Genomic DNA, 115343 nt, shown 5'->3' with positions numbered 1-115343 from the left:
GGCTGCGACGCGGTGTCTGATCCGCAGGATTCCGTCGTGTGGTCGAAACTTCAGCACACGGTCACCGTCGCCGTGGGTCAAAGACACCAGATTGGCGTTGCCGCGCTAGGCAGTGCGCCGACCTGGGTGAGCGATAATCCACAAGTTGCTTCCGTCTCGAGCACTGGTCTGACGTCGGCCTTGGCTCCGGGACGCGCGAACGTCATACTTCACCTGCATGGGCACGTGGACACGACCCTGGTGATCGTACACGCCGCGGTTCGCGCGATTCACATGGTCGCGAGCTTCACGCCTCTGGCGCTCGGCGGCGCGATGGGGCTGGCCTATCATGTCATCGATCCTGCGGGCGACGAGATCACCGATCTCCGAGAAACGCCGATTCAATGGGTCTCTCGCGACTCCACGGTCGCCAGTGTGGACCCCTCAGGGCTGATTCGAGCCAAGGCGCTCGGTCAAGTTGCCATCGTCCTGATCATCGACGGCCAGAGCGACAGCACCTTGGTGCGCGTCACTCCGGAGGCGCCGCCAGGGTCCCCGATCGAGCCGATTCCTCCCTCGCAGCAGCCGCCGAAAACACCGACGCCGGCCAATCCGCCGCCTGCGGCTCCCGCAACGGCGTCGGTGGTCATAACACTCGATTCCACGGGCATTGCCCCGGGACACAGCTCGGCCGCTCATGCCGTAGCGAAGGACGCGAAGGGGAACGCCCTCGCCGGCAAAACGGCGGCATGGACGTCGCTCAACACCGCGGTGGCAACCGTGTCGAGTGAAGGCATCGTAACGGCGCGAAGTGGCGGTTCGGCGGCGATTCAAGGCGTGATCGACGGCGTGAGCGGCACCGCGTCGTTTACCGTGACCGCCCCCCCCGTGGCTACGCCACCGGTCACTCCGCCGCCGACGAGCTCCCCGCAGCTGGTCGCCGAGCCGGTCTTCGACGCGACGCAGCAGACGATGCTGTTCGACGAAAACTTCGACTCGTACACCAACGCGATGCTTCATCCGGCGTGCGGATCCAAGGAAGTGCCGCACCGGGTCATCGACCACTCGTGGTACTACTGCACCACGTTCTCAACGAACGGGGGCCCCGGCGTCGACAACGGCGTGCAGATCGTCCCCGGCCGTTCCGGCAACGGCGTGTCGTTCCACTACGACGGCATCTCTCAAGAATCGCACGGCGTGGTGACGACCAATGGCTCTGTGCCGGTCGTCGGCCAGAAGACGGTGTTCGTGCAGTACTGGGCGAAGTGGACGCCGGACGCCGGCTACTCGCTCACCACGAAGGACGCCGGCGGAAATTGGTCGGCGATCGTCCAGATCAAGAACATCATGCTCTGGCACGGCAACAACCGCCTCCAGTTCAACACCCACTCGCATTCGGGCACCTGTCCGATCTACGGTCCGAGCTACACGATGATCGCCGCCAACGACGTGCAGCAGATCGGTTGCGAGTCGGACTCGCCGGCGGGTCCGTATTTCGGCCAGTACGCAGACGGCCAGTGGCATCGCTGGACGATCCAGTTCAAGCCGAATAGCGCGCCCGGCGCGCGGGACGGAATCGCGCGCCTCTGGATCGACGGCCAGTTGACGAACAACCTCGAACGCAGTGCTTGCGGTGTGAAGCCGACGGGTGGCTGGAAACCGTGGTGCGATGTTACGGAGCTCGATGGTCTCAATTCCACGTCGACCGGTGTCGGCGTCGTCGAATGGGGCGGGCCTCGCACCGACGCCAGCGGCATCACCTTCTCGATCGCGATCGACGACTTCAAGTGGTGGACGACGAAGTAGCGCCGCTTGTGAGGGCGGGACCTTCGGGTGGATGCGGAGCGAGGCTCCGATACGCTTCGTAGGCCCGCCTCCACGAGAAGTCGGAGCGCACGCGTTCGTGGAGTCTTCGGCCGGCCCTGCCGGCGAGTTCGCGGTCCGACAGGACACGCGCTAGGGCCGCGGCCAGCGCTGACGGGTCGTCCGGAGGAACCAGGATGCCCGTCTCGCCATCGTCCAGAATCTCCGGAATACCACCGACGCGCGTCGCGACCACGGGAACGTTGAACGCCCCCGCCTCCAAGATCACGATCCCGAACGGTTCCGCGCGAGACGGGAGACAGAAGACGGCGGCGCGCTCGAAGAATCGCGAGACCTGCGCATGCGGCACGTTCTCGAAGAAGAACACGTCGTTGTCGAGTCCGAGCGTCGACGTGAGCGATCGAAGCTCCGCCGTCGCCTCCGCGGGACGTCCAACCAGGACGAGGGCGACGCCGGGGCTCGATCGCCTTACGTCGGCGAACGCGCGCACCAGAACGTCGAGACCCTTTTTTCGTTCGAAGGTCGCGACGCCCAGCACGAACCGGCGATCGCCGACCGGCGCCAGTGGGTCGGGGCTTCGATCCACCGATTGAACGAAGTGATCGACGTCGAGCCCATTGTGCACGACGACGGCCTCGGTTCCAGTGAGGGCCTTCACCTCCTCACCGAACGCGCGCGAACAAGCCACCATCGCCGTGGCGCGGTCGAAAACGAAGCGCCAGGCCCGCGGCTCCAGCCCGCGGCCGGCTCGTATTTCCGTAATGTCCATTCCATGAAAGGACAGGATCAGCGAGCCTCGAAAGAGCTTCGCCCATCGAAGGAGCGCGATGCCAAACGCACCGAGCGACGGATAATGCGCGTTGAAAGCGACGACGCGGTTTCGGCGAGCGATTCGCCACATGTCCGCGAGGTGGCGGGGCGCGCTCACGAGCCATTTGACGAAGCCCCAGCGGGCCCCTTCGGCCCACGGTGAGCGGATGTATATCGTTCGACGGCCGTCGACCATCGTCTCGATTGGCCGGCGCGCCGACCATCGATTCACGATCAAGAGCGGCTCGAATTCCCCAGCCTCCGCGATCTGCCGGTACAGATTGACAACGACCTGGTTGACGCCGCCTGGGCCGGTCGGGTCCCAAGGCAGCACGAGGGCGTACGTCGGCTTGGGGCGGGGCGGATGAGCCTGTGTCACGTCGGGGTCACGGTCGTTGGATCGTGGGAATGCGTCCTCGAACGTCCAGTAGCGGGTCGCGCCGGACAAAAGTTCACCTAGGGCAGAGACAGGAGCAAATGCTCTGCTCCTTGCGATTTCCTCGATCGGTGACAGCCGATACTTTCCGAGACCATCGCATCGTACCTGTCAGGGTGGGGACGTAGATGCTCGCCTTTCCGCACGATTTTCCGTTGTTGTTCCGAAAGCGCCGGAGCCTGACCCGAGCCCGCGCCGAGCAGGCCGGATTGGCGCCGGTCAGGATCGCGATGCTGGGCGGTCCGACGACGCAGGAACTCGCGTCGTGGCTCGAGCTCTTTTTGCTCGACCGCGGGATCAAGCCGGTCATTTATCAGTCCGAGTACAACAAATACTTCGAGGACACGGTTCTCGACTCGAGCGCGCTCGTCGAATTCGCGCCCGATTTGGTGTACCTGCACCTCACGTCGGTGAACCTGCAGGTCCCGAACGCGGCGAACGAGGAGGAGCTGGAGGCGGCCGTACGTTCGCGCCTGGATCACTTTGCCGCCGTGTGGGGCGCGGTGTGGTCCGCGCTGCCGTGCCAAATCATCATGAACACCTTCGAGACCCCTGCTCTGCGGCCGCTGGGGCATCTCGATGCATCATCGTTCGCCGGGGCGTCGCACTTTGTCGCAAGGCTCAACCGGGAGCTTGTTCGGGCCGCGCGCATCAACTCGCGCCTCCTGTTGCACGACGCCGCGTCTCTCGCCGCCACGAGCGGCGTCGCCTGGCACGCTCCGGATCGTTGGTACTCGTACAAGATTCCGACGTCGCCCGAGGCGGATGTCGTGACGGGTCACTCGCTCGCGTCGCTCATCGCGGCGGCGCGCGGCCGGAGTCGGAAGGTGCTCGTCCTCGACCTCGACAACACGATGTGGGGCGGCGTGATCGGTGACGACGGTCCGGACAAGATCGTGATCGGCCGAGAGACGCCTCGCGGCGAAGCGTACACCGCGTTCCAGGAGTATGCGCGGCGTCTCAAGGACCGCGGTGTTTTGCTCGCCGTGTGCTCGAAGAACGATGACGCGATGGCGCGCCGCGGATTCTCGCACCCAGACAGCGTGCTGCGCATCGGCGATTTCGCGGCGTTCGTCGCGAACTGGGAGCCGAAACACCAGAACATCGAGGCGATCGCGCGCCAGTTGAACCTCGGGCTCGACAGCTTCGTGTTCGTCGACGACAACCCGGCCGAGCGCCACCTGGTCGAGGCGCAGTTGCCGATGGTCGCCGTTCCCAACGTCGGCGACGACGTATGCCGGTACCCCGCGATCATCGACGCGGCTCGTTACTTCGAGACGATCTCGCTGTCCGCCGAGGACGCCCAGCGCACGGCGCTCTACGCGCAGAACGCCGAACGCGAGGCGCTTGCCCAGAAGTTCGAGGACTACGACGCGTATCTCGCGTCGCTCGGAATGGTCGGCGAGATCGACGCGTTCTCGCCAGTGTACCTCGACCGAATCACGCAGCTCACCAACAAGACCAACCAGTTCAACCTCACGACGCGGCGCTATACGAAGGCGGAGATGGAAGCGGTGGCCGCGGACCCGGAGTACATCACGCTGTACGGACGCCTCACCGACGTCTTCGGCGACAACGGGCTGGTTTCCGTCGTCATTGGGCGTCGTGACGATCGAACGCTGCACGTCGATCTGTGGCTCATGAGCTGCCGCGTCCTGAAGCGCGGGATGGAGGACGCGATGCTCGACGCGCTGGTGTTGCGCGCGCGGCAGGCCGGCGTCGATAGAATCGTCGGCTACTACATTCCCACGGCGCGAAACGGCATGGTCGCCGAACACTATTCAAAGCTTGGCTTCACGCAACTGACCGACGACGGGCCGGAACGAACGTCGTGGTGTCTCGAGCTGGCCGGGGAACGGGAGTACTCGCCGCGCAACCGCCACATCCGTCATGCGAACGGAGGAGGAGGGGAGAAGACCGGTGCCGGACATACTTGATCGGCTGCAGCCGTTGTTCCGCGATGTGCTCGACAACCCGTCGCTCACCGTTACGCGGGCGTCGAGCGGCCTGAACGTGCCGGGCTGGGACTCGCTCGCGCACATCACGCTGGTCGCCGAAACGGAGCGCGAGTTCGGAATCCGCTTCGCGCTCGGCGAGCTCGAGACGTTGAAGAACGTGGGCGACATGGTCGACCTCATCGAGAGGAAGATCAGCGCCTGATGCGCCGCGGCCGGCAGACGCGCGAGCATGAGTCGCGGGCCGGGGACACACGCTGATGTCGCTCGTCTCCGTCGTGTTTCTCTTCGGTTTTCTCCCGATCGTCGTGATCGGGACGCATTTGTTGCGCGATTTCGTCTCGGCAAAAGCTGCGCAAGCCTGGATTCTCGGCGCGTCGCTCGTGTTCTACGCGGGTGGGTCGGTTCGGTTTCTCCCGCTGTTGCTCGCCTCGGCGGCGTTCAATTGGGGAGTGGGCCGCGCGCTGTCGTCGCCGCGCTACGCGCAGCCGACGCGCAAGCGCATCATGATCTTCGGCCTGACGGTGGACGTGCTCGTCCTCTGCGTCGCCAAGTACACCAACTTCATCGTCGGAATCTTCGGCGGCGGCCGCGTCGCGCACTGGGCGTTTCCGCTCGGCATCAGCTTCTTCACGATCGCGCAGGTGATGTACCTCGTGGACGCGTACGAACGGCTCATTCCCGCGAGCTCGGCGTTCGACCATTTCACGTTCGCGTCGTTCTTTCCAAACGTCACCGCCGGCCCGTTGGAGCGCGTGAAGCATTTTGTGGGACAGCTGAACGACATCGGCGGCCAGGACGGACGCGACGAGCGTCTCGCTCGCGGCATCGCGCTGATGGCCATCGGGCTGTTCAAGAAGGCGGTGATCGCGGACTCGTTCGCTCGCGTCGCCGACGCGGGATACGCGAACGTCGCCACGCTGTCCATCGCGGGCGCGTGGCTCACGTCGCTCGCCTATACGTTCCAGCTGTACTTCGATTTCAGCGGATATTCGGATCTGGCGATCGGCGCGGCGAGGCTGCTCGGCATTCGCCTCGTGAACAACTTCAACGCGCCGTACCGTTCGCGCACGATGAGCGAATACTGGCAGCGCTGGCACATCAGCCTGTCGAACTTCATCACGACGTACCTCTACACGCCGATCATCCGGAGCATGGGGCGGGGAAGGGTCACCGTCCACAAGGCATGCGTGGCGTCGTTACTGGCGATGACGATCGCCGGATTCTGGCACGGCCCGGCGTGGACGTTCGTCCTCTGGGGAACGCTGCAGGGCGCGGGAATCGCCGCGTATCAGTACTGGAAGCGGCTCAAGCGGCCGATGCCGGACGTCGCCGCGACGATCGTCACGTTTCTGTTCATCAACCTGACGATGGTCGTTTTCCGCTCGCCGTCCGTGCCGACCGCGCTCACTCTCGCCGGACGATTGGTGTACGCGCCGGAAGTCCTGGGAGTCGGAACGGTGCTGAACGCCATTCCCTCGGCGGCGATTCGCTTGATCGCGCTCCCGATCGCGTTCGGCGGTGTCGTGGCGTTCGCGGGGCCGACGTCGTCGGAGCTCGTCGAGGGCTTCCAGCTCAGGCGCCGAGCGGCGGCCGGGGTCGCGGTGGCCGTCGCCGTCTCGGTCGCGTTCATCGTCGCGGGAACGGGGAGCGATTTTGTCTACCGCGCCTTCTAGATCGCGGATGTCGCTGGCGCGCCAGCTGACGTATGGCATCCTGCTCGTCGGCGTGGCTGGCGCTCTCGCCGAAGGTGGCGTGCGGCTCGATGACTATTGGCGGCTCGGGATTCCGTTGCTCGCCGCGCCGGGCTACGACGACCTCCTCGTCCACGACTCGCTCGGCACGCACGGCGCGCCGAACGGGAGGTATCGCGAGCTCCGCTTGAACAGCGCGGGATTTCGCTCACCCGAGTCGTCGCTGTCTCCGCCGCCCGGGTGTGTTCGCGTGATGACGCTGGGTGCGTCCGAGACGTTCGGCACCGGCTCGGGCGCTCCCGGGAATGAGTTCCCGGCGCAGCTCCAGGACACGCTCGCGACCCACGGGTGTTATCGCGTTCTCAACGCCGCGATGGTCGGCGCCACGCTACGCTCGTTGATTCCGTACTGGAAGGCCTGGGCCTCGCGGTACCACCCCGACATCGTCGTAGTGGTCACGAGCCCCTCGCTGTACGCCGGCGACAACCCGATGCCGGCGGTGAAGGCGCTCCCAAATCCGCCGCGCGCGCCGCAGCCGGTCGCCGCGGCAGGCCGCCGGATCCAGCTCGAGTCGCGATTCGCCGAACGTGTGCACTGGTTCCTCCACGTCCCGGATTTCATCCAGGAAGTGCGAGTCCAAAACCACCTTCGGGAACTGACGGGGAATCGCTCGGCGGATTGGTACTTCGCCGCGTTGCCCCCGGATCGCCTCAACGCGTATCGGGCCGACCTCGACTCGATGGTCGCGGCGATTCGTGCCGCTGGGGCGCAGCCCGTCGTGGCCGCGTACCCCATGCGGTTCGGCCGCACTCTCACGGTAAACGACAGCGCGACGATGGCGTCATGGCGCCAATACTCGGCGCGAGCGACGCCCCAGGCGATGCTCGATTTCATGTGGGCCGCGCGCGACACGGTGCTCGGTCTCGGACGCCGCGACAGCTTCGCGGTCGTCGACCTCCCGCCGGCGCTCAACGGACACGCGGAGAACTTCGACGACGCAGTTCACTACACACCGCTCGGCGCCAAGCGCGTCGCCGGGCTGATCGCCCGTGTCGTTCTCGAGGTCCGACCGCCGCTAGCGACCGCCGAGCAGAAATAGCGTTCGCGCGAAGTTCAGTCGGCGGCCTTGGACAGAATCACGATCGAGTTTGGCCGCAGGCCCCGCAGCGGCTCTGTCATGAGCAGGCGAATCCAGAACAACTCGACGATCGCGAGCGGGAGCACACTTGCGGTGGCGGCCGTGCTCACGAACAGCTTGATGCTCTCGACGCGCAGTCCGGCCTGTGAGGACGCCGACTCGACCTGACGGGGAGTGTTCGCCCGATAGAAGGTCGGATAGACGTCTTCGGGATGCCGGCCTTCGAGCACCCGCAGCATTCCCTTTTTTGCAAACTCGGGAATCATGCGCGCGGCGAGCGTGTCGTATCCGCGCGCGTTCGGCGTGTGAAAGACGAACCGTCCGCCGGGGCGCAGAACCCTCGCGATCTCGCGAAACTGACTCACGGGATCGGCCAGATGTTCGACGACCATGTTCGCGGTGACCAGATCGAATATCCTATCGCGAAACGGCAATCGCGACGCGTTTCCCGCGACTCGGTCGGTGAGCGAACGATTGTCGCCAAGCGCGGCCAAGTCCGGGTCGACTCCCACCAACGATCGCGCGCGAGCCGTGAGTCGTCTCTCGCCCTCCGAGCGCCATGGCGGCAGGAGCGAGCGCCCGCAACCCAGATCGAGCCACACCATTCCCGGCTGAACGATTCGAAAGAGCTCTTCCTCGTACGTCTCCTGCGAGTACTTGAGCCCCGGGACGATCAAGCGCTCGACTTTCCAGTACAGCTCGCGAAGTTGAGCGCGAACCATGGCTCAGGCTCTGAGCGCCTCGAAGCCGAACTGATATGCGCTCACGTACCACTGTGAGATCGGGATCCGCCGCAGATCGTAGGGGTTCGAGTCGGGCGTCACGTTGCCCCCGTACGCCGACATGCAGCAGTCGTAGCCCGCGTCGCGCACGAGCTGGCGGTTCGCGTCGGTGATCTGATTCCGGCGCCCGTAGGGATAGCTGAAAAGCCCGACGTCGACGCCGACTTCCTTGGCGAGCCGGGTGCCCGAGTCCGTGATCTCGCGCCGAGCTTCTTCGCCGTTGACGACGCCCAGATCCACGTGATTGCAGGTGTGCGCGCCGAGCTCGAATCCCTGTGCCGCGAGATCTCGCACCTGGTCCCAGCTCATCCACTCGGACTGGATGCCGGCCTCCCGGTCCCACCACGGCACCCGATCGCTCTCGACGAAGTCGGTCGCGATGAAGAAACACGCGGGCACTTGCCGCCGCTTCAGGAGGGGCGCCGCGATCTGGTGATTGTCGAGATATCCGTCGTCGAACGTGACGACGAGATGCCCGCTCACATCCTCGCCGCGCTGCACCTTCTCGACCAGCGTGCCGAGCGGCACGACGGTGAAGTATCGACAAAAAAAGGTGCAGAACCGCTCGAACTTCTCGACCGAACAGCTGATGGCGTCGGACGCGTAGCGGTCGTCGACGCGATGAAACAGCACGACGATCGCCTTCCGCCGCAGCATGATGCGATGCAGTCCGAGCTGGAAGATCAGGAAGCCCAGTGCGGCCTTGAGACGCCGGCTCACGTGGCTCCGCCCCGCCGACGACGAACCCGTGCGCGGAGCTCGCGGACCGCCTTGTAGTCGGGCGCGCGATACGTGCGCGCGGCGCTATGGTCTTGCGCGGTGGCGATCGCCGTTCCGGCGGCGATCTCGCGCACCACATCGACGAGCATCCGAACGCCGTTCGGTCGCAGCACATCTCGGCGATATCGCTCGATGTACGCGATCGGATCGCCCGAGGGAGCCGAGTCGAGGGCGAAGATTTCCTGCCGGAGCACGTCGCCGGCGTCGACCGCCGGCGACACCCGATGGATCGTGATCCCGACCTCCGTCTCGCCGTTGTAGAGCTCCCAGAACGCCGGCGCCGAGCCGCGATACAGCTGTGCCTTTCCCGAGTGCAGGTTGATCGATCCGTACCGAGGAATGTCGAAGATGCCGTCGCGAAGGATGTACGTGCCCGCGACGACGCCGAGGTCCGGTCGCAGCTCGACCAGCCGTTCACGCGCGGCCGGCGAATGAAAATCGTCGAACTCGAGCAGCGTCACTCGCGAATCGAGCGACATCAGCTCGCGAGTCGTCGTCGTCCGCGGAAGGATCCGTGAGCGCGCGACCCTGAACAGGCCGCCGACGCCTTGCGTGCGCACGACGTGCCGGATCTTCTGTCGCACCGACAGCGCGCTGCGCATCCAGGGCGACTTGAACAGTGCGACGACGTCGACGCCCGCTACGCACGAGAGAGCGTTCGCGACCTCGATGCCGAGATCGCCGCACGTCAGTACGACGACGCGCAGCCCGGACGACGTCGCCTGCGATGGAAGCGGGATCACTCGCCGTCTCCGAGTGAGCGGCGAATCTGCTCGAGCATGCGTGCGCGGTCGTGCTCCCACGAGTACGCACCCTCGATGGCGGCGCGCCCCGCGGCGCCGAGCGCCTGGCGGCGCGCCGGGTCGCGCGCCAAGGTGACCAGCGCGTCGGCCAGCGCGGCGGCGTTCCCCGGAGGAACGAGCACGCCGGCGCCCGTTGCTTCGACGACGCGGCGCAAAGAGGCGACGTCGCTCGCGACGACGGGCAACGCCGCGCCCATGTAGTCGAACAGCTTGTTCGGCAGCGTGATCTCGATGTGCTCGGTGCTGAGAAACGCCAGCAGGCCGATCGCCGCGTGCCTGTAGTAGTCGTCGTGCACCTCATGGCTCTTCCAGCCGAGCAGACGCACGCAGTCGCCGAGTCCGAGCTCGTCGATTCGCGTCGCCAGCGGACGCGTTTCCGGGCCGTCGCCGACGATCGCGAGCGCGAGCTTCGGGAACGCGCGCACCGCGAGCGCCATCGCGTCGAGCGACAACATCAGGCCGCGGTCCGAGAGCAGGTTGCCAAGAAACAGGACGACCACCCGGTCTTCCCAGCCCGCGAGGTCGGCGGGCAGCGCGGGCATCGTCGTCAAGTCCGTCAGCTGCGCCGGCGTGTTGCCAACGAGCGCGACCGCGTCGGGTGAGGCGCCCATCGCGATGCACCGGGCGCGAGACTCCTCCGACACGACGAAGACGGACGCCGCGCCGCGAATCACGCCGCGATCCAACGCCTCCGCGACGGTCGGGTTTCGCGCGATACGAGACGCGAGGCTCGGATGCGCGTCGCGATTGGATCGGAACGCCACGGGATAAACGTCCGAGATCTCGTAGTGCACGGGAACGCCAAGGGCGCGCCCGACGCGCAACACCGTCGGCGCGAGCGGCAGATCGCTCACGATCATACAGTCCGGACGGAAGTCGCGCGCCGCGCGCCAGATCTCCCACACCCAGAGCGGATTCGCGAAGACCGGAAAACCCAACGCCGCGCCGATCCGACCGCCGCCGAACGACGGCACGCGCTCGATCTCCATCCAGTCGTTGCGCTCGCGGCGCGACTTGTTGTTCGGATTCGCGGCGAGCAGCCGTACGGCGAAACCGTCAGCGGCCAGCGCCTGCGTCTGTTTGCGAACCCGAACGGCGTTGCGCGGCCAATCGCCCTGGTAGACGTACAGGACGCGAAGAGTCAAGTCTCGGCCGCCTCCCAGTTCACCGCACGGTCGTGCGGCACGCGGCAAACGACCCATCGAAACTTGCCGGATGTCTCCGACGGGATTTCGTCGACGAGTTGCGTGTCGACGCGCATTCGGTCGCCGAGACGCGCTCGAAGGCCGTGCTCGAGTTGAGCCCGATGGTCCGAAGTGAAAGACGCGCCGGCGACGATCGACACGGTGACGTGATCCGCTCCGTCTTGCACGACCTGCGACTTGAGGATCTGGTCGAACGGCTTGAAGGGGTGGGTCAACACCGACGGCGAGATGAATCGGCCGTCCGGAGTCATCACGATATCCTCGGCCTTTGTCGTGATGTCGGCCATCCGTCCGAGGGTACGCCCGCAGGCGCAAGGCTCCGGCATCAGACGAGTGACGTCGGAGCTTTGGTACCGGATCATAGGCATGCCGCGGTTCCACAAGCTTGTTCCGGTCAGGAATCCCCGCGCCCCGGGCGCCACCGGGTTCCCCGCGTCGTCCGTCACCTCGGTCACGCCATACTCGTCGAATAGATGCTTTCCCGCGTGCTGGGCGCATTCGCCCGCGAAGATGACGCGCTCGGCGGACCCGTAGAAGTCGAACACGGGGGCGGCGAACGCTTGGCTGATCGCCTCCCGCTGAACGGCGTGGAGCGTCTCGGACGACGTGAACACGGCGGTCATCGGCAGCGTCAGTCCCTGACGCTGCAGGTGGCGCGCCAGAATGAAGAGCGTGGACGGATACCCCTCGATGAACCGGATTCCCCGCGCGCGGAGCTCGCGAACGTAGAGATGCAGGTTTTCTTCCGACAGGTGGAACGTCGAGCACCAGAGATGATGTTCGGCGTAGTCCACGCGCCAGAAGGGCGGCTCGCGGCGTTCCGGTGGGACAACCACGCGGCCGAGGAGCAGTGCGCACCAGGTGCCGGGGGTGCACCCTGCCCATCGCCGCTGCCGCCAGTGGGCGACGTTGTTCACCACCAACATGTCGCGGTCGTACCACAACGAGAGGGGCGAACCCGTGGTGCCGCTCGTGTGCCCGTGGAACAATCCGTTGCGGTTGCCGTCGCGGAGCATCTCGTCCCCGGCGGCCCGAACGTGCGTCTTCGTGACGGCCGGCAGTTGGGCAAGGTCCGCGACGCCCTGCACCTGGCGCACGCGCACGCCGTGCTCGTCCCAGTGCCGCCGATAAAAGGGGACGCGGTCGTACGCGTAGTGGACCAGGTCCCGTACCCGCGCATCCTGGAGCTCGCGAAGGCGGTCCGAAGGCCATCTTTCGCTTCGATCCCATTCGGTCGAAATGGCCCGGAATTGGCGTCCCGAGCGCCGCAGGCGCAGGCGACCGGCATACGCGTTAAGCAGGAACGTCTGCAGCCAATTGGGCGAAGCCTGATAAATCCGATCGCCGAGGCCCACGCTAGCTTTTCCAGGCATGCCGTCAGCGGAACGTACCGTCGCGTTTGCGACCGGTCAACCGCGCGCGCGTCTCATTTCAGCTTCGACTCGATCGATGTGCGGCATCTGCGGACTGGCACATTCTGATTCGACGCAACCCGTCGATCTCGGCGTCGCGCATCGCATGCGCGACGCGATCGCGCATCGCGGCCCCGACGGTGAAGGCATGCACGTCGAGGCGGGCGTTGCGCTCGCACACCGGCGTCTGAGCATCATCGATCTCGAGGGCGGCGCTCAACCGCTCTCGAACGAGGACGGAACGGTCTGGGTCACATACAATGGAGAGATCTACAATTTTCAGGACCTCAAAGATTCACTCGTCAAGCGTGGACACCTGTTCCGCACACACTGTGATACGGAGGTGCTGGTCCATGCCTACGAGGAGTGGGGCGACGGCTTCGTAGCTCGGCTCAACGGAATGTTCGCGTTCGCGATTCACGACGTGAAGCGGCGACGCGTGCTCCTCGCCCGCGATCATCTCGGGATCAAGCCGTTGTTCTACTGTCTGCGCGATGCCACGCTGTATTTCGCGTCTGAGATCAAAGGGATCCTCGCGGCCGGCGTTCCCGCGCGCGTGCGCCCCGAGAGTCTTCAGGAGTATTTGATTTTTCGATACGTCGCCGGGACGAACACGTTCTTCGACGACGTGCGGCGCCTCGCGCCTGGACACACGGCCGCATTCGAACAGGGACGGATCACGGTGTCGCGTTACTGGACACCGCCCGTCGGCGAGGACGCCGTCACCTCGCTCGACGAAGCCGCCGAAGCGTTGGACCCGTTGCTCCGCGAGGCCGTCGCGTCGCAGATGATGAGCGACGTGCCGCTCGGTACGTTCTGCAGCGGCGGCGTCGACTCCGGACTGGTGAGCGCGTACGCGGCGGCGTCGTCCTCGCACACGCTTCAGACGTTCGCCGTCGGCTTTGAGGACCCGGCGTGGGATGAGCGCGGTCTCGCCGCCGACACCGCCGCGAGAATCAAGTCGGACCATCACACTGTCGTCGCCGAGCCGAGCGAGTTCCTCGGTCTGCTTCCGCTGTTGGTCCGACACCACGACGAGCCGCTAAGCCATCCGAACTCGATCCCGCTCTTTCAGCTCAGCCGGTTCGCACGCCGGCACGTGACCGTCGTGCTCACCGGCGAGGGCGCGGATGAATTGTTCTGCGGGTATCCTCGCTACCACATCGCTCGATGGCGCGCGGCCGCCGAACCGCTGCCCGGTGTTTTGCGTGGCGCGCTGGCGAGCGTGATCGCTGCCGGCCCCGGTCATCGGCCCGCGAAGATGGCCAACAGCCTTCGCGAAAAGCTCGACGACGCGATTCTTCTCAATTCGGCGTACGTCGCTCCTGAATTGGTCGCCCGGCTCTCCGCGAATCCGGTCGACGCGGCGTTCGACGAACGGCGCTGTCTGCTCGACCGCGCGCGATCGAATGCCGGTTCAGTGGCGACGCTCTCTCGGTACGAGCTGCTCACGTACCTCTGTTGCGCCCTCGATCGCATCGACCGGATGTCGATGGCGGCGAGTCTCGAGGGACGTGTGCCGTTCCTCGACGTCCCCCTCGTCGAGTGGGGGCTGCAACTCACCGGGCGACTCAAGCTGTCGGGCACCGAGAACAAGGCCGTCGTCAAACGCGTCGCGGAGCGGTACTTGAGTCCGACGGTCACGCGCGGCGCGAAATCCGGATTCGGCATTCCACTCGACGCGTGGTTCCGCTCGCCGGTGTTCGCTCCGCTGCTCACGCGCTTGAAGGATCCGTCGCATCCGGCTGCGTCGCTGTTCGATCAAACCGTACTCCAGCGTCTCGTCGCCGAACAGGTGAGCGGCGCGGCCGACCACGGCGAGTCCCTGTGGCTCCTCGGGAACGTCTACGTCTGGGCGGAGCAGCATGGCGCCGCGGTCTAGGCGCGCGACCTCGCTCGTGGCCGCGCGCGGATGACGGTCCGCTCCTGCCGCGTCGTCGCCGTCGGCGACCTTCAGCTGGGCGACTCCCCCACCTCGGTGGGTTTCGGCTTTGGCAGTCGCTACGCCAAGGCGGATCTCGCGCCGGCATTCGAGAATCTTCGTCCGGCGCTCGGCGAAGGCGACATCGTGTTCGGCAACCTCGAAGTGCCGCTCGCGTCGCGCAGCGCCGCGACGTCGACCTGGGCGTCACGTCAGATGCGCGGCGCTCCTCGCTTCGCGCCGGCGCTGCGTTCCGCCGGCTTCACCGTGCTCAACGTCGCGAACAACCACGCGGTGCAGCACGGACCCGACGCGTTCAAGGAATCGGTGGCTTCGCTTCGAGCGGCGGGGATCACTCCGTGCGGAGTGCGCGGCGTCGCTCCGTGGGCCGCGGCGCCGGTCACGGTCGTCGCCGCAGGCGTCACCGTGGGGATCCTGTCGTACTGTCTCCGTCCGCGGCAGTACGGCGACGGCGAGCCGCCGTACGCCGAGGGAACGCCCGACGCCATCCGCGCCGACGTCGCGCGCCTCCGGCCGGATGTCGAATCGCTGATCGTCTCGCTCCATTGGGGCGAGGAGTTCGTCACGACGCCCTCCGCCGACGAGACGGCCTTTGCCAGATCTCTCATCGACGGCGGGGTCGCGCTCGTGCTCGGCCATCACCCGCACGTCGCGCGGCCGATCGAGCGATACCGGCGCGGGCTGATCGCCTACAGCCTTGGCAACTGCGTCGGCGACATGGTGTGGTACGAGCCGTTTCGCCGCGGGCTGCTGTTGCGCGCCGAGATTGCCGGCGGGACGGTCACCGCCGCGGCCGCGCGCGCGACGCGCCTCGGGACAAGCTACCACCCGGTCCTCGAGGCCGGCGACGTTCCGTTCGTCGACGCCGGCCAGTTTCGCGCGCTCGCCGCCGACGAGTACCGTCGCGAGATCGCGCGTACTTGGCGCGCGCAGCGTCGGGCCGTGTACCCGTACGCCCTGGCGCGGTTGTGGCGGGTGCCTCCGATTGCACTCGGGGAGCTCGTTGGACGAACCGTGCGCAACAAGTTGAAGGCCGCCTTCGGCCCGACGTCCTGATGTGCGGCTTGGCTGGCGTGCTTCTGGCGCGCGGGGCGGTTTCGGCGCGCGAGCTGGAGGAGACGACGGCGCGAATGCTCGCGCCGATCGTGCACCGCGGGCCCGACGACGGCGGCACGTGGTGTGACGCGAACGCCGGAATCGGGCTCGGTCTTCGCCGGCTCGCGGTCATCGATCTGAGCGACGCCGGTCACCAGCCCATGCGGTCGGCGAGCGGCCGCTACACGATCGTGTTCAATGGTGAGATCTACAATTATCGCGATCTAAGGAGAGAACTCGAAGCGCGCGGCGCGCGATGGCGCGGTCATTCGGACAGCGAGGTCATTCTCGCCGCGTTCGAGGCCTGGGGGGTGGATGCGGCCGTCCGCCGGCTCGGCGGCATGTTCGCCATTGCCGCGTGGGACGCGGAGCTGCGGCGCCTGTCGCTGGTTCGCGACCACCTCGGCGTGAAGCCGATGTACGTCTACGCGAAGCCGGGCGCCGTCGCGTTCGCGTCGGAGCTCAAGGCCCTGCGCGCGCTTCCGGAATTCGACGCCTCGATCGACCGCGAGGCCGTCACCGCGTATCTGCGGTATCTCTACGTACCGGCACCGCGCTCGATTTTTCGCCACGTCGTCAAGCTCTTGCCCGGCCATCTCGTCCACGTCGCGGACCCGGCGATGCCGCTTCCGTCGCCGGAAGCGTATTGGTCGGCTGAAGACGCGGCGCGGGTTGGATTGGCGAACGCGTTCGTCGGCTCCGAGAGCGAGGCGGTCGATCAGCTCGACGCGCTGCTCGCGGGCGCGGTCGCGGGCCAGTTGGAATCGGACGTGCCCCTCGGGGCGTTGCTCTCCGGCGGCGTCGATTCGTCCCTCGTCGTGGCGTTGATGCGAAAGGCCTCGGCGCGTCCGCCACGCACCTTCTCGATCGGATTCGATCGTCCCGAGTACGATGAGGCGCCCTTCGCCGCCGGTGTCGCGAAGCATCTCGGGACGGAGCACACGCAGCTCATCGTTACCGATCGTGACGCGCTCGACGTCGTGCCGCGCCTTCCCGCGATGTTCGACGAGCCGTTCGCCGACTCGTCTCAGATCCCGACGTTCCTCGTCTGCGAGCTCGCGCGCCGGGCGGTCACCGTCGCGCTCTCCGGCGACGGCGGTGACGAGGTGTTCGGCGGCTATCATCGCTATGTGCGGGGCCAGCGTCTGGTCGGGCTGATCGGTCGGGTGCCGCGCGCCGCGCGCCGCCTGCTCGCCGGCGCCGTGCGATCGCTGCCGCCGTCGGCGTTGGACTCGATCGCGAGCGGCGTCGGCACGATGGTGCCGCCGCTGCGCGTTCGGCGTGCCGGCGACAAGATCGACGGCGTCGGCGCTCTGCTCGACGCCGGCGATGCCACCGCGCGCTACCGGTCGATGGTTTCGGCATGGCAGCATCCCGAGTCGATCACGCCGGATCAGCTGGAATCGAACGGCGAGTTCGAGCGGCTGCTCGGTGCCGACGTCGGCGCGTTCGTCGAGCGCATGATGCTCGCCGATCAAGCGGTGTATCTGCCCGACGATCTTCTCACGAAGACGGACCGCGCGAGCATGGCCGTGAGTCTCGAGGTGCGCGTGCCGCTGCTCGACCCGCGAGTCGTCGAGTTTGCGTGGCGGCTGCCGCTGGACATGAAGATCCGCGACGGCCGCGGGAAATGGATCCTGCGGCGGTTGCTCGACCGCTACGTCTCCGCGCCGCTCGTCGATCGGCCGAAGATGGGCTTCGAGGTGCCCATCGCGGCGTGGCTGCGGGGAAGTCTGCGAGGGTGGGGCGAGGAGCTACTCGCCGACTCGCGATTGCGCGAGAACGGCTTCGATCCCAAACCCGTGAGGCGGGCGTGGAGCGATCTCCGTCGCGGGCGAGACGGCCGAGCCCACGCGCTGTGGGCGGTGATCATGTATCAGGCATGGGTGGATCATTGGGCGGCGGCGACGTGAACGCCTTCGCTTCGGCGCCGACCGGCCAGGGCAGAACGGTTCTCTACGTCTACGACGGCGACTGGCCCTGGCGTGCCACGCGCGTCGCGAAGCAGACCCGAAGCTTGGCGGCCGCGGGGCATCGCGTGGTTCTGATCTCGCGAAACGACCGATGTCAGCCTCGCGTCGAACAGACGGAATGGATGACGGTCCGGCGCCTTCCGTGCACCGCCGCGCGGCCGATCAATCGCGTCATCAATTTTCCGTTTCCGGCCAATCCAGTCTGGTACTTCTCGATTCTGCGGGCGGCCGTGGATTGCGGCGCGGATTGCATCGTCGTGCGGGATCTGCCTCTCGCGCTCACGGCGCTCGCCGTCGGCCGGCGACTCGGCCTCCCCGTCGTCTATGACATGGCGGAGGTGTATCCGGAATTCCTGCGCGATCGCGTCGAATTCGGCCGTGCGTCGTTCCTCGATCGCATCGTGAAGAATCCGAGCGGCGCGGAGCGCGTCGAGCGAGCCGTGCTGCGACGCGCCGACGCGGTGGTCGTCGTCTCCGACGAATCGCGGGACCGCTGCGTCCGGCTCGGCGTGCCGGCGAATCGAATCGTCCACGTCGGAAACACGCCCGAAGACCTCGAGGCGATCGGCGCCGTGCCTCGAGATCCCTCGCGCGACGCCCCGGCCTTCGACGAGTTCAGTCTCTTGTTCGTCGGCATTCTCATGTGGGACCGCGGCGTCGCCGACGTCGTGCGAGCGCTGCCGCTGATCCGCGAAGCATTCCCTAAGACGCGACTCGTCGTCGCCGGCGACGGCGACGAGCGCGGAGAAATCGAACGACTCGTCGCCGAGTCCGGCCTCGAGGCGAGCGTCGACCTGCTGGGGTGGAGGGAGCACGCTTCGCTCCCCGAGCTTTATGCAGCCGCGGACGTCGGGCTTCTGCCCTTTCGCGCCGGACGGCACGTGAAAATCACACTCGCCAACAAGCTGTTCGATTACATGGCCGCCGGCGTCCCGATCGTCGCATCGGATTTGCCGCCGATGCGGCGCGTTCTCGACGAAACGCACGCGGGCGTCTTCTTCGCGCCCGGCGACTCGGCATCACTCGCCTCCGCCGTGATCTCGCTTCTCCGCGATCGTGCGACGCGTCGGCGGCTCGCCGACAACGGGCGGCGAGCCGCCGCCGAGAAGTACAACTGGCGCGAAGATGAAAAGCGCTTCCTCGAGATCTTCGCGTCGACTCGCGCGCCGGTCAGCGGCCGGCCGCTATCCCCGCGAGGCGCAGCGACAGTCCGTTGACCGACATTCCGAACGGAACGTTGAGGCGAGGAATCTCGTACGGCGCACGCGCACCTTCGGCCGCGACCCATCCGCCCTCGACGCGAACGGCGGCGGCGTAGCCGACTTCCGCCGCGATGTCGCGGACCGGCTCCGACCAGAACCCATACGGGTAGCTGAGCCAGGGAATCGTCGCGTCTGGAAACCACGCTCTGAGCCATTCGAACGACGACGAAAGTTCCTCGCGCACGTCGGCGTCGGTGAGAGCACGAAGATTTGGATGCGACCACGTGTGCGAACCGAGCGTCACGCGCGATTCGGCGACGGCCCGCTCGATCTCCTCGAGTCGGGCGATGCGTGGGCGCCGCTGCAGCTCGGCCGGAAAATTCCCGGAGGATTTGGCCCAGCTCACCACGCCGTCGCCTTTTCCCGCGAGCTCCACGAGCGCGTGGTTGCGCACCGCCTCGGGAAGCCCGGCCCCGCCGGGTCGCGAGAGCGCGTCCCACCAGGTCACCCGGCCCAGAAGCCCGGGAGCGACGAAAACGGTCGACGGCATGTCTCGGCGGGCGAGCTCCCGGAGCCCGGCGTCGAGCGCGCCGGCGTAGGCGTCGTCGAACGTGATGACCACGCGCGGCCGGCCGCGCACGCCCGGCGCGTCGAAGATCGACGCCAGCGGTACCACGTCGTGCGTTCGACGAATCGCGTCGAGCTGCTGGGCGAACTCGCGTTGCGGCAAATGGAGCGTCGCATCGCCTTCGGCGACTTCGCCGGTCGGAACGATGTTGTGATACGCGAGCACCAACACGCGCGAGCGGTGCGCGCGCCGTGTGAGGCGGGGCACTCCGCTCGCGAGGATCGCCGATTCCGCGACGCGCTTGAGCCGCCGATTCATCCCTCGACGATCCGCGAAAGGTGATCGGCCAGCAGCTCCGCTTGCCGCCTGCGGTCGAATCGCCCGTCCCGCCCGACGGCGTGCGGACGGCGCCCGTCGACGAACTCGAGATAACGGCGTTCGATCACAGCGGCCATGCCGTCGACGTCATCCGGCGCGACGACGTCCGCGTCGGTTCCTTGAAACATCTTGGCCGTCGCGCTGTGCGCTTCCGCGAGGACGAGCAACCAAGAATCGAAGCGAACGTACTCGAACAGCTTCGCCGGAACGCACTGGTGCGTAGCCTGGGGCAGGTTGAGGAGCATCGTCGCGCCGGCGGCGAATCTGAGCGCGTCGTCGCGCGGTCGAGCGCCGCCCAGCGTGAGATAGTCGCCGAACCCTTCGTGCTCGGCCATCGCGCGGACGCTTTGTCCGGCGAACTCCTCGACTTCACCGATGAATTCCGCGCCGAATTGCGACGGCGTCAGCCGATGGCGCCGCGCGACCGATGCCGCGGCGCGGAAGAACGGCCCGGGGTTGCGGTCCATGTAGATCGAACCCGCGAATCGCACCACGAAGCGTCCGTCGGCCTCGACCGCGGGGATCGGCTCGTCGTCGGAGCCGTTGCTGACCGTCACGATTCGATCGGCCGCGGCCGGATACAATCGCCGCATCTCGTCGCGCGCCAAGTCGGTGTTCATCACGACCAGTTTGGCCGACCGGACCGCGCGCTTCTCGTAATGCCGCGCGATGGCGAACCAGAGTCGGCTCGTCGAATCGCCGTGCTCGAGCTCGAACGCGCTCCATGGATCGCGCAGGTCCATGACGTGCGGCGCGCCGAGCCGCAGCGCGACGGTCCTCGCCGCGTCGTGCACCATGTGCGGCGGTCCGGAGCTGACGACGGCGTCGTAGCGGTTCGCGCGACCCAACCCGGCGCCCGTCGCTATCGCCGCGCGTCCCCAGGCGCGATCGCGTTCGACGCGAACGATCGACGCATGCGCGTGCACGAGCCAGCGCTTTTTTTGTCGCGGCGCCGAACCGTTGGCGCTCGCCCGTCCCGTCGTCGGCGCCGCCGCCCCTGCGCGCGACGTGCGGGACCGAAACGAACGCACAACGCGCAACATGCCCGCCTCCATTCTCGCCAACCAAGGCTCGATCTCGACGGCCGAGTAGACGCGAACGTGGGCCGGCAGCTGCTCCATCCGCCGCATGTCCGGCGAGCGAAGCTTCGACACGTCGCGCATGATGACGTCGATCGCCCACCCATTCGCGCTGAAGAACTTCGACATCTGTTCCCAGCGCAAACCGCCGACGGCTCCGTCGGGCGGAAAATGGTACGTCAGCAGCAATAGTCGCCGCCGCGGCGCGCTCGCGTCGCCGCGGATCTTCGACTCGAAAACCGGCGTCGGCGCCGCCATCGGCTCCTCGCCCGTCAACGCGCCGCGGCTTTGTCGAGAGACCGGCGTGCCGAGCCGTCGCGCGCGCGAAACGCTTCGATGATTCGTTCCGCCGCCCGCCCATCCCACCCTTCGGGACGGCGCTCCGCCACCGGTGCCGTCGCGCGCATGGCCGCGTCGAAGAGGTCGCGCGGGTCCGGAACCAACGCGTTCGTTCCCTCGGTCACGGTGATCGGGCGCTCGGTGTTCTCGCGCACGGTCAGGCACGGAACGCCAAGCGCCGTCGTCTCCTCCTGCAGCCCCCCCGAGTCGGTGATCACGACGCGAGCCCCCTCCACGAGATTGAGCATCTTTGGATAGGGCAGGGGCTCGAGCACGCGCGTCTTCCCGAGCGACAGCCCCGAGGCGGCCAACCGCTGCGCCGTGCGCGGATGCGCGGCGAATATCACGGGAGCCTGCTCTGCGAGCTGCGACAACGCGTCCGCGATCGACTCGAGGCGCGAGGAATCATCGACGTTGGACGGCCGGTGCAGCGTGACGACGAAGGCCGAGCCGCGTGTCAGCCCGATCGACTCGCGAAAGCCGGTGCGGCGCGCCATGTCGAGCGCGAAGAAGAGCGAATCGATCATCACGTTGCCGACGAACTCGATTTCCTCGTCGGGCTCGCCTTCGGCGCGCAGCGTCTCGACGGCATCGCGCGAAGGAACGAGCAGCAGGTCGGCGAGCCGGTCGGTGACCATGCGGTTGATCTCTTCCGGCATGCGTCGGTCGTAGCTGCGGAGTCCCGCCTCCACGTGCGCGACGCGCACGTTCATCTTCGACGCGACCAGCGCCGCCGCCGCCGTCGAGTTGACGTCGCCGTAGACCACGACCCAATCCGGCGCGTATCGCTCGAGCACCGGCTCGAAGCGTTCCATGATCCGCGCGACCTGTACGGCGTGCGACGACGAGCCCACTTCCAGGTTCACGTCCGGCGGGCGAATCGCCAGGTCGCGGAAGAAGGACCCCGAGAGGGCATCGTCGTAGTGCTGCCCCGTGTGAACGACGCACTGCTCCAATCCCGCGGCCTCGGCAGCACGGTGAACGGGCGCGAGTTTCGGAAAATTCGGCCGCGCTCCCACGACGTGGAGCAGTTTCATGTGCTGGCCCTGGCGAGTTGGGACACGTCTCCGTCCGTCTTGCCGGCTCTCCGCCCCACGAGCCGGACGTACAAATCTTCGTACGCCGTCGCGACGGCGTCGAGGCCAAACGCCGTCGCCACACGCCAGCGCGCGCGCCGCGCGCTTTCGTCGCGCACCGACGATTGGGCGAGCAAGCGCTCCCACGCGTCGGCCATCGCCTTCGGTTGCCCAAACGGTACCAGATTGCTCGACAGCGACGGTCCCAAGACCCCCGCGTTGCCGCCGACGTCTGTGACGATCGGCGGAATGCCCATACTCATGGCTTCGAGCAAGCTGATGGACGTTCCTTCGCTCCGCGACGACATCGAGAAGAGCGAGAACGAAGATAGAAGATCGTGAATGTCGCTTCTCCATCCGAGCAGGTGAACGCGTCCCTCCAACTCGAGTCGTCGAATCTGCCCGGCGATGGCCTCGCGCGTGCTTCCTTCGCCCGCCAGAACGAGCACGGCATCCCGCCCGGTCGGCCGGCGCGCGAAGTCCGAGAACGCCTCCACCATCTGATCGTATGCCTTGATCGGCTCGAGGCGTCCGATGCTCCCGACAATCGGCGTCGAGGCGCCGAGACCGAGCTCCCGGCGGACAGCGCCGGTGTCGGCTATCGGTTTGAACTGCTCGGTGTCGATTCCATTCGGTATGCAGGCGATCTTGGCGTTCGAAATTCGGAGTGCGCGCGGCAGCTCCTCCGCGAGCCGCTGTGAAACGGCGACGACCACGTCGGTCCGCCGAGCCGCCGCACCATCGAACAGACGATCCGACCAGAGGTCGGGATTCCGGCGTCCGTGTTCCGTGTGAACGAGCGCGCCCACGCCGGCGCGTCTGGCCGCGAGCGAGGCCTTGTACCAGATGCCGCTGTGCGTGTGGACTAGATCGGGAGCGATCTCGCGAATCGTCGCGGTCAGGCCGCGGGGGTTCAACATCGAGAACCGCGACATCGGCTTGGCAACATGGAGCTGTGCTACCCGGTCGAGTCCTTCTGCGAAACGCCCGAGGTACTGGAGGCACAACAGGTGAAGCTCGAAGCGGTCGGCGTCGGTTCGCGTGACCAGATCGGCGATGACGCGCTCCATCCCGCCCCAATTGAGGTTCTGAACGATGTGCAGGACGCGCATCCGTCGGCGAGTCATCGTCGTTTGAACCAGTCCACGGTTTCGCGCCAGAAAGGCGCCGGGTCCGACAGCCGCAGTATTTCCAACCGATCTCCACGGCGCCAACGGAACATGTCGATCAGCGTCCTCGGCAGCGACGGAGCGTCCGCCGGTAGGGCAAGCTCCTCTCTCGACTTTCTGACTCGGGCGAGGAGATGACTGGCCTCGCCCCATTCCCAGCGGCTACGAATGCCCGGCCGAAGCGCGCCGGCGTGAACCGCGCCGACGTTGCCTTCTCCGGTCCGCGCGACGCGAGCGAGCAAAGCTGGAAAATCCACTCCCGCGTCGATCGCGAGCTGAAGCGATCCCCAAAAACGTCCGTTTACCTCCATGAGGTAGGGATCGCCGGTCGACGCTTCGACCTTGTACTCGATCATCGCGACGCCCTGCCACATGAAACAATCGAGGAGCGCCCGCGATTTCGCGACGAGCTCCGGATCGGGAAGAATTGCCTCTCGATACACGCTCACGCCACCCGACGGAGGATGCTCGCGGATTCTTCGGTGCCCAAAGACGGCCACCGTCTCTCCGTTCCACACCAGAAGAAAAACGCCGATCCCGGGGCCGACGACGCGTTGCTGGACGAGAAGCGGAAAGGCCCCATCGGGATACGAGGCGATCCGCGCTTCGAGCTCGGCGGCGTCGGCGGCGTGCGACACGCCGACCTTCGCGCGCTTCGCGCCGATCTCCACGACTGAGCGCGATGGCTTGACCACGACTGGAAAGCGAAGAGAGGGAATGTCGACGTCGTGGGCCGTCGATCGAGATTCGACCACCCGCTGTTCCGGGACCGAAATGCCGAGCTTCGACGCGATGCGCAACAGCGCGCCCTTGTCGGAGATGCGGCGCATTTGGTCGAGCGTCGCGAAGGGAATCGTGATGCCGCGAAACTGCTCGCGCGCTTCGAGAATGGGCAGCAACGAATCGTCGGCGATCGGAATCAGCAATCCGACGTTGTTGGCCTCCGTCGCGGACCGAATAGCCGTTACGAATGACGCGGGATCGACGAGGGCTGACGGGACCTGGATTTTCCCGGCGGCGAATCGAGAAGCACCGGCCAGCGAAGTCTTGCGCTGCGCGGCGACGATGACGCGAAACCCGGCCGCGCCCAACGAACGAACGACGGCTAGAGCCGCGCGCTGTTCGCCGTCGGTCACCAGGACGACGTTGGGGTCCGGCGTCACGCTTGAATTGTCCAGAACCGACTCGGAGCGCTAGACGGCGTTGGGTCCCAACGTGGCGCGCCTGCCTCGTGCGACTGGTCGACGCGCGGGCGTTCCGACGGTGAGGCCGAACTGCTGGACGCAGGCCATCTGAATTCCCATCGCGATCGCCGGCAGCACGTACGACTGGTCGCTCCACGCAAACGAGACGAAGGTCGCACAGACGACGAATCCGAGGATCGAGATCGGAACGTACAGCGTCGCCAGGTAGACGAATCGTTGATCGGGTGTTCCGTCGCGGGCCCACGACGCGGGCATCTTGCGGCGCAACCTGATCAGCGGCACGGTGCTCCCGACCACCAGAGCGACCCACACGAGGAGGCCTGGGATTCCCGTCTCCGCGCCAGCCTCCACCCACGAATTGTGCGGCGCGGTCCACTTCACGCCGATGTTCCGAGACATGAGTTCCTTGGCGTAGTCGGAATACATGCCTTCCTGCATCGAGAAATTGTCGATTCCCAATCCGAAAAAGGGATGGTCCATCATGTAGCCGATGCCGCGCTTGGCGATCTGTCGCCTGCCCATGCCGGCGTCCCAGTTGTAGTCGGCCGTCGGATTCGTGACGATGCTCTGCATCGATTCCCAGTAGCCTTCAGGCGCGAAGATCGCCAGCGTGGCCGCGATCCCGCCGACGTACATCACTCGCTTCACCGGGGAGATGCCGGGCAGGAATAGCAAGAGCGCGGCTCCGACCGCGACGATGCCGAAGAATGCGCCGCGCGAGCCCGAGATCACGATCGTCTCTGCGCACAGGACGAGTCCCGCGATGCACAAGATCCGCCAGATCCCCTTCGTGGTCTGCGCCGCGAACAGCGTCAACGGCACCGTCATGACGACGATCGTGCTGACGTCGTTCGCGTCGTAGACCGCGCCGCCGCGTTGTTTCGAGAGGTGCGTGATGAAGACGGAGATGAACGAGAGGAGGACGCCGGCAAGCGCCGTCGCCCAAATCATGCGGCGGACGTCGCTCAAATTGCGCAGGCTGACGATGAGGAGCAGCGCGACGGCGAGCGTCTTCCAGTAGTTCGTGAGGATGTAGTACGCCGCGTGCCCCATCGAGATTCCAAAGAGCGCCGACCCGCAGGCGAGCGCTGCTTGCAAGAGAATCAGCTGCGGCACCCGATAATGAAAGACCTCGAGATTCACCGATTTTTTGAAGTTCAACACGGCGTAGAACGCGCATCCGCAAAAAATCAGGAGGCTCGGCCGAATCAACTGCGCCGCGGGAATCTCACCCGTCGTCTTGCTGATGGTGTCCACCAGCAGGATGAGGATGCCGATGCGGAACGGATCTCGAAGGAGGCTGGTTGCCTTGGCTTGGGTCTGGCGGACTACGCCACGAGCAGTACCGGACGGACCCCGGCCTGCACTGGGCGGAACGCTTCCGCGGATCCGTGGGCTTCTTAGCGGCGTGGCTGGCATTCAGCGTCTTTGGCGTTTCGGCGGCCCCGGGGCACCCGAAGCCCATTGGCGCACAACGTGTTAACCTATCGACGAAGCGTGATTAGACAAGCAACCTTTCGTGCCTGGAACCCCGGTTGGCGAGCGTATGACTTTTGAGAGCGGGTGGCGTCCTTTTGGGGTGAGAAATGCCGTCGCGAAACGTGCCAGCGCGCCAAATCGCCAGCGTGTGAACGAGGCCGAGCCATGACCGCGCTCGCCTACGTCTTCCTGCTCCTTCCCGTCGGCCTCCTGGCTTACAGCTACGCGATCTACCCGGCTCTCCTGTGGATCGGGGCCGGACTGCGTCGCGCGGACGAGAGCATGGGGGCCGGGCTGGCCGGGTCGCCGTACCAGCCGACGGTCACCGTGGTCGTACCAGCGTACAACGAAGAGCGACAAATCGCCGGTGCCATCGACGCGCTTCTCCAGCAGGACTACCCGCGTGAGCGATCCCAGTTGCTGATCGTCTCGGACGCTTCGACTGACGCGACGGACGACATCGTGCGGTCATACGCCGATCGCGGAGTCGAGCTTCTGCGAATGCCGGTCCGCGGCGGAAAGACCGCGATCGAGAACGCAGCCTGTGGTGTGATCCGAGGGGAGATCGTCGTCAACTCCGACGCCTCCATCCGGCTACACCGCAGTGTCATCACCAATCTGGTTGCTCGATTGCAGGACCCGACGGTCGGTGTCGCCTCTGGGCGCGACGTCAGTGTCTCGGCCCGCGACTCGGCCAATAGCGTTGAGGCCGGGTACGTGGACTACGAGATGCGGCTCCGGGATCTGGAGACACGCACCGGCGGCATCGTGGGCGCATCTGGTTGCTGCTATGCGATTCGAACCGAGCTCCACCGCCTTCCAATCGCCTCCGACCTGAGCCGCGATTTCTGCGCGCCGCTGACGGCGAAGCGACACGGATTCAAGGCAGTTTCAGTGAACGAAGCCCTCGCATACGTTCCGCGCACGGCGTCGCTACGACGCGAATACGTTCGAAAGGTTCGGACGATTTCGCGGGGAATGGAAACGCTGTACAGCACGCGACAAATGTTGGACCCGATGCGCTATGGCTCGTTCGCGTGGAAACTGGTGAGCCACAAGGTGTGTCGCTGGCTCGTCCCGTTGATGGGCGTTCCCGCCGCCGCAGCCCTCGTCGTACTCGCGAGGGCCCACGCCTGGGCGGCGTGGCTGGCCCTGTTTTCGCTCGCCGTTGCCGGTGTCGCGATCGTGGGCGCTCTCTGGCCCGAGGGAAAACGAATGCCGCGCCCCATAAGTATCGTGGCATTCGCAGTGGCGGCGAACGTCGCCGTCGTGCACGCGACTGCGCGGTTGTTGCGCGCACGAGAAGACAAGATCTGGGAACCGACTCGTCGCGACGTCGTCGCCCCGATCGCATGACCGAGGCGCCCATTTCGAACCCGGTGTCCGCGTCACCCGTCAGTTCGCGGATCAAGCGCGTGTTGCCGGCGTTCATTGTCGACGCGGCCCGCGACTGTCGGGGTTTGCCCTCATACACGGTTGCGGCCTACGTCCGCCTCCGTCTCGCGCGCGCCTTCCGGCTCCGCTCCGATCGCCCGAAGCTCCGCGGTTCGCCTCGCTCGCTGCTATTCGTTTGCCACGGAAACGTGATGCGGAGCCCTGTCGCCGCCGAGCTATTTCGTGCTCGGATGCCCTCGGGCGCCGCGATTGGAGTCGAATCCGGCGGAACGTGGACGCGGGAAGGCCGCGTCGCCGATCCTCGCGCAGTCGCCGCTGCGGCCCGACTCGGGATCTCCCTTCAGGCCCACAGATCGCGCGTGATCACTCCGGCCATGGTTCAGCGCGCGGATCTGATCTGCGTGATGGACTATCGCAACGAGGCGGAGATCGTGTCCCGCTATTCGACCGCGGCGGCCAAAACGATCCTGCTCGGCGGCGTGGATGAGTCGTCTGAGGGCCCTTCGATTCCTGACCCCTATATGCTCGACTCGGACGCGATTGCGGCGATCTACGCTCGTCTCTCGGCTGCGGTCGATGCCCTCGTGCACGGACTAGCCACGTCCTAGTTGTTCCGATCCCGACCACAAACGAAAAGGCCGACTCGTGATGAGAGTCGGCCTTCGCTTTTCGAACCGGTGTCTTACCAGCCGCCCTTGCGGAACAGGATCACCGGAACCGTCATCGACATGATGCGGAGGTCCTCCATGACGCCCTGGCGACGCACGTACTCGAGGTCGAGCTGGACCTTTTGGCGCACGTCATCGATGCACGCGTCGTACGACTGATTGACCTGCGCCCATCCGGTGATTCCCGGTTTGACTCGGTGACGTTGCTGATATTCCGGAATGTGACGTCGGAGCTCGGCGACGATCGTCGGTCTCTCGGGGCGCGGTCCCACGATGTTCATGTCGCCGCGCAACACGTTCCAAAGCTGCGGCACTTCGTCGAGCCGTGTACCGCGCAGGAACCGACCGAAGAGCGTGACGCGCGGATCGGCCTTGGATGCCCAGACCGCCCGGCCGTCGGCCTCTGCGTTCACCTGCATCGTGCGGAACTTGTACATCGTGAACAGACGGCCGCCATGGTCGTAGAGGCGCCGGTCGCAGTTGCGAGCGAAGCGCCAGCGGCGGTCGACACCCACGCGAGTCTGCGAATAGAGCACCGGTCCGCGCGAGGTGAGCCTGATCGCGATCGCGATCAGCGCGATGAGCGGGGCGAGCACCACGAGCGCGACGGCGGCGATGACGACGTTCAGCGCGCGCGACACCGATTCGTCGCGCTCACGTGGAGCGACTTCGTTGTCAGAACCAAGCGCGAATCCAACGTCGGCGAACGCCGTCGTGGTGATCGGGCGTTCAGCGTCGACGAAGAGCGCCGGACGAACGGCGCTACCTCGGCTTACCGGCTTTGCCTCGGCAGCACCCGCCGACCGCACACGCAACGGACGAGAAAAGCTTGCCTGCAAACCCTGCATGGGGGGAACGACCCTCCACTCGAGACCAAGATGATCCGACCGCTTCGGGCCCTACGTCAAGACCGACAGCGTGGGGGAATCTCATGCACCCTGCGTGCTCGCGCGCGGCTTAGATGCAGATATTCGTAAGCCTTTGATTCAAAACGATTTGTCAAAAACAACCCTGTGACACGCGCCGCATGGAACCGCTGAACGTGTTGCGATCGTCCCACAGATCCCGAATTGCCGCAACAAACCGCTTTGATCAGGTTTTTTGCAACGCCCTCGAGCCGGACGCACTTTCGCTCATGTCGTCGCTGTAGTCGTAGCCCGAAGCGTACCCGTAATACTGGAATTCCCCTTCCAGCTGCACCGCGTTCAAAACCGCGCCCATGATGTTGATCGGAAGCCGGTCGGCCAGCAGCAACTTGGCTGCGGCCAGACGCCGCTCCGTTCTGCCCGCCCGAAGCACCACGACCATGTTCGAGACGGCCGAGCCAATGGCGTATGCATCGATCCCGGCATTCAGCGGCGGCGTGTCGAACAGCACCACGTCGTACCGATTGCGAAGCTCGGCAACGAGCCTCGGCAGTGCCGCCGACGTGAGCAGTTCCGGCCCGTTCGGCCGCCGCCGGCCGCACGACGTGAACGCGAGCCGTTCGTGTGACGTCGGGCGGATGATCTGCGATGCGTCTGCCGCGCCCGCAAGATAATCGGTCAGACCGTTCTCCATGCTCAGTCCGAACACCTCGTGCGCCATTCCGCGGCGGGTGTCGCCGTCCACGAGAATCGTGCGGTAGCCGGCGTCGGCGAAGGACATCGCGAGATTGGCCGACACGAACGATTTCCCGTCGCCCGGCTGCGGGCTCGAGATGGCGACCGTGATGGGCGTCGTTCCCGCATGCCGAACGTGCATTCGAAGTGAACGGAACGCCTCGACGAGGTGCGCGATCTGCTCCGGCGAGCGCGTGTTCACGGTGCCACGCGGGAACTTCGGAATCGCCGCGGCGATGCTGAGACCGAGGTCGTTCGTCACCTGCTCGGGATAGCGAATCCGCTTGTCCATCATGTCGAGCAACAGGGCCAACGCGATCGCGCCGCCGACGCCTGCGAGCAACGCCATCGCCATCAGCCTCGGTGCCGTGTTCTTCGACGGCGACAGTGGGGCGATCGCCGTGTCGAGGATTCGGACGTCGGGTGTCGTGCTCGCTTCGGAGAGCTGCGCCTGTGTGTACGTCGTCTTGATCGTGCCGTAGATCTGCGCTTGAACGTCGACCTGCCGCCGCAGGCGCATCTCTTCGATCGTCCGCGCGGGAATCGCCTGCATTTCGACCGACTCGGTGCTGATTCGCTGCGCATACTGCAGCTCGCGCTCCTTGAGCTGCGTCAGCAAACTCTGGGCGAGCCGCGGAATGGTCTGCGTCTGAAGCTGATCGATGTCCGCGCGAAGATCCTTGACCGTCGCGTATTCATCGGTGAAGGCCTGCCGCGCCGCCGCGAGTTTCGCCCGCGCGGTATTCAACTGTTCGAACGCGTCACGAAGGGCCTTGGCGCTCGGGCTATTGCTGACGCTCGGAATCAGCAGCGCGGCTTCGACCGAGACGCTGTCGGATGGGTTGGCGAGAATCTTCTCCAGCGCTTCGCGATCCTGCTTGAGGTCCTCGTAGTCGAACTTTTGCGTGAAGTAATTCTTGATCGCCGGGTCGGTCGACGCCGGAACTCCGGGAGCGACCGGCGTACCGGGCTCGCCGGGCTTCGTGATCGTCTGAACGCGGAACGTTTCGAGCTGATTCTCCGCGTCGTGCAGACTGCGCTCGGCGGTCGACAGCTGTCCGGCCAGAATGTTCGAGTATTCGACGACGTTCTGTTTCTTGAGCTGCGCGGCGACGTTGATGTATTCGTGCATCCACGCGTTCATCGTGCGCGCGGTCCCCTGGGGGTCCGGGTCGTGCATCGTCATCGACAGGAAGCTGCTTCCCTGCGGCAGGTTCGCGGTCAGTCGGTTGATGTAGCTGATCGCCGTCTCGCGCGGCGTGGAGACCGTGAACTGGACCTTCTTGGTCCCCGCGCCGGAGAACACCTCGGCAGGGAGCAGCCACTTGAAGCCGAGGCGCCGGCCGATCGAATCGGTGGCCGCCCCGCTGTCCACAGCAGTTCCACCTTGCGGCGTGAGGCTCCACCGCTTTCGATCGCGGTCGATCGCCAAGTCATAGCGTCCCGCGGCGAAGCGGTCCCCGATGGTGAACCCGCGCAGGGCCACCGAGTCGGCCGAGTTCGAAGGGCGGACGTAAAGATTGAGGTTGCGTACGACGGCGTCCGCGACGCGGGTGCTCCTCAGCAACTCCACCCACGCGCTCGACGTCAGAAGCTCGTCGGCCTTGAACGCGCCGACACGTTGCGACATCGGCGTTTCGGCCTGGACCCAGATGGTCGACGTGACGTCGTAGACGGGCTCTACGAACCGCGTTGCCACAACGCCGCCGGCGATCGCCACCAGTATCACGGCGACCATCAGCCAGCGGTACCGTCGCATTGCGCCACGGGCGCGCTCGAGCGGCTGGCCCGGAAGCGCTGCCGGCGGCAGCCCCGGCTCCGGCATCTGGAGCGCGGTCGAATCCGAAGAAGGAACGAGTTGCAGCGGAGCGGCGTCGTCTGACATGGCGTGTATGGTGAGACGGTCGTTCGGGACGGCTGTTCGACCGTGTCGGAGACAATTACCTGAGTCGAGTGATCGTATAAAGCAAAGACGCTGCGGAAAGACCCACGGAGATGGCAGTAAGCCACGAAAAATGGCTCTGCCCCGGTACGAAGACCTCGTCGCCCGCGCGAAGGTGGAGACGGTCGAGCGACATGCCGTCGGCCAGGGCGGCGCGGGTATCCTGCTCGTCCCAGATGACATCCGCGCCGCGGCGAATCACGATTCCGGCCATGTTCGCATCCCCTCCGGGGCCGCCGGCCTGCATGATCAAGTCGCTCAGCGGTGCATCCGCCTTGGTATAGACGTACCCAGGCCTTCCGACCAGGCCAAGCACCGCGACCCGCACCAAGGGCGTGCTTCGCACGCTCGGCTCCTTGATGTACTGGGCAAAGTGTTCGGTCAACTTGTCGTTCAGTTCCGAGCGCAGGACGCCATCGAGTGACAGATCAGCCATGCGTTGGAACTCCAACCGGCGGCCCGCTCGAACGATGTTCGTGTCAGGGATTCCGATGAAGTCCTTCGGCATCAGGGCATTTCCGTGCACCTCGATGAGGATGCGGTCTCCGTCTTGGAAGTCCCCTTTCTCCAGACGTTGGCGCAGTAGCCACGCCTCGTTAGGTCGGTGCTGCCCCTCGGCTGCCTTTGCCTGTGCCTCGATCTCGGCCCGGCTCTCGAACTCACGGCGAGGAGACGGCTGAACCGACACCCCGGTCTGAGCTCCGCACGGGAAGCCCAGGGAGAGCAGAATGGCGAAAGCGGCGGTGGTTCTCAGCGATACAGTGTGACCGGTCATGGACTCGGGTTTGTCTCAGTAGTTGGGCGACGATGATCCGTTACCCGATAATACGACATTGCAACATCTTGAGACCACTTGGAAGCGGCGCCCGCTGTACCAAGTCTCGGCCCCCATGGGCGAAAACCATGCTCGTCGCGACCCAGGGTCGGCGCGGTTAACGCGGCCCGCTAGTATGCCCTGCAAAAGGTGTTGTTGCAACCCAGCAACGACGGGCTGCATGCATGCAACAGGCCTACCATTGGGTGGTCTTCTTAACGAAACCGCAAGTTGCTGGTTATCGGACCGCACAATAGTGTTCGGCCAGAACGGCAGGGTTCTCGCATGGGCCGTTCCCCCATGTCCCGAAAAGCGCAAGTCGATCGTCTCTGTGGAGTCTGTGGAGTCGTCCTTGCGGCAGAAACCCGGGCCGCGGACAGGTTGCCTACCTACCCTGAAAACTGGAAAACGACGCTTGCTGCTGAGTAAGACGCTCGGAGTCGGGTCACGTTCGCGCATCGTGTGGAGCCCCCGACACGTCATCGTCGGCCTTTTTGCCCTCAGCTGCCTGTCGTGCGGCGGCGACGGCGGTCTTGTTGGTGGACAGCAACAAGTGGGCTCGATCCTCATCGACGTCCCGCCGTCGCAATTCGAGCGCGGAACCAAGAAGAAGTTCAACGCCACGGTCAACGACATCCACGGCAAGGTCATCGACGTTCCCGTGGTGTGGCAAAGCAGCAAGGTCGGTGTCGGTGTATTCGATGCGAATGGCGTGTTCACCGCTGTCGATACGGGAACGACGATCGTCACGGCGACGTCCCTCGGGGTGTCTTCGGGCGAGCTGCCGATCCAAGTCGTATGGACCGGCGCCGCCAAGATCGCGACGTTCGCTTGGACTCAGCCCAACGCCGCGACGCCCAACGCGGTCGTGTCCGATTCCGTGCGCGTGCTCATCACGAATCCAAACAACGCGCTGGTCGGCGGGGCGCGAGTGCTCTTCACGGTGACCGCGGGCGGCGGCAGCGTGTCGCCTTCCGTCGCGACATCCAGCCCGAATGGTCTCGCGGCGACGCGCTGGACGCTGGGACCGCAGCCGGGGGTGAACACGATCACGGCGACCGTCGTGGACACGACCAATCAGAAACTCACGTTCGTCGTCCCGAACCCGGTCGAATTCTCGGTGAAGTCGTACCCGGCATTGTCGGCGGTCGCCGGCGACAAGCAGACCGCGCAGATCCTGACCGACTTGCCCGTCGCGCCGTCGGTGAAGCTCGTCGACAGTCTCGGGCACCCGCGCCTCGGGGTGCCGATCACCTTCTCGCCGACCGGTGGTGGCCGCGTCGCCGCGCCGATCGTTTCGACCGGCGCCGATGGTGTCGCATCGCCCGGCACGTGGACGCTTGGCGATGTTCCTGGAACGCAAACTCTCGTCGCGCGCGTCGAAAGCGGAACGCTCAACATTCAGGCGACCGGTACCGGCACGCCGATTCACTACACGCCCGTGAAGCTCGCAGTCGGCGGCTTCTCGACATGCGGCCTCGACGCCGCCGGCATGGCGACGTGCATGGGTCAGGAGCCACAGATCGGCGGCGGTGACACGCTCAGCAAGTCCGTTCCGACTGCCGTTGGGACCAGCGTGTCGTTCCAGAACATCGTCGGCAGCTCGACACATTTCTGCGGCGTCGCGAGCGGCGGGACCGTGTACTGCTGGGGGTTCAACGCGCTCGTCGACACCACCGGACACAACGCGGGACTTGCGGGCGTACCGACTCAGTTGCAGAGCAGCTTGTCGTGGGCTCAAGTCGCGACGGGCGCCGCGCACACGTGCGGTCTGACGACCGACCAGGATGCCTACTGCTGGGGATCGAATCAGGTCGGCCAGCTGGGTACGCGTGGCGACACGACGTCCATGTTCAAACCGACGATCGTCTACGGTGGCTTCAAGTTCTCGACGATCGCTTCCGGCGTGAACCACGTTTGCGCGTTGACGCTGTCGCACGACGCGCTCTGCTGGGGCTCGAATCAATTCGGTCAACTCGGCGACGGCACCGGCACGAATCGCGTGGCGCCAACCCTCGTCACGGGCGGCCTCGCGTTCCAGTCGATCGCCGGCGGCGATCCGTGGACCTGCGGGCTTTCTACCACGGGCAAGGCGTACTGCTGGGGTGCGGTGCAGGGCGTCGGCACCGTGGTCACGCCGCACGCTTATGACAATGCGCCGGTGTTCGTCTCGCTCACCGTCGGAAGTTTCCATGCCTGCGGGTTGACCGGCGACGGCTCCGCGTACTGCTGGGGCAACAATCAGTTCGGCCAGGTCGGTGACAGCACGACGGTCAGCCGCACGGATCCGACGGCGGTTGTCGGCGGATTGAAATTCAAGTCCATCGCCGCCGGAGTGGCGCACACCTGCGGCATCACCACCGACGGCTCGTTGGCGTGCTGGGGACTCAATCTCGCCGGCGAGCTCGGGGACAAGACGACGGCGACGCGCAGCGTTCCGAGGTTCGTCGTGCTGGGAGTCATTCCGTAGTCAGTTGGTTCGAGCGGCTAGGCCGTGCGCGACCGGCCCGGCAGTCGTCGGGACCGGCCTTGGATCCTCCAGACCACTTAGAGATCTCATGAGGCTCATCGGCGGTTGGCGTTCCCTTGCCCTGGTGGTGGCGTTCGCGTCGGCGGCGCACGGCTTCGCGACCACGGCTCGCGCGCAGGAGCCGGAGTCGATCACCGGCCACGTGTCGGCCGGCGGGTTGCCCGTGCAGGGAGCGTCGGTGCGGATCCGCGAATTGGGAATCGGTACGACGACGAACGCCGAGGGCCGCTTCACGTTCATCGTGCGCTCGTCGAGCGTCCGAGGGCAGACGGTGACGCTCGAGGCGCGACACGTTCGATACAATCCCGCCAGCGTCGGAATCGCGCTCACCGGCGGGACCCTGACTCACGACTTCGAGCTGTTCCCCGTCGGTGATTCGCGCGGTGCCACCGTTCAAACGGCCGAGGCCAGCGGACCGGCGCCGGGTCAGCGGGCGACGATCGAACCGGTGCGGCCCACGGTCGACAGTACCGCCTTCGACGAGCTGGCCGGACCCACCGACTTCGTCAGCGCGCTCGCCGGGCGAGTGGTCGGTCTCGACGTGACCAGTGCGTCGGCGACCGGTGGTTCAGCCGTCGCGATCCTTCGCGGCTATCGCACCATTCTCGGAAACACACAGCCGCTGTTCGTGCTCGACGGAGTGCCGCTCGAGAACACGAGCTTCGTCGTGCCGGGACAGGCATTCGGCACCGGCGGGTTCGACTACGGGTCGCCGATCCAGGGCATCGAGCCCGCGGAAATCGCATCGGTCCAGGTGCTGCGCGGTCCAGCGGCGGCGATCTGGGGAGGGCGGGCTGCGAACGGGGTCATCCTCGTCACGACGCGCGGCGGACGCGGACTGTCGGGATTCGAAGTCTCGGCGAGCCAGAACGCGTCCAGCGAGTCTGTGCTTCGGCTTCCGACATTCCAGAACGCATACGGCCAAGGACTCAACGGCCAGTTCTCTTTCTTCGACGGGGCCGGCGGCGGAACGAACGACGGCGTGGCGCAGAACTGGGGCCCGCCCCTTTTGGGACAGGCACTTCCGCAGGCGAGTTATACGACGCCGAAGCTCGGCGACGTTCGACCGTGGCTACCGCGACCGAACAACGTCGCGGATTTCTTCGGCGGCGGCACGACGTTGACGACCACCGCGTCAGTGCAGCAGGCGGGGGCGACCGAGAACTTTCGCGTCTCGATCGACCGGCGGAGCTCGAACGGCTTCGTCCCGACCAGTTCGTTGACCCGACAGGGCGCGGCGGTGCGCGGTGAGGCCGACCTCTCTTCGTCGCTCACAGTCGGTGCCCACGTCCAAGTGAACAACGATGTGGCGCGGAACCGGCCGGGTACCGGATACGATCCGTCGAACACGATCGGCGACCTGGTGAGAACCGGACGACAGGTCGATTTGCCGGCGCTGATGGATCACACGCACACGATCCAAGTCGACCCGCGCGAGATCTCGTGGAACTACAACGAATTCAACAACCCGTACTTCGCGCTGCAAGACAACACCAATCGCGATGACCGAACGCGCTGGATCGGCGGCGGTTCGGTCGACTACGCGTTCACCCCGCACGTGAGCGCCATCGCGCGCGTCGGAACCGACCACTCCAACCAATCGCGCGACTTCGACATCGCTCCGTTTTGGATGGGCGGATTCCCGACCGCGACGGGGCGCGGTGATTTCTCCGCCGGCGGTTTTCAGCGACAGACGATCGTTGCCTCCGAGACGAACGCCGAGGTGTTGTTGTCGGGCGACGTCGCGGCGCCTCACGGGGATAACGCGTCGCATGCCGGCCGTCTCAGAATCACCGGCGGCTATTCGCACCGCGCGAACAATTTCAGCGTCACGACCGCGGGGTCGGATCAGCAACCGGACACCGGAAGAACGCTGCCCTCGCCGGCGACGAAGCTCTCCAATGACAACACGACCGAGTCGCTGTTCGCGATCGGTGAGTGGGCGATCAACGATTACGCGTCGCTCATGGGCACCGCGCGCAACGAGTGGTATTCGGTGCTCGCTTCCGGCAGCAACTCCGCCTTCTACCCGTCTATCTCGGGACGAATCGACCTGGCGCGCGCGGCTGGAGTCGCGAGCGACAAGCTCAGCTCCGCCGTCGTGCATGGCGGACTTTCGCGGGTCGGCGGCGCGGTGCCGCCGCTTCTGTTGACGAACATTTTCATTCCGTCCACCGATTCGGCGGCGACCATCTCGGCGAGTCCGAGCCTCAGTCCCGAGATGACGACGTCGCTCGAGCTGGGTGGGTCGGTCTCGTTTCTTCGCAACCGGCTCAGTCTCGATCTGACGCTGTACGACGAGCAGACCGGCGGCGTGATCCTCGGTGTGACGAGCGGCGCCCACTCGGTCGTGGCGAGCAATGTCGGCACGCTCTCGAACAAGGGCGTGGAGTTGCAAGCCACGGTCGTTCCACTTCGAACGTCGAAGGGCACGGAGTGGTCGATCGATGGGAGGCTCGCGAAGAACTCGAACAACCTCGACGATGTGAGCGGCGGCGTTGCCGCCGTGCCGCTTGGCCCGCCGGTGTACGGTCTCAGCGTTGAGGCTCGAAAGGGGTCGCCGCTCGGCGCACTCGTCGGCAGCGGGTTCAAGCGCGACGGGTCGGGGAATCTGCTGCTCCAAAACGGCGTTCCGGTCTCGGATGGACAGCAGCGCGTGCTCGGCACGATGGCGCCGGCTTGGTCAGGCAGTGTCTCGACGAACTTTCACCTTGGCCATGTCGATGTTTCGGCGCTCGTCGATGCGCGGATGGGCGGCAGCATCTACAGCACCACCAACCTGCTGGGGATGACGTCGGGAAGCTTCGCGGAAACGGCGTCGCGACCTGACAGCGGTCAGGCATTCGCCGGTGTGGACGCGGCGACGGGCAAGGCGAACACGGTTCGCGCTACAACCCAGGCGTACTACACCGCGTTGCTGCCGATTCAAGAGGCATGGATCTATGACGCCAGCTTCATGAAGCTCCGCGATCTCAGGATCAGCTTCTCCTGGCCGCTCAGAGGGCTCACGCCCTTCGCCGCGCAGAGCGTCAGAGTCTCGCTGATCGGCCGGAATCTGGCGATGTGGAGCAAGGCGCCGAACATCGATCCGGAAACCGCGCTGAGTACCTCGAGTTTCCAGGGGGTGGAGCTCGGACAACTGCCGTCGATCCGCAGTTTTGGTCTCCAGTTCTCGCTCACGCCCTAGTGGCCGAGCACCAGTTACTTGGCGCCCGCAATCGACACAACTGACGCGTGGCCGCGACACTCAGCGTGTCGACGCCGTTCTCGTCAACTTGCCGACCGTATGCCAACCTGTTAGTAATAAACCGCTTAACAGACAACCCCGGCCATTGGGTGCCGGAACGGAAGATGCTTTCCGCGCGGTCGTTGATATGGCTGCGTGTGAGATGGAACGACTCGGAATGAACACGTACTGCTGGCGGAACGCGCTCGACGCGCGTCCGTTTTGGCGGTGACGCTCGCTAGCGGCTTCAGCATTTCTGTCGCTCGCAGGACGCCGGATCACGCGCAGCACTGTAACGAAATGATGCAGGTGCCGCATCCGAATGGCTGGTCAGACTCCGAACGTTCAAAAACCCAAATGGTCGAGTCACGAAAGCGCGCACGCCTGGTGTTGATCGCCACTGACGGCGAGTGGGCGGGTCGGTCGCTCGAGAGCGTTCTCGAGTTGAACGGCTATAGCGTCGTGCGGGTCGAGCGGGGACGCCGAGCGCTCGAGTTGGCGCGACGCACACCGCTCGACGCGATTTTTCTCGACGCTGCGACGACCGACATGGGTGGGATCGAAGTGTGTCGGGCGCTTCGCGATGATCCGCTCTTCGATCACTCGACTCCGATCGTCATCACCAGCGCGGTGGCGGGGGCTCACCGCGCCGGTGCCGCCGCGTTCGCCGCGGGAGCGTGGGAGTACTGCAGCCAACCGTTCGACGTTGAAACGCTCATGCTGAAGCTCGGCACGTTCGTCCGAGCGGCCGACACCGTGCGCGACGCGCGCGGCGGCGGGCTTCTCGACAGCGCGACCGGGCTGTACAGCAGCCACGGCCTCGAGCTTTGGGCGAGGCACTTGGGGGCGCGAGCCATTCGCCAGCACGAGGCGCTCGCGTGTGTCGCGGTCAAGCCGAATCCCGCCGGCGAGGTCCGCGTGTGGTCGAGCGGCGAATACGCGAGCGAGGAGATCACACGCGAGATCATCGGCCATGATTCCTTGCTGCAGATCCTCGACGTCTGCCGCGAGGAGAGCCGGCGGTCGGATGTGCTGGGGTATCTTGGTTCGTCGAGACTCGCCATCCTCGCGCCGGATACCGACGCGGGCGGCGCCGAGAAGCTGGTGAATCGCCTCTCGAGCGCGTTGGAGCGGAACGGCAGCATGGGTGCGGGTCGCGCCGTCGCGTCGTTGAGCGCCGGCTACTGCGCCATTTCCGACCTCTCGTCGGCCGGTGTCGAGCCGACGGAGCTGCTTCGGCGGGCTGAAGTAGCCCTTGATCATGTGCGCACGCCGGTCGTCGACCGTGCTCCGCTCAACTACGATCGAATAACCGTATAAAACTGTTTTAGATGGCAGCCTGACTCGGAACCGACGACAGTCTGGTCGGTTACGCGTCTCGGTGTGGCGTAGACGCTACGCTACGGTTTCCTGCCCGCCACTCTCCGCTTGAGCCTTCCTGCGCACGCTGTGTGCATTCGGACAGCCTGACCCATGTTACTGTATCATCGCGCCATGCGCGCCGATACTCAGTTCAGGCTTGACAGCCAATCCATCACCGCCATTTTGTGAGCCGCCTCACTCATGCACCAATCCTGTTGCGTGGTCTCCACAATCTTCGCCCTTCTTGATGAAGACGAAGTACAGCGAGTTCAACGTCTACCTGCCGTCCGATCCATCACCGGCACCAACCGCTGTCGAGTCTGAGGTGCCCATCGTGAGTTCGGACGAGCAACCAGGGTTGGCGGAGGGAGCCGGTATCTCCGTCGAAGATCGGGGGACCATCCGGATCCTGATCGTCGACGACGACCGTACGCTCCGCGAAGGGTGCGCGAGCGTTCTCCAAGTAGAGGGTTACAACGTCAGCACGTGTGGACGGGGCGATGAGGCGCTCGAGATGGTTCGTCGAGCGCACTACGACATCGTGATGGTCGATCTCTACATGACGCCGGTTCCGGGCCTCGAGATCCTCAAATCCGTCCTCACGATTCGCCCGGGTACGATCGTCCTGGTCATGACCGGCAACCCGAGCGTCGCCTCGAGCATGGAGGCGCTTCGGCACGGCGCGTGGGACTATCTCCCCAAGCCGTTCTCCGGAACGCACCTGCAAGTGCTACTCGGCCGGGCGGCGCACGCCGTCCTCGCCACGCGGGACCGCGAATCGACGCAGCAGGAGTCGCGGAGGCGAAACGGCAACAGCGACAAGCTCACGCTCCTGGGCACCTCCGCCGCCTTCCGCCGCGTCATCGACTTGGCGCGGAAGGTCGCGTCGACCAACGCGTCCGTCATGCTCGTCGGCGAGAGTGGCACCGGCAAAGAGATGATCGCGCAGTTCGTGCACCGCCACAGCAACCGCGCGTCCCAGCCTCTCGTGCCACTCAACTGCGCGGCGCTCCCCGAGCACCTTCTCGAGTCGGAGATGTTCGGCCACCGAAAGGGTGCGTTCACCGGCGCGGACCGCGAAAAGGTCGGCCTGTTGGAGATGGCGAACGGGGGCACGTTCTTCCTCGACGAGCTCACGGAGATGACGCTTCCGCTGCAGGCGAAGCTGCTCCGCGTCGTGCAGGACGGCGTGCTTCGTCGCGTCGGCAGCGAGCAGCAAGACGCCGTCGTCGACGTTCGATTCGTGTCGGCGACGAATCGCGATCCGGGCGAGGCGATCCGAAGCCGGCACCTGCGCGAGGATCTCTACTTCCGCCTCAACGTCTTCCCGATCACGCTTCCGCCGTTACGCGATCGTGTCGAGGACATTCCCATTCTCGCGACGTACTTCCTCGAACGTTTCTGGGCACGCCACCACCCGCCCAAGGACGACCCGCCGCATTTCGGTGATGCCGCTTTCGACTTCTTGATGTCGCGCCCCTGGCGCGGCAACGTCCGCGAACTACAGAATGTCATCGAGCACGTCGTCGTTCTGGCGCAGCCCGGCTCGGAGATACAACCCGAGGAAATCCCGGTCCATCAGGACTGGAGTCAGCCGGCGGAGACGATGAACATGGCGGCCCTGCACAACGACGCGTACCACGCGGCGAAGGAGCAGGTGCTGGCCACGTTCGAGAAGGAATACGTGACGAGGTTGGTGGCGCGCGCAGCAGGCAACATGTCGCGGGCGGCGCGGCTCGCGAATGTCGACCGGACGACGTTGTATCGGCTCCTCGAGCGGCACGGGTTCCGCCGTGACGGCATGAACTCGTCGCAGACTTGAGCGAGAGGGTTTGACCTATCCCCCGTGATAGTGGTTCTCACGCCCGCCGGCTCCGTCGGCCGCGCCGCGCGGAGGGAAGCATGACGGCTGCGATTTCGCGACCCGAATCTTCCGGCCGCCCGGATCCGCACGCGTTTCGGCGGCTGCTCGCGGCGGCCGCCGACGCCGCCGTAGAAGAGCTCGGGCCGATGGCCGACACCGCGATCGCCGATCTCAAGCTGCGGTTGCGCGAGCTGGCGGCGCGCATCGGCGCGGATGCCGCTGGCGCCGCTCCGGTCACCGCGACGGCGCTGAGCCGCGATCAGATCAACGCGTTTCGCGCGCGCATCCTGCAGCGCGCCGCCGTCGAGACGTCGCTCATCGACGGACGTGAACTGGCGCGCGCGCTGTCCGCGCTCGAGGAGCTTGCCGGGAAACAGACACCTCCGGTCGCGAACGAATTCACCGAGCGCCTGTCGAGCCCCGACGCGCTTCGAGCGGTCGTCGAGATGGCGCACGACATGCGCTCGCCGCTCGGTTCGATTCTGTTCCTGGTCGACACGATTCGCCGCGGCCAGAGCGGAACGGTCACGCAGGTTCAAGAGCGTCAGCTCGGCCTCGTCTACGGCGCCGCACTCGGTCTCAGCACGCTGGCGTCCGACGTCGTGGACGCGATCAACGGCGATCGCCTCGTCGACGGCCAGCGCACGCCGTTCTCGATCACCGAAGTTCTCCTCGGCGTGTGCGCGATCGTGCGGCCGCTCGCCGAAGAAAAGAACCTCGTGCTCAATACGACCTTCCCGCAGGTCGACGGTCGGCTCGGCTATCCGTCGGCGTTGAGTCGCGTGCTCCTGAACCTCACGACGAACGCGCTGCGCTATACCGAACGCGGCTCCGTGTCGGTCGGTTGCACGGAACACTCGCCGACGCTCCTGGAGTTCTGGATCGAGGACACGGGGCGCGGCATTCCCGACAACGTCCTCGCGATGCTGTTCGACGGGTTCCGCCCTGGATCCGTCGGCATCCGATTCTCGAGCGCCGGGCTCGGGCTTGCCATCTGCCGCAACCTGCTCGAGAAGATGGGCAGCTCGCTGCTCGTCGACACCGCGGTCGAGGAAGGGACGCGCTTCTCGTTCCGCATGGAGCTGCCGCAGGCGTAAGTCGAGCGGCGCCGAAGGCCGAGACCGCGGCGTCGGGTTGTATCTTACGGGTTCGTGCCGGTGTCGCCGGCCGACATCCCTCGACTCCCGTGACTCCTCCGCCTTCCGCTATCGAACCGGCGTCTCCGGACGTACAGCCTCCGGCGCCTCCACGCCGCGATTTCATTCGCGAGATGGTCGCCGAAGACGTGGCGAGCAATCGCTTCGGGCGCCAGATCGCGACGCGATTTCCGCCCGAGCCGAACGGGTTCCCGCACATCGGGCACGTCAAGGCGATTTGCGTGAACTTCGGCATTCGGAACGAGTTCGGCGGGCGCTGCAACCTCCGCTTCGACGACACGAATCCGGCCGGCGAGGACATGAAGTACGTCGAGGCGTTCAAGCGTGACATCGCTTGGCTCGGCTTCGAGTGGGACGAGGAGCTGTACGCGAGCGACTACTTCGAGCAGCTGTACGAGTTCGGCGAGCTGCTGGTGAAGAAGGGCAGCGCGTACGTCGACTCGCAGACGGACGACGAAATCCGCGCCATGCGCGGGACGGTGACCGTACCCGGCACGAACAGCCGCTATCGGGATCGCTCCGTCGACGAGAACCTCGACCTGTTGCGCCGCATGCGCGCCGGCGATTTCCCCGACGGCGCACACGTGCTGCGCGGCAAGATCGACATGGCGCATCCAAACATGTTGATGCGCGATCCGATCCTGCTGCGCATCCGGCACGCGCACCACTATCGAACGGGCGACGCGTGGTGCTTGTATCCGCTCTACGACTTCGCGCACCCGCTGTCCGACGCGATCGAGAACATCACGCACTCCCTCTGTTCGCTCGAGTTCAAAGACAACAACGACATCTATCGCTGGCTCGTGCGGGAGTGCGGGTTCGAGCGGCCGCCGGAGCAGACCGAGTTCTCGCGGCTGTCCCTCGAGTACACGGTGATGAGCAAGCGCAAGCTGCTGCGGCTGGTGAACGACGGCATCGTGAACGGCTGGGACGACCCCCGCATGCCGACCATCTCCGGGCTGCGCCGCCGGGGCGTCACGCCCGAGGGTTTGCGCACGTTCGTCGAGACGGCGGGTGTCACGCGCAAGCCGCAGCGCACCGAGCTTGCGACGCTCGAGGCCGCGGTGCGCGACGACCTGAACACGCGCGTTCCGCGCGTCATGTGCGTCGTGAATCCGCTCAAGGTCGTGCTCACGAACTACTCAGAGGGCGAGATCGAGTGGCTCGACGCGTCGTACTATCCGCACGACGTGCCGAAGACGGGGTCGCGGAAGATTCCGTTCTCGCGCGAGCTCTACGTCGAGCGCGACGACTTCATGGAGAATCCGCCCAAGAAGTTCTTCCGCCTCGCCCCGGGGCGAGAGGTGCGCCTTCGCTACGGCTACTTCGTGACGTGCACCGACGTGATCAAGGACGCGTCCGGCAACGTCGTGGAGCTGCGGTGCACGTACGACCCCGCGACCAAGGGCGGCGACGCCCCCGACGGGAGAAAAGTACAGGGCACCATCCACTGGGTGTCGGCCTCGCACGCGCTCAACTGCGAGCTGCGCCTGTACGACAAACTGTTCACCGTCCCGGACCCCGACGACGTCGAAGAATTCATGGCCGTCGTGAATCGTGAATCGCTCGTCGTCGTCCGCGACGCCAAGATCGAGCCGAGCGTCGCGCAGGACGAGGGAGGGTCGCGATACCAGTTCGAGCGGACGGGATACTTTGTCACGGACTCGGTGGACTCATCGCCCGGCGCGCTGGTGTTCAATCGGACGGTCACGCTCCGCGACTCCTGGGCGAAGATCAAGGCGAAATGAGGGCCGCGGGGAGGGGAACTGTAACGATTCGTAACAGTCTCCTTTAAATGACGGTCGCCTGACGCACCAACACGGATTTGGGCCTGCCGGCGGGTAACGGACCGGCGGCACCCATCGTCCTCTCTACACTATGACGACCACTCTCAAGCTCGCCTTGACCACGGGCGCCCTCGTCGCGGGAGTCCAGCCGAGCCAGGCGCAGGTCCGGGCCACGGCAATCGGGACGCACGGGCCGGCGGTGACGTCGTCCAAGCACATGCTCTACCGGGTGCACGGCCCGAACGGCGCGACCGTCTACATCCTCGGGTCGGTTCATCTTCTGTCGGCCGACGCGGCGACGCTTCCCGCCGAAGTCGATTCGGCGTTCGCCCACTCACGATCGCTCACGCTCGAGACGAGCCTCGACTCGGCAATGGCGCGCGGCCCCGAGATGCTCATGCGCGGCCGGTACAGCGATGGGAAGACGCTCCGCGGCGTGCTCTCGCCGCAATCGGCGACGAAGGTCGACTCGCTGCTTCACCTGTACGGCCTCTCGCTGGATCAGGTCAACGGGTTCAAGCCGTGGATGGTGTCGTTGCTGATGACGCAGCTGGCGATGCAGAAGTTGAATTTCCAGGCGCAGTACGGCGTGGACATGCAACTAAACACGCGCGCAAAGCAGGCGTCGAAGCCGGTTCTGGGCCTCGAGAGCGTCGATTTTCAGATGGGCCTGTTCGACGGGCTGTCGCAGGCGGATCAGGAGCGCATGCTCGTCGAAAGCGACGGCCCCGACGTGACGGCCAAGGAGATGGGCTCCATCCGCGACGCCTGGAGCCGCGGCGACGCGTCCATGCTCGACAGCCTGATCAACTCGAACATTGCGAAAGCCCCGACGATGTTCGACGCGCTGATCACTGCGCGCAATCGTGCGTGGATTCCGAAGATCGAATCGTTGATCAAGGGCAACGACGACGCGCTGGTGGTCGTCGGCGCGGGTCACCTCGTGGGAGAGCAGGGTGTGGTCGCGATGCTGCGCTCCAAGGGATACACGATCGACCAGATGTGAGATCGCGTGGTCGGAGGTAGCGTGTGATCAAGCCGACGCACGCCTGAGTTTCGCGCGGCGTTCGCGGTCGAACTCGCGAACGGCTTCGACCAACGGCGCCGGATCCTGCCGCACCGGATCCACGACAGGCAGCCCGGTCTCCTCTTTGGCCCGATCGACAGCCGCGCGCGCGTCGCGATCGCTCAAATCCGACGTGTTCAACGAAACGCCGATCGTCGTCGTCGGACGCAGCGGATTGGCTATCGATTCGTGCAGGTCGATCACGGTCGACAAGGGAGGGATCGGGAGCCACGAGTTGTGGCGGAAGGTCGCGCGACTCGGCTGGTGGCATGCGATCAGCGCGTGCGGCAAGCTTCCGTGCAGCAGCCCGAGCGACACGCCCGAATAGCCGGGATGCAGGATCGAGCCCTGGCCTTCGACCATCACGATGTCGGCATCCCGTGCGGCTCGAATCGTGACCGCTTCGGCGGCGCCGGCAATGAAGTCGGCGACGACCGCGTCGACGCAGATGCCCCAGCCCTCGATGAAGATTCCGGTCTGCCCGGTCGGCGCGAACGCCGTCCGCACGCCGCGCGACGCCAGCGCGTCGCGCAGCTGAAGCATCGCTGTCATTTTGCCGATGTTCGCGTCGGTTCCGACCGCGAGCACGATCGTCTGGTCCAACTCGCGGACACGGCCGGCGCCGACGGGCAGGTCGTCAGGCGGTTTGCGAACGTCGTGGACTCGCACGCCAAGTTTCGCCGCGAGGGGCCCCAGGTCCGGGTCCTCGGCGACGAACCCGTGCAGCCCGTTCCAGACATCGAGACGATGCTCGATGGCTTGGGCGAGCATCGCCCGAAGGTCGTGCGGTAGACCGTCCCCCGCGACGGCGATGCCGACGAGGAACGCATCCGCGCCGCAGATGACCCCGTCCGCGACCGAGTCGACCACGGGGATGGTTCCGCCGAATCCAAGGACGTCTTGAACCTTTTGCCCGGCGTTCCGACGGTCGAGGACGGCAGCCACATGCGGCGCCGAATATCGAATGACCGCATGGGCTGTTTTGGCCGATGGAGCGCCCAGCTGGTCCTGTGCGTAGACGAGGTAACGAGGCATGCGATAAATCAAACGGTCGTCGGCTGCCCGGCCAACCGTCGGAGTCGCGGCAAGCGGTGCGCCGAGTATCTTCACACCCCGAACTCGATTGCCGAGGAAACAAATGCGTCGCCTGGTTTCGCTCTCGCTCGTCGTCCTGCCCGCCGCGCTCGCGGGCCAAGACCGATCCCCGTCGCAGCAGGGCTCGGCGGTCAAAGTCGGTCCCGAACGCGGAACGGTCATCGTGGTCGGCGGCGGGTCGATGGGTCCGGAGATCTACTCTGCGTTCATCAAGGCCGCAGGCGGACCCGACGCCTTGATCATCGACGTCCCAACGGCGGGGGGCGACACGGTCTACAACCAGAACGCACCCGGCACGCGAGGCTGGAGGCAAGCGGGCGCGCGGAACGTGTACGTCCTGCACACAAACGACAAGAAACTCGCCGACTCGGACAGCTTCGCGGCGATTCTCAAGAAGGCGGGCGGCGTGTGGTTCGAGGGCGGCCGCCAGTTCCATTTGGTCGATTCGTATGCCGGGACGAAGACCGAGGCGGGTTTCCACGATGTGCTCGCGCGCGGCGGCGTCGTCGGCGGATCGTCGGCCGGGGCGTCGATCCTCGGCGATTTCCTCGTTCGCGGCGCGCCGTCGAATGACAATTTCATCATGGACTATCCGGGCTACCAGAAAGGCTTCGCCTTTCTCCGTGGCGTCGGAATCGACCAGCACGTCGTGGCGCGGGAGCGGCTGCCCGACCTCGCCGATTCGATCATGCCCAAATACCCGAGCCTTCTTGGCATGTCCGAGGACGAAGGCACGGCGTGGGTCGTGCGCGGGGATACGGCGACGATCGTCGGACGCGACAAGGCCTTCGTATACGGCGGCAAGGACGCGACCGACAAGGGAAAGCCATTTCTCACGCTGTATCCGGGCGATCGGTACAACCTGTCCACACGGCAAGTGATGCATCGCGCGGCGAGCGAGTCGAAGGTGTCGGTCGCGTTTCTCGACTCGTTGTTCAAGCCGTTCGCCGAGCCGTCTGCCGGCGGAGCGACGGTGCTCGTCGCCGAGGACGGCAAGGTGCTCGTGGACCGTTCGTATGGAATTCCCGACCAGGCGAAGTACATGCCGACGACGACGGTGCCGCAGTTCCAGCTCGGCGAGATCGCGCGCGTGTTCACCGCCATGTGCGCGCAGTTGCCCATCGACTCGGGTGGGCGCGGCCGCGGCGGCCGCGGCGGAGCCGCGAATCAGACTCCCCCGACGCCTCTCCAGAACTGTTTCAACCGCCGGTTCGCCACGCCAGTCGGCTTGCACAAGACGACGATGAGTCGCGAAGGGCAGGTCCAGTCTGACGCCGACGAGCTGTATCGCGTCGCTCTGGGCTACGAGGTTCCTCGAACGTTCGCCCGAGACACGACCACCGGCGATGGCGCCGCGTCCCACAGCGTGGACCTGAGCGCCGGATGGGAAACCGACAACCGGGCTGGAGCGGCTCGGCTGTCGGCTTACGCGGTTGCCGGCGGCAAGCGGTCGGCGTTCGTCCGCTTGCCCGATCGGCACGCGACGATCGTCGTGTTGACCAACAGCGAGACGACCGACGTAAAGCGCATCGTCGACGCGCTTACGGACCGGCTGATCGGCAAGTAGACGCTATTTGGTCCAAGGCGGCTTCACGCCAACTGATCGCGCGTACGCGATCAGTTGGCCGAGCTGCTCGTGCAGGTCGCCGTCCATGCCTCGCCTGCCGATCGAGCGGGCCGTGTAGCAGCAGAACTCGCTCGCGACGTGCATCAGGACTTGCGCGATCGTGCGGACGCGGGCCGAATTCACCAAACTCGAACGTCGGCTGCGGGGCGGAACGTACGTGGTCACGGGTGAAGGGTCCGTGCGCTCAGCGAGGGGGGGTGGAACGATTCGTTTCGCGGGCTCGTTCTGACATGCCGTGGCCGTGCCCACACGACGGCGGCACTCAAGCTGGAACCTTCGACCGATCCGCCATAACGTTCTCGGCAATTCCCCGCCGGTCGTTCCCATCCGTTCACCGTTGCGAGGTCGACCATGCTCAGAGCGACGACGCTGTCCTATCTGACGCCCTTGTTGGCGCTGGCGGTTACGTCAGCCACATCGAGCGGGCCGGAGGCTATCCGGCCGAATGAGAACCGCCACGCCGCGGGTGCGCTCGCCGGCAAGGTGTTGACGGTAAAGCTCGAGGCGCGCGAAGGAGTGTGGCGCCCGGAAGGCGACAACGGGCGAGCGATTTCAGTCGCCGCTTGGGCGGAGGAGGGCAAGCCGCTCTCGAACCCCGGTCCCCTTATCCGCGTGCCGGTGGGTACGGAAGTGCGCGCGACGATTCACAACACGCTTGCCAAACCGCTCATAGTGTCCGGGTTCGGCAAGACGCGCGGCATGTCCGACAGCGTGATCGTACCAGTGAACGGGCGCACCAGCGTTTCATTCACCGCGGCGGCGCCGGGAACCTACTACTACGTGGGACGCCGCGGCGTAGGGCCATTCGGGACTCGGCCAGACGGCGACTTCCAACTCAACGGCGCGATCGTCGTCGATCCGCCGAACGCGCCGACAACGGACCGCGTCTTCATCATCTCGTGGTGGTTCACGCTGGACTCGACGAGCAAGACCGGACTTGGCCGCGCAACGATGGCCATCAACGGGCTCTCGTGGCCGCACACCGAGCGCATAGAGCTCACGCAAGGCGATTCCGCGCATTGGCGCGTCATCAACCTCACCGAAGTCGACCATCCGATGCACCTACATGGCTTCTACTTCCGGGTGACGTCGCACGGCAACGGTGTCGTCGACTCGTTGTTTCGCATGAGCGATCAACAGATGGCCGTGACGGACATCGTCAATCCGTTCCAGACGATGTCGATGGCGTGGCTGCCGTCGCGGCCGGGCAACTGGATCTTCCACTGCCACTTCGCTTCGCATCTTTCGCAAGACGTCGCGCTCGACGCTGACAAGGGCGAGTTGGACGCCTCCATGCTCTCGCATCACATGTCCGACCGACCGCATCAGATGTTCGGTCTCGTACTCGGGCTCACCGTTGCGCCGCACGGCCCGCAGGCAGCGCCGCCCAAGAACGCGCGTGCGATTCGTCTGGCGATTCGCGAGAAGGCGAACGTCTATGGAAAAAACCCCGGGTTCTCGTTCGTAATGGGCGGGACGCCGGAGGACGCCGATCCATCGGCGATGCCCGTCCCCGGTCCGGCGCTCGTGTTGCAGCGAAACCAGCCGGTTGCGGTGACGATCGTGAACCAGGCGAAGGAACGCGCGGCGGTGCATTGGCATGGAATCGAGCTCGAGAGCTATCCGGACGGTGTACCCGATTGGTCAGGATCCAAGGGCCATATCCTGCCGTCGGTCGGCCCGCGCGATTCAATAACCATTCGCTTCACACCGCCGCGGGCGGGCACATTCATGTATCACTCGCACTTCGACGAAGCGACGCAGATCGCGGGTGGCCTGTACGGGCCGATCATCGTGCTCGACTCGGGCCAGAAATTCGACGCGGAGACCGATCGCGTACTCGTGTTTGGCATCGCGGGTCCCGCGACGAACGTCGTCGTCGGACCGTTCTCGAACTATCTGATGAACGGAAAAGCCCAGCCCGCGCCGATGAATCTCGCGGTTGGGAAGCGCTATCGATTCCGCGTCATCAACATCACCGACGACGGCCCGATGGTGTTGAGCCTGAACACCGACGACAAGCCGGTACAATGGCGCGCGATCGCTCGCGACGGGGCGACGTTGCCGGAGCGACAGGCCACGTTTCGTCCGGCCATGCTGATTTCGGATCCTGGTCAGATCTACGACTTCGAGTTCACCCCGCAGGCGGCCGGCGAGATGACGCTCAAGTTCGGTCCACCGCCGCCGCCGCCGGGCTCGCCACCGCCGCCGCCCGGATTCCCGCCCCCACCACCGACCGTCACGGTGCCGGTGCACGTTCGGTAACGGATCCAGCCGAAACGCGAGGCGGCGAGCACACGCTCGCCGCCTCCCCGCTTTTTGAAACTCGGAATGCGGTGCACACGATAGTTTTCTCGGACCATGTACGCGACGTGTCTCTTCTGCCAGAAGGACCTGGGCCGCAACGAGACGTTCGAGACGTTTCCGGTGGGCCGGCGCCTCGCGTTCGATGCTGCGAAGGGCCGTTTGTGGGTGGTGTGCCGCCATTGCGAGCGATGGAACCTCTCGCCGCTCGAAGAGCGTTGGGAGGCGATCGAGGAAGCGGAGCGCCTCTATCGCGATACGCGGCGTCGCGTCGCGACCGACAACATCGGGCTCGCCAAGCTGCGAGACGGAACGACCATCGTTCGAATCGGTGAGCCGCTGCGACCGGAGTTCGCCGCGTGGCGCTATGGAGATCAGTTCGGCCGGCGACGCGTCCGCCAGCTCGCGATCGTCGGTGCGGGGCTTGGCGCGCTCGGCGCGGTGATCGCCGGCGGCGCCATCGTCGGCGTCGGAGTCGGCAGTTTCGCGTGGATGATCGGAAACGCCGGTAAGGGCATCGTGCGCGGCAACCCCGAAAAAATCGTCGCGCGCATCAAGGGGCCGAACGGCGAATTGATGGACGTGCGGCGCCGGCATTTGCTCGAGACGTCGATCGAGCCGGGAGAGTCGTCGCCGATCGCGGTGACGCTCCGCTACAAGAACGGCCAGGCCCGGTTCGAGGGCGAGCAGGCGATGCACGTCGCGTCGCGCATCATTCCGGCGGCGAATCGATTCGGCGGATCGAAGAAGACCGTGGCCGAAGCGGTCTCCAAGATCGAATCGGCCGGTAGCAGCGAGCGTTTCATCGAGCGCATCGGATCGATGTCGCGCGTCGTGACGCGCGCCGGCCTGACGGATCTTCCCGACTGGACTCGGGGACACGTGAAGAAATCGCGGTTCGTGAAGAGCAGCCGCAAGCACGACTGGAACACCGGACTCTTCGCGCTGGACTCCGTGCAGCGGCTCGCACTGGAGATGGCCCTCCACGAAGAGACCGAGCGCGCCGCGCTGCAGGGCGAGCTGACCGCGCTGGAAGCGGCCTGGCGGGAGGCCGAGGAAATCGCCGGCATCTCGGACGCGCTGCTGGTACCGCAAGACGTCGACGCGAAGCTCACGAAGTTGAAGGGCGAGTAGCGGACTCCACCTCTAACCGTTCTATTAGCGCCATGATCGTCGCCATCCTGGTAGGCATCATCGCGGGGTTCCTCGCCGGACAGATCACGCGCGGGTCGGGCTACGGCCTGCTCATGGATCTTCTCCTCGGCATCGCCGGAAGCATCGTCGGGCGTTTCCTTTTTGGTCTGATCGGGATCTACTCGAGTGGATTCATCGGATCAATTCTTCTGGCGTTCCTCGGCGCCCTCGTTCTCATCTGGGTCGGACGATTTCTGAAATCGCGCCGTTGACGGCGCGGATCGACCGGCGGGCGGCCGCGAGACGGCGTCGGGCTACTGGCCGACCGCGCGCGCCTGAGTCACGAAGTATTCGGTATCGCCGAAACAGGACGTGGGCAGACCCTTGTGCTGCTCGTACGTCACGACGACACGCTCGCCGTTCAACTTGTTCAGCACTTCGGCGATTGAATCCGACCGAACGGTAAATTCAAATTTCTCCGGCATCGACCCGGGGATGGCCGCCAGCTGGATTTCTCCTTCCCACGTTTTGCAGATCCATCCCTTCTTCGAGATCTTCTGTAGAAAGCCCGCGCGCTCTCCGCTCGCGTACACGTAGTGAAGCGCGGCAAAGGTGTAGATTGTGAGCGCCACGAGGGGCACGGCGATGACCAGAACCAGCGTCGTGACTAGCTTGTGGTTCCTGATGAATGCTGGAATCGCCATCACTCGGTTCCCTGGCGCGATGCCTTCCACGCGGCGAGCACTTCGGCCTCTCTGGTCATCGACAGTCCGTTGATTTCCCCGTTGAGCGTCGCGAGTTGCTCCTTCTCGGGACGTGTCTTGTGCCAGTCCAGGGTGTCCTTCGCCGTCACGGCGAGTGGCCGAAAGGTCAAACCCTTCGCGATTGCTTTCGACGCATTCCGACGCTGGTAGCCGGCGGTTGCTCCGTACGGCGGCTGCCACACGGTCATGTGCCGCCACGGGCGCACGCCTTGAGCGCGCAGAAACTCCCACGGCACCCACGTGAACTGCGCGCCGGCGGTGGTGACCGCCTTCACCCCGTAGAGCATTTCGGCGATCGTCATCGGTTTTTCCGGTCCGATCGCGTTGAACGTGCCGAACTCGCGCGCCTCGGCCATCCGTATCATGAACTCGGCCAGGTCGCGCGAGTCGATGAATTGACAGGGGTCCTCGGGTTTGTCGGGGGCGAGCACTTCGCCGCCCTTGTCGATGCGCGCCGGCCAATACGTGAAGCGATCGGTGCGGTCGAGTGGTCCGACGATAAGACACGGCCGGATGATCGTGTTGATGCCCGGATATTGATTCTGCACTTCCACTTCGGCGCGGGCCTTGAACGCGCCGTAGTTCGCCGGGTTCGCCGAGGCGGCCAGCTGCGCCTGGTTGCGCTGGTCCGGCTGATACGGATCGAGGCCGGCGGGCATCGGCACCGTCGGACTGTCCTCGTTGATCCCGATCTGGCTCTCGTCGCGGTAGACGGACGTGGTCGAGATGAAGATGTAGTGCTTGGTGTTTCCCTTCAGAAATTGCGCGGCGTTCTTCACCCAGAATGGAAGCGTCGTCGGATTGTCGATCACGACATCGAACTGCTTGTCTTTCAGCGCGCTCGTGTCGCTGTTGAGATCACCGATGAGCTCTTCGGCGACCTTTCCCTTGAAGAGACCCGGGCGCGTCTTGCCCCGGTTGAACAATGTCACGCGATGCCCGCGCGCGATCGCGTATTCGACTTGCTCCGGACCGGTGAACCCGGTGCCGCCGAGAATGAGGATGTTGAGCGACGCCGGCGCGCGACCGATCGGCGGACGCTCGCTCGCCTCCGCGGGGGGAAAGATCTCCAGCGCGGACGCGAGTCGTGGCGACATTCCCAACGCGCCGCCCACGGCGGCCGTCGTCTTCACGAATTCACGGCGGGTGATCATGGCGTCGTCCTCAATTTGCGTCGCTCGAGAACTGATCGGCGGTAATCTGCCGCCGCCGGGACGAGGATCAAGCGCGACCCTCAGAGCCGGAAAATCAATACACTCCGAGGTCCTGTGCCGACACGACGTTGCCTCGATACTTGGCGCGGACCTGACGAATCAGGCCGGCGTCGTCGTCTCCCCAATAGAGCTGGTGATACAGGACCAACAGCTTCGGCCGCGCTCGCGTCGCGATGTCCGCCAGTTGGTCCGTGGATGTGTGATAGGCCGCGTGATAGCGCTGCCAGTCGGGCGTCCGCGTGCGAAAGCGCTCGGCGGAGTACACCTCGTGGACGAGAACGTCGCATCCGTTGCACGCGTCGACGACGGCGTCCGTCGGCGACGTGTCGCCCGATACGACGATCACGCGGTCGCGCGTGGCGAAGCGATAGCCGAAAGCCCAATCCCATTTCCCGTGCGCGACCTTGAACGCCGTGATCGTCACGTTGCTGTCGCGATAGATGACTCCGGCGCCGACGTCGTGCGCGTTCGCGGCGTAGCCTGTCTTGTTGGACGGCTCGCCGCCATTCAGTCGAATCTGCACGTCTTCCGAATACGCCTGCTCGAGCAGGCCGACCATTCGCCTCGTACCGCGTGGGCCGAAGACCTCGATCGGCTCGGTGCGTCCGAGCACCCACGGCGAGAGCAACAAGTCCGGAAGACCGACCGTATGGTCCGAATGAAGATGCGTGAGGAACACGCGGCGCAGCCGCGGCGGTTGCAGCGCCGGAATAGAGTCGTCTCGCGCTGCCTGCGCCGCACGCCGCACGACCCCAGGTCCCGCATCGACGAGATACGCGGCATCGCCGACGACGATGGCCACCGCGGGGCCCGACCGCTCGGGGTCCGCGTTTGGCGTCCCCGTGCCCAAAACGACGACCCGAGCCGCCGGTGGAGCGGATGAGCGCGCCGGAGCGAGTCCGGCGACCGAAGCAAACAATACCGAACCGACAAGACTTCGCATGCGCGAATCTCCTCCGGTAGGTTGCGGTCTGGCGCGTAGCGGAAACGCGACAGACAATTACAGATCGTCCGACCCGTAGACAATCCCCATGATCCGAATTCGCCTCGTCAGCGCCGTGGCGCTGGGTCTCGTCTCCCTTTCCGTCGCCGGCCGCGTCGCCCGCGGGCAGGGCTTCGCCGCGTCGACGCTCGACGATACGATCCCGCCGGGTGCGAACTTCGACAAAGCCGAATTTCGTTTCTGGGCGCCTCCAAGCGTCGTGACGCTGCGCGGCACGATGGTCCTCGTTCCCGGCTCCAACGGCGACGGCCGTGCGATGGCCGAGGACACGGTGTGGCAGGCGTTCGCTTCGAGGCAGCATCTCGCGCTGCTGGCGTGCCGCTTCACCGACAAGCCGCACGACCAGAATTTCATCGAGGACTACGTAAACGTCTCGCACGGGAGCGGGCAGGCGCTTCTCGACGCGCTAGGCCATTTCGCGACGCGATCCAAGCATCCGGAGCTCGCGAGCGAGTCGCTCTTGTTCTGGGGGATGTCCGCGGGCGGCCAATTCAATTACGAGTTTGCGTCGTGGAAGCCCGAGCGCGTGCTGGCGTTCATCGTGAACAAGGGCGGGATCTACTACACGGCGCTCACGCCGAGGGCAACGCGCGCGATTCCAGCGCTTCTGTTCATCGGCGGCAAGGATCTCGAGTCGCGTGTCAACACGATCACCGGCCTGTTCGATCTCAATCGGCGAGGCGGAGCCTTGTGGGCACTCGCGCCGGAGCCGAGCGCCGCGCACATCGTCGGCCGTTCACGCGACATGTCGATCATGTTCTTCGACGACGTGATCCCGCTGCGCCTCGGCGCCGAAGGGCTCCGGCCGCTGGCCGAATCGTCCGGGTTCGTCGGCGACCTGCACGCCAATACGATCCAGGCGATCGTCGCGACGCCCAAGCTGCCGGCCTACCCGACCTCGTGGCTTCCGACGGAGCGCACGGCTCGCGCGTGGCTCGCGATGGCGATGGAGAAGCCGTTCGATCCCTGAGCGCTCTCGTCAAACGCCGGTCAGTTCGGCAGTATTGTGCGCATGACCTCACCCAACTCATCGACGCGCGGGATCTGGGGTGTCATCGCGGCCTCGTCAGCCGGCACCGTCATCGAGTGGTACGACTTCTACATCTTCGGCAGTCTCGCGGCGATTCTCTCGACGATCTTCTATCCCGAGTCGAACGCGACGGTCTCGCTGTTGAAGTGGCTGGCGACTTTCGCCGCGGGCTTCGCCGTCCGTCCGTTCGGCGCGCTCGTGTTCGGCCGAATCGGCGACCTGGTCGGACGCAAATATGCGTTCATGCTGACGCTGCTCATCATGGGCGGGTCGACCGCGGCGATCGGATTGCTCCCGGGTTACCGCACGCTTGGCATCTTCGCCCCCGTGCTGCTGGTGAGCCTGCGACTCCTTCAAGGTCTCGCGCTGGGCGGTGAGTATGGCGGGGCCGCGATCTACGTCGCGGAGCACGCGCCGGACGACAAGCGAGGCTTCTACACCTCGTTCATCCAGACGACGGCGACGCTCGGATTCTTCGTGTCGCTGATCGTGATTCTGGTGACGAAGCACTCGATGAGCGACTCGGACTTCAAGGCGTGGGGCTGGCGGATCCCGTTCCTCCTCTCGTCGATCCTCGTCATCGTGTCGTATTACATCCGTGCGCGGATGTCGGAGTCGCCGCTGTTCGCGCAGCTCAAGGCGGAAGGAAAGACGTCGACGGCGCCGATCAAGGACAGCTACGGTACGCTCGAGCGGTGGAAGATCTTCTTCCTGGTGCTGTTCGGCGCGACGGCGGGGCAGGCGGTCGTCTGGTACACGGGCCAGTTCTACGCCCTCATCTTCCTCCAGACGATTCTCAAGGTGCCGATCGACACGGCCTACGTGATCGTTGCGATCGCGCTCGTGCTCGGCACGCCGTTCTTCGTGCTCTTCGGATCCCTGTCGGATCGCATCGGGCGCAAGCGAATCATCATGGCCGGCTGCCTCGTCGCCGGTCTGACGTACATCCCGATCTACAAGGCGATGATGGCGGCGGCCCAGCCCCTCAACACGCCGATGCTCGTGTTCCTCGTTTTCTTGCAGGTGTTGTACGTGACGATGGTCTACGGGCCGATCGCCGCGTTCCTCGTCGAGACTTTCCCGGCCAGGATCCGCTACACGTCGCTCTCGCTGCCGTATCACTTCGCGAATGGTTGGTTCGGCGGATTCACGCCGCTCATCGCGACGTCCATCGTGGCGGCGACGGGGAATCCGCTCGCCGGTCTGTGGTTCCCGATCGGCGTCGCGCTCCTGACGTTCGGTGTCGGCACCTTCGGGCTGCATGAGACGCGAACCGAGCAAATCTGGCAGGAGGTCGACGCGACTCCTGATCTCTCGTCGTGAATGCCCCTCGCTCGATCGCGCGGATCGCCGTCGCGCTGGCGATCGGATCGGCGACGCTCGCCGGATCGGCCGAAGCACAGCGCCAACCGGGTGGCCTCAAGGTCTATATCTCGGCGGACATGGAGGGAATTGCGGGCGTCGCCTCGGCCGACCAGCTGTCGCCCGGGTCGTTCGAGTACGAACGCGCCCGCGAATGGATGACCGGCGAAGTGCTCGCCGCGATGCAGGGCGCGCGCGACGCCGGCGCCACCGAATTCGTCGTGAGCGACTCGCACGGCAACGGCGAGTCGCTTCTCATCGACCGATTCCCGGCGGACATCCCGATTACAGTCGTACGCTCGTTTCCGCGCCCGCTCGGGATGATGGAAGGGATCGATTCGACGTTCGCGGCCGTGATCTTCATCGGATATCACGCGTCGACGTCGAGCACGACCGGGGTTCGTGCGCACACGATGTCCAGCGCGCTGTTGACGCGCATCGCGCTCAACGGGACGTCGATGTCGGAGGCAGGGATCAACGCGGCGATCGCCGCGCAATATGGCGTCCCTGTCGTCATGCTCACGGGCGACGACGCGATCGTCGGCGAAACGAAAACGCGCCTCGGGCCCATCGAGGGCGTCGTCGTCAAGCGCGCGATCGGCTTCCACTCGACGGCCACGATGACGCCGGAGGCCGCGCGCGGATTGATTCGCTCGCACGCCGCGACGGCGGTGAAGCGTCGCGACGAGATGAAGCCCTACGCGATGACTCGCCCGATCACGCTCGAGGTGTCGTTCAAGAACTACCGTCCGGTCGAGCTGTTGGGCTACCTGTCGAACGTGCAGCGGATCGACTCACACACCATCCGGTACGTCGGCCGCGACATGGTCGACGTTTCGAAGTTTCTCGAGTTCGTGACGAGCTACGAACCGACGCTTTCGCCGTAGCGAGGTGTCACTCCGCGTCGGTTGATCGAGGCCGTGGATCGCGCCGGCGTCAGCGCCGAGGTTCCGACGACCAAACGGTTGGCGGTATTGCGCGACGACTCCCGTCGCAGGGAACGGGCGGCGCCGAGTGCGCACGCGGCGAGCGTGAGGCTCACGAGATCCACAATCGCGAACCGCGCCAACGCCCATGCGACGGTGACGTCGAATCGACGGAGCTGGTCGGCGGGAACGCTGCTGCGGATCTGAAGGCTGTCGAGGCCGAACATCGTGGCGCCGATCAGGTACCCGAGCGCGACGAGGATCGACGCGCAGAATCCCGTCCAGAGCCCGGCGACGGACATCGACAGCTGCGCGATCACGAGGAGAAGAAGAAGCGCCAGAAGCTCGGTGCCTGTCGCACCAGCCGCTGAATGAAGCACGGAAAGGCGCCAGTTCACGTCGTGAAAGTGCGCCGGCCACGCCCCGACCAAGATCTCGACCGCTGAGCCGAGGCCGAGATAGGCCACGATCACATAGGCCGGAAGACGGAGCCGTTGGATGAAATCAAAAAAGAAGGGAGCGGCCACTCGAGGTTCCTTGATGGGAAGAGTCGTACGTCTGTGTTTCGACGCGGAAAACTGGTCAAACGCAAAAAAAGACCGCGGGAGTCGCTGCGGAGCAGCTACTCCCGCGGTGCTACGGTGGACGCCGTTCGGAAGGATGGTGTCGGCGAGTTCGGTCAGGCCGTCGCTTGGTTCTTGCGACGACGGCGGACGACCGGGATCAAACCGATGAGACCCGTGGCCATCAAGCCGATCGTGGCCGGCTCCGGCGTCGTGGTGACGTCGTTGGGCAGAACGTCATTGAACGTCGGGCCACTCGGCGGCGGATCGTTGTTGCACGACTCAGTGCATCCATCGCCCCCGCCCGTGAGGTTCTGGTTGACGCCGTTGATCGTTACGGTCCACGTGAGCGGACCCGGATTCGAGTTCCAGCCGAAGCTGCCGTAGGTGCCGGCCCCGCCCCCCGTGTTGGACCCGTTTTGCGTGATCGTCAGCAAAAAGGTCGAACCCGTGATCACCTGGCCGTAGGGGCACGACGAGAAACACGTCATCGTGAACTGTCCACCAAGGAATCCGCCGCCGCCCTGCGGGACGAGACTCGACCATTGGAGGTTATAACCACCAAAGCGGCATTGAGACGAGGTACACGAACCCTGATTGAACGTCCAGGAGGTTGTGTACGTGACGCCCTGGGATTCGACAGGGCCCGACATCAACGCGACAGCTGCGGCGCCAGCGATGGCGGCACGCGTGAGATTGCGGATTCCCATCCTCCTCTTCCTCCCCTATCTCTCGGTTCAATTCCAGAGCGGCCAGCGTCCACCAGCCCTCTGTGCACGGGCCCGCTATAGCACGGGCCATACCACAAACATCTGCTCCATTACAAACACGCTAACGCATTATCTGACAACGCATTCAATCGGCGGTACGAACTTCGGAATCGGTGTAACGTTTGACTCCAATTGTTGCCCGGACTCTTCATGAACTGTTGCACTCGGGCGACGGCTCAGGCCATTAGGCCCAGACGCCGCGCGAGCCGCAGTGCGACGATGTCGTCGCGAACGTGTCCGTTGAGGTTCACGAGCTCGAACGAAGCGCCGAACGCGGCGCAGGCCTTGGCTCCCTGAACAAGGGCGCTGAGCACCACGAGGTCGAGTCGCTCCCACCCGTAGCAGTCCACCACGACGTGCCGATCGCCATTGCCGAGCGCCGTCATGATCGACGTCCGCAGGGCCCGGGGACCAAAGGCGGTCATTTCTCGTTGCAGCTCAATCGTTCTGGGCATGAGATCCGTAGCGAGTACCGTTTTCACGGGAACCTCCCAATCGAGACCATCCTGACATATCGCGGAAATCGCGCATGGGAACGCTTGGTGACGCAGATCGCAGTGCGTGTGCCACAGCAGAGTCGGTCGTGCAGATGCTGGATCTGATGATTTTGCAATGGGTTATGCGTTGGCCTGACTTCAGACTGTTGGCCCGAATGTGATAACTGTTGCAGCGTCGCCTCAGGGGTTGTCGTCACGGACCAGGCGGCCTCACTCGGTGGGAGGTGTCGCAAGCCACGTTCTGATGCAGCCCGCAGTGAGCCGGTTGCTAGCGCCAGCCTGCACCGGCGTCACTGCTGAAAGACAGTTACTAAAACGCGTGCAGCGCCGTCGTCGAGGATTCGCCGCGGAGCATGGCAATCGCGGCGCGTTGGAAAGACTCTCGGCGTCAGCAAAGGAGCCGTGACAGGTGGCGGCGCCGCGAACAGCGACGGGCGATCACGACACACGCCAGCGTGAGCGCGCTGCTCGGTGCGAGCGCTGAAGTCGAACGCTCACCGCCTCTTGCACCGCGTTGCCCCGACGCCATGATTAGGCCTCCACTAACTCACCCCGGATCACCGTCCTGGAGGCAGCATGGCGTCGCAAGATGCCCGTACTGATTCGCCCTCGTCCGTCACCACTCCTCCTTCGGTGGGGGCATACCTGCGCGATGAGACCGCGCTGCGGCGTGCGTTCGACGCCGAGTTTGCCGGCGCAATGGCCGCCGCGCGCGAAAAGCTGCAGGACGCTCCGGCACTGGCGCCGCGCGTCGTGGAGACGGCCTTCGTCAACGTGTGGCAGCAGCGTGCGACGCTCACCTCACTGCAGCAATTCAAGAAAGTGTTGCAGGACGAGGTCACGCACGGCGCCGCGCGCGCGTTGAGCCGCCGCGTATCAGCCCAGCGATTCGGCGGGTCCACAGCGCGCGACGAACAGACGATGACGGGGACGCATCCCGCGACGGCGCAGGCCGACGCTGAAGAAGCGTGGTCGCGAATCACTCGCACGATTCGCGGCGAGGGGAATACGGCCGCCGCCCACAAAGCGGCGGCATCGGCGGGCCGGCACGACGCCGCGTCGCACATGAAGGACCTCTCGAAGGGCCGATCGTGGACAGGCCCGGTCATCGTCGGCGTTCTGGCTCTCGGCATCGCCCTGTGGGGCGTGCGGAAGCTGAGCAACCTCGGCGAGGACGACGCGGTGTTGGCCTCCGTGGCATCGCCCACCATCCAGCCGATCGCCTCGGGCGCCGGCCAGACCGGCAGCGTGAAGCTGGGCGACGGCACGGCCGCGCAGATGGGGCCGGACAGCAAGATCTTCATCCCCGACGGCTTCCCGGCGAAAATGCGCGCGATTCGTGTCGAGGGTTCAGCGGCGTTCGAAGTCGCGCCGAATCAGCAGCTGCCGTTCCGCGTCGTGGCGAACCACACGCACTTCATCGCGACGGGGACGAAGTTCGCGATCGCCGCATACCCGGAGGACAGCTCCGCCCGCGTGCTCGTCCAAGAGGGAACAGTCACGATCAAGCTTGGCAAGCAGACGAGCTCCGTCGCCGCTGGACAAGCGATGGTGGCCGACGCGTCGGGCATTCACGCGCTCAACGACGACGACAAGGCCGAGTCGTTCAGCTGGCTCGACAAAAAGATGGTCGTCCACCAAAAGCCGCTGCGCCATCTGATCATCGTGCTCGGCCGCTTCTTCAACTCCGACGTGAAAGTGCCCGACGCGCCGCTCCTCGACCGTCCGGCATCCATCGACGCCCCGCTAGATTCGGCGATGTTGGCGATCAAGCAGATCGAGCAGAGCGCCAACGTGAAGTTCGCCTACGAGGGGCAGAACAAGGTTCTCCGCGACGCGCCGAAGTCAGCGGCGAAGACGGCGGCGAAGACAGCGGCGAAGCCGGCGGCGAAGAAGAAGTAGCCCCTCGAGTAGGCAACACTCGTCACTTTCGCGGGGAGAAGACACGATGCGACTGTTCGCTCCTTGGATGCTCGCCGCCGCGATCGCGGTGGTTCCAGCGGGACGCGGCCTGACTGCGCCCCGCGCGCATCCCGATTTCTCGGGGACGTGGGCGATGGACCCGGCCAAGAGCGAAGGGCCGATGATCCCGACCTCGGCGACGCTCAAGATCACGCAGGATGAGAAGACGCTAAAGATCGACCGAACTGTGACCGCGATGGGAGCGACCCGGTCGACGGCGACGAGCTACGCGTTGGACGGCTCGCCCTCCAAGAACACGATCAGCGCGAACGGCCAGAGCGTCGACTTCAATTCGACAGCCGAGTGGAGCGAGAACGTTCTCGTAATCAAGACCTCGGCCGATTTCGGCGGCAACGCGTTTTCGGGAACCGAGCGTTACACGCTCTCCGACGACAAGAAGACGCTGGTCATCGCGGGGGACGCGTCGATCGGCGGGCAGTCTGTGAACACGAAGCAGACGTTCATCAAGCAATAGCGTTGACGTCCAGAGTTTCGGGCGGGATCATCGGCGGGGCGCTCCTGGCGGGGCTCGCCGCCGGTGGCACGCAAGCCCAGCTCTCGCTCCCACGACCGCCGGGCGCGCGCGTCGTCGATGTCTCGGTGCCCGAGCTCCGCGGCAACGAGCCCGGCATCGCGGTGAATCCGAGGAACCCAGCCCAGGTCGTCGGCGTGTATCAGGGTCCGGCGCGTGCGGTGTACTCGACCGATTCCGGCGCGACGTTCAAGACGGCCGAGGGAACGGTGCCCGGCGATTGGCGAACGGCGGGAGACGTGAGCGTGACGTTCGACAATCAAGGCGCAGCGTATCTGAGCTACCTCGTCTTCGACCGCCTTGGTTCCACGTCGTACTGGAGGCACGGGGCGGGGCGAAACGGCATCTACGTGCGCCGCTCTCCCGACGGCGGCGCGACATGGGAGCGCGAGCCATCGCCCGTGCGCGTGTGGTACAAGGGCGATGAGCCCGGCATGCAATACGAGGACATGCCGCGCATCTTCGCCGACAACTCGCCGAAGAGTCCACATGCCGGCAACTTGTACGTCGGATTCATCGAGTGGCAGATCGACAAATCGATCATGCTCTTCTCGAGGTCGACCGATCACGGCAAGACGTGGTCTGCTCCGATCCGCATCTCGACGCAAGCGGGCATGCCGCGCGACGACAATGGCGACGTCGTGGGTTTCCACGGCGTCGTCGACGCCGACGGGACGATCTACGCCGTCTGGAACTGGGGACTCAAGGTCGTGATGGCGACGTCGCGCGACGGCGGCAAGTCGTTCACGCCGTCGCGCGTCGCGCAGGAAGTCGGGCCGCCGTACTTCGGCGGAACGGGTGCGGTGCCGGGGCTCGGCCGAGTGTTTGGTTTTCCGCAGGTCGGCGTGCGAGGGAATGACCTGTACGTATCGTGGAGCGATTTTCGGAACGGAGACATCGACGTTTTCGTGGCGGCGTCGCACGACAAGGGACGTACCTGGTCCGCCCCGGTTCGCGCGACGACGGACTCGTTGCACAGCGGCCGCGATCAGTTTTTCCAGTTTTTGGCGGTCGATCCGATGAACGGCGACGTGTACATGCAGTTCTACGATCGACGCGACGATCCCGCCGATCGAAAGACGGCGTTCACGTTGGCGCGATCGACCGACGGAGGTCGCACGTTCACCAACTACGCGTGGTCGGACGCGGCGTTCGAGGGACGCAGCGCGTTTCTCGGCGACTACACCTGGCTCACGGCGTACGACGGCCGCGTCTACGGGATCTGGGCCGAGACGGCAACCATCGATTCCGCCGGTGCCGGGCGGCCCGCGGGCGTGGGCGCGGCGCGAGTCGGTACGATCGTCCGAATCGGGACGGCCGATTTTCGGAAGCGATAGAACGGAATACCTGAGGCGTCGGGGACGCCGCGACTATCAGCCGGAGGTATGGCCCCTCATCGCTTCGCGCACGGCGCTGTAGAGCGACTCGGCGTGGAACGGCTTCTTGATGAAAGGAACTTCGGCGCGGCCGATGATGCTGCGCTCCAACTCGCTCACGTCGCCCGACACGATGGCGACCGGCACGTCAGGGTACTGGTCGCGAATCTGGTAAGAGAGGTCGATGCCGGTCATGCCCGGCATGGTGACGTCGGAAAGCACGAGATCGATCTCGTCGCGCTGCGCGGCGAGCACCTGAAGCGCTTCGGGGCCGTTGCTGGCTGTGCGAACGGCGAATCCACCCGCCTCGAGCATGCGGGCGATGGTTTGTCGCGTCGGTTCGTGGTCGTCCACCACGAGAACCGTTTTGGCCGCGTGGTGTGTTGCGTCGGACATCGTCGGGTGCTCCAGATATGGAAGTCGCTCTGTACAATGGTAAGTTGACCGACAAGCGCAAGGACCCGCAATCGACCATGCAAATTTCAACTCCCGCTCGCGTCGGTACGCTGATCGGTCTCATCGCGCTCTGCGCGTACTCGGTGGCGCGAATGACGCGGCCGCCCGCCGCCGTCCCGGCAACCGCTTCCGACACGGTTTTTTCGGCGGAGCGCGCAATGCACGACGTCGAAGCGATCGCGGCGCGCCCGCATGCGATGGGAATGCCGGATCACGATCGGGTACGCGACTATATCGTCCGTCGGCTCGAGGCGCTCGGAGTCAAGGCGCAGGTGCAAACCACGACCGGCGTCGGCACCCGTTTTCAGGCCGCGGGCCGAGTCCAGAACATTCTCGCGTGGCTGCCAGGATCGACGTCGGGCGGGAAGGGCGTTCTTCTCGCGGCGCATTACGACGGCGTCGAAGCCGGCCCCGCGGCCGGCGACGACGCGTCCGGATGCGCCGCGCTTCTCGAAACGGTGCGCGCGCTCAAGGCACGAAGGACGCCGCTGGCGCACGACGTGTTCGTGCTGTTCTCGGACGGCGAGGAGGCGGGCCTCATCGGCGCGGCGGCGTTCGTGCGCGAGCATCCGTGGGCGAAGGACGTCGCGTTCATTCTGAACTTCGACGCGAGGGGCACGAAGGGGCGCGTGTACATGTTCGAGACCGGCCCCGGAAACCGGGACGCCGTCTCGGCGCTGCGCGCGGCGGGCGACGTTTCCGCCGGATCGGTTTTCACGACGCTGTATCGCTCGCTGCCGAACGACACGGACCTGTCCGAGCTGTCCTTGCTCAACGTGCCCGCCCTCAACTTCGCGTTCGCCGACGGCGTCGAGCGGTATCACACGCTGCACGACGACGTCGCGCACCTCGATTCGGGAAGCGTTCAACATCTTGGCGCGCAGATGCTCGCCGTGACGCAGAAGGTGGCGAACGAAGATCTGCCGCGACCCAAGACCGGCGACGCCGTCTTCTTCGACATGCCGTTGCTCGGGCTCATCGTGTATCCGATCGGTCTGGCGATTCCGCTCGCGCTCGTCGCGTTCGTGCTCACGGTCCTGGTCGTCCGCCACCATCTGAAGGGCGTGGGCATCGGTGTGGCGTCCATGATCGTCGCGCTCGTGGTGTGCGGCGGGCTGGCGGCGATGATCCACCTGCGTGGCGCGGCGATGTGGAGTTGGACGTTTGCGCTCGCCGTCGCACTCGCGGTCGTTGCGGTGAATCTGGCGCTCTACGCGCTCGGCACGCGTGTCTCACCCGATTTGCACGCAGGCGTTCTGGTTTTCTGGCTGCTCCTCGCGCTGGTGACGAGCTTCACCGTTCCGGGTGCGAGCTATCTGTTCACGTGGCCGCTCCTGTTCACTCTGATTGCCGCACGATCGGGGCGCTGGGTGCCGTGGTGGATCGCGGCCGGCGTGACGCTGCTACTTCTCGCCGGATTCGCTTATGCGGTTGCCGCGATCATGCTCGGGGTTTCCGGCCTGGGCGCGTCGGTTCTGGCGATTTTCACCACGTTGATCGTATGGCTGATTGCGCCGCTCATGATGCGCGTCGCGGGCGGTCGTCGGAGCTCGTGGCCCCTTCCGGCCGCGTTTGCCGGCGCGGCGATCGTGTCCGCGGCGATCGGCGTTGGAACGACGAGCCCTAGTGCCGCGGAACCGATTCCGACCGCGCTGGTCCTCGCCGAGCCGGCGGACAGCGGGCGGGCGCTCCTGGGCTCGCTGTTCGGCCTCGACGCGTGGACCAAGAGCGTGCTCGGGCCAACGACGAGCAATCCGCCCGCTTGGGTGTCGGCGCTCCGGTTGTCCGGCGCCCACTTTTCGGAAAACACATATCCGCGCGTCGATTTGGCGGCGCCGACGGCGACGTACATTCGCGATACCGTCGTCGACGGGGCACGGCGCGTCATCGTGCGCGTGAAGGCGCCGCCGGGTGCGTACGCGTTGCGAGTTCGACCCACCGGCGCGCCGATCATCCGTCTGGCGATCGATGCACGCGTCGTCGACACGACGCGATTCCGACGAAAGACATCGACGTGGGTGTATTGGGCGGTTCCGGATAGTGGAGCGGTTTTTTCGATCGCGATTCCGCCGGGATCGCAGATCGACCTGAGCCTCATGTCGCAAACCGCCGGGCTCCCGACGATCCTCACCATTCCGCCACGTCCGCCGGACGTCGTTCCGGCGCAGACCGGGGACATCACGGCCGTCTATCGCTCGACGCGTTTCTAGGTTGCGGCGAATCAGCGGTGAAACCTTACACGATTCGAACGCCCTGAATTAGCGAAGGTGGCATCGATCGACCAAGTTCGATCGCATGCTGTCGTGCATCGCCCTCTGTCACGCGCTCGCCGGCGCGCCGACGCCTCCCGTGACGTACGTCGGGCGTGAGAACCAGCTCCACGTGCGCATTCCGCGCGTCGGGACGGAGAATGCATCGATCGCGATCGACGGCATGCTGGACGAACCCGCGTGGAAATCGGCGGCGCTGCTGACCGGTTTTTCGCAGTTTTCGCCGCAAGACGGCGTGCCCGCCGCCGATTCGACGCAAATATTGGTTTGGTACTCGAGCAATGCGTTGTACGTCGGCGTGCGGGCGTTCGAGGCGCACGGCGCGGTCCACGCGACGCTCGCCGACCGCGACAAGATTTCGGCCGACGACAACGTCCAGCTTCTTCTCGGCACGTTCCACGATCAGCGTCAGGCCTATGTGTTCGCCGTGAATCCGCTCGGCGTGCAAATGGACGGGATGCTCGTCGAGAATGGATTGGGGGCGCGCGGCAGCTGGACGCCGACGCTCGCCGGACGTGCGTCGGCGGACCTCAGCCAGGACTTCGTGTTCGAGTCGAAGGGGCGCCTGACCGAGTTCGGGTACGAGGTCGAGGTGCGGATCCCGTTCAAGAGTTTGAAGTACCAGTCATCGGCGCAGCAGACGTGGGATCTCAACGTCGTGCGCGAGGTGCAGCACTCCGGCTACGAGGACAGCTGGGCGCCAGCGGTGCGCGCGAACGCCTCCTTCCTCGCGCAGTCGGGAACGATCGAGGGACTCACGGGCCTCGAGCGCGGCGTCGTGCTCGACGTCAATCCGGTCGTGACCCAGCACGTGAACGGCGTGCCGACGGCCGGCGGCTGGGATTATCACGCAGAGAGGCCGCAGCTTGGCGGCACGGCGCGTTGGGGTATGACGAATACGCTCACGATGACGGGCACGGCGCATCCTGATTTCGCCGAGGTCGAGTCGGACGCGGGCCAGTTCGTGATTGATCCGCGGCGCGCGCTCTTTTTTCCGGAGAAGCGGCCGTTCTTCATCGAGGGGCTCGAATCGTTCAGCGTGCCGCACACGTTGATCTACACCCGCGACATCGCCGAGCCGGACGCCGCGGTGAAGCTCGCGGGGAAAGTTGACGGCACGAGCGTCGGATTTCTCTCGGCGGCCGACAACGCGAGTCTCTCGGCGTCGGGGCACGATCGCGCCGTCTACGACATCGTGCGCGCGCAGCACGACTTCGGCGACCAATCGCGGCTTGGCGCGGCGTACACGGACCGGGTGCTCGGCGGCGACTACAACCGCGTGGCTGACGTCGACGGCCGTGTCGCGTTCGGCGACGCGTACAACGCGATCTTCCAGTACGCACAGAGCTTCGACAAGACGCGCGACGTCGCGCGCAACGCGCCGCTGTGGACCGCGGCGATCGCGCGCAACGGAAAGCAGTACGGCTTCCGCTATTTCATCGACGGCATCAGCGACGATTTCCGCGCCGGGAGCGGCTTCATCTCGCGGGCCGGGATCGTGCACGGGCTCGCCGACGAGCGGTTCACGTGGTTCGCCGAGCGAGGGTCGAAGCTCGAGGCGATCACGGCCGACGTGAATTACGACGACACGTGGGAGTACTCGCACTTCGTGCGGCGCGGCGACGCGCAGGACAAGAAGGTTCACGTGAGCGGGACGGCGGCGTTTCGCGGCGGCTGGAACGTCGGCCTGGGCGTGTATTGGGAAACGTTCGGCTGGGACTCGACGCTCTACGCCGGCTATCGGATTCTCTCGCCGACCAGCGACACGCTGCCGTTCACGGGAATCGGGCGAATCTTCAATCGAGACTACGTCTTCACGCTCGCCACGCCGCAGTGGTCGGCGTTCAACGCGAATCTGCTGTACGTGGGCGGGCAGGACGAGAACTTCTTCGAGTGGGCGCAGGCGAACATCAACCTGGTGACGCTGACCGTGAGCATGCGGCCGAGCGATCGCGTTCGCGTGGACGGGTCCTACGCGTACCAGGATTTCTGGCGCCGCAGCGACGGTTCACTGGTCGCGCGCAACGCGATTCCCCGGCTCAAGATCGAATACCAGCTCACCCGGTCGATCTTTTTGCGCGTCGTCGGCGAGTACGACTTGAGCGAGATGAACGACCTTCGCGACGAGACGCGGACGAACTACCCGTTGCTGGTGAACGGATCGCTCGCGCGTGCGACTCGCTCACGCGCATTGCGCGGAGACTATTTGTTCTCGTACACGCCGCGGCCGGGCACGGTGTTCTTCCTCGGCTACGGCAACGCCGGCAGCGGGCTACCCGACGCGACGCGGCGCTTCGACTTCGAGCCAATACATCGGGCATCGGACTACTTCTTCGTGAAGTATTCGTATTTGTTCCGGATGTAGCGTTCTGCGGGCGCACGGCATCTGCGACTGTCCTCGGCGTCTCCGCGGTGAGTAGTTGTGCGGTTCCTACGGCGAAGGAGCTGGACGCCAGTCCGGCGCCACCAAGCCGGCCTTACCGTCCAGATACTTGTCGAACCAATAGAGCTGCCAATCGAGACTCTCGACGAGATGCCGGGGCTCGCCGGTGCGCGTGAGGTTGTGGTTTTCGCGCGGGAAGAAGACGATCTCGGCGGTCTTGCCATAGTGTTTGAGCGCGCGGAACCACTGTTCGCCCTGCTCGATCGGCACGCGATAGTCGTTGTCCGAGTGCAGGATCAGGATCGGCGTCGAGACGTTCTGTACGTACTTGAGCGGCGAGCGATCCCAATAGAGATCGTACTTCTGGAAGATGTCGCCGCCGAAGTCGCCGGCGTGGCCGTAAGCGCCGTCGCGCGTGCCGTCGTCGCTGATGAAGTTCGAGATGCTGCGCAGCGTGACCGCAGCCTTGAAGCGGTTCGTGTGGCCGACGATCCAGTTCGTCATGTAGCCGCCGTAGCTTCCGCCGGTGACGCCGAGTCGCATCGTGTCCAGCCAGGGGTTCGAGGCGATGACCGCATCCAACCCGTTCATGATGTCGATGTAGTCCTTGCCGCCCCACTCGTTCTCGATACCGCGCTGGAACGCGCGCCCGTAGCCCGTCGAGCCGCGCGGGTTGGTGAAGAACACGCCCCACCCGTGCGCGGCGTAGACCTGGAACTCGTGGAACCAGTCGACGCCGTATTGTCCGGCCGGACCCCCGTGGATGCTCAGCACGAGCGGATACGTGCGCCCGGGTTGCCAGTTCAACGGCTTCACGAGAAAGCCGTCGACCGGCCAACCGTCGGCGCCCTTGTACGTCATCCGCTGTACCGACGCGAGCGAAAGAGTCGACCAGAGCGCCGCGTTGTGATTCGACAGCTTCTTTTCATGGAGCTGATCGATCGACGACGAGTAGACGTCATCCATGTGCGTGAAGTCGTTCACCAAGTACACCATGCGTCCGTTCGCCGAGATGCTCGGGCTGCGGACGGCTCGCGAGCCGGCGGTCACCTGGATGAGGCGATGGTCGGCGATCTCGAGGCGGAAGATCTGATACTCGCCTTTGACGCCCGTGTCGAAGTAGAGCGCGCGTCCGTCGCCGGACCACTGGAGATCGGTCGGGATCAGGTCGAGCGACGGATACGGCGCCGTCGTCACGCCGCCGTTCCCTCCAACCGGCGCGATCAGAATCTGCGGCGGCGCCTCCTCCGCCGCGGCCGTCACGTACGCGATCGATTTTCCGTCGGGCGACCAGCGCGGCGAGTTGTCCGGCCCCTCGGCGGCCGAAATCTTGGTCGGCGCGCCACCTTCGGGGCCGATCGTCCACACGTCGGTGTTGCGTCCGCCGTCGTACTCGTGACCGGTTCGGTCGGAGACGAACGCGATGCGCGTCCCGTCAGGCGACCATTGCGGGTCGGTGTCGTTCCAATCGTCGCCGTCCGTGATCTGGTGCGCGTTGCCCGTCGCGAGATCCACGATCCAGAGGTGCGATCGCTTGTCGTCGTACCAGCCGGTGTCGTTGAACTTGTACGACAGGTGCGAGTAATGGCGCACGTCGCTCGACGCCGTCGCCGGCCGCTTGTCGCTCGGACCGCTGCGGCTCAAACACGCGGCCCGATTTCCCGCCGGCGACGGGACGCAATTCGACACGCCGTTCATGATGCTCGTCACCCGGCGCGGCGCTCCGCCCGCGAGCGACAGAATCCACAGCTGCGGCCTGCTCCCATTGGGACGTCGGGCACCACTCGTGTCGGTCGACGCGCGCGCCGACGTAAAGGCGATGCCCGATCCGTCGGGAAGCCATCGCGGTCCGCTCGGCGCCCACGCTTCGTCGATCAACACACGCGCCGGCACGCTTCCGTCGGTCGGCGCGATCCACACCGACGATATGCGCCGGTTTTGCGCGCGATCCACGCGTGAGACGACGTAGACCACGCGCGCCCCGTCGGGCGAGATGTGCGGGTCCGAGACCAACTCGAACGAGAAGTAATCCTGCGGCGTGATGCCACGCGTCTGCGCGGCGACGGACAGCCGAGGAATCGCCAGAAGCAGGGCGAGGAACGGGCGAATGCGCATGACGCGAGAAAGGAGGGGAGTGGGCGAGGCGTCTGGCAGGAAGATACGCTTTGGCGGGCACGACCGCTTCGGGCGTGTGTCACAGCCGGGCCGGCACTGTCTGGCGCCGCAGGTCGGGTCCGACCAGCTTTCACCAGACATGCCGGCGACCAAAAAACGAACGAAAAAGAAGGCGGCGGCCGCACCCGCGGCTTCCCGTGGACTGGAAGCGCGCCGGATCGCGTCCGCCTCTCCTCCGGCCGCAGTCGAATCACTCGGCAAGGCGATCGAAGAGGGTGGCGGCTCGGTGCTGGCGACGTATCGAGATCCGCTCGGCTCCAACTGGCAGATCCTCGCCGCGCTGCCGATCGACAAGGTCGAACCGACTCCGTATCAGAGAGACCTCTCGGAGACGCACGTCGAACGCGTCGCCAAAGCCATCGACCAGCTCGATCGCTATCTGGATCCGGTGATCGCCGTACCAGGACCGAACGGCACATACTGGTCCCCGAACGGCTACCACCGGCTTGGCGCGATGCGGCAGCTCGGTGCGAGGTCGATCATCGCGATCGTGGTGCCGGAGCCCGAGGTCGCACATCGCATTCTCATACTGAACACGGAGAAGGCGCACAATCTTCGCGAAAAAGCGCTCGAGGTCGCGCGTCTCGCCGAAGGACTGGCGACGCTCGACAATCGGCCCGAGAAGGAATTCGCCACCGAGTTCGAGGAGCCGGCGTTCGTGACGCTCGGCTTCTGCTACATGGAGAACGGGCGGTTCTCGGGCGGCGCCTACCATCCGATTCTCAAGCGCTGCGACAAGTTTCTGTCGTCCAAGTTGTCCACCGCGTTGGAGACTCGGAAAGAGCGCGCGGCGAAGCTGCTCGAGCTCAACGAGCTGGTGAACCAGGCGGTCGCGGGACTCAAGGCCAAAGGCCTCGAGAGTCCGTACCTCAAAGCGTTCGTCGTCGCGCGGATCAATCCACTGCGCTTTCAGCGCAAGCCCACCGCCGACTTCGACGAGACCATCGACAAGATGTTGGGGAGCGCGCGCCGATTCGACGCCGGGAAGATCAAGGCGGACCAAGTCGCGCGGAGCGGCGGCGCTCCGTCGACGGAGGAGTGACGACGTCGAGTCTCGTCCAGCCGCGCGTCACGTTGCTGTCTGGTCCGACGCCGGTTCAAGAAGTGCCTCGCCTTCGCGCCGCCCTCGGCGGCGGGCCGACGTTGCTCGTGAAGCGCGACGACTCGATTCCCTTCGGCTTCGGCGGCAACAAGGTGCGCAAGCTGGAGTTCGTGCTCGCCGAAGCGGTCGCGCGCGGAGCGGATACGCTGGTCACGGTCGGTGGTGTGCAATCGAATCACGCGCGCGCGACGGCGGCTGCCGGGGCGTCGCTCGGTCTCAAGTGCGTGCTCATCCTCAACGGACTGCCGCCCGCACACGCGACGGCGAACGCGTTGCTCGATCGGTTGCTGGGCGCCGAGATCGAGTACATCGAGTCGAGAGATGCACGAACCGGCGCGAGCGAGCGCGTGATGCGCCGCCTACGCGCCGAGGGCCGCCGCCCCTTCTTCGTGCCGCTTGGCGCGTCGACCGTGGTGGGCGCGTTCGGCTTCGTGGCGGCGATCGAGGAGATGCTCGAGCAAGGCGTGCTGCCCGACGTGATCGTGCACGCCGGGTCGTCGGGCGGAACACAGGCGGGGCTCGTCGCCGGCGTGGCGCGACACGGCCTCCACACGCGCGTCATCGCGGTGAGCGCGGACGATTCGGCCGACGCGATTCGGTCCAAGGTGCGATCGATCGTTCGGGGAATCGGCGGCCTCGAGTCGTTCGACGGCGACATCGAGGTCGACGATGCGTGGGTCGGCGACGGCTATGGAATCCCGACCAATTCCTCGCGCGAGGCGCAATCGCTTGCCGCGCGCACCGAAGCGCTCTTCGTCGACCACACGTACACGGCAAAAGCGCTCGGCGCGTTGATATCGTACATCCGCGACGAGCGCTTTACTCCGGATCAGACCATTCTATTCTGGCACACCGGCGGTCAGGTCGGACTGTTCGCCTGACCGCGGGCTCGCACGGCGAAATCAGCGGTGCGTTCGTTCGATCCACGTTCCTGTCTGGTCGCGCGCGATCATGTAGACGACGCCGCCCTTGCCGAAGCCGACGATCGTCCGGCCGGCGGGGAGTTGCACACGGTCCGCCAGAGCGCCCTGACCGTTGATCACGTCGTAGATCGCGCCGCCGATGGCGCCGGCGCGCGTCGCGCTGGTTCGAACCCAGACGTTTCCGTCTTCGTCCGCACGGGCGGCGCCCTGTGTGAATGCCGGGCGGTAGTCGGGAAGCTCGCTCGCGCTCACGACCGTCTGATTCATTCCGCCGCCCATGCTGGCCACCTTCGTCGCGACTCCGCCGCCATCGCCGCCAGCGGTGGTTTGGAAGCTCATGACGACCATGCCGCCGGGTCCGCCCGGGCCGCCGCCTCGCGCTCCGCCTCCGGCGACGACCGCGTTCCCTCCGTTGGCGGCGAGAGCGGCGCGGGCCTTCTCCTGCGCCGCTTTCGTCGAGTCGACGACGGCGACCTTGTCTTCATCGCTCAAGCGCTGCCAGTCGAACGGGACCTTCGGGGCCGAGGCGATCGTTCCATCAGCCTTGAGGATGTCGACGTGATAGTCCTGACCGCGGACGATCGCGATCGCGCCGTTCGAGAGCACGGCCCAATCGTCGACGATCGGCATCGGATTGAGCTCATTCGTCGCCGTCATGCCGTGGTCGCTCTGGACGATGTTCATCTTCGTCTTAGGAATCTTGTAATAGCCCGCCGTGTCCACTCTGCGTGTGGCGAGATCGACACGTACGATCGCCGACGAGTCGGGGAAGTCGGGCATGACGGGGCCGCCGCCGGCTCCCTTGCCACCCGGCTGCGTGAGGCGAAGACCAGCGCTTCTATAGACGAGACGCCCGGCGGCGTCGACACCCGGCGTGCCGATGAGATTGTTGCCGAGGCTCCCCGCGTCCTGCGACCGGGGGACCGAAGCGACGCGGGCGATCTTGCCCGCGGGATCGATCACGAACATCGACAGGCCGGCCGGATCGACGAAGAGCGTCGTGTCGGCCACGTATCGAATCAGTCCACCCGGCCGCGTTCCGTACGAGTTGAGCTGTCCGCTGGTCGAGTCGGCGAGCACGAAGGTGTTGGCGAGCCCGGGGTCGAGGATCGTCAATCGGCGGTTCTGAATGTCGTTGACGAGGAGCCGGCCGCCCGCGAGCTGCCGAACCGCCGCCACGACTCCGAACTCCGGTTTCGACGACGCGTCGGGAGCGTTGATGAGGCGGATGGCCGGCGTCTGGGCCGCCGCGACGGCGGGCACGAACGCGATGAGTGGGAGGATGTGTTTGCGCATGAGAATGTTGGAATGGACTGACGTCACGGAGTTCCGGACTTGATGATGACTTGCATGCCACCGCCGCCGCCGGCGGGAATTGCTCCGCCGCCCGGCAGCATGATCATTCCGAGCCCGGTGCCCGTCGTGCCGGAGCGGACCGAGGCCAGGTAGCGCGTGTCGAGGTACGGCCCGACGAACGACGGGAGCTTCCGCATCTGTGCGTGCGTGAGAACACCGCGCACTTTCGGCGCGAGCCGAATCAGGGCGTCCACCGACGCCTCGCGCGCGGTCTTGTAGCGGTCGTACGCCGCGTCCTGGTCGTATCGTTCGGGAAGCGCGGCGAGGAACTTCACGACCGGCGTCCAGATGGAATCGAGCGAGATCGTGTACATGCGATTCAGCACGGCGATGCTGTCCGCCTGCGGTCCGTCCAGCTCGAGCGTATCGGCCTGGCGGAGAATCTGCGCCATCGGATTCATGACGCCGCCCGAACCGTAGAACGCGCGGAGAAGCGCCTCCGGAGCCTTCGTGCCTTGTGTCGTGCGTCCGCGATCCAGCAGCTGCGTGAGATCCTGACGCTCGCGCGCCGGTCCCACGTCGACGCGGAGCAGCGCGGTCAGCGTCACCGGCGCGCGGATCGCCGATTGCGACAGCGCGGTCGCGCCGAAGCGCGGATTCACGTCGTACTTGTACGTCTTCGAGACCGGGTCGAAACCGCGCACGAACAGGAGCTGGGACGTCGGAATGAAGGGCTGGCCCCAACCATGAAGATGGTCTTCACCGTGCATGATCACGTCCGCCGCGGCGAGCGGATTCGCGATCTGGAACGAGATGTTGGCGCGCTGCGGCATGCGCACCTTCACCGGGTTGAACGAGAACGTGAGGAACGCGCTCGACGTCCACGGACCCTGACACGAATTGCGGGCGGCGACCGTGTTCATCTGGCTCTCGAGACAATCCCGTGCCGAATGTGATCCGGTCGCGAAGAGCTTTTGCATGGCCGCCGCGAGCGACGCATCGGCCGTCTTCGACGGGTCGAAGACGAACGCGCGGTCGTTGGAGTAGCCGTCGCCATTGATGTCGCCCGCCACGAGCGGCGTGTAGGGCGTGCCCGAGCGGAAAGACCCGTTCCACGACAGGCGGATGAAGTCGAACGCGTTGTAGGTCAGGCCGTACACGATCTGGTGGCGCGAGTCGAAGCTGGATCGCGCCCACGACGCGTCGAGCGGATTGCCGTCGGTGTTCGAGAACCCACGGACACGCTCGCGGGCGTTCGCGTACACGTACGACAGGCTCCACGAATAGTTGGAATTGAAGCTCGTGGGACGCAGCTGGAACGTGAACTGTCGGGCGTCCGACTCCATGTCGGAGCGAAGCTCGCTCACGTGCGTGAACGCGGTGTTCAACCGCGATTCGCCCGGAGCGATCCCGCCGGTGGTCGGAACGATGCTCGAGGTGCGCGCGTAGACCGGCCGGCCGCCCTCGCTCGTGAGCGCGAACTGCTCCACCGGGTTGAAGTTCAGATCGAACGTGCTCGGCTGATCGAGGTTCAGCGAGTACGTCGCGTCGACGGACGCGAGGAACATGTTGTCGAGAATCGACCCGTTCCATTGGAGATTCGAGCGCAGCGCGCGCGGCGCCGTGTACTGCTTGTCGAACACGGCGACGTTCGGGGCGCTGCTGGCGAACACGCTGCCCGTCGTACCGTCCGCGCACTGCGTCGGAATGGCGCCGACGTTCGCCGAGTAGGCGGCCCAATTCGGCGTCGGAGCCGCCACCCCGACGCACAGCAGTTGTTGCACCGCGGAGGGAAGCCCGGTGTTGTCGAGCGCGCTGCCGATGGACTGCGCGTTTGGAGTGCTCTGGAAAAGGCCGATGCCGCCGCGAATCACGGCCCGCGGGCCGCGCACCGCGTTCTGGAACGCGGCGATCTGCGGTCCCGTACCGTAGGTCCACGAGAATCCAACGCGGGGGCTCGCGTAGATCTTGTTCGGCACGTAGTCGTTCCGGAGACCGAACGCCTGCTCGACGGCCGGGTTGAACTCCGGCGTGTTCGTGAAGCGGTTTCCATCGAGGCGCAGGCCGTACTGAATCTGGAGATCGTCCGTCGGCCGGTACGAGTCGCCCAACGATGTGCCGACGACGAACTGTCCGTCGCTCCGCGCCCGCGGCGTCAGCTGCCGAGTGAACGAGGCGGGCAACCCATTGGCGAGATCGCCGAGCGAATTGAAGCTGAACGTTCCGAGCTCGTTGGTGCTGAGGTCCTGCTCGTATTGGTCGTGCCGCAGCTCGGTCGTGAATTTGAGCCGATGCTTGTTGTTCTCGCTGAACCACGACAGCGTGTTCATCGCCTGCGCCGTCGTCGTGGTCATGTTGACGTTCATCGTCGGGTTGCCGCCGAACGCGAGGTTCTGCACGCCCGACGTGCCGTCGGCGAACGTCGAGTTGACCCGCACGGACCCGTTGGGCAGATCCACGAAGGGATTGCCGTAGAACCGCATCCGGTTGACGCCGACCTGCGTTTCGCTCAGCATGCCGAACCCGTAATAGCCGGAGTGCTTCGCCTGGACGCCGCCGTACCAGTTGATCCGCTCGCCGCCATGCGACGGCAATTCGGTGCTCGACAGCCCCGACGGATCCTGTCGGTTCCACGATCCGTTGAAGGTGATGTTGATCGCCTGGCCAGTCGTCGACGACGGCGGCGCCCAGTCGAGAGTCCCGAACAGCAGCGCGTTGTCGCCCAGCCGCGCGCCCGGAATGCCTCCGATGTTGGGCGGAACGTGAGCTTGTCCGAGAATGTCGAGGAGGTTCTGCACGGAGTCTTCCGATACGCCGACGGCGCGCAGCCCCAGCGCATCGGTGTTCAAAAGGCTTTGGAGATCCGAAGATCGCCGGCCGGCCTGATACGCCACCGAGAAAAACGATTTGTCGGTTTGAATCGGACCCGAGAACAATCCGCCCGCCGAGATGTTGTGGTATTGCTGGCCGAGCTGGCGACCGGCGGGATCGGTCCACTGCATCTGCGGCGCGTCGAAGTTGAAGCTCGACGTGCGAATCTCGTAGTTCGACCCCGGGCGCGAGCGCACGTTGAGCAGCCCGCCGCTGAAGTTCCCGCGCGACACGTCGTAGGGTGATGTGACCAGCGACGTCGAGACGTTCGCGTCTCGCGGCAGGTTCGAGCCGCCGAAGTTCATGCCGTTCAGCGTCGTGGCGTTCTGGTCGGGCGTGAGACCGAGCACCGAGAAGCCGTTGGGATTCCCATCGGCGCCGGGGATCAGTTGCACTCCCGGGAGCGACGCCGCGAGCGCGGCGAGATCGCCGAGTTGGTCGGCGGGCACGTTCCCGGCCGACGCCGAGCGTTCGCTGCCGCTGATGTCTGGGACGTCCTGGCGCCCCACGCGTTGCCGGTCCGCCTTGACCTCGACGGCGTCGAGCCGCTCCGCTACGCGCTGGAGCTTGGCGTCGCCGATCAGGATCTCCTGGTCGCCGGTCCGCTTGATCTCGAAGCGTCGTCCCGCGAAGCCGAGCGCGGCGACGCTCACGAAGTAGTCGCCCTCGTCACCCGGGAATGTCACGGTGTACCGGCCGTTCTTATCGGTCCGCGCGGTTCTGGTGACGTTGCCGGTCAGCGACGTGACCGTGACCGTGGCGCGTTCGACCGGGAGGCTGTCCGGCCCGATGATGCGGCCGCGAATGACATCGGTTTGCGCGAACGCCGATGCCGTATGAAGTGCGATCGCACCCATGACCGACAGTGCGACGATGATGCTGCGTCGGAGACTCACTTAGAAACTCGGGCTGAAGTAAGAGGTGGGAACAGCCTGGCGAATTCCAGCGCCGGCCGGCAGAGCATCCTTCTCCGGCTCGTGGGCTTAGTCTCACTTGGGCGGCCGCAGGGTTTACCCGCCGCTTCAGGTGGCGTCGCCCGATTCGCGTGGCGGAATCTAGGGGCGGGCACCGCCGCGTGACGGCCGGCCGAGGCCTACCATTAGGTTTGGCCGCTCCATGACTGGCGCCCATGAGGTGCCGGCGGGGCTGAGGGCGCATTGTGTCTGGACGAAATCGACGTCATGTTGACGCCGATGTCTCGCGATTGGCGGCGGAGATCGACGCGATGACGCGCCGGCTCGCCGCCGCGGCCGAGGAAGAAGGGAAGTAATCGAGGCGAGGGAGGTGGCTCGTGAGATCGCTCGACGACCTGTTCGACGCTTCCCGGACCGGGGATCGCGAGGGTGCGGCGCGCGTGCTCACCCGGTCGCCAGAGTTGGCGAGAGTCACCGGGCCGCACCCGATCTGGGGCGGAGAGCCGACCGCGCTCCATGTCGCCGTCGAGAACGGGCGCGCCGACGTCGCCGCGCTTCTGCTCGATGCCGGCGCCGACCCCAACCACCCAAGCGACATGTACGACGGTTGGTCGCCGCTGCTGATCGCGGCGGGGCGTGAATCCCGCGAGCTGGTCGAGCTGCTTCGCTCGCACGGCGCGCAGATCGACGCCTGGGAAGCGGCGGCGCTCGGGGATCTGGCGCGTCTTTCCGAGATCGTCGACCAGCACTCGTCGGTCGTCCGCGAGCGGCGCGCGAACCAGGCGCCGCCGCTCCACTTCGCGGCTACGGTGGACGTCGCTCGCTTCCTCGTCGCGCAGGGCGCCGCGCTCGACGCGCTCGACAAGTACGGCGCCACCGCGGCGAGGTCGGCCGCGTATGGGCGGCGCACGCGGCGGCCTGTTGCGAGATTCCTCATGGATGTGAGCGGCGAATCCGACGCGTGGCTGCTCGCGGCGCTCGACGACGTCGACGGCTTGACGCTGATGGCCGAGACCGGCGCCGACATTCTGGGCGCGCGACGCAGCGGGTTGAATCCGGCGAGCGGGATCGGAGAGACGCCGCTGCACACCGCGGCCGCGCTGGCCAACCTCGCCACTGTGAGTTTTCTAATCGCTCGGGGCGTGGACGCCGACGTTCCATCCGGACCCGACGGCGATCGCGCGCTGCACTACGCGGCCAAGCGCAACGCGCGCGACGTCGTCGACGCGCTGTTGGCAGCGGGCGCGAACCCGAGGCTCAAGGACGCCAGACACGAGGCGACGCCCGCGGATTGGGCGCGGTTCGCCGGCCATTTCGCGCTGGCGACCTACTTAGAAGACTTGGAAGTGACCTAGCTCACTTAGAGTACTCGAAAAACCGTCCGGGTGTAGCGGGGTGTTGCGAAGGCCCGTGCCCCTCGTCACAGAGGGTGTGTGCCGGCCGCCCTAGGTGTTTAACAGCGTGATATGACACCTTTTATGGGGCCGCACGATGGTCGTGCGACCGTTCACCCCGTGACTCCTATGCGCAACCGTCTTCTCGTTTCCTCGCTCGTCCTTCTTCCCCTCGCCGCCTGCACGAGCACGCAGGAACGGCAACGCGCCGACAGCGCCACGGCACTCGTGACGCAGCAGCGCGCGCTCCTCGGCAAGCTCTCGGCGGAGCGCGACTCCGTGTCGCAGACGCTCGCCGACGCGAACCTCTTCATCGGCCGGATCGACAGCTCGATCTCGCGCGTGAAGGGTCTCGGCCCGGGCAAGACCAAGAAGACTTCCGAGAGCGGCATCGAAGATCAGCTGCGCGCTCGCAAAGACATGCTCCGCCGCGTCGACGCGCTCGTCGAGCGGGCGCGCGCCACCGCGCGTGAAGTCACGGAGCTCAAGAAACAGCACGAGCAGCTGCTCGCCACGAACGGCAAGCTCACCGACGAGAACCGCGCTCTCAAGGATTCGATCGCGGCCGACGTGAAGCACATCGCCGACTTGATGGCGAGCGTCGATCAGCAGGCGCAGACGATCGTGCTGCTCCAGGGTCGCATCGACCAGATGGGTAAAGACCTCGAGATCGTCCGCACCGAGTCGGCCAAGGCGTACTACGTGGTCGGCACCGAGGACGAGCTGCTCCAGAAAGGCGTGATCACGCGCGAGGGCGGCGCGAATCTCCTCGTGCACCGCTTCGGCCGCACGCTGGTTCCGGCACGCGATCTCAAACCCACGGAGTTCACGGCGATCGATACGCGCGCGGTGCACGAAATCGCGCTGCCGGACTCCACCCGCGAGTATCAGATCGTCTCGCGGCAGAGCCTCGACGATGCCAAGGTGACCGCGCGCGACGGCGCGAAGTTCCACGGCCCGCTCCAAATCGCGGAAGCCGACAAGTTCTGGGCGACGTCGAAGTATTTGATCATCGTCCAGCGCTAGAACGCGCTCCACGAAATCGAGCTCGCCTCGGCACCGACTGCCGAGGCGAGTTCGTTTGTGCGGCACACCCCCTGCGAAAACCGGCCAAAGCGGCGCGGCGACGCCGCGTCGAGCGACGCTTGCTCGCCGGCCCCAACAGTGAGGAGACGCACAATGGCCCAAAACGACCAGGACTTCGAGTGCCGTCAATGCGGCGCGCATTTCGACTCGCGTGAACAGCTCGATCGCCACACCCGGCAACAGCACACCGCGCAAGCCGGATCATCGCAGTCCGGATCGTCGTCCGAATACGGACGCAGACAGGATGGCCAGGATTTCAACGACGACGACAGCGATCTGAACAACTAGGCTCGCCGCGCCGCCCCGACACGGGGGCGGCGGCCCACGAGTGAGATTCTCTTTCGCGCCGGGCGCGAGGCTCACAGCCTCGACGCTCGGCGCGTATTTTTGGGTTCCCGAAAGATTCCCACGGGTTGCGCAGTGCCGGTACGCGGCAACTGGACTCGTACCGCGCGCGCTGCCAACATAGGGTTCGTCGCCCGCGTAACGGTTCTGGCCGATGCCGGGCCGAACGTCGTTTCCCCCCTTTCCGAGCAACACGCTGCCGTGTCGTCATCCACCAAAACACAGTCCCGCCGCGCGCCGTACACCGGCCCGAGCCGCGGCGCGGAACCCATCGCGTCGAGCGGGGCTCCCGTCACCAATCGGCTCCTCCCGCTCGTCGTTCTCCTTTTCATTGGAAGCGGATGCGCGGCGCTGATTTACGAGATCGTCTGGTTTCAGCTCCTGAGCCTCATCATCGGGTCGTCGGCGGTGTCGCTCGGCGTTTTGCTCGGAACGTTCATGGGTGGCATGTGCATCGGCAGCCTGTATCTCTCGCGCTTCGTGTCGCGCCGCCAACACCCGCTGCGCGTCTACGCGATGCTCGAGCTGGCGATCGCAGGGTTCGGGCTATTGGTGCTGTGGGGGCTGCCGTACGCGGGCGGTCTGTACTTCGCAATCGCGCTTCACGGGACGGCGGATCTCCTCGTTCGTGGGCTGTTCTGCGCGCTCTGCCTGCTGCCGCCGACGCTTCTCATGGGCGCGACGCTGCCCGCCATCGCGCGCTGGGTCGAGACGACTCCGGAAGGCGTGGCGTGGTTGGGCTTCTTCTACGGTGGCAACATTGCCGGCGCAGTGCTCGGTTGCGTGCTCGCCGGTTTCTATCTCCTGCGCGTTCATGACATGGCGGTGGCGACCTACGTCGCCGTGGCCATCGACGTGATCGTCGCCGGAATCAGCCTCGCGCTTGCCCGGGCCACGATGTATCGCGGCGAGGAAAACGCGACCGCTGACGCGAAGGAATCGGAATCGATCATCCCGGCCGGCGCGTGGCCCGTATATGTCACGATCGCGCTTTCCGGCGCGACCGCGCTGGCCGCCGAAGCCGTCTGGACTCGCCTGCTGTCGCTCCTGCTCGGCGCGACGACGTACACGTTCTCGCTCATTCTCGCCGCGTTCCTGCTCGGCCTTGGTTTGGGCAGCACCGGCGGATCGGCCATCGCGCGAACGGCGAAGCAACCTCGCCTCGCGCTCGGCGTTTGCCAGTTGCTGCTCACCGGCGCGATCGCGTGGGCCGCGTACTCGATGACGAAGATTCTTCCGTACTGGCCGGTCAGCCCGGGGTTGGCGGTCGACGCCACGCCGACTTTCCAGATCGACCTGGTTCGCTGTCTTTGGTCCGTCTTTCCGGCGGCGGTGCTTTGGGGAGCGAGCTTCCCGCTGGCGCTGGCGGCGGTCGGCCGCGGCGCGAAGGATCCCGCGCGGCTCGTCGGCAGCGTGTACGCCGCCAACACGATTGGCGGCATCATCGGCGCCCTGTTCGGCAGTTTGCTGATCATCGCGTGGCTCGGCACTCAGATGTCGCAGCGGCTGCTGATTGCGGTGGCGGCGGTGAGCGCGGTCGTCGCGCTCGTTCCGGTCGCGGTGGAAGGCGTGTCCAAGCTGACGACCACGCCGCGCCGCACGTGGTTGGGCCTCGCGACAGCCGGCGTCGCCGTTCTGCTGATGATGAGCGTTCCGCCGGTGCCGCCGCTTCTCGTCGGCTACGGCCGATGGTTCGCGACGCGTCTCGAGAACGCCAACGACTTCATCTACGTCGGCGAAGGAATGACGGCGTCGGTGGCGGTGTCGCAGCTGTCGAACGGCGTCCTGAACTACCACAATGCCGGCAAGGTGCAGGCGTCGAGCGAGCCGCAGGACATGCGTCTGCAGCGAATGCTCGGCCACCTCACGACGCTCTTGCCGCCGCATCCCAATTCCGTGCTCGTCATCGGTTGCGGCGCGGGCGTGACGGCGGGCGCGGTGAGCATCGATCCCGCTCTCCAGAGCGAGACGATCGCCGAGATCGAGCCGCTCGTGCCGGCGGTCGTGTCGAAGTACTTCGGCGCGCACAACTACAACGTCGTCACGAATCCCAAGGTGCACGTCGAGATCGATGACGCGCGGCATTTCATTCTTACGACCAAACAGAAGTTCGACGCCGTCACGTCGGATCCGCTCGATCCATGGGTGAAGGGCGCGGCCACGCTCTACACGAAGGAATTCTTCGACGTCGTGAAGGAGCACCTCAATCCGGGCGGCGTCGTGACGCTTTTCGTGCAGCTCTACGAGAGCAGCCCGGAAGCGGTGAAGAGCGAGGTCGCGACGTTCTTCCAGGCGTTCCCGAACGGCGTGGTGTTCGGCAACACGAACAACGGCGCCGGCTACGACCTGGTGCTCGTCGGCCAGATGGGGACGATGCACATCAACGTCGACGACATCGAGCAGCGTCTCCAGAGCCCGCAGTACGCGCAGGTCGCGCAGTCGCTGCACGAGATCGGAATCAATTCCGCGACGGAGCTCTTCTCGACGTTCGCGGGCAACGAACCGATGCTGCGGCCCTGGCTCGCGGACGCGCAGATCAACCACGACCGGAATCTGCGGTTGCAGTTCCTCGCCGGTCTCGGTCTGAACCGGTACGACCAGGCGACGATCTACAGCCAGATGGTGCAATACCGGCGCTACCCTGACGGTCTGTTCGCGGCGTCGCCGGAGCGACTCGCGCAGATCCGGCTGGCGACGGGCGGAGCGGAGTAGAGCTCGGGACACTGGTCTCGGGTCTCAACGAATCGGTAGAGACCTGAGACCCGTGTCCCTGAGCACGGCGGCTTAGTTTCCCGTCGTGCTCTCCGCTACTCCCACCTCGGCGCCGCACGCGCCCGATCTGATCCGGCACCACCAGCCGGAATTTCGGCAGACGACCCTCGGCCTTTTCTCCGCCGGTTTCGCGACCTTCGCGCTGCTGTATTGCGTGCAGCCGCTCATGCCGGTGTTCGCGCGTGATTTTCAAGTCAGCGCCGCGGCGAGCAGCTTGCCGCTGTCGCTTGCAACGGGGTTCCTCGCGCCGGCGCTGATCGTCGCCGGCACGTTCTCGGAGGCCCGCGGACGCGTGCCGCTGATGCTCGCGTCGCTGCTCGCGGCTGCGCTCCTCACGATCGCGTGCGCGCTCGCACCGCGGTGGAGCGTTCTCCTCGCGCTGCGCACGCTGGCCGGCGTTTCATTCGCCGGGCTGCCCGCGATCTCGATGGCCTATCTGAGCGAGGAGGTCCATCCCAGCTCGATCGGTCTGGCGATGGGCCTCGTGATCGGGGGAAACGGTCTCGGAGGAATGAGCGGACGGCTCCTGACCGCTCTCATCGCCGACCTGTCATCGTGGCGCTGGGCTATGGCCGTGATGGGGTTGCTCGGCCTCGTGGCGGCGATCGTCGCCTGGCGAATGCTTCCGCCATCGCGTCACTTCAACGCGCATCCGCTGCGAATCGCCCCGTTGGCGCTCACGTTCTGGGAGCAGCTGCGCGACTCTCGTCTCGTGCCGCTCTATGCGCAGGGTTTCTTGCTCGGCGGAGCGTTCGTCGCGACGTACAACTACGTCTCGTATCATCTGTTGGCCGAACCGTATTCACTGAGCCACGCCGCCGTGGGATTCATCTTCGTCGTCTACTTGGTCGGCATCGTCGCGTCGGCGTGGATCGGATCCATCGCCGACCGCGTGGGCGGGGGGCGGCGCAGGATGCTGGCGTCGATGGCCGCCGTGATGTTCGCCGGAATCGCGCTCACCATGACACGTCCGCTGGCGCTCGTGATCGCGGGCATCGCGATCATCACATTCGGCTTCTTCGGCGGACACTCGGTGGCGAGCAGTTGGGTGGGACTGCGCGCGACGCATGCCAAGGCGCAGGCCGCCGCGCTCTATCTGTTCTTCTACTACCTCGGCTCCAGCGTCGTCGGGTCGACCGGCGGAGTGTTCTGGGATCGTTGGCGCTGGCCCGGCGTCGCCGGTTTCGTCGCGGTTCTGTCGTTGACGTCTTTCGCCGTCGCACTCGGGCTCTCTCGCTCGCCGGCTCCATCGGCGGCCCCGGCGGTTTGATGCGAACGCCCGACGCGGTGTGCGCGATTTTCGACGAGCTCGGATTGGAGTACGAGCGTCATCATCACGCGCCCGTCCACACCTGCGACGAAGCCGAGGCGGCGATTCAGGCGAGCGACGCCGTCCAAACGAAGAATCTGTTCCTGCGCGACAAGCGCGGCCGGCGCCATTTTCTTCTCGTCACGACATGCGCGAAGGCGGTGGACGTCAAACGATTTGCCCAGACCGCCGATGCGGACCACCTGAGCTTCGGGTCGCCCGACCGCCTGATGCGCCACCTTGGGGTTGAGCCCGGTTCAGTGACGGTCTTTGGTCTCGTGAACGACGAGGCCCACGGCGTGGAGCTGTTCATCGATCGCGACGTCTGGAACGCCCCGCGGTGGAGATGCCACCCGCTGGTCAACAGCCAGACGGTCGTGATGGGTCGCGCCGACGTCGAACGCTTCCTCGAGCGCACGGGACACGTCCCCCACGTCGTGAGCGTAGAGTCGAGGCCGCCAGAATCTTGACGCTGGAACGCGTCGGTACGAACGATCCTTGCACGGCGAATCAGTCATGACCGTCCCATCCACCCCTGGGTCGGCGGGATTCGACTGGTTCCGCCGTTTTTCACAGCGCGTCGCGCGCTCCGTGGGCGCGCCGTGGGCATTCGCTGTGGCGCTCATCGTCGTCGTCGGGTGGGCGATCACGGGCCCGGTTTTCCACTACTCGAACACGTGGCAGCTGATCATCAACACGGGCACCACCATCATCACCTTCTTGATGGTGTTCGTGATTCAGAATACGCAAAATCGCGATTCGCAGGTCACGCAGCTCAAGCTGGACGAGCTGATTCGCGCGATCCGGCCGGCACGCAACGAGCTGGTGAACATGGAAGGGATGAGCGACGACGAGCTGCTGGGCCTACAGCGTCAGTTCGAGGACTTGCGCCGGCGTGCCGAGGCGCACCGATTGGCCCGGCGCCGCGCTGGCGATAAACGACTGGACGACGTGCGCCGCGCTGTTGAATAGCGCCGACCACGGTCGACGTTCGTCGCGATAGGCGCCCGTGTCCCGCGATCGGTCACTCCCGCGGGGCGACTAGTCACTCTCGCCGCGTGATGCTCAGCCGGTCCACTCGGACCAGCCGGGGCGCCCATCGTCACGTCTACGCGACCATTGGCGGAGAATACGCCGCGCGGGCGCACGCCCCTGCGTAACAAAGCGTATGCACGCCGGCAAGCGGCGCCGGTAGAGTGGCCCCGAGAGAACGAGACCGAGATCAATACCGCCTTCCGCGGCACGCGAGTCGGTACGCGTTCTTGAATGAGCGGACGACTATCAACCATCTCTGCCGATCCCCACTCGAGGGCCGCGCCGTGAAGCCCCACTCCTTGCCTCGCCCGACGATGTTGCTGGCACTCGGCCTCGCCACCTCTTGCGGAGCGTACGTGCAGACCGCCGCGCGAGCGTCGGAAGCGACCGAGACCGTCTTCGTCGCCCCACGAGCCGCCTCCGCCCGCACACTCGAACGCCGCGACATGGCGCCGTACGAGGGCCGGTCGTTGGCCGAAGCGCTGAGCCACCTTCGCCCCGACTGGCTCCGCGTCAATCCGTCGACGCGCCTCACCGGCGACGGCGACCGAGCGGTCGTGTACGTCAACGACGTTCCGTCGGGCGACCTCGCGAAGCTGCAATTGATCGCGTCCGAAACGGTGACCGAGGTGCGATTGCTGTCCCTGTCCGAAGCGTGGGCGCGATTCGGTCCACAGTGCCGGTGCCCCGCCGGCGCGATCGCGGTGCGAACTAGGAGTATGGAGTGACCCGCGATCGCGTCGCGTCTCCGCCCAGAAAAGAAACGGGCGGCGTCGGAAAGACGCCGCCCGTTGTGAGGCCGGAAGTTCGAGGTCAGCGATCCTGGGTCGTGGTGACCGCCCCGTTGTGCATCGTCCCGTACTTCTCGAACCACCCGCGCACGTACAATTGCGTCCGCAGGAAGTTCGACGGCGTACTCGACGTGCCGTGATACTCGTTGTTCATCCGGATCATCATCGTCGGCGTGCCGTGCATCTTGAGCGCGCGATAGAACTCCTCGATCTGCGGGATCGGCGTGCGGAGATCGAGCACGCCCGTCATCAGCAGCGTCGGAGTCTTCACGTTGCCCGTGTACATGATCGGCGAGCGCTTGAGGTATTCGCTCGGATCTTCCCAGAAGGGCTTCTCGAAGTTCTGGTACCAGCTCGCGCCGTCGGTTTCTCCCACGAAGCTGATCCAGTCGATGACCGGACAGAGTGACGCGGCCGCCGCGAAACGGTTCGTGTGTCCGACCGTCCACGCGGTCAACACGCCGCCGCCCGAACAGCCGTACACGAACATGTTCTTCGTGTCGATGTAGCCGCGGCCGACGACCGTGTCGACGCCCGCCATCAGGTCGTCGAAGTCCTTCCCGGGATACGCGTTCTTGATCTCGTTGGTGAACTTCTCGCCATACCCCGTGCTGCCGCGCGGATTCGTGTAGAGGACGACGTACCCGTTCGCGGCGTGGTCCTGACGCGCGAAGCTGAAGGCGACGTTGTACATCGACTGCGGCCCGCCGTGGATGTCCAGAATGAGCGGGTATTTCTTGCTCGCGTCGAAGCCGGGCGGCTTCACGATCCAACCTTGGATCTTCAGGCCGTCCTTCGACGTGTACCAGATCTCCTCGGTCTGCGCGAGCTCCTTGCCGGCGAGCACGTCGTCGTTGACCGCGGTGAGCTGCGTGAAGCTGGAAACGGTACCGGTCTTCGGCACGGTGAACGACACGACGTCGTTCGGCTTGACCGGCGTCGACCGGATGCCGACCGCCACACCCGTCTTGCCGACGGCGCTCACGGTCAATACCTGCCTGCCCGTCGTCACCGGGTGGAACTGCCCCGCCGACGTCGCGAAGTAGAGGTTCTTGGATCCTTCGTTCTCGACGTTGAAGTAGATCCCCGACCCGTCGGGCGCCCACGACACAGCGGAGATCGGCCGGTCGAGATTTCCCGAAACCAGGTGTGCACTCGATCCATCGGCGTTCATGACGAAGAGCCTCGACTCGGCCCACGCCGAGTGATCCACGGAATCGGCCGACATGAAGGCGATTTGCTTGCCGTCGGGCGAGTACACCGGGTTGCCGTTCGTGCCGTTGCGGCGCGTGATCTGCTTGATCTCGCCGGTCTCGATGTTCGCGGCGTAGATCTGCGATTTGCGGAAGAAGTTCTCGGCGTTCGCTTCGCGCAGACCGGAGAACGCGATCCATTTTCCGTCGGCCGAGAACGCGGGTGCCGAGTGGTTCCAGTCACCGTTCGTGATTTGGCGCGGCGTGCCGCCGTCGGCCGGGATCAGGAAGATGTGGCGGTACGCGTCGTCGGTGTAGCCGACGCGGTCCGACCGATAGTTGAGCCGCGTCACGATCTTCGGCGATTCCACCCACTTCGCGCCTTTCGGCGCCGCGGGCATCGGGATGCGCCACGTTTCTTTCACCGGCACGTTCATGGTGAACGCGATCGACTTGCCGTCGGGCGACCACTCGAGGCTCGACGGGCTCTCGGTGAGGTGCGAGATCTGGGTGACCGCGCCCTCGGCGTCCATCCAGCGAACGAAGATCTGCTGTCCGCTCGGCTCACCCTTCGCGACGTACGCGACGCGCTTTCCGTCGGGCGACCAGTGAACGTCGGAGCCTTGAACGAGCGCGCGCTGATGGGTGCCGTCGGCGTTCATGAGCCAGATGGACGATTCCCATTTGTCGTTCATCTTGTCGACCCAGCGACGTCCGAACAGGATCTGGGCCCCGTCGGGCGAGAGTTGGGGCGCCTGCACTTCCTCCCAATCGAGGTACTGCTCGAGGGAAACGCGGTTGGAGTGCTGCGGCGCGGCCAGCTGAGCGCCGAGCGCGAACGGAATGGTGGCGACCGGGGTCACGGCAATCGTGAACGCGGCCAGAGAGCGGAGCACGCGCATCGGGCCTCCTGAAGGGCGCGAGGAGTTCGATCAATTGTGACGGCAAGGCTGCCAGTGGGGAAGGGGACCGTCTGGCGCCAGCCAGCCGAAGCGTCTGGCGGGTTTGTTTGGGCGAGGTCTGAGTGCGGATTCGATTCCCCGCGCGGATGAAATGCGAGTCGATTGGCGCGCGCTCGCGTTTGCGCTCGTGGCTATTCCAGGAGCAATGATTCTGTGCGCGTTGGCGCCGGCACGCGATCGTCCGATGCGCGGGGCAGCGAGGGACCAGGACCGGGATACCGCTCCGTGCTTGTCGCAGCGGGCTCGGGCGTTACAGCGGGCGTTGTCCTTGCGTTTGCGCCTAGTCGGCTGTTCGGCGTGACGGCGCTGGATGGGGTGACTTACGGGTCGGCCGTGGTGGCGATGATCGCCACGGCCATGCTCGCTTGCTTCACTCCCGCGCGCCGCGCGACGAAGGCCGATCCGCTCGAGGCGCTCCGCGAAGGGTGAACGCTCCGGCCGCGTTTGCCACGATCGCCTGGAGACGCTAAATCGAAACCCATGCGATCGCCCAGGCGATAGCAACGTGGAACGGCACGACATAGTCTCTGCACTTCATCGCAGTCAGCACGCGGTCGACACGCTGTTCGGAACGCCGACGGAGCGCGGCTTCGACGTGCGCTATTGGGACGGCACCGTCGAGACGGCCGGTGACGGGGACGCTCCGTTCACGCTCGTCCTCAAGACGCCCTCGGCGCTGCGACAAATGCTGCTTCCGCCGAGCGAGCTCGCGATCGTCGAAGCGTACTTATCGGGCGTCGTCGACGTCGAGGGAGAGCTCTCCGCGGCCGTCGCGCTCGGCGATGCGATCAAGTCGCGGCTATCGTCGGTACGCGCGCTGATCTCACTGACGAAGGATCTCCTGTCGCTCCCCAGTCCGAATGGCGACGCCGAGGCTGTTCGCGAACACAGCGCCGACGCGCTCGGCACCCAGTCCGGCGAAAAACATGAGCGCAGGCGAGATCGCGCCGCGATCAGCTACCACTACGACGTCGGCAACGACTTTTACCAGCTCTGGCTCGACAAGCGGATGGTGTATTCGTGCGCGTACTTCCACCGCGCCGACGACACGCTCGACCGCGCGCAGGAGGCGAAGCTCGATCTCGTGTGCCGCAAGCTGCGCCTCGAGCCGGACGATCGATTCCTCGACATTGGATGCGGATGGGGGGCGCTCGTCATTCACGCTGCCACGCACTATGGCGTGAACGCCGTCGGCGTCACGTTGAGCAAGCGGCAGGCGGAGCTGGCGACGAAACGGATCGCCGACGCGGGACTCTCGAAGTGCTGCCGCATCGAGCTGCGCGACTACCGTGACGTCGCCACGCTCGGGCCGTTCGACAAGTTGGCGAGCGTGGGCATGGTCGAACACGTCGGGGTCGACCACTTGCCGCAGTACTTCGCGTCCGCGTACGCCGCGCTCGCGCCGGGCGGGCTCTTTTTGAATCACGGGATCGTCAGCGTGCAGGCCGGTCGGCCGCGGGGATGGCGCGAATCGTTGGCGCGGCGCCTATGGAAGGCGGACGCGTTCATCGACCAATACGTCTTTCCCGACGGCAAGCTTGGCCCGTTCTACGAGATCATTCATGCGGCGGAAGCCGTGGGGTTCGAGACGCGCGACGTGGAAAGCCTCCGCGAGCACTACGCGCGGACCCTGGAGGAATGGATCAGTCGTCTCGAGCGGAACCGCGACCGGGCTGTCGCGATCGTGGGCGAAACGGCGTTCCGCGTGTGGCGCCTCTATATGACCGCGTCGGCTCGGGGGTTCGGGACGGGAGACCTGAACGTCCTTCAGACGCTGCTGTCCAAGCCCCGCGAAGGACACACGAACCTTCCGCCGACGCGCGAAGATCTCTTTATCTGAAACGTCGTTGCCGCGAACAACCGGTCGCGGGGTGGACCGCGTCCGGAACCGTTCGTCCGATGCGTGGATAATCGAAGAAGTCTCGGTCTTCCATCATCGGAGAGGGAAATGCGTAAGGGATGGATTTTTCTCGCGGCGGTCGCGATGGCGGCGGCGTCGGCGTGCGGCAGCGATTCGACCGGCCCCGGAGGTAGCGGGCCCCCGGTTGCAACCAATCAGGTCTCGGTCGGCAACGACTTCTTCAACGCGCCAAACATCGTCGTTCCGGCCGGAACGACCGTTACTTGGACCTGGAGTGTGAGCGCGACCGACCACAATGTGACGTTTTCCGACGCGTCGTCCGGCGACAAGACCGCCGGCGCAACGTACAGCCGCCAGTTCAATACGGCGGGAACATTCTCGTATCACTGCACGTTACACGCAGGGATGACCGGTTCGGTGTTGGTGCAGTAGCGGCCCCGTCGCTCCGCAGGGCGGGGGGGGAGGGCCCGATCACCCGTGTCATCAACGTGGCACGGGTGTTTTTTTCACCTAGTGGAGTCTCGAGGTCTCGGATGGTGAGTCAGAGAGCGTTCGGCCTGCTCGCGTCAGTCGCGCTCTTCGGCGTTCTCGTGCCCGCGGCAGCCTCCGCGCAGGGCGGGCGAGGCGGCGGGCGCAGCAGCGGGTTCGGCCGAGGCGCGTCGCTTCCGCGCGCCCCCGGCGTGGATGTGCCCCAGGTCGTGAACGCGGTCAATCTACTCGTCCAGCATCGACAGGATCTCGCGCTGAGCGACTCGCAGTTCATGAACGTGATCGCGATCAAGCGCACCCTCGATTCGACGAACGCGCCTCTCATGCGCAAGCTCGACTCGGTTCAGCGGCTGTTCAAGAAGGGTCCCCTGTTCAGCAGCGGGAGCCCCGAGCGGCGCGATTCCGTGGCGGAGGCGAATTCCCTCGTCCGCGAGACGATCGCCGCGGTCCGGGAAAACAATGAGTCAGGGCGCGACCGGGCGTATGCGCTCCTGTCGTCGCGCCAGCTCGACTCGGCGCACGGGTTCGAGGCAAAGGCCGAGCAGCAAATCCAGGACGCGGCGGGGCAGAATCGGGGGCAGGGGAAGGGCCGGCCGCCGTCAGGATAGTCGAATGAGCTAGCGAACGGCCGTCCCTGTGGCGAATTTTGTGGCGCTCGCCCTCCCCTCGAACTCGGACGTTCGCGCATGGCCACTCGGTCGATCGCGCCCGCCGCAGCGTCGGCGAATAGAGTCATAGTTCAGGTCGTCCTGTACTACATCGCGCTGACGATCGTCGGCGCATTGGTGTGGCAGTATCTGCCGCGCACGCACATCATCAGCGACTCCTCCATCGCCGCTCTCTATGGAACGGGTGACGTCGTGCGGACGGGCAAGAACGCCGTCGTGCCGGAGGTCGGACAGGGCACGCTCGCGGCGACGGTCGCGATGGCCATGATTGCCGCGGCCCTGCTCTCCCTGCCGGTCGCGTGGGTCTACACGCTGACGCGTTCCCGGCGCGGATATCAGCAGTCGGTCGTGCAGCTGATGATCGTGCTCCCTGTGGTCGTTTCCGGTATCGTCGTGCTGGTGAAGTACAGCCTGGCGCTGGCATTCAGCTTGGGCGGCATCGCGGCGGCGGTCCGCTTCCGAAACACGCTCGATGACAGCAAGGACGCCGCGTACATCTTTCTCATGATGGGCATCGGCATCGCGGCCGCCGTGGATCTGCCGGTGGCCGCCGTGATCTCGATCGTCTTCAACGCCGTCATCTTCCTACTCTGGACGGCGGATTTCGGCCGCACGCCGGTGGCCCTCGACGGCAAGCTCGCCGAGCGACGTCTTCAACGCGCCAGGGAGCTAGCGCGGACGGGCACCTTCGTGGCGCGCATCGAAGACGAGGTGCTCAGCGAAATGACGTCGGAGCAGCTCGAGGGCATCGCGCAGCGCGCATGGCGCCGGGCCCGGGAGCACAGTCCCGAGGGCGAGGAGCGGGGCGGCGACAAGGTGGAGTGCCGCCTCCGGGTGAGGATCACCGACGCGATGATTGTGCAGCCTGTCATGGAGGCGCGGCTCGACGAAGCGGCGAAGAAGTGGGATTTGGCCGCCGTCTCCGAATCGGGTGACGGGGTAACGGTGCTCGATTACGTGGTACTTCCTAAGAAGAAGAGCGGCCCGGAAGAGCTGCTCGCATTGTTGCGGCTTGCCGGCGGCAAGCACATGGTCGAAGCCGAGCTGCTGTAGGCATCCGTTGTCTCGCTACCTCATCCGCGAGGGAGAAATCGTGATCGAGCATCGACTCAGTCAATGGCGGCTGTGGATGGTGTCCACGTTGTTGGGCTTGGGCGCCGCGGTTTGCGCGGTGCAACCCGCCGTCGCGCAGAAGCAGCAGGGATCGGTGAAAAAGGTCAAAGCCGACAAACCGGATCGCGCGCCCGACGACACGGCGCCGCTCGCCAAGTTTTTCGAGAGCGAGGAGCCGCTCCCGATCACGCTCACGCTGAACGTCAAGCGTATCCGGGGCGACAAGGACGACACCGCGCCGTGGCGCGACGCAACGATCACCTACACGCCGCCCGGCGCGTCGGCGCCGGAGGTGCTGCCGCTCAAGCTCAAGACGCACGGTATTTGGCGGCTGAACCACTGCGACTTCCCGCCGATCCGGCTCGACTTCTCGAAGGACAACACGAAGAAGACGATCTTCTCGGGCCTGAACAAGCCGAAGCTCACCAACTTCTGCCGCGACGACGACACGTACGAGCGATACGTCCTTCAGGAGCTGCAGGCCTACCGGATCTATTGGACGGTCACGCACGACAGCCACGCCGTGCGCGCGCTCAAGGTGACGTATGTCGACAGCGCGAGCGGCAAGCCGTTGACGACGCGATACGCGTTCATTCAAGAAGATCCGGGCCGTCTGTCGGCGCGCCTCGGCGGTAAGATCTTGGACATCAAGGGCGCTGGGCCGGGCGACACGCAGGCGGGGAAGATGGTGCTGATGTCCCTGTTCCAGTATCTCGTCGGCAACACCGACTGGTCGATTTCCGGGCTTCACAACGTGGAGCTGTTCGCCCGCAACGACGGCACAGATCCGTTCCCGATCGCCAGAGACTTCGACTTCGCTGGTTTGGTGAACGCTCGGTACGCCACCGTTGATCCGCGGCTAAAAGTCAGAGTGGTTCGCGACCGGCTTTACCGCGGATACTGCGTGCCCAACGAAGAATATTCGAAAGCGTTCGCGGTCTTCGACGCGAAGAAGGACGCGATTTACGCGCTGTACCACGACAAGGTCGGCTCGCTGCTTCCGGCGGACATGGTGAGCGAGTCGCTCAAGTACTTCGACGATTTCTACAAGACGATCGACAACCCGAAGAACGCGAAATCGGACATCATCGAGGCCTGCGTCGGAAAACGTTGAGCATCTCGCCGACTCGAAGCGGCGCGCCCACGGGGGGAGCCGGCGCGGCGATGACGGCATGACCGAATTCCGTTGCGAGCTGCTCTCGGCAGACCAGCTCGGCGCGCTCGCGTCCGGGCCTCTGCCGCCGGGGATCGCGGCCGGTGACGCGCGCCGGTCGCTTCACCGCGACCTGTACCTGGACACCGTCGACGATTCGCTGCGCCGCCGTGGCGTCACCTGCCGGCTGCGGTTGGACGCGAAGGGCGGTGCGGCGCTCACGCTGAGAATCGCCGGCGGCGAGGCCAACGGGGGCGAAACCCGTGTCGACGCCAGGGTCGTGGCCGGCGACGTCACGGCAGCGATGGCCGCCGAGACGGCCGTTTCCAAACGGATTCGCGGCATCGTCGACCCGGCCTTGTTGCAAGTGCGTGTCGACCTGGAAGTCGACCGGCTCACGCGCCGCGCGTCGCTCGACTGGCTGCGCCGGCCGCGGCTGAGCGTTCACCTGGATCGCGTTACGGTCCGCCGCAACGGCACGTCCGCGCGATTCTTCCAGATGTGCGCTCACCGGCTGCGGGGCGACGCGGCAGACCTGCTCCAGCTCGAGCGCGCGCTGGAAGAAGAGCACGGCGTTCGCCGCTCCGCGGTCCCGACGCACGAACGCGCCGAACTGGCGATCAAGTGGGCACGCCTCGAGGACGTGCCGCGCGGCACGGCGTACTCCGACCGCTATCTTCGCGCGCCGATTCCCATGTCCGGCGGAGAAGGACCGGAGTTCTTCAACGCCGAGCTGAGTCTCCTGGCGTTTCAGCATCGCGTGCTCTCGCTCGTCGCGAGCGAGGCGACGCCGTTGCGCGAACGGCTTCGTTTCCTCGCGATCGTCGCGGCGAACGTCGACGAGTTCTTCATGGTGCGCATGGCAGGTTTGCTCGCCGCCACGCGCGGGGAACCCACGGAGCGCACGGACGACGGCCTGTCTCCGGGGGAGGAGCTCGCGGCGGTCTCGGAAGCCGTCGCGTCGATTTCGGCGCGGCAAGCCCAATGCTTCGATGAGTGCCGCCAGGCGCTGGAGTCGGCTGGAGTGCGCGTTGCCACGTGGGAAACGCTGTCGGAGCCCGATCGGGCGGTACTCGCCGATCGTTTCCGCGACGACATCCAACCGCTTCTCACGCCGTTCGCGATGACCCTGAGCCCGGGTCATCCTCTCCCACGCCTCGGGCATCTGACGCTTTCGATGGCGCTCATTCTCCGCCAGCGCCCGGGCGGACCTCCGCGGTTCGCCGAGCTCGAGCTCCCGACGTCGCTCCCGAGATTTCTCACGGTCGGCGCCACTCCGGACGAACGCACGATCGTGCCCGTCGAGGAGGTCATTCGCGGCAACCTCAATGCGTTGTACCCCGACGCGACCGTCGAACACGCGTACGCGTTTCGCGTGACGCGGAGCGCCGAGATCGAGCTCGACGAAGAACACGCGGACGACCTGCTCGAGGAGGTCGAGCGCGCGACGACGTCGCGCGGGCAGGGCATCGCCGTCCGGGTCGAGGTCGAGCGCGGAATGCCGGCGATCGTCCGCGCGTTGTTGTTGGAAAACGTGCGGCGCGAGCAGGCGGCCGTGGGCGCCGCGCCGCTTCCGGACGTGGACGAGATCGACGGGGTGTTGGATCTGCGCGGACTCGCGCAAATCGAGCTCTCGCCGCGCGCCAGGAAGTCGTACCCGCCCTTCACGGCCGGCCGTCCCTTCGGCGACGCGCGCGCGTTCGCGACGCTCGGTGCCGGGGACGTGCTCGCGCACCATCCGTTCGATTCGTTCGGCGAGACCGTCGTGCGATTCGTGCGCGAAGCAGCGGCCGACCCCGACGTGGCGGCGATCAAGATCACCCTGTACCGCGTCGGCAATCCGTCGGCGATCGCCGACGCGCTGCTGTCGGCGGCGAAGGCGGGAAAGTCCGTCACGGTGTTCGTCGAGGTCAAGGCGCGGTTCGACGAGGAGGTGAACGTGGCTTGGGCGCGAGCGCTCGAGGCGGCCGGCGGCCACGTCGTGCGCGGCATCGTCGGGTTCAAGAACCACGCGAAGGTCGCCCTCGTCGTGCGGCGCGAGCGCGGCGCGCTCCGACGGTACGTGCACATCGGAACCGGGAACTACAACACGCGCTCGGGTGAGCAGTACACCGACCTGAGTCTGTTTACGACGAACGAGCGGATCGCCGACGACGTCGCGGATTTCTTCAACGAGCTGACGGGCGTCTCCGCGCCGCCTCGCAGACCGAAGCAGGAGCTGCTCGTCGCGCCACAGCATCTGTTGCCGGCGATCGTCGAGCAGATCGACCGCGAAGCGGCACACGCGCGCGCGGGTCGTCCGGCCCGGATCACGGCGAAGCTCAACGGACTTTCCGACCCCGACGTCGTCCGCGCACTCTACCGCGCGTCGAACGACGGCGTCGAAATCGACCTCGTCGTTCGCGGCATCTGCACGATCCGTCCGGGGATTCAAGGCCGCAGCGAACGGGTGCGCGTGACGTCGATCGTCGGCCGCTTTCTGGAGCATTCGCGCATTTATCGCTTCGCGAACGGCGGGTCGCCGCGCTACTTCATCGGGTCGGCCGACCTTCGCCCGCGCAATCTTCGGCGACGCGTCGAGGTTCTGGTCCCGATCGACGACGCCGAGCAGCGTCGCCGCCTCGACGACATCCTCGCGCTCTACCTCGGCGACCCCACGGGGTGGGATCTTCGTGCCGATGGGACCTACGAGCCCCGCGGCCGCACCGGCGATTCAACGCAAGAGACGTTGGCCGGGCAACACAAAGCCGTTACGTAGCTGGTGTGACGCGCACGGCGCGCGCCGGGTCGAACAAGGCGGATCGTCGGATCCCCCTCAACCCGGAGAGCACTATGCGTTCGCGCCTTTCGGCATTTCTCTCGGTCGCCGCGCTCGCGTGTCTCGCGTCCGTCGCCGGCGCGCAGGCCAAACAAGCGACGGTGACCTGCAACGACGGAACCACTTCGACCGCTACGGGTCGTGGTGCGTGCTCGAGCCACGGCGGCGTCAAGAAAGCCGCCGCCTCGAAGGGAGAGACCAAGGCCGCGACTCCGGCCGGAAAGCCGAAGACTGCGGAAACGAAGCCGGCGAAGGCCGCCGATACGAGCAAGCCGAAGACCGCTGGCAAGCCGGCCGCCAAGACCGCGACGGTGAAGTGCACCGACGGCACCATGAGCAAAGGTGGTCAGGGCGCCTGCTCCAGTCACGGTGGCATCGCAAAGCCGAAGTAGGCCGTCGAATCGACACCGCCCGCCGTTTACGCGGCGGGCGTTTTTTTTCGTCGCTATCCCTCGAGCTTGTAGATCTCTCGGCGTCCGGAGTCGATGAGGTCGTGGTAGCCGGCCATGATCTTCTCGAATTCCTTCTGGTCGGCGTCCGAGGAAGGAGGCGACAACATCATCTTCTCGAATGCCTCGAGGCTCGCGACCTCCATTTCACCGACGACCGTCCAGTACTGCTCGGCGGAGACGTCGGTCATGATCCGCATGTTCGGCATGCCCGCCCGCTTGCTGATGGCGTTCATCGCCAGAAGCTTCTCGACCATCGGCTTCACCTTGCCGGGCTTGCAGTAGAAAATTTCGCGCACGAGGTACATGGATCGTCTCCGCTGTTCGCGTGTGGTGCGACGAGTTGGGTCTCGAATTCTCGCCGGGCAGGTTGGGGCAAGCGAACGGGACGACAGCGTCCTGATCGCGAGAGGCGGCCTCAGGGGTTCGACTCGGTTCCGGGCCGGACTAACGCACGAGCGTGCCCGCGTGTCTCGTCGTGGTGGCCACCGGCACGCCGTCCGATACTGAGCTGATCTCGCGCGCGCTTGGCGGCGACGCGACCGCGCTCGACGCGCTCGTCCGAAGACACTATCGGACGGCGTTCTCGATCGCGCTCGCGCAGACCGGAAGCCGCGCCGACGCGGAGGACGCGTGCCACGACGCGTTTCTGCGGGCCGCGGAGCGCTTGGCCGAGTGCCGCGATCGCGAACGGTTCGCGTTCTGGCTCGGCGCGATCGTTCGCAACCGAGCGCGCAACATGGTCAGCCGAGGGATCCTGCGGCGGGCCACGCCGCTCGAGCCGCAAACCGTGGCAGCGCGAGAGGATCCGGCGAGAGATGCGGAGGTGGCGGACCTGCGTGGTCGATTGGAGGCCGCGCTGACCGTGCTCTCGGCGACGCAGCGCGAGGTCGTTCTCCTGCACGATCTGGATGGTTGGACGCACGCCGACATCGCCGCGGCGATCGGCACGTCCGAAGGAATGTCTCGGCAACATCTGTTCAACGCTCGCCGGCGGTTGCGCGAGGCGCTTGGACAGAATACTTCGAAGGAGCATGAACATGAATGAAGAACCGGTCGACCTCGCATCGCTCGACCCGACGCGGGACGCGTCGTTCGCCCATCGCGTCTCGGCGATCGTTCGCGAGGCTCGAGTCGGCCAAGCGCCGGCGGTGACCGACTATCTGTCGAGTTGGACGCGGCCGGCGCTCGCCGCAGCGGCGGTGATCGCCGCGATGAGCGCGATTCCGCTACTTCGTCGCAATCCACAGCCTGCCGGCGTGACGACGGCCGAGATACTGGGCGTACCGCCCGGTCTGGTCGCTATCGCGCGGTCGTCACAGCCGCCCGGCGTGACCGATCTCGCCGAAGCGCTTGGAGTCGAGGCGGGGGCGAATCATGGCCGCTGACAATCGAGCTCGAGCCGCCGCGCTATTGACCGCGACGTTCGTCGCCGGAGCGATCGCCGGCGCCGCGCTCTGGCCGCGGATCGAACCGCGAGGAGTGGAGGCTCGTCGATCCCCATTCCGAGGAGAGCGAGGGGTTGGGGAGGTCGAGGCCGAACGCATTCCGATACCACTAGAGACGCTCGGGCTGACCAACGACGAGCGCGAGCGGCTTCACGCCATCGCGCGCCGGTGGCGTCCCCGCGCGACGAATGAGTTCGAGGAGGTTCGGCGCCACGTTTCCGATATGGAGAACGGCATGTTCGCCGAGATGTTGTGTGCGCTCACACCGGACCAGCGCGACAAATATCTGAAGTTGACGCAGGACCAGCACTACGACACGGCGGTGGTGAGCAAGCGTTTCGCCATCGTGCGGGCGAATCGTTGCGCCGAGGTTGCCGACGCCACTAACGCGCCGAGGTGACGGCGTGTCTTGAGCTGACTCGCTCAGGACAATGCGAATGAAGTGGGTGTGGCGCGCGGCGCCGATGTGGCTGACATTCTCATCCGCGATTGCGGGCGCGCAGTCGCGCCACGAAGTGGTGCGCGGCCGCGTGACCGACGACAGCGCCCGCGCGGTGCGCGCGGCGAGCGTCGTTGTGACGAGAACGGCGGATCGCGTCGCGAAAACGACCGTCACCGACACCGGCGGGACTTTTGTCATCGAGTGGGCGGACGGCGCCGGTGACTACGCGGTCGCGGTGAGCGCGAACGGGTTTCAGCCGGTCACCGTGCACGTGACACGAACGACCGCTGCCGATTCGGTGCTCGTCGCCAACGTGCGTCTCGCGCATGCCGTGCGATTGAATCCGGTGGTGACGCAGGCGCGCCGGGTCGTTCCCGATCGCGATCCGGCCAGTTACGGCGCCGGAGGAACGGAAGCGACGACGTTCGTGCAGAATACGGCGCGGCGTCTCGCGCCGGACCAAGCGGGTGATCTCACCGCGATCGCCGCGATGATGCCTGGCGTGGCGCTCGCGCAAGGAGGGATCTCGGTCTTCGGACTTCCTCCCGGCCAAAACAGCGTGACGATGAACGGGCTGGCGTTCGCGGGGAGCGACGTTCCGCGAGATGCGGCGACGCGCCTTCGCGTGCTCGCATCCACGTACGATCCGTCCAACGGCTGGTTCAGCGGCGCGCAGACGGCGGTCGATCTGGTCGTCGGCGGACAGTTCACGCAGCGGAGCGCGCACGTGACGCTCGACGCGCCGTCGCTCCAATACACCGATCGGGTTTCGGCGCAGTCGGGCCAGCGGTACACGAACATGAACGCGAGTGTGGGCGGAAGCGGTCAGCTCCTCCGCGACGGGTGGGCGTACAACTACGGATTGCAGGGCGGACGGAAGTCGGCTGACGTGGCCTCGCTCTTGTCGGCGGACGACGACCTGCTCGAGCATGCGGGAATCGCGCCCGACTCGGCCGCGGCGGCGATCCGAGCGCTCGGCACGCTCGGGATTCCGACGAATCGTGCCGGGACCCCGGGGGGCGCGGTCGATCAGAACGTCTCGTTCATCGCACGCATCGATCATGCGCCGTACGATTGGACGCAGCGAGCGTACAATCCGACGACGTACGGGCTGCAAGCGTACGCGAAGCTTTCGAGCGTCGGCGCGCAGGGATTCGGCCCCGTCGCTACGCCCGGCCACGGCGGGTCGAGCTCGAACGCCATCGCGTCGCTCACGGCCTCCTATACGAGCACACCAAGTCAGTCCTCGCTCATCGATCTGAAGAGTGGCGTTACCGTCGTGCGGAACTCGGCCGATCCTTATCTGTCGGTTCCCGACGGACGTGCCGTCGTCGTCTCGCCGCTGGTCGAACCCGGACAAGGAAGCGACACGGCATCGACCGCCTCGACGTTGCAGTTCGGCGGGAACAGCGGGATCCTCACCCGCTCGCGACTCTTTCGGTGGGAGACGCTTGGGCAGCTTCAGCTCGCGCCGGAGGCGCACGCGACGCATCGGATCAAGTTCGCGGCGGATGCGCGGTTCGACGAAAGCGCGCAGGATGTGTTCGCGAATCAACTGGGAACGTTCAGCTACGCCTCGCTGAACGATCTGTCGGCGAATCGTCCGGCGTCGTTCACGCGCGCGCTCACGTCGCCGACGAGGCGCGGCGGCGAGTGGAACGCGTTCGTCTCGGCGGGTGATCTGTGGCGCGCCGCGTCGACGGTTCAATTGATCTACGGGTTGCGCGTCGATGCGAATCGGTTCACGGAAACACCGCTATTCAACCCGGCCGTCCTCAGCCGCTTCGCTCTGCGCACCGACAACGCGCCGAACTCCATCGACTTAAGCCCCCGACTCGGTCTCACCTGGCAAGCGACGCCGAGCACGACGATTCGCGGCGGGACCGGGCAGTTTCGAAACGCAGTCGACGCATCGCTGCTGGCCGTGCCGTCCGTATCCACGGGTCTCGCGGGGTCGACGCTTCGGCTCTCGTGCGTTGGGTCGGCCGTTCCGACGCCGGATTGGCGCGGGTACGCGGCCGATCCCGCGTCGATTCCCACGACGTGCGTTGGCGGCGGCGGCCCGCTCGTCGATGCGGCGCCCAGCGTGCAGGTCGTGGACCCGAATTACCGGCCGGCGCGAAGTTGGCGCTCGAACCTGGGGTTTGCGTCGAGTGTGGCGAAGAACGTGTTCAGCATCGACGGCGTGTTGTCGCTCAACAGGAATCAACCCGGAACGATCGACGACAACTTTCTCCGGCAATCGCGTTTCACGGTGAGCGACGAGGGGCGCGCGGTTTTCGTTCCGCCGTCCAGCATCGTCGGCACGACGGGTGCGCTGTCCCCGACCGCCGCGCGCCTGGACAGCTCGTTCGGGCGTGTCGTCAGCGTCGTGTCGGACCTGCACGGCGTCACCAAGCAAGCGGTCATGACGTTCCGGCCGTTCATTCCCGACAACGTGCGGCGGTTCTTCGGCGACGTCGTCGCGTCATACACGCTCACCAACGCTCGGACGAGCCAGCGAGGGTTCGACGGCGCGGCGTTTGGGGATCCGTTCACGAAAGAGTGGTCGCGCGGCGACCTCGACGCGCGACATCTGCTCGTCGTGCAGGCGGTCTTCAGGCCCTTCGGCGATCAACGCGCGAACATCTTTCTCTCGGGGCGGGCGCAATCCGGACTGCCGTTCACGCCGTTGGTCTCCGGCGACGTGAATGGCGACGGGCTCGCCAATGATCGCTCGTTCATCATCGACTCTCCGGCGTTGCGTTCGCTGATCGCATCGTCTTCGCCGGGTGTGGCGAATTGCCTGGCGTCGCAGATCGGCCGGGCCGCCGGTCGCAATAGCTGCGAAGGCCCGTGGACGGCGCAGATGAACGCCGGCGTGCATCTCGGCGCCGAGTATCTGCGCAATCATCGGCTCGACGTCGTGCTCAATTTCGCGAATCCGTTGGCGGGACTCGATCAACTGCTCCACGGGTCAAACCTGCGCGGGTGGGGAGGCCCGGCGGTGCCGGACCAGACGCTGTACACGGTGCGCGGGTTCGACGCGACGCAGAATCGCTTCATCTACGCCGTCAACGAGCGGTTCGGAAACACGCGCGCGACCAGTACGACGCTCCGCGCTCCGTTTCGGGTGACGCTGGACGTCGGCATCGACATCGCGCCCGCGTTGTCGGACCAGTTGCTCGACCGCTGGCTGAGCCTCGGCCGCGACGGACGACCCGGGACCAAGCTGTCCGGGACCGAGCTCGCACGGCGATTTGCGACGACGATTCCCGACCCGTTCGCCGAGCTGCTGCAGCAATCCGATTCGCTGATCCTGTCGACGGACGAAGTGAATCAGCTGCGGGCGGTTGATTCTCGCTATCGAATGCGCGTTGACGCAGCGTGGGCCGACCTGGGCGTGTATCTCGCGGGATTGCCCGAGCGCTACGACGCGTCAGCCGCATCGCGCCGCGTCGATGAGACGACCGATGATCTCTGGGAAATCAGTCGGACCGAGATCCAACGCTCGCTGCCGGAGATTCTCACCACCACGCAGACGGCGATGCTCAGCGGTTACGCCGGCCTGCTTTTTCGAGCACGCGACCGCGTGCACATCAGATTGACGCCGCGCGGAGGTTGACCGTGCACACGTTCTTGGCGATCGCGTTCTGTTGCGCGTTGCAGGGAGAGAATCCGGTTGGGACGTACACGCTCACGTTCCAGCCGCGAGCCGAGGTCATGACGGCCACCCTCGTCATCGCGCGCCGCGACAGCGGTTATCGCGCGAGCATCACGATGCGACAGTTGCGGCGCGTCGTGACATCCGATTCGGTGTCCGTCACCGACGGACGGTTGCACGTCTATCTGCCGAGCGAAGTCGCGGATCTGACGTTCGACTTCGGCATCCAGAAACCGAAGGACGATGTCTTCCTGGTGCACCTGGACGACGGCGACATGCACGGACTGCTGCAGGTTGGCCGTCCGGCTGAGAAAAAACCGGACGGCGTACCCCGCACGTCGCGCTAACGAAGCGCGGCGGTAACAGCGCTCAGGAAGCGGGCGCCGGCTTGGTGTGCTTCTGGCCGTGCTCGCGCCCCGCGCCGAACTCGCGGCGGTGCGATTTCATCTCGGCGACATTGGCGTCGAACTGCTTCTGTTGATCCGGCGTGAGGATCGCGCGGACCGCGGTGCTGTGCGCCGTGAACTGCTGCTCCATCTTCGTCCGCTGCTCCGCCATCAAGCGACGGGCCGTCGCCGTGTCACCCGACTGACGCGCCTTGCGCATGGCGTCGAAATCGGCGCGCCTCGCGCCGCTGTCGGTCGCCATCGATGCCCGTTCGGTCTTTTGGACCTCGGCGAGCTTCGCCTTCTGGGCGTCGGTCAGCGTGATGTTCTTGAGCAGCGCGTGCTCCATCATCCCGGGCCCGCCGGGACCACCGCGCCCTCCACGACCACCCCAACGGTGTGCCGTCGAGTCGCGAGGAGCCTGCGCGTGAACCGCCTGGGCACCGGCCAGTGAGACCGCCAGCGCCGCGAGAATTGAAAAGTTTCTCATGACAACTCCATCCTGTGAAATGATCAAGGAGCGGCGCCGAGACATGTGGGCGACCAGCCCTCGATTGTCTTTGTGCTCGTACTCGCGGATTCACGCCAGGGTCCATTGTTGCGGCCGAGCCTGCTAGCAACGCCCGGCCGGCCGCCCCTGTAGCGGGTCGACCTCGATTTGAAATCGTTTTGCAAGGTAGGATTGATGCCGGCCGTGAACCGGCGCAGGTTCATCGCCCACCCGTATGCTCACCGATTCATGTTCGATGGGGGAGGCTCCAATGGCTGACGACACTTCGACCACCAGCACCACGCGCGGCCGCTACGTCTGGCACGAGCTCATGACGCCGAATACGGACGCGGCAAAGGATTTCTACGGAAAAGTCGTGGGCTGGACCACGACGAAGTTCGACGCCACCACTGTCGACTACTCGCTGTTCATGGCCGATGAGCGGCCGATCGGCGGACTGATGGAGCTGACGAAGGAAGCCGCCGACATGGGCGCGCCGCCGAACTGGCTCGCGTACATCGAAGTGCCGAACGTCGACGACACGATCGCCAAGGCGCAGGCGCTGGGCGCGTCGATCATCGTGCCGGCGAACACGGTGGAGAACGTCGGGCGCTTCGGCATCCTGCGCGACCCGCAGGGCGTGGCGTTCGCCGTCATCACCAGCGCGACGCCCGTCGGCGACGAGAACGATCCGCAACCGCGCGAGTTCTCCTGGCACGAGCTCGTAACGACGAACGCCGATGCCGCGCTGGATTTCTACAAGAACCTCTTCGGCTGGGAAGTGAAGGGAAACTTCGACATGGGCGAAGCGGGCGTGTACCAGATGTTCGGCCGCGACCGATTCACCTATGGCGGCGTGATGAACAAGGCGGGCGATACGCCGGCGCAGCCGTACTGGTTGCACTATGTGTCGGTCGCCGACAGCGCAGACGCCGCCGCCGAGCGCGCGAAAGAGGCGGGTGCGACGCTGCTTTCCGGACCGATGGAAGTTCCTGGCGGCGATCGCATCGCCGTGCTGACCGATCCGCAGGGCGCCGTCTTCGCCGTGCACTCGAAGCCCGGACGCTAGGCGAGACTGAAATCGGGATACCGGGCAACCGGGCATCGGGATACCGGAACTGCGGAACGCAGTCGACGCGTCACGCCGTTCCGGTATCCCGGTCCCCGGCGACCCGGTCGCGCGCGGGAAGTGTTGCCGCGTTGGCGTTGCGCGTAACTTCGCGGCATGACTAGAGTCGCCATCGCGCAGGCCGAGGTGCAACCGTCGCTCGACGCCGGTCTGAACGCGACGCGTCGCCTGATTCGCGAAGCCAGCGACGCGGAGGCCTCGCTCGTCGTATTTCCCGAGACCTGGCTGCCGGGCTACCCCGTGTGGCTCGACGTCTGCCGCGATGTCGCGCTCTGGGATCACGAGCCGGTCAAGCGCGTGTTCCGCCGGATGGCCGAGGAGAGCGTCGTGGTCCCCGGACCGGTCACCGACGCGCTCGGCGCCGCGGCGAAGGAGGCCGCCGTCGTTCTCGTCGTCGGTGTCACCGAGCGAATCGACTCCGGGCCGGCCCACGGCACGCTCTACAACACCGTGCTGACGTTCGACGCCGACGGCCGGCTCGTGAATCACCACCGCAAGCTCGTGCCGACGTACACCGAGCGAATGGTGTGGGGACTCGGCGACGCGGCCGGTCTCACTTCAGTTGAAACAAAGGTTGGACGCGTCGGCGCACTGGTTTGCTGGGAGCACTGGATGCCGCTCGCGCGGCAGGCGATGCACGATTCCGGCGAAGACATTCACGTCGCGCTCTGGCCGACTGCGCACGAGATGCTGCAAGTCGCGAGTCGCCACTACGCGTTCGAGGGGCGCTGTTTCGTGCTCGCCGCGGCCTCGCTGATGCGAGCGTCGGCGCTGCCGCCCGAGCTCGAGCCCCACGCGTCCAAGGTTCGATCGCCCGACGATTGGGTGCTCCGCGGCGGCAGCGCGGTCATCGGCCCCGACGGCCGATACCTGGTCGAGCCATGCTTCGATCGCCCCGGGTTGATCGTGAGCGACATCGACCTTGGTCGAGTGCGTGAAGAGCGAATGACGCTCGACGTGAGCGGACACTATCATCGTCCCGAGCTGCTGCGCCTCGAGATCGACAGGTCGACGCGCCGCTAAAGGACATGGGCGTTCCGCTACCCACTCAGCGGATCAATCCGTAGCTTGAACGCGTCCGGGAATCGACTCTCACGTCGGAGAATTCTCACGATGTCGCGTTCGGTGCATTCGCCTCGCGTGTACGCATTGGCCGCCGCGGCCGCATCGCTCGTCGCGTGCACGCCCGCGGTGCGCGGCCCGGTCAATCCACGCGCCGCGGCTCGACGCGCGCTCGAGATGCCGCCCGCGCCTCCTGCCGCGCCGGCGCGCTGGCGCGGGTTGATCGGAGAGTACGACGCGCCGGCGGGCATGCGGCTCGTGCTCGAGGACGCCGGCGAGTTGTGGATCGCGGACACGAACCATCACGCGCTGCGCCTCGTCGAACGCGGCGCGACCGAGTTCACGGTCGCGTCGGGGAACGCGGAGCGCGTGCTCGGTCGTCGCGTTTCGACGATTTCGTTCGTTGTTGGCCGCGGCGATCGCGCTCGCGTGCTCGTCGCCGGCGGCGAAGGATTTCCTCGTCGTGACATCGAGCCGGCCGAGGGCACGAACCAGCTCCGCGTCACGCCCGTGCGGCCCGTCGAGCAACTCCGCGTCGAAGCGTTGGCCGCGTCGCCGCCGCGTGAATCAGGCAACTTCAAGAAGTCGGATCTCATCGAGCTCACGACGCTGGAACCGGGCATCAAGCTCGAGATCCGCTATGCGACGACGAACAATTTCCTCGGCACCCGCTTTTACGACCAACCGCGCGCGTTCATGCAGCGCCCCGCCGCCGAGGCGGTCGCCCGCGCCCATCGCTCGCTCGAACCGCTCGGCTACGGTTTGCTGATCCACGATGCGTATCGCCCATGGTACGTGACCAAGATGTTCTGGGACGCGACGCCCGCCGAAAAGCGCTGGCTCGTCGCCAATCCCACCGAAGGCTCGAAGCACAATCGCGGATCGGCCGTGGACCTCACACTCTATCGCTTGTCGACCGGCCGCTCCGTCGACATGCCGAGCACCTACGACGAGAGCACCGATCGCGCGTACGCCGACTATCCCGGCGGAACGTCACTCGAACGCTGGCATCGCACCCTGCTTCGCCGAGCGATGGAAGAACAGGGGTTCACCGTGAATCCCACGGAGTGGTGGCACTTCGATTTCAACGGCTGGAAGGACTATGCGATTGGGAATGAGCCGTTTGATCGGATAGGGCGGTAGGGTGGTAGGGCCGGGGGGCCGGTAGGACGGTAGGCCGGTAGGCCGGTAGGCCGGTAGGCCGGGGAACATTAACGGCGTGCTGCGTTCGAATGGTACAGTCGCAATGGAATGATCCGCGGTTTCGGGGCCCCCGAAGTCAGTATTGGCCATGCGAAATCCTGACGATCTCCGAGTTACGGCCGAGGCGCGCGAACTCGTGATTGCGACGTACCGCGTCACCGCGCGATTCCCGACTTCAGAGCGGTTCGGATTGACCGCTCAGATGCGCCGCGCCTCTGTCTCCATCGGGTCGAATGTCGTCGAGGGCTGCTATCGAGTCACCAACCGAGCGTTTCTCGTCTTTTTGCACCAGGCGATTGGTTCAGCCGCTGAACTCCAGTTTCAGATCGAGCTGGCGCAGCAACTTAGCTTCGGCGATCCGAATGAGTTGACCGCCCTGCACGCCAAAGCGACAGACTCTAAGAAAATGCTGTCGCGTCTGATCTCGAGTTTGCGGTCTCGGCTCAACTAGGAAGTTGTGCGGCCTACCGGCCTACTGGTTTTCGGCCTACCGGCCTACCGGCCTACCCCTTCAGTCTCGCCAAGTGGTGAGTTCTCCGGCCGGAGTCCTACGCTTCCCGGGCGGCACCTCTGCTGGCGTGCCGACGTTCACGATCGCGACGATCTTCTCGCTGTCGTGCACCCCGGCGGCGGAGCGGGCGGCGGCGTCGTCCATCACGCCGCCCGTTTTGATGTGTGTGCCGAGCCCCAGGTCGATCGCGCCGAGTGAGAGGTTCAGCACGGCCATCATCGCAGCGGCGTAGTCCTCCTTCGCAACCTCGGGGTCGTCGCTCTGCACGACGGCGACGGCGATCATCGCGGGGAGCTCGAAGTGTTCGCGCGCCACCGCTTCTTTGACTGCGCGGCCGCTCTCGGGATCCGGCTGCTTGCGAGCTTTTCGCTCGCCGAGCGCCATGCCGTACGCGTGCCTCGCGGCCGGGCCGAGGACGTAGAAGCGCCAGGGCTGCGTGAGCCGGTGGTTCGGGGCGAGTGTTGCGACGTCGAGCAGCGTTTCGATCTGCTCGCGGGTCACCGGCGATGGTCTGAACCGTTTGATCGAGCGCCGGGCTCGGATGGCTTCGATGACGTCCATGGCTCGCAAGGTAACGAGGGTTGATTCCGCCGAACGCTCCGCGTAGCTCTTGAGCACCATGAGCGAACATCCTCTCGCGCCGCCCAAAGAATCCGTCGTCGACCGATTCCTTCGTTATGTCCGCGTCGACACGCAATCGCGCGAAGACGCGTCCACCACGCCCAGCACGCCCAGCCAATGGACGCTGGCCAAGCTCCTCGTCGAAGAGCTCACGTCGCTCGGGGCGAGCGACGTGTCGGTGAGCGACCACTGCATGGTCTACGCGACGATTCCGGCGTCCGTCCCCGAAGCCCGGGCGAAATCGACGCCGGTGCTCGGCCTGCTCGCCCACGTCGACACGTCGCCGGCCGTGAGCGGAACGGGCGTCAGGCCGACGATTCACGCGAATTATCGGGGTGGCGACATCACGCTGCCGGGTGACACGTCGCAGGTGCTGACCGTGGCGCAGAACCCGGCGCTCGCCGACATGATTGGCGACGACATCATCACCACCGACGGCACGACGCTGCTTGGTTCAGACGACAAGGCCGGCGTCGCCGCGATCATGACGCTCGCCGACACGCTCCTGCGAAATCCGCAGATTCCGCACGGGACCATCAAGGTCGGGTTCACCGCCGACGAGGAGATCGGCAGCGGCATCGACAAGTTCGACGTCGAGTACTTCGGCGCGGAGATCGGCTACACGGTCGACGGCGGCGAGCTCGGGGAGATCAGCGACGAAACGTGGAGCGCGCGGCTGGCGACGGTCACGTTCCGGGGAAAGAATACACATCCCGGCACCGCCAAGGGCGTGATGGTGAACTCGATCTACGCGCTCGGCGATTTCGTGGGCCGCATGCCGAAGGACATGCTGCCCGAGACGACCGAGGACCGTGCCGGCTTCGTGCACCCGTACGCGGGCGTTGCCGACGTCGAGCAGTCGAGCATCAAGGTTTTGCTGCGCGATTTCGAGCTCGCGGGCCTCGAGGAGAAGGAGCGCGTGCTCCGTGAGATCGCCATGGAGACGGAGCGCCACTGTTCCGGCGTCAGCGCCTCGGTCGACGTGAAGGAGAACTACAAGAACATGAAAGAGGTGCTGAAGAACCGCCCGGAGCTGACGGCCAACGCGCTCGAGGCGGCGCGTCGCGCAGGTCTCTCACCGTTCACGAAGCCGATTCGCGGCGGCACAGACGGATCGAAGCTCACGTTTCGCGGTCTGCCGTGCCCCAACATCTTCACCGGCGGCTTCAACTTTCACAGCAAGTTGGAATTCAATTCGCGGCGCGGGCTCGAGAAGACCACGGAGACTCTGGTCCACCTCGTCCAACTGTTCGTCGCGGACGGCAAGGCGTAGAGACGCGGAACCGGCGGCGGGCCGCGACGCCCGCCGCCGGTTCCGTCGAGGAGATTTATTTGTCGAACTGCTGGGCGAGCTTGAGCTGACGAACCGCCGCGTCGATCGCCTTGATCGCTTGGACGCGGTGGCCGCCGAAGTCGTGGGCCGCGGTCTTGAGCTCTTGCTTAGCTGCCTCGAGTTCGACGACGGCGCTGCGAATGTGCGGGTGGGGTTCGATCGTCGCCGGCGTGAACGCCATCGTGCCGGTGAGCCCGGCCGCCAACAAAAGCATCTTCATACGCTTCCTCCATCGGTGGAGCGAGTGGGTTGTGCGCCATGTCACGGGCCGATCGATCGCACCCGCGCCCCCGGTTGGTGGGACGATCGAGGGGGCGTTGCCGTTAACGGTGACAGGTGGACAGGTGGACAGGTGGGCCGCGAGAAGATCGTCCGTCTTACTTCAGCGCCTGACGTCAGTCATTTGGGATTGGGTCCTCAGCGGTCCCGTCCACCTGTCCACCCGTCGACCCGTCCACCCAATCGTTGCAGCGCGTTTGCGACGTCGGCAGACTTCAAGGCATGGCTAACGACGTCGTGCTCGTGGTCGATGACGAACCGCAGATTCGTCGGGTCGTGCGCAATGCACTCGCGTCGGACAACACGCGAGTGATCGAGGCGTCGAACGCGCGCGACGCGATCGACCTCGCGGCGGCGGAGCGTCCCGCGCTCATCGTCCTCGATCTCGGACTGCCGGACGCCGGCGGCGTCGAAGTCTGCCGAGAGATCCGCTCATGGTCGCAAGCGCCGATCATCGTCCTCTCAGCGCGGCATTCGGACCAAGAGAAAGTGACGCTGCTCGACGCGGGTGCCGACGACTACGTGACCAAGCCGTTCAGCCCCGGCGAGCTCCAGGCACGTGTTCGCGCGCAACTGCGTCGCTCGCGTCTCGCGCCGGCCGCCGGCGCCGGGCAGGTGATCACGATCGGCGACCTCGTGATCGATCCCGTGAAGCCGTCGGTCAAGAAAGCGGACGCACCCGTCCATCTCACCAAGATCGAGTGGGAGTTGTTGCGCACGTTACTCAAGCACGCGGGCCGAACACTCACGCACCAACAGTTGTTCCGCGCGGTGTGGGGGAATTCGTCGGGCGACATGCAACAGTATCTGCGCGTGCACGTGCGCAGCCTTCGACGCAAGCTCGAGACGGATCCCGTGCGCCCGAAGCTGATCGTCACGGAACCCGGTGTCGGGTACCGGTTCGAAACCGAGCCGTGAACTCGCGTACGCGCGACGCCGCCGAAGACGCGCGCGACGGCCGCGCCACGCCCAGACCCTGGGTCGAATGGGTCGCGTGGTTCGCGCTCCTCGTGGTCGTCACGGCATTTCTCATCTCCGTGCGTCCGCATCTCAACGCCACGTACATCACGCTCGGGTACCTGCTCGTGGTCCAGGGGGGCAGTGCCCGGCGCGGGCGACCGCTGGGCCTGGCGCTCGCGGCCGTCGCGTTCCTCAGCTTCGACTACTTTTTCCTGCCGCCGTTCGGAACGTTCACGATCCAGGATCCGCTCAACTGGTTCGTTCTGCTCGCGTTCCTCGCGACCGCCGTGTTGTCGGCGCAACTGCTTTACCGCGCGCAGGCGGAAGCCGCGGCGGCGCGACAACGCGCCGTCGAGATCGACCGGCTCGCGTCGCTCGGTGCGGAGACGCTGAGCACCGCTCGCGCCGAGGACGCGCTCGTCGCAATCGCGTCGGTGATTCGCACGTCGCTCTCGCTCGATCGATGCGGTGTGTACGCGGCGGACGCCGAGTCGCGCGGGGTGCGGCTGGCCGCCGAGTCGAGCGAGCCGGCCAAGCGACAACCGATCGACGAAAAGCTGGTCGAGTCGGCCGTGCGCGAGGGACGCCCAGCCGCCGAGTTCGTGGACGGCAGCTCGACCGCGGATGCCTCCGCGGAGCTCATCGTCCAAGGTGACGGCGCGCACCCGGCGGTGCGCGCGTTCATTCGACCGCTGCAGGCGCGCGGCCGAACCGTCGGCGTGCTTCGCGTCGCGAGGAATGAAGGGCTGTCGGCGAGCGCCGCGCAGATCCGCGTCCTCGACGCGTTGTCGTATTACGCCGCGCTTGGCCTCGAGCGAGTGCGCCTCGTCGCCGATGCGGAACGTGCGCAAACGCTGCAGGAAGCTCATCGCGCGAAGGACGCCGTGCTGGCGTCGGTGTCGCACGATCTCCGCACGCCGCTCACGACGATCAAGGGGCTGGCGCACGAGATCGCGGCGGGCGGCGACGACCGCGCGGACGTCATCGAAGAAGAAGCCGACCGCCTGAACCGTTTCGTGGCTCAGATGCTCGACCTGTCGCGAATCACGACCGGTGTCGCCGCGCCGAACGTCCAGCCGAACGAAGCCGAGGACCTGCTCGGCGCCGCCGCGCAGCAGGTGTCCGGTCGGTTGGCGGGACGCGAGCTGCGCGTCACGACCGACTCCAGCGAAGCGCTGCTTTTCGGCTCCTTCGACTTTTCGGAGACGCTGCGCGCGATCGTGAACCTGATCGACAACGCCGCCAAGTATTCGCCTCCGGGGACGCCGATCGATCTGACGGCGACGCTGGACGGTCGATGGCTCGTCTTCGCGGTGGCCGATCGCGGGCCTGGTGTTCCGCGCGCCGAGCGCGAGCGGATATTCGAGGCGTTCTATCGACGACCGGGTCCGCAGTCGGGCGCGCCGGACGTCGGCGGCGCCGGGCTCGGTTTGTCGATCTCGCGCGGCATTGCGGCGGCCCAAGGCGGTGGACTGGATCTGGAGGAGCGCCCGGGGGGCGGCAGCATTTTCCGCTTCCGCGTGCCCGCGATCCCAAGCTCGGCCTTCGACGGCGACGGCGAGGGGGGATTCTCGAAATCTTAATGGAAAGCGGGGCGGTCTTCACGCGGTCTTTACGCGTGAGGTCGTAAGATCACGGTGCTGTGGTATCACCCGTCCATTCCGTCCCGACGCCGTTTGGTCGTCTCAAGCGAGTTCTATTTGGCAGACCCCTCGCTTCGGACCGCCTCGAGCACGAGCGGCTGAATAAGCGCACGGCGCTCGCCGTCCTCTCTTCCGACGCCATCTCTTCCGTCGCCTACGCGACGGAACAATCGCTCATCGTCCTCGCCGTCCTTGGCGGCGCGGCGCTCTCTTACGTCGTGCCGATTTCGGCGGTGATCGTCGGGCTGCTCGTGCTCGTCGCCCTTTCGTACCGGCAAACGATCTTTGCGTATCCGGGAGGCGGCGGGTCCTACACCGTCGCCAAGGACAATCTCGGGACGATGCCCGGCCTGATCGCCGCCGCCGCGCTGCTCACCGACTACATCCTCACGGTGTCGGTATCCATATCTGGCGGCGTCGCGGCCATCACGTCGGCGTATCCGCGCCTGTTGCCCCACACCGTCGCGCTGGGCGTGGGCGCGGTGCTGCTGTTGATGCTCGTGAATCTTCGCGGCGTGCGCGAGTCGGGCATCGCGTTCAGTATTCCGACGTACGTCTTCGTCGTGATGATGTTGGGGCTGATCGTCCAAGGCATCATCGCGGCGTTTGTCGGAGACGCAGCCGGCGGTGCGCCGGCTCGGCCACCGTCGGTGCCGGGTCCGGTCGGATTCGCGCTGGCCTTTCTCGTGCTTCGCGGGTTCGCCGAAGGATGTTCGGCGATGACGGGGACCGAAGCGATCTCGAATGGCGTCGGCGCGTTCAAGCAGCCGAGCGCGAAGAACGCGGCGACCACACTGGGATGGATGGCCGCGATCCTCGCCGTGTCGTTCCTCGGCGTGAGCGGCTTGGCGCATCATTTCGCGGTGATGCCGTCGGCAAGCGAGACGGTGCTGTCGCAGATCGCTCGCCACGTGTTCGGCGCCGGTATCGTCTACTACGCGTTCCAATACGCAACGTTCGCGATCCTCGTGCTGGCGGCCAACACGGCGTTCGCCGATTTCCCGCGGCTGTCGAGCATTCTCGCGCGAGACCGGTACATGCCGCGTCAGTTCGCCGCGCGAGGGGATCGTCTGGCGTTCTCGAACGGCATCATCGCCCTCGCCGCGGTCGCGGCCGCGCTGATCTGGGCATTTCGCGGTCAGACGAGCGCGTTGATTCCGCTCTACGCCATCGGTGTGTTCGTGTGCTTCACGCTTTCGCAGGCGGGGATGGTGATGCACTGGGTGCGGAGCCGCGCGCCCGGGTGGAAGTGGCGCGCCGCGCTCAACGGACTCGGCGCCGTTGCCACCGCGGTGGTGTCGCTCATCCAGGTGGCGACGAAGTTCACGGAAGGCGCGTGGATCGTGGTGCTGATCATTCCGCTGATCATCTACGTGCTGGTGCGGATCCATCGTCACTACGAGCACTTCGCCCGCGAGGTCGCCTACAACGGACAGGCGCCGTTGATGTTTCTGCACCACACCGTGCTCGTCCCGGTGAACGGCATCACGAAGCCGGCGGCCGGAGCGCTGGTCTACGCGACGACGATCTCGGAGGACGTTCGCGCGATCTACGTCGAAGTGGATCCCGACACGTCGGCCGAATTGCGGCGGCGGTGGGATGAATGGGACATCGGGGTCCAGCTCGTGGTCCTCGCGTCGCCCTATCGATCCGTGCTGCGCCCGCTCGTCGACTACGTGAATGGACTGATCGAGCGGGGAGAGGGCGACCTGGTGACGCTCGTCGTTCCGGAGATCGTCCCGCGCAGCTGGCTCGGTCACCTGCTGCACAACAAGACCGCGCTCTTCATCCGGACGGCGTTTCTCTTCCGGCCCAACGTGGTGGTCACGGCCGTGCCGTATCTGATCGGCCGGGCCGTGCGGCTCCGCGATCGGATCAGCCACGACGAGCGGCTCGACGTCGCCGACGAGGAGTCGGTCGAGGGCACTCCGGCGCCCGTGGCACGGGTCTCCGGCGCGCGCTAGCCATACTCGCGGCCCGAGCACAAGCGATCCTCATCTGACAACTGATTTCTACGAACACTTACGTCATTCGTAAGTGTGAAACACCGGCGCGCTACGTCACGCGACGTATCGTCCGTTCCGCGAGGCAAGCGTAGAGTCGGGGGCGTTGGACATCCCACCCCTACCCACCCACTCTCGCTCGCAGCCCACCCATGTCAGGCACCACTTCAGTCGCTCGATCCTCGCCTTCATCTCCGTCGTCGTGGCGGCGACCACGGCCTGTACGTCCGACCCGATCATCGGTCCGACCAGGGTCGACGAGAACCTGTCCGAAGGGCGCGGCGTCTTTCAGAGGTACTTCGCCATCGGTACGAGTGTCAGCGCCGGCGTCCAGGGCGACGGTCTCATTGCGGCGAACCAGCTGGCCTCCTGGCCCGCGCAGCTTTCGACGGCGGCCGGACGCACGTTGAACCTGCCGCTGATCGACGGCACCGGCTGCAGGTCCCCGCTGACGCCACCTCTCGCATT

The 115343-nt window shown here is 65.8% G+C and carries 94 protein-coding genes; 62 read left to right on the top strand and 32 right to left on the bottom strand.

The features are described 5' to 3' along the window. Positions 1-225: 225 nt before the first annotated feature. Complete coding sequence (locus VGQ44_18945) at positions 226-1785, top strand: hypothetical protein (GenBank protein HEV8448920.1); 1560 nt, start codon at positions 226-228, stop codon at positions 1783-1785. Here VGQ44_18945 and VGQ44_18940 read toward each other — a convergent pair. Continuing rightward, complete coding sequence (locus VGQ44_18940; GenBank protein ID HEV8448919.1) at positions 1763-3061, bottom strand: glycosyltransferase family 4 protein; 1299 nt, start codon at positions 3059-3061, stop codon at positions 1763-1765. The genes VGQ44_18945 and VGQ44_18940 overlap by 23 nt on opposite strands. Before the next feature lie 116 nt (positions 3062-3177). On the opposite strand from VGQ44_18940, the gene VGQ44_18935 reads away from it, so the two are divergent. From VGQ44_18935 to VGQ44_18920, 4 genes are read left to right on the top strand one after another with little or no spacing between them, the layout of a single operon-like run. Continuing rightward, positions 3178-4986 (top strand): HAD-IIIC family phosphatase, encoded by a 1809-nt coding sequence (locus VGQ44_18935; GenBank protein ID HEV8448918.1) that lies wholly within the window; start codon positions 3178-3180, stop codon positions 4984-4986. Beyond that, positions 4970-5209, top strand: coding sequence for an acyl carrier protein (locus VGQ44_18930; protein HEV8448917.1), 240 nt, complete (start codon positions 4970-4972; stop codon positions 5207-5209). Before VGQ44_18935 ends, VGQ44_18930 begins: the two co-directional genes overlap by 17 nt. 55 nt (positions 5210-5264) lie before the next feature. Then, on the top strand, positions 5265-6680 hold the full coding sequence (locus VGQ44_18925; protein ID HEV8448916.1) for an MBOAT family O-acyltransferase: 1416 nt from the start codon (positions 5265-5267) through the stop codon (positions 6678-6680). 7 nt (positions 6681-6687) lie between these two features. Continuing rightward, a complete protein-coding gene (locus VGQ44_18920; protein ID HEV8448915.1) occupies positions 6688-7797 on the top strand; it encodes a hypothetical protein in 1110 nt (369 codons plus the stop codon). A gap of 14 nt (positions 7798-7811) precedes the next feature. Here VGQ44_18920 and VGQ44_18915 read toward each other — a convergent pair whose 3' ends face one another. The 5 genes from VGQ44_18915 to VGQ44_18895 are packed head-to-tail and all read right to left on the bottom strand — an operon-like array spanning position 7812 to position 12779. Then, on the bottom strand, positions 7812-8558 hold the full coding sequence (locus VGQ44_18915) for a class I SAM-dependent methyltransferase (protein ID HEV8448914.1): 747 nt from the start codon (positions 8556-8558) through the stop codon (positions 7812-7814). Positions 8559-8561: 3 nt separating this feature from the next. Further along, positions 8562-9338 carry a polysaccharide deacetylase family protein gene (locus VGQ44_18910; protein ID HEV8448913.1) on the bottom strand — a complete coding sequence of 259 codons (777 nt, stop codon included), beginning with the start codon at positions 9336-9338 and terminating at the stop codon, positions 8562-8564. Continuing rightward, positions 9335-10141 carry a formyltransferase family protein gene (locus VGQ44_18905; GenBank protein HEV8448912.1) on the bottom strand — a complete coding sequence of 269 codons (807 nt, stop codon included), beginning with the start codon at positions 10139-10141 and terminating at the stop codon, positions 9335-9337. Before VGQ44_18905 ends, VGQ44_18910 begins: the two co-directional genes overlap by 4 nt. After that, complete coding sequence (locus tag VGQ44_18900) at positions 10138-11346, bottom strand: glycosyltransferase family 4 protein (protein ID HEV8448911.1); 1209 nt, start codon at positions 11344-11346, stop codon at positions 10138-10140. The genes VGQ44_18905 and VGQ44_18900 overlap by 4 nt, the downstream gene beginning before the upstream one ends. Then, positions 11343-12779 carry a hypothetical protein gene (locus tag VGQ44_18895; protein ID HEV8448910.1) on the bottom strand — a complete coding sequence of 479 codons (1437 nt, stop codon included), beginning with the start codon at positions 12777-12779 and terminating at the stop codon, positions 11343-11345. The genes VGQ44_18900 and VGQ44_18895 overlap by 4 nt, the downstream gene beginning before the upstream one ends. Between VGQ44_18895 and asnB (VGQ44_18890) the strand changes: the two genes are divergently transcribed. Genes asnB (VGQ44_18890) through VGQ44_18875 form a run of 4 tightly spaced genes read left to right on the top strand, consistent with a single transcriptional unit; the run spans position 12778 to position 19045 of the window. Continuing rightward, positions 12778-14700, top strand: a complete 1923-nt coding sequence (gene asnB / locus VGQ44_18890) for an asparagine synthase (glutamine-hydrolyzing) (protein ID HEV8448909.1) — start codon at positions 12778-12780, stop codon at positions 14698-14700. The genes VGQ44_18895 and asnB (VGQ44_18890) overlap by 2 nt on opposite strands. A 30-nt stretch (positions 14701-14730) precedes the next feature. Continuing rightward, positions 14731-15816: a CapA family protein gene (locus tag VGQ44_18885; protein ID HEV8448908.1), complete on the top strand. Its 1086-nt coding sequence runs from the start codon at positions 14731-14733 to the stop codon at positions 15814-15816. Continuing rightward, entirely contained in the window at positions 15816-17768 is a 1953-nt protein-coding gene (gene asnB, locus VGQ44_18880) for an asparagine synthase (glutamine-hydrolyzing) (GenBank protein HEV8448907.1), read from the top strand. Before VGQ44_18885 ends, asnB (VGQ44_18880) begins: the two co-directional genes overlap by 1 nt. Further along, positions 17738-19045 (top strand): glycosyltransferase family 4 protein, encoded by a 1308-nt coding sequence (locus VGQ44_18875; protein HEV8448906.1) that lies wholly within the window; start codon positions 17738-17740, stop codon positions 19043-19045. The genes asnB (VGQ44_18880) and VGQ44_18875 overlap by 31 nt, the downstream gene beginning before the upstream one ends. Here VGQ44_18875 and VGQ44_18870 read toward each other — a convergent pair. Genes VGQ44_18870 through VGQ44_18845 form a run of 6 tightly spaced genes read right to left on the bottom strand, consistent with a single transcriptional unit; the run spans position 18999 to position 26101 of the window. Then, positions 18999-19916, bottom strand: a complete 918-nt coding sequence (locus VGQ44_18870; protein HEV8448905.1) for a polysaccharide deacetylase family protein — start codon at positions 19914-19916, stop codon at positions 18999-19001. The genes VGQ44_18875 and VGQ44_18870 overlap by 47 nt on opposite strands. Continuing rightward, on the bottom strand, positions 19913-21313 hold the full coding sequence (locus VGQ44_18865) for a glycosyltransferase (protein HEV8448904.1): 1401 nt from the start codon (positions 21311-21313) through the stop codon (positions 19913-19915). Before VGQ44_18865 ends, VGQ44_18870 begins: the two co-directional genes overlap by 4 nt. A 14-nt stretch (positions 21314-21327) precedes the next feature. Then, positions 21328-22431: a UDP-N-acetylglucosamine 2-epimerase (non-hydrolyzing) gene (gene wecB, locus VGQ44_18860; GenBank protein ID HEV8448903.1), complete on the bottom strand. Its 1104-nt coding sequence runs from the start codon at positions 22429-22431 to the stop codon at positions 21328-21330. Beyond that, positions 22428-23597, bottom strand: a complete 1170-nt coding sequence (locus tag VGQ44_18855) for a glycosyltransferase (protein ID HEV8448902.1) — start codon at positions 23595-23597, stop codon at positions 22428-22430. Before VGQ44_18855 ends, wecB begins: the two co-directional genes overlap by 4 nt. Next, positions 23594-24802 carry an ATP-grasp domain-containing protein gene (locus VGQ44_18850; GenBank protein HEV8448901.1) on the bottom strand — a complete coding sequence of 403 codons (1209 nt, stop codon included), beginning with the start codon at positions 24800-24802 and terminating at the stop codon, positions 23594-23596. Before VGQ44_18850 ends, VGQ44_18855 begins: the two co-directional genes overlap by 4 nt. A gap of 30 nt (positions 24803-24832) precedes the next feature. Then, a complete protein-coding gene (locus VGQ44_18845; GenBank protein HEV8448900.1) occupies positions 24833-26101 on the bottom strand; it encodes an O-antigen ligase family protein in 1269 nt (422 codons plus the stop codon). Positions 26102-26488: 387 nt separating this feature from the next. On the opposite strand from VGQ44_18845, the gene VGQ44_18840 reads away from it, so the two are divergent. Both VGQ44_18840 and VGQ44_18835 read left to right on the top strand, forming a co-directional pair. Then, positions 26489-27679: a glycosyltransferase gene (locus VGQ44_18840; GenBank protein HEV8448899.1), complete on the top strand. Its 1191-nt coding sequence runs from the start codon at positions 26489-26491 to the stop codon at positions 27677-27679. Further along, positions 27676-28326: a hypothetical protein gene (locus VGQ44_18835; protein HEV8448898.1), complete on the top strand. Its 651-nt coding sequence runs from the start codon at positions 27676-27678 to the stop codon at positions 28324-28326. Before VGQ44_18840 ends, VGQ44_18835 begins: the two co-directional genes overlap by 4 nt. A 74-nt stretch (positions 28327-28400) precedes the next feature. On the opposite strand, the gene VGQ44_18830 is transcribed toward VGQ44_18835, so the two are convergent. The 3 genes from VGQ44_18830 to VGQ44_18820 form a co-directional block, all read right to left on the bottom strand. After that, the gene (locus tag VGQ44_18830; protein ID HEV8448897.1) at positions 28401-29195 is read right to left on the bottom strand and encodes a sugar transferase; all 795 of its coding nucleotides are present in this window, start codon (positions 29193-29195) and stop codon (positions 28401-28403) included. Positions 29196-29478: 283 nt separating this feature from the next. Further along, a complete protein-coding gene (locus VGQ44_18825) occupies positions 29479-31872 on the bottom strand; it encodes a polysaccharide biosynthesis tyrosine autokinase (protein HEV8448896.1) in 2394 nt (797 codons plus the stop codon). 55 nt (positions 31873-31927) lie between these two features. After that, positions 31928-32617: an SLBB domain-containing protein gene (locus VGQ44_18820; protein ID HEV8448895.1), complete on the bottom strand. Its 690-nt coding sequence runs from the start codon at positions 32615-32617 to the stop codon at positions 31928-31930. Between the two features lie 679 nt (positions 32618-33296). Here VGQ44_18820 and VGQ44_18815 point away from each other — a divergent pair. The 7 genes from VGQ44_18815 to VGQ44_18785 all read left to right on the top strand — a co-directional run bounded on the left by VGQ44_18815 (position 33297) and on the right by VGQ44_18785 (position 45675). After that, positions 33297-35213: a hypothetical protein gene (locus tag VGQ44_18815; GenBank protein ID HEV8448894.1), complete on the top strand. Its 1917-nt coding sequence runs from the start codon at positions 33297-33299 to the stop codon at positions 35211-35213. 88 nt (positions 35214-35301) lie between these two features. Beyond that, a complete protein-coding gene (locus tag VGQ44_18810; protein ID HEV8448893.1) occupies positions 35302-38460 on the top strand; it encodes a TonB-dependent receptor plug domain-containing protein in 3159 nt (1052 codons plus the stop codon). Positions 38461-38886: 426 nt separating this feature from the next. Beyond that, complete coding sequence (locus VGQ44_18805) at positions 38887-39819, top strand: response regulator (protein HEV8448892.1); 933 nt, start codon at positions 38887-38889, stop codon at positions 39817-39819. A 289-nt stretch (positions 39820-40108) separates the two neighbouring features. After that, positions 40109-41683 (top strand): sigma-54 dependent transcriptional regulator, encoded by a 1575-nt coding sequence (locus VGQ44_18800; GenBank protein HEV8448891.1) that lies wholly within the window; start codon positions 40109-40111, stop codon positions 41681-41683. A gap of 80 nt (positions 41684-41763) precedes the next feature. Then, positions 41764-42822 carry a HAMP domain-containing sensor histidine kinase gene (locus VGQ44_18795; GenBank protein ID HEV8448890.1) on the top strand — a complete coding sequence of 353 codons (1059 nt, stop codon included), beginning with the start codon at positions 41764-41766 and terminating at the stop codon, positions 42820-42822. Positions 42823-42911: 89 nt separating this feature from the next. Beyond that, on the top strand, positions 42912-44630 hold the full coding sequence (locus VGQ44_18790) for a glutamine--tRNA ligase/YqeY domain fusion protein (protein ID HEV8448889.1): 1719 nt from the start codon (positions 42912-42914) through the stop codon (positions 44628-44630). Between the two features lie 130 nt (positions 44631-44760). Then, a complete protein-coding gene (locus tag VGQ44_18785) occupies positions 44761-45675 on the top strand; it encodes a TraB/GumN family protein (GenBank protein HEV8448888.1) in 915 nt (304 codons plus the stop codon). A 27-nt stretch (positions 45676-45702) separates the two neighbouring features. Here VGQ44_18785 and VGQ44_18780 read toward each other — a convergent pair whose 3' ends face one another. Continuing rightward, the gene (locus tag VGQ44_18780; protein HEV8448887.1) at positions 45703-46770 is read right to left on the bottom strand and encodes a DUF1611 domain-containing protein; all 1068 of its coding nucleotides are present in this window, start codon (positions 46768-46770) and stop codon (positions 45703-45705) included. Positions 46771-46873: 103 nt separating this feature from the next. On the opposite strand from VGQ44_18780, the gene VGQ44_18775 reads away from it, so the two are divergent. Beyond that, a complete protein-coding gene (locus VGQ44_18775; protein HEV8448886.1) occupies positions 46874-48397 on the top strand; it encodes a Type 1 glutamine amidotransferase-like domain-containing protein in 1524 nt (507 codons plus the stop codon). 3 nt (positions 48398-48400) lie between these two features. On the opposite strand, the gene VGQ44_18770 is transcribed toward VGQ44_18775, so the two are convergent. Then, the gene (locus VGQ44_18770; protein ID HEV8448885.1) at positions 48401-48580 is read right to left on the bottom strand and encodes a hypothetical protein; all 180 of its coding nucleotides are present in this window, start codon (positions 48578-48580) and stop codon (positions 48401-48403) included. A gap of 228 nt (positions 48581-48808) precedes the next feature. On the opposite strand from VGQ44_18770, the gene VGQ44_18765 reads away from it, so the two are divergent. From VGQ44_18765 to VGQ44_18755, 3 genes are all read left to right on the top strand, one after another. Continuing rightward, the gene (locus tag VGQ44_18765; GenBank protein ID HEV8448884.1) at positions 48809-50722 is read left to right on the top strand and encodes a multicopper oxidase domain-containing protein; all 1914 of its coding nucleotides are present in this window, start codon (positions 48809-48811) and stop codon (positions 50720-50722) included. 96 nt (positions 50723-50818) lie between these two features. Further along, positions 50819-51895, top strand: a complete 1077-nt coding sequence (locus VGQ44_18760; GenBank protein ID HEV8448883.1) for a hypothetical protein — start codon at positions 50819-50821, stop codon at positions 51893-51895. 32 nt (positions 51896-51927) lie between these two features. Further along, positions 51928-52167, top strand: coding sequence for a GlsB/YeaQ/YmgE family stress response membrane protein (locus VGQ44_18755; protein ID HEV8448882.1), 240 nt, complete (start codon positions 51928-51930; stop codon positions 52165-52167). 42 nt (positions 52168-52209) lie between these two features. Here the strand turns inward: VGQ44_18755 and VGQ44_18750 are convergent, their stop codons facing one another. The 3 genes from VGQ44_18750 to VGQ44_18740 form a co-directional block, all read right to left on the bottom strand. Continuing rightward, positions 52210-52599 carry a hypothetical protein gene (locus tag VGQ44_18750; GenBank protein HEV8448881.1) on the bottom strand — a complete coding sequence of 130 codons (390 nt, stop codon included), beginning with the start codon at positions 52597-52599 and terminating at the stop codon, positions 52210-52212. Next, a complete protein-coding gene (locus tag VGQ44_18745; protein HEV8448880.1) occupies positions 52599-53813 on the bottom strand; it encodes an NAD-dependent epimerase/dehydratase family protein in 1215 nt (404 codons plus the stop codon). The genes VGQ44_18750 and VGQ44_18745 overlap by 1 nt, the downstream gene beginning before the upstream one ends. Positions 53814-53907: 94 nt before the next feature. Further along, the gene (locus VGQ44_18740; GenBank protein ID HEV8448879.1) at positions 53908-54816 is read right to left on the bottom strand and encodes an MBL fold metallo-hydrolase; all 909 of its coding nucleotides are present in this window, start codon (positions 54814-54816) and stop codon (positions 53908-53910) included. A gap of 88 nt (positions 54817-54904) precedes the next feature. On the opposite strand from VGQ44_18740, the gene VGQ44_18735 reads away from it, so the two are divergent. From VGQ44_18735 to VGQ44_18725, 3 genes are read left to right on the top strand one after another with little or no spacing between them, the layout of a single operon-like run. Continuing rightward, positions 54905-55846: a hypothetical protein gene (locus tag VGQ44_18735; GenBank protein ID HEV8448878.1), complete on the top strand. Its 942-nt coding sequence runs from the start codon at positions 54905-54907 to the stop codon at positions 55844-55846. 42 nt (positions 55847-55888) lie between these two features. Next, positions 55889-57229, top strand: coding sequence for an MFS transporter (locus VGQ44_18730; GenBank protein HEV8448877.1), 1341 nt, complete (start codon positions 55889-55891; stop codon positions 57227-57229). After that, entirely contained in the window at positions 57226-58155 is a 930-nt protein-coding gene (locus VGQ44_18725; GenBank protein HEV8448876.1) for a M55 family metallopeptidase, read from the top strand. Before VGQ44_18730 ends, VGQ44_18725 begins: the two co-directional genes overlap by 4 nt. Here the strand turns inward: VGQ44_18725 and VGQ44_18720 are convergent. From VGQ44_18720 to VGQ44_18710, 3 genes are all read right to left on the bottom strand, one after another. Further along, positions 58131-58721, bottom strand: a complete 591-nt coding sequence (locus VGQ44_18720; protein ID HEV8448875.1) for a hypothetical protein — start codon at positions 58719-58721, stop codon at positions 58131-58133. The genes VGQ44_18725 and VGQ44_18720 overlap by 25 nt on opposite strands. 152 nt (positions 58722-58873) lie before the next feature. Beyond that, entirely contained in the window at positions 58874-59467 is a 594-nt protein-coding gene (locus VGQ44_18715) for a PEP-CTERM sorting domain-containing protein (GenBank protein HEV8448874.1), read from the bottom strand. A gap of 236 nt (positions 59468-59703) precedes the next feature. Next, complete coding sequence (locus tag VGQ44_18710; protein ID HEV8448873.1) at positions 59704-59982, bottom strand: STAS domain-containing protein; 279 nt, start codon at positions 59980-59982, stop codon at positions 59704-59706. Between the two features lie 618 nt (positions 59983-60600). On the opposite strand from VGQ44_18710, the gene VGQ44_18705 reads away from it, so the two are divergent. From VGQ44_18705 to VGQ44_18695, 3 genes are read left to right on the top strand one after another with little or no spacing between them, the layout of a single operon-like run. Continuing rightward, entirely contained in the window at positions 60601-61926 is a 1326-nt protein-coding gene (locus VGQ44_18705; protein HEV8448872.1) for a FecR family protein, read from the top strand. Positions 61927-61972: 46 nt separating this feature from the next. Then, positions 61973-62461 carry a hypothetical protein gene (locus VGQ44_18700; GenBank protein HEV8448871.1) on the top strand — a complete coding sequence of 163 codons (489 nt, stop codon included), beginning with the start codon at positions 61973-61975 and terminating at the stop codon, positions 62459-62461. A 2-nt stretch (positions 62462-62463) separates the two neighbouring features. Beyond that, a complete protein-coding gene (locus VGQ44_18695; GenBank protein HEV8448870.1) occupies positions 62464-63855 on the top strand; it encodes a sialidase family protein in 1392 nt (463 codons plus the stop codon). Between the two features lie 36 nt (positions 63856-63891). On the opposite strand, the gene VGQ44_18690 is transcribed toward VGQ44_18695, so the two are convergent. Then, complete coding sequence (locus VGQ44_18690) at positions 63892-64290, bottom strand: response regulator (protein HEV8448869.1); 399 nt, start codon at positions 64288-64290, stop codon at positions 63892-63894. A 77-nt stretch (positions 64291-64367) separates the two neighbouring features. On the opposite strand from VGQ44_18690, the gene VGQ44_18685 reads away from it, so the two are divergent. Then, entirely contained in the window at positions 64368-66560 is a 2193-nt protein-coding gene (locus VGQ44_18685) for a M28 family peptidase (protein ID HEV8448868.1), read from the top strand. Positions 66561-66645: 85 nt separating this feature from the next. Then, complete coding sequence (locus VGQ44_18680) at positions 66646-68985, top strand: carbohydrate binding family 9 domain-containing protein (protein ID HEV8448867.1); 2340 nt, start codon at positions 66646-66648, stop codon at positions 68983-68985. Positions 68986-69051: 66 nt separating this feature from the next. On the opposite strand, the gene VGQ44_18675 is transcribed toward VGQ44_18680, so the two are convergent. Further along, the gene (locus tag VGQ44_18675) at positions 69052-71118 is read right to left on the bottom strand and encodes a S9 family peptidase (protein HEV8448866.1); all 2067 of its coding nucleotides are present in this window, start codon (positions 71116-71118) and stop codon (positions 69052-69054) included. 139 nt (positions 71119-71257) lie between these two features. Here VGQ44_18675 and VGQ44_18670 point away from each other — a divergent pair, with 139 nt between their 5' ends. Both VGQ44_18670 and VGQ44_18665 read left to right on the top strand, forming a co-directional pair. Then, positions 71258-72220 carry a ParB N-terminal domain-containing protein gene (locus VGQ44_18670; GenBank protein HEV8448865.1) on the top strand — a complete coding sequence of 321 codons (963 nt, stop codon included), beginning with the start codon at positions 71258-71260 and terminating at the stop codon, positions 72218-72220. Continuing rightward, a complete protein-coding gene (locus tag VGQ44_18665) occupies positions 72217-73161 on the top strand; it encodes a D-cysteine desulfhydrase family protein (GenBank protein HEV8448864.1) in 945 nt (314 codons plus the stop codon). The genes VGQ44_18670 and VGQ44_18665 overlap by 4 nt, the downstream gene beginning before the upstream one ends. Positions 73162-73182: 21 nt before the next feature. Here VGQ44_18665 and VGQ44_18660 read toward each other — a convergent pair whose 3' ends face one another. Both VGQ44_18660 and VGQ44_18655 read right to left on the bottom strand, forming a co-directional pair. Beyond that, on the bottom strand, positions 73183-74526 hold the full coding sequence (locus tag VGQ44_18660; protein ID HEV8448863.1) for a hypothetical protein: 1344 nt from the start codon (positions 74524-74526) through the stop codon (positions 73183-73185). Further along, entirely contained in the window at positions 74523-78266 is a 3744-nt protein-coding gene (locus VGQ44_18655; protein ID HEV8448862.1) for a TonB-dependent receptor, read from the bottom strand. The genes VGQ44_18660 and VGQ44_18655 overlap by 4 nt, the downstream gene beginning before the upstream one ends. 395 nt (positions 78267-78661) lie before the next feature. On the opposite strand from VGQ44_18655, the gene VGQ44_18650 reads away from it, so the two are divergent. The 8 genes from VGQ44_18650 to VGQ44_18615 all read left to right on the top strand — a co-directional run bounded on the left by VGQ44_18650 (position 78662) and on the right by VGQ44_18615 (position 86953). Beyond that, positions 78662-79639, top strand: coding sequence for an ankyrin repeat domain-containing protein (locus VGQ44_18650; protein ID HEV8448861.1), 978 nt, complete (start codon positions 78662-78664; stop codon positions 79637-79639). A 168-nt stretch (positions 79640-79807) separates the two neighbouring features. Further along, a complete protein-coding gene (locus VGQ44_18645) occupies positions 79808-80704 on the top strand; it encodes a hypothetical protein (GenBank protein ID HEV8448860.1) in 897 nt (298 codons plus the stop codon). A 153-nt stretch (positions 80705-80857) separates the two neighbouring features. Beyond that, positions 80858-81052 carry a hypothetical protein gene (locus tag VGQ44_18640; GenBank protein HEV8448859.1) on the top strand — a complete coding sequence of 65 codons (195 nt, stop codon included), beginning with the start codon at positions 80858-80860 and terminating at the stop codon, positions 81050-81052. A 258-nt stretch (positions 81053-81310) separates the two neighbouring features. Next, positions 81311-83821, top strand: a complete 2511-nt coding sequence (locus tag VGQ44_18635) for a fused MFS/spermidine synthase (GenBank protein HEV8448858.1) — start codon at positions 81311-81313, stop codon at positions 83819-83821. 85 nt (positions 83822-83906) lie between these two features. Next, entirely contained in the window at positions 83907-85151 is a 1245-nt protein-coding gene (locus VGQ44_18630) for an MFS transporter (GenBank protein HEV8448857.1), read from the top strand. Continuing rightward, positions 85151-85660, top strand: a complete 510-nt coding sequence (locus VGQ44_18625) for a prolyl-tRNA synthetase associated domain-containing protein (protein HEV8448856.1) — start codon at positions 85151-85153, stop codon at positions 85658-85660. The genes VGQ44_18630 and VGQ44_18625 overlap by 1 nt, the downstream gene beginning before the upstream one ends. A gap of 46 nt (positions 85661-85706) precedes the next feature. Further along, complete coding sequence (locus VGQ44_18620) at positions 85707-86162, top strand: low affinity iron permease family protein (GenBank protein ID HEV8448855.1); 456 nt, start codon at positions 85707-85709, stop codon at positions 86160-86162. Positions 86163-86509: 347 nt separating this feature from the next. After that, positions 86510-86953 (top strand): hypothetical protein, encoded by a 444-nt coding sequence (locus VGQ44_18615; protein HEV8448854.1) that lies wholly within the window; start codon positions 86510-86512, stop codon positions 86951-86953. 85 nt (positions 86954-87038) lie between these two features. Here the strand turns inward: VGQ44_18615 and VGQ44_18610 are convergent, their stop codons facing one another. Beyond that, a complete protein-coding gene (locus VGQ44_18610; protein HEV8448853.1) occupies positions 87039-89111 on the bottom strand; it encodes a S9 family peptidase in 2073 nt (690 codons plus the stop codon). A 357-nt stretch (positions 89112-89468) separates the two neighbouring features. Between VGQ44_18610 and VGQ44_18605 the strand changes: the two genes are divergently transcribed. The 8 genes from VGQ44_18605 (at position 89469) to VGQ44_18570 (ending at position 97665) form a co-directional block, all read left to right on the top strand. After that, positions 89469-89600 (top strand): hypothetical protein, encoded by a 132-nt coding sequence (locus tag VGQ44_18605; GenBank protein HEV8448852.1) that lies wholly within the window; start codon positions 89469-89471, stop codon positions 89598-89600. Positions 89601-89676: 76 nt separating this feature from the next. Next, on the top strand, positions 89677-91011 hold the full coding sequence (locus VGQ44_18600; protein ID HEV8448851.1) for a cyclopropane-fatty-acyl-phospholipid synthase family protein: 1335 nt from the start codon (positions 89677-89679) through the stop codon (positions 91009-91011). 108 nt (positions 91012-91119) lie between these two features. Continuing rightward, positions 91120-91464: a plastocyanin/azurin family copper-binding protein gene (locus tag VGQ44_18595; GenBank protein ID HEV8448850.1), complete on the top strand. Its 345-nt coding sequence runs from the start codon at positions 91120-91122 to the stop codon at positions 91462-91464. Between the two features lie 101 nt (positions 91465-91565). Continuing rightward, positions 91566-92129: a hypothetical protein gene (locus VGQ44_18590; protein HEV8448849.1), complete on the top strand. Its 564-nt coding sequence runs from the start codon at positions 91566-91568 to the stop codon at positions 92127-92129. A 78-nt stretch (positions 92130-92207) separates the two neighbouring features. Continuing rightward, positions 92208-93242: a DUF4956 domain-containing protein gene (locus VGQ44_18585; protein HEV8448848.1), complete on the top strand. Its 1035-nt coding sequence runs from the start codon at positions 92208-92210 to the stop codon at positions 93240-93242. A 40-nt stretch (positions 93243-93282) separates the two neighbouring features. Then, positions 93283-94416 carry a hypothetical protein gene (locus VGQ44_18580; protein ID HEV8448847.1) on the top strand — a complete coding sequence of 378 codons (1134 nt, stop codon included), beginning with the start codon at positions 93283-93285 and terminating at the stop codon, positions 94414-94416. 58 nt (positions 94417-94474) lie between these two features. Beyond that, positions 94475-97213, top strand: coding sequence for a polyphosphate kinase 1 (gene ppk1, locus VGQ44_18575; protein HEV8448846.1), 2739 nt, complete (start codon positions 94475-94477; stop codon positions 97211-97213). 74 nt (positions 97214-97287) lie between these two features. Continuing rightward, positions 97288-97665: a hypothetical protein gene (locus VGQ44_18570; protein HEV8448845.1), complete on the top strand. Its 378-nt coding sequence runs from the start codon at positions 97288-97290 to the stop codon at positions 97663-97665. A gap of 53 nt (positions 97666-97718) precedes the next feature. Here the strand turns inward: VGQ44_18570 and VGQ44_18565 are convergent, their stop codons facing one another. Then, a complete protein-coding gene (locus VGQ44_18565) occupies positions 97719-98030 on the bottom strand; it encodes a hypothetical protein (GenBank protein HEV8448844.1) in 312 nt (103 codons plus the stop codon). 152 nt (positions 98031-98182) lie between these two features. On the opposite strand from VGQ44_18565, the gene VGQ44_18560 reads away from it, so the two are divergent. Genes VGQ44_18560 through VGQ44_18540 form a run of 5 tightly spaced genes read left to right on the top strand, consistent with a single transcriptional unit; the run spans position 98183 to position 103602 of the window. Further along, positions 98183-98770, top strand: coding sequence for a sigma-70 family RNA polymerase sigma factor (locus tag VGQ44_18560; protein ID HEV8448843.1), 588 nt, complete (start codon positions 98183-98185; stop codon positions 98768-98770). Continuing rightward, positions 98763-99110 carry a hypothetical protein gene (locus tag VGQ44_18555; protein ID HEV8448842.1) on the top strand — a complete coding sequence of 116 codons (348 nt, stop codon included), beginning with the start codon at positions 98763-98765 and terminating at the stop codon, positions 99108-99110. Before VGQ44_18560 ends, VGQ44_18555 begins: the two co-directional genes overlap by 8 nt. Beyond that, positions 99100-99570 carry a hypothetical protein gene (locus VGQ44_18550; GenBank protein ID HEV8448841.1) on the top strand — a complete coding sequence of 157 codons (471 nt, stop codon included), beginning with the start codon at positions 99100-99102 and terminating at the stop codon, positions 99568-99570. Before VGQ44_18555 ends, VGQ44_18550 begins: the two co-directional genes overlap by 11 nt. Before the next feature lie 31 nt (positions 99571-99601). Next, positions 99602-103216: a carboxypeptidase regulatory-like domain-containing protein gene (locus VGQ44_18545; protein HEV8448840.1), complete on the top strand. Its 3615-nt coding sequence runs from the start codon at positions 99602-99604 to the stop codon at positions 103214-103216. 2 nt (positions 103217-103218) lie between these two features. Next, positions 103219-103602, top strand: coding sequence for a hypothetical protein (locus VGQ44_18540; protein ID HEV8448839.1), 384 nt, complete (start codon positions 103219-103221; stop codon positions 103600-103602). A gap of 22 nt (positions 103603-103624) precedes the next feature. Here VGQ44_18540 and VGQ44_18535 read toward each other — a convergent pair whose 3' ends face one another. After that, a complete protein-coding gene (locus VGQ44_18535) occupies positions 103625-104131 on the bottom strand; it encodes a Spy/CpxP family protein refolding chaperone (GenBank protein HEV8448838.1) in 507 nt (168 codons plus the stop codon). A 271-nt stretch (positions 104132-104402) separates the two neighbouring features. Here VGQ44_18535 and VGQ44_18530 point away from each other — a divergent pair, with 271 nt between their 5' ends. The 4 genes from VGQ44_18530 (at position 104403) to VGQ44_18515 (ending at position 107976) form a co-directional block, all read left to right on the top strand. Further along, positions 104403-105200, top strand: a complete 798-nt coding sequence (locus VGQ44_18530; GenBank protein ID HEV8448837.1) for a VOC family protein — start codon at positions 104403-104405, stop codon at positions 105198-105200. A gap of 156 nt (positions 105201-105356) precedes the next feature. Beyond that, entirely contained in the window at positions 105357-106283 is a 927-nt protein-coding gene (locus VGQ44_18525) for a carbon-nitrogen hydrolase family protein (protein ID HEV8448836.1), read from the top strand. 90 nt (positions 106284-106373) lie between these two features. Then, entirely contained in the window at positions 106374-107465 is a 1092-nt protein-coding gene (locus VGQ44_18520; protein ID HEV8448835.1) for a M15 family metallopeptidase, read from the top strand. Positions 107466-107613: 148 nt separating this feature from the next. Continuing rightward, positions 107614-107976 (top strand): four helix bundle protein, encoded by a 363-nt coding sequence (locus VGQ44_18515; GenBank protein ID HEV8448834.1) that lies wholly within the window; start codon positions 107614-107616, stop codon positions 107974-107976. A 60-nt stretch (positions 107977-108036) separates the two neighbouring features. On the opposite strand, the gene VGQ44_18510 is transcribed toward VGQ44_18515, so the two are convergent. Then, entirely contained in the window at positions 108037-108597 is a 561-nt protein-coding gene (locus VGQ44_18510; protein HEV8448833.1) for a nitroreductase, read from the bottom strand. Positions 108598-108655: 58 nt separating this feature from the next. Here VGQ44_18510 and pepT point away from each other — a divergent pair, with 58 nt between their 5' ends. Continuing rightward, positions 108656-109930: a peptidase T gene (gene pepT, locus VGQ44_18505; protein HEV8448832.1), complete on the top strand. Its 1275-nt coding sequence runs from the start codon at positions 108656-108658 to the stop codon at positions 109928-109930. A 55-nt stretch (positions 109931-109985) separates the two neighbouring features. Here pepT and VGQ44_18500 read toward each other — a convergent pair whose 3' ends face one another. Further along, positions 109986-110210, bottom strand: a complete 225-nt coding sequence (locus VGQ44_18500) for a hypothetical protein (GenBank protein HEV8448831.1) — start codon at positions 110208-110210, stop codon at positions 109986-109988. Positions 110211-110491: 281 nt separating this feature from the next. Between VGQ44_18500 and VGQ44_18495 the strand changes: the two genes are divergently transcribed. From VGQ44_18495 to VGQ44_18480, 4 genes are all read left to right on the top strand, one after another. After that, entirely contained in the window at positions 110492-111187 is a 696-nt protein-coding gene (locus VGQ44_18495; protein HEV8448830.1) for a response regulator transcription factor, read from the top strand. Continuing rightward, the gene (locus tag VGQ44_18490; GenBank protein ID HEV8448829.1) at positions 111184-112812 is read left to right on the top strand and encodes an ATP-binding protein; all 1629 of its coding nucleotides are present in this window, start codon (positions 111184-111186) and stop codon (positions 112810-112812) included. The genes VGQ44_18495 and VGQ44_18490 overlap by 4 nt, the downstream gene beginning before the upstream one ends. 59 nt (positions 112813-112871) lie before the next feature. Then, complete coding sequence (locus tag VGQ44_18485; GenBank protein ID HEV8448828.1) at positions 112872-114836, top strand: APC family permease; 1965 nt, start codon at positions 112872-112874, stop codon at positions 114834-114836. Between the two features lie 241 nt (positions 114837-115077). Then, positions 115078-115343: hypothetical protein (locus VGQ44_18480; GenBank protein ID HEV8448827.1), on the top strand; the 266-nt coding region annotated here is incomplete at its 3' end.

This window comes from Gemmatimonadaceae bacterium, from assembly GCA_036003045.1.
Classification (GTDB): domain Bacteria; phylum Gemmatimonadota; class Gemmatimonadetes; order Gemmatimonadales; family Gemmatimonadaceae; genus JAQBQB01.
This window is presented reverse-complemented; position numbering and strand designations above follow the sequence as displayed.

What these genes read in the sequence shown, in the direction of transcription:
- VGQ44_18545 (HEV8448840.1), top strand. Translation starts at nt 99,602, where the DNA reads ATGCGAATGAAGTGGGTGTGGCGCGCGGCGCCGATGTGGCTGACATTC.
- VGQ44_18840 (HEV8448899.1), top strand. Translation starts at nt 26,489, where the DNA reads ATGACCGCGCTCGCCTACGTCTTCCTGCTCCTTCCCGTCGGCCTCCTG.
- VGQ44_18800 (HEV8448891.1), top strand. Translation starts at nt 40,109, where the DNA reads ATGAAGACGAAGTACAGCGAGTTCAACGTCTACCTGCCGTCCGATCCA.
- VGQ44_18925 (HEV8448916.1), top strand. Translation starts at nt 5,265, where the DNA reads ATGTCGCTCGTCTCCGTCGTGTTTCTCTTCGGTTTTCTCCCGATCGTC.
- VGQ44_18915 (HEV8448914.1), bottom strand. Translation starts at nt 8,558, where the DNA reads ATGGTTCGCGCTCAACTTCGCGAGCTGTACTGGAAAGTCGAGCGCTTG.
- VGQ44_18530 (HEV8448837.1), top strand. Translation starts at nt 104,403, where the DNA reads ATGGCTGACGACACTTCGACCACCAGCACCACGCGCGGCCGCTACGTC.
- VGQ44_18555 (HEV8448842.1), top strand. Translation starts at nt 98,763, where the DNA reads ATGAATGAAGAACCGGTCGACCTCGCATCGCTCGACCCGACGCGGGAC.
- VGQ44_18525 (HEV8448836.1), top strand. Translation starts at nt 105,357, where the DNA reads ATGACTAGAGTCGCCATCGCGCAGGCCGAGGTGCAACCGTCGCTCGAC.
- VGQ44_18690 (HEV8448869.1), bottom strand. Translation starts at nt 64,290, where the DNA reads ATGTCCGACGCAACACACCACGCGGCCAAAACGGTTCTCGTGGTGGAC.
- VGQ44_18495 (HEV8448830.1), top strand. Translation starts at nt 110,492, where the DNA reads ATGGCTAACGACGTCGTGCTCGTGGTCGATGACGAACCGCAGATTCGT.
- VGQ44_18640 (HEV8448859.1), top strand. Translation starts at nt 80,858, where the DNA reads ATGGCCCAAAACGACCAGGACTTCGAGTGCCGTCAATGCGGCGCGCAT.
- VGQ44_18745 (HEV8448880.1), bottom strand. Translation starts at nt 53,813, where the DNA reads ATGATCACCCGCCGTGAATTCGTGAAGACGACGGCCGCCGTGGGCGGC.
- VGQ44_18875 (HEV8448906.1), top strand. Translation starts at nt 17,738, where the DNA reads ATGGGTGGATCATTGGGCGGCGGCGACGTGAACGCCTTCGCTTCGGCG.
- VGQ44_18855 (HEV8448902.1), bottom strand. Translation starts at nt 23,597, where the DNA reads ATGACTCGCCGACGGATGCGCGTCCTGCACATCGTTCAGAACCTCAAT.
- VGQ44_18515 (HEV8448834.1), top strand. Translation starts at nt 107,614, where the DNA reads ATGCGAAATCCTGACGATCTCCGAGTTACGGCCGAGGCGCGCGAACTC.
- VGQ44_18740 (HEV8448879.1), bottom strand. Translation starts at nt 54,816, where the DNA reads ATGCGAAGTCTTGTCGGTTCGGTATTGTTTGCTTCGGTCGCCGGACTC.
- VGQ44_18670 (HEV8448865.1), top strand. Translation starts at nt 71,258, where the DNA reads ATGCCGGCGACCAAAAAACGAACGAAAAAGAAGGCGGCGGCCGCACCC.
- VGQ44_18620 (HEV8448855.1), top strand. Translation starts at nt 85,707, where the DNA reads ATGACCGTCCCATCCACCCCTGGGTCGGCGGGATTCGACTGGTTCCGC.
- VGQ44_18735 (HEV8448878.1), top strand. Translation starts at nt 54,905, where the DNA reads ATGATCCGAATTCGCCTCGTCAGCGCCGTGGCGCTGGGTCTCGTCTCC.
- asnB (HEV8448909.1), top strand. Translation starts at nt 12,778, where the DNA reads ATGCCGTCAGCGGAACGTACCGTCGCGTTTGCGACCGGTCAACCGCGC.
- VGQ44_18535 (HEV8448838.1), bottom strand. Translation starts at nt 104,131, where the DNA reads ATGAGAAACTTTTCAATTCTCGCGGCGCTGGCGGTCTCACTGGCCGGT.
- VGQ44_18710 (HEV8448873.1), bottom strand. Translation starts at nt 59,982, where the DNA reads ATGCCCAGAACGATTGAGCTGCAACGAGAAATGACCGCCTTTGGTCCC.
- VGQ44_18935 (HEV8448918.1), top strand. Translation starts at nt 3,178, where the DNA reads ATGCTCGCCTTTCCGCACGATTTTCCGTTGTTGTTCCGAAAGCGCCGG.
- VGQ44_18685 (HEV8448868.1), top strand. Translation starts at nt 64,368, where the DNA reads ATGCAAATTTCAACTCCCGCTCGCGTCGGTACGCTGATCGGTCTCATC.
- VGQ44_18785 (HEV8448888.1), top strand. Translation starts at nt 44,761, where the DNA reads ATGACGACCACTCTCAAGCTCGCCTTGACCACGGGCGCCCTCGTCGCG.
- VGQ44_18865 (HEV8448904.1), bottom strand. Translation starts at nt 21,313, where the DNA reads ATGGCGGCGCCGACGCCGGTTTTCGAGTCGAAGATCCGCGGCGACGCG.
- VGQ44_18870 (HEV8448905.1), bottom strand. Translation starts at nt 19,916, where the DNA reads ATGAATCGGCGGCTCAAGCGCGTCGCGGAATCGGCGATCCTCGCGAGC.
- VGQ44_18920 (HEV8448915.1), top strand. Translation starts at nt 6,688, where the DNA reads ATGTCGCTGGCGCGCCAGCTGACGTATGGCATCCTGCTCGTCGGCGTG.
- VGQ44_18765 (HEV8448884.1), top strand. Translation starts at nt 48,809, where the DNA reads ATGCTCAGAGCGACGACGCTGTCCTATCTGACGCCCTTGTTGGCGCTG.
- wecB (HEV8448903.1), bottom strand. Translation starts at nt 22,431, where the DNA reads ATGAAACTGCTCCACGTCGTGGGAGCGCGGCCGAATTTTCCGAAACTC.
- VGQ44_18675 (HEV8448866.1), bottom strand. Translation starts at nt 71,118, where the DNA reads ATGCGCATTCGCCCGTTCCTCGCCCTGCTTCTGGCGATTCCTCGGCTG.
- VGQ44_18585 (HEV8448848.1), top strand. Translation starts at nt 92,208, where the DNA reads ATGGCCACTCGGTCGATCGCGCCCGCCGCAGCGTCGGCGAATAGAGTC.
- VGQ44_18715 (HEV8448874.1), bottom strand. Translation starts at nt 59,467, where the DNA reads ATGGGAATCCGCAATCTCACGCGTGCCGCCATCGCTGGCGCCGCAGCT.
- VGQ44_18520 (HEV8448835.1), top strand. Translation starts at nt 106,374, where the DNA reads ATGTCGCGTTCGGTGCATTCGCCTCGCGTGTACGCATTGGCCGCCGCG.
- VGQ44_18795 (HEV8448890.1), top strand. Translation starts at nt 41,764, where the DNA reads ATGACGGCTGCGATTTCGCGACCCGAATCTTCCGGCCGCCCGGATCCG.
- VGQ44_18780 (HEV8448887.1), bottom strand. Translation starts at nt 46,770, where the DNA reads ATGCCTCGTTACCTCGTCTACGCACAGGACCAGCTGGGCGCTCCATCG.
- pepT (HEV8448832.1), top strand. Translation starts at nt 108,656, where the DNA reads ATGAGCGAACATCCTCTCGCGCCGCCCAAAGAATCCGTCGTCGACCGA.
- VGQ44_18595 (HEV8448850.1), top strand. Translation starts at nt 91,120, where the DNA reads ATGCGTAAGGGATGGATTTTTCTCGCGGCGGTCGCGATGGCGGCGGCG.
- VGQ44_18500 (HEV8448831.1), bottom strand. Translation starts at nt 110,210, where the DNA reads ATGAAGATGCTTTTGTTGGCGGCCGGGCTCACCGGCACGATGGCGTTC.
- VGQ44_18700 (HEV8448871.1), top strand. Translation starts at nt 61,973, where the DNA reads ATGCGACTGTTCGCTCCTTGGATGCTCGCCGCCGCGATCGCGGTGGTT.
- VGQ44_18645 (HEV8448860.1), top strand. Translation starts at nt 79,808, where the DNA reads ATGCGCAACCGTCTTCTCGTTTCCTCGCTCGTCCTTCTTCCCCTCGCC.
- VGQ44_18565 (HEV8448844.1), bottom strand. Translation starts at nt 98,030, where the DNA reads ATGTACCTCGTGCGCGAAATTTTCTACTGCAAGCCCGGCAAGGTGAAG.
- VGQ44_18730 (HEV8448877.1), top strand. Translation starts at nt 55,889, where the DNA reads ATGACCTCACCCAACTCATCGACGCGCGGGATCTGGGGTGTCATCGCG.
- VGQ44_18510 (HEV8448833.1), bottom strand. Translation starts at nt 108,597, where the DNA reads ATGGACGTCATCGAAGCCATCCGAGCCCGGCGCTCGATCAAACGGTTC.
- VGQ44_18680 (HEV8448867.1), top strand. Translation starts at nt 66,646, where the DNA reads ATGCTGTCGTGCATCGCCCTCTGTCACGCGCTCGCCGGCGCGCCGACG.
- VGQ44_18895 (HEV8448910.1), bottom strand. Translation starts at nt 12,779, where the DNA reads ATGCCTGGAAAAGCTAGCGTGGGCCTCGGCGATCGGATTTATCAGGCT.
- asnB (HEV8448907.1), top strand. Translation starts at nt 15,816, where the DNA reads ATGTGCGGCTTGGCTGGCGTGCTTCTGGCGCGCGGGGCGGTTTCGGCG.
- VGQ44_18625 (HEV8448856.1), top strand. Translation starts at nt 85,151, where the DNA reads ATGCGAACGCCCGACGCGGTGTGCGCGATTTTCGACGAGCTCGGATTG.
- VGQ44_18810 (HEV8448893.1), top strand. Translation starts at nt 35,302, where the DNA reads ATGAGGCTCATCGGCGGTTGGCGTTCCCTTGCCCTGGTGGTGGCGTTC.
- VGQ44_18750 (HEV8448881.1), bottom strand. Translation starts at nt 52,599, where the DNA reads ATGGCGATTCCAGCATTCATCAGGAACCACAAGCTAGTCACGACGCTG.
- VGQ44_18835 (HEV8448898.1), top strand. Translation starts at nt 27,676, where the DNA reads ATGACCGAGGCGCCCATTTCGAACCCGGTGTCCGCGTCACCCGTCAGT.
- VGQ44_18590 (HEV8448849.1), top strand. Translation starts at nt 91,566, where the DNA reads ATGGTGAGTCAGAGAGCGTTCGGCCTGCTCGCGTCAGTCGCGCTCTTC.
- VGQ44_18885 (HEV8448908.1), top strand. Translation starts at nt 14,731, where the DNA reads ATGACGGTCCGCTCCTGCCGCGTCGTCGCCGTCGGCGACCTTCAGCTG.
- VGQ44_18570 (HEV8448845.1), top strand. Translation starts at nt 97,288, where the DNA reads ATGCGTTCGCGCCTTTCGGCATTTCTCTCGGTCGCCGCGCTCGCGTGT.
- VGQ44_18760 (HEV8448883.1), top strand. Translation starts at nt 50,819, where the DNA reads ATGTACGCGACGTGTCTCTTCTGCCAGAAGGACCTGGGCCGCAACGAG.
- VGQ44_18775 (HEV8448886.1), top strand. Translation starts at nt 46,874, where the DNA reads ATGCGTCGCCTGGTTTCGCTCTCGCTCGTCGTCCTGCCCGCCGCGCTC.
- VGQ44_18825 (HEV8448896.1), bottom strand. Translation starts at nt 31,872, where the DNA reads ATGTCAGACGACGCCGCTCCGCTGCAACTCGTTCCTTCTTCGGATTCG.
- VGQ44_18550 (HEV8448841.1), top strand. Translation starts at nt 99,100, where the DNA reads ATGGCCGCTGACAATCGAGCTCGAGCCGCCGCGCTATTGACCGCGACG.
- VGQ44_18755 (HEV8448882.1), top strand. Translation starts at nt 51,928, where the DNA reads ATGATCGTCGCCATCCTGGTAGGCATCATCGCGGGGTTCCTCGCCGGA.
- VGQ44_18610 (HEV8448853.1), bottom strand. Translation starts at nt 89,111, where the DNA reads ATGCGCGTGCTCCGCTCTCTGGCCGCGTTCACGATTGCCGTGACCCCG.
- VGQ44_18705 (HEV8448872.1), top strand. Translation starts at nt 60,601, where the DNA reads ATGGCGTCGCAAGATGCCCGTACTGATTCGCCCTCGTCCGTCACCACT.
- ppk1 (HEV8448846.1), top strand. Translation starts at nt 94,475, where the DNA reads ATGACCGAATTCCGTTGCGAGCTGCTCTCGGCAGACCAGCTCGGCGCG.